The following is a 109,845-nucleotide window of genomic DNA, read 5'->3' on the forward strand; positions in this document are numbered from 1 at the left end:
CAGGTGGTGCGGCATCACTTCCGCCGTCACCTTCACGTCGCCACGCGATTTCCACCAACGGATGGTTTCCATGCCAAGCTTGCTGGACACGTGTTGGATGTGCACGTGCGCGCCCGCCGCGTGGGCCAGGCGGATGTCGCGGTCGATAATGATTTCTTCCGCGCACGCCGGCGAACCCTTGATGCCGAGCCGGTAGCTCATCACCCCTTCGTTGAGGGCGCGCGGCCCGGCCAACTCCGACACCTCGCAATGGCTGGCGAAAAACATCCCAAACTCGGTGGCGTACTGCATCGCCCGCAGCAGCACCGCCGGGTCGGCCGTGGTGTCCCCGTCGTCGGTCAGCATCTTCACCCCAAGGCCGCGCATGCCCTCGATTTCGGCCAGTTCCTTGCCCTCGCGGTTCTTGGTGACGCAGCCGGAAGTGTACACCGGAATGCGCGACCGGTGCTTGGCATTTTCCAGCACGGTGGCAATGGCGGTGGCCGAGTCGAGGGCCGGGCGGGTATTGGGCATCATTACCACGCCGGTAATACCGCCATTAATGGCCGCTTCGCTACCCGTGGTGATGGTTTCCTTGTTCTCAAAGCCGGGGGCGCGGAAATGGACGTGGGCATCAAACATACCGGGCATCAGAACGCGACCATGCGCGTCGATGACGCGGGCACCTTCGGGAATGGCCAGGCTTTCACCAATTGCCTGAATTCTTCCTTCGACAATCAGGACATCGCTCTCAACAAGCACGGATGAATTTTCGGAGGCGATGCGGGCGTTTTGAAGGAGAAGCATGGATGGAGGAGTACTGTAAACCGGCAAGGGATTGTGGGTGTTCTGGCTATTGAAAAAGAAAATAAACGGGCTGAACTAGCCGTCGCGTCCGGTATTTAGGGTATAATTACCGTTGAGCTGGCTCGCTGCGGTGCGGCATACGCTTCTTGCCGCGGAAATTCCCCGCCCGGGGTGAGCCAGTCGAGTACGGCCATGCGAACGGAAATGCCGTTTTCAACTTGGTTGGTGATGAGGCTGCGCTCGTAGTCCATCACGGCGTCGCACAGCTCCACCCCCCGGTTCACGGGGCCGGGGTGCATGATGTAAAGTCCCTTGTCGCTGATTTCGGCCAGCCGGTCGTTAGTGATGCCATAAACCCGGTGGTACTCGCGCACGCTGGGGAAAAACTGCACGTCCTGGCGTTCCATCTGCACGCGGAGCAGGTACACCACATCGGGCGCCCAGGCCATGGCCGCCTCGTAATCGGTGAAGCGACGGATGCTTTCCGGGACGTACTTGGGCACCAGTGAGCCCGGCCCGAGATACGCCACCTCAATGCCCAGCTTTTGCAGCAGCGTGCTGGTGGAGCGTGCGACGCGCGAGTGGAGAATGTCGCCGATGATGAGGACTTTTTTGCCCCGGGGGTCGGGAAACTTTTCCTTGATGGTGAAGGCATCCAGCAGGGCTTGGGTGGGGTGCTCGTGCGCCCCGTCGCCGGCATTGATAACCGATGCCGTGGTTTGGCGGGCAATCATGCCGGGCAGGCCGGGATGACTATGGCGGACGACGATGTAGTCGGTCCGCATGGCCTGGAGTGTCTCAATTGTCTCGCGTACCGACTCGCCCTTGGTGATAGAGGAGTGGGCGACGTCGAAATTCGTGACTTCCGCCGAGAGGCGTTTGGCCGCGACCTCGAAGGAGGAGTGCGTTCGGGTGCTGGCCTCGTAGAACAGCATGAGCACGGACTTGCCCTCTAGGGCAGGAATTTTTTTCACCGAGCGGGTGAACAGTTTTTTAAAGGACGTGGATTGGTCGAGCAGGAACTCGATTTCCTCACGGTGCAGGGATGCGATGTCGAGCAGGTCTTTACGTGCCATACCGGAGTTGGGAAAAAGAAGTACGTGGTCAGTACTTGTGAGTCGGAGGTTTTACCCTATTTGTTTAACAACGCCCAACTCATTGGACATAAAAAAACCGTTTCGGAATCCGAAACGGTGGCGGGGCAACACCCAGAAATAACAACGGAAATACCAAAGGCAAAATCGGAATAACCGATAGCAGAGAAGACCTCTCGGTCTACTCGCGGTTCCCGGCCGAGCAGGGTCCCGCGCTTCATCAACAGGTTTTTGGGTTGAAGCATGATGCAAAAATACGGCATTGTTACGCCCGGCCATTCATCGGTAAGGTTAACTTTATTTCGCACCGCTTTTCTCAAATTTTATTTTTGGCATAACAGGCTAAACGACGCGCTTCTGGTCATTCTTTTCGCCATTAAAAAAAAGATGGCTCGCGTAGTCAATTGCTTGGCAAGCACCATCTATCTTAACTTTAGCTCTTTATTCCGCTGCATCAGCTGGCGGGCCAATTAGTATCGAGGTGGTCTGGTTTGGTCGAACCCGGGTTGCTTACCCGCTATTGGCACCAGCGCGGGCGGGCACAGCGCATTAGCCCTGCACCAGGCTCCGATTTATCCGGCTCACCAGCGCCGGCCATTCATAGATAAAGCCGGTATAAAGCTGAATGAGCGAAGCGCCCGCCGCCAGCTTCTCCTACGCATCGGCCGCCGAATGAATGCCGCCCGCGCCAATAATCGGCAGCCCGCCGTCGGATTTCCGGTGCAGGTAGCGGATGACTTCGGTAGCCCGCGACCGCAGTGGTTTGCCGCTCAGGCAGCCCGCGCCTAGCGAGGCCACGTAGCCCGGCTCGGTGCTGAGTTTATCGCGGCTGATGGTGGTATTTGTAGCCACCAGCCCGCTCAGCTTGGTTTTGCGGGCAATTTCCAGAATGTCATCGAGCTGCGAATCCGTCAGGTCGGGCGCAATTTTGAGCAGCAGCGGGCGAGGTATGGCGCGGGCCTGGTTGCGGGCCTGCACCTGTTGGAGTAACTCAATCAGCGGCTTTTTCTCCTGAAGCTGGCGCAGGTTGGGCGTGTTGGGCGAACTCACGTTCACCACGAAGTAGTCGACCTCCTCGACCAGGGCCTCGAAACCGGCCACGTAGTCCTCGGCAGCGCGCTCGTTGGGGGTGTCCTTGTTTTTCCCAATGTTGCCACCAATGATGAGCCGGCGGTTGCGCCGCCGGGCCAGCCGCGCCGCCACCACGGCCGCCCCGTCGTTGTTGAAGCCCATGCGGTTCACCAGTGCCTCGTCCTGCGGCAGCCGAAACAGGCGCGGCGTGGGATTGCCGGGCTGCGGCCGGGGTGTCACCGTCCCGATTTCCACGAAGCCGAAGCCCAGCGTGGCCAGTTCATCCGTCAGTGCCGCGTTCTTGTCAAACCCCGCCGCCAGTCCTACCGGGTTCGGAAATTTCAACCCGAAAACCTCGCGCGCCAGACTGGGGTACTGGAAATCATACAGCGCCCGTAGCAGCGCTGGCGTGCCCGGCACCCGCGCCGCCCGGCGCAGATTATCGAAAACGAGGTGGTGGGCACGCTCGGCATCTAGGTTGAAGAGGAAGGGTTTGACGAGGGACTTATACACGGGCAGCGGGGCCAAATTGGCGGTTACGGTCGGTGAATAAGTCCTCCAAAACCAGTTGCAGGCCCGGAATAATGTCTTGTGGAATTTGCCACCGCCTTGCTAAGTCAACCCGGAAATATTCGTGTGCGATAAAGTTGCAAAAAACCCTCCCGCCGGGATTCCTCCCACGCCACGCTCTGCTGTTCCCGGGCGGCACTCATGGCTGCGGGAAAGGTGCCGGCACAGTTTGCACATACAAGGACGCGAGGCGGGGGGCCAGGGATACGGCCTGGCTCTCCAGCGCCATCGAGGCATGCACCGAGCGGATAACCATGGCTTTGACCACGTCCGGTTCCTGCAACAGGGGGTAGCGGTCGCGGATGAGTTCGCGCTCGCACTCGGCCAATGAGGCAAACAGGTTGAGCACGAGCCACCCTTGGGCGGAGGCCGTGTTGATGGCATCGGTCAGCGAAATCAAGCCAATGTCCCGGCGCTGCAGGTCAGCCACTAGGTCGAGCAGATGCTTGAGCGAACGGCCCAGCCGGGCGAGCTTGTAGATGTAGACCGTTTCGCCCGGGCACACCTGCAGCAAGAGCTTGTCAAGTTCGACCTGGGCGGCCAGCGCGCCGGAGGCTTTTTCCTAGTAGATGAGCTCGCACCAAGCCTGGGTCAGGGAGTCGAGCTGCAATGCTAAGTTCTGGTTACGGGTGGAAACGCGGGCGTAGCCAATCTTCATGAAGTCGAGTTTAAGAAACTCATCTCCTAACGCAGTTTCGTAAACTTTGAATGATAGACGAGTTTCTTAAACTCGGCACACGCAGCAGACCCCTATTCGGGCCACCTGTAGAATCAGCAATGCGACTAGATTAGCAGTTCACGGAGAGGAGCGTTTGAAGCAAAACAGCCACCTAGCAACGAAGCTAAATGGCTGTTCTGTAATGAGCGAGAAACGAGGTTCGAACTCGCGACCCTCAGCTTGGGAAGCTGATGCTCTACCAACTGAGCTACTCTCGCGGAGATGTTTGGTGGCCCGAAATTACGCTAAAGAACCGAAACGACAACGAACGAAAAGCAAACGGCCAACCTCACCTTTGCGAGCATCGTATGCACGACTGATATGGCAACTCCTCCCCTCCCTCCTGCTACCCAACGCCTCGTTGGCCTGCTGCTGATATTTAGCGGCGCGCTTTTGGGCATTGGTTTGTTGCTAAAAGTAGCTGTGGGGGCCTATTCCTGGAATGCGGGCAGCCCGGACAGCCCCTCGGCATTGATGCTATCAGTGAACCTAGTGGGCCTGCTGGCCAGCGGCTTGCTGATGCGTTGGGGCCTGCGGATGCGGCGCGGCACCAGCACCTATCGGAACCCCAACGCCGACGAAATCCTTTAAATCTGCGGCGGCAACGCGACCTTTGCGCCATGTCATCTCCTCTGCGCATCTCGCTGGCCAAGGCCAATACCGCCACCGCCGCCCAACTGGCCAATTTGGGCCGTCAAACTTTTCAGGAAACCTTCGCCGCCACCAATACACCGGCGGATATGGCCGCGTATCTGGCCGAAAATTTCGGACCGGATATTCAAATGGCCGAATTGCAGGACCGCGAAAACACGTTTTTGCTGGCGCATATGCAGAACGAGCTGGTGGGTTATGCCAAGCTGCGCGATAATTCGGCCTTGGGCCTGCCCGAAGGCCAGGACGAGGCCGGCCGCCTTGAAATTGAGCGCCTGTATGTGCGCGATGACTGGCAGGGCACCGGCTTGGGCGCGGCCCTGATGCGTGGCATCCTGGCCCTGGCCGAGCAGCTGCACTGCACGGCTGTGGTGCTGGGCGTGTGGGAGAAAAACGACAAGGCCCGGGCCTTCTACCAGCGATTTGGCTTTCGCGAAGTGGGCCAGCACGAGTTCCGGCTGGGGCAGGACGTGCAGACGGACCTGATTTTGCGCAAGGGCATGGCCGGCCGCTAAAGCGCCTACTTTTACCGAATGCCTATGTCAGTCCCGACGCGTCCGATGAGCAGCCATTTCCTTCGCAAAAGTGGCGCTTTGCTGGGCGTGTGCCTGGGCATTCTATTGACGGCCTGTCAGACCAAGCACGAGCAAACTGCCGAAGCCGCCACGCCACCAGTCGGCCATTACGAAGGCAGCCTCAGCGCCGCCGGACAGCCCGAAGCCCGGGCCACGCTCGACATTCGCCACCCCAGCCCCGGCCACTACGAAGCCGAATTCACGGCCCCCGGCACGCTCAGCTTCGTGGCCGACACCATCGTTTTCAGCAACAATCAGCTGCGCCTGACGCGGCCCGCCCGCCCCGGCCAAACCCTGGCCCTGACGCTGGACGGAGACTTTTGGCGCGGTACCCTCACCTTGGATTCCACCAAAGCCACCACCATTCTGGTGAAGCGGGGCGCGCCCACGCCCAGTACCTACCGCACCGAGGAAGTGCCGCAGACCACGGGCTCGGCCTGGCTGTTTGCGCCGGCTGATACGGGCACGCCCGGCGCGGCGCTAGCCCTGCTGCCCGATGCCGAAACGGCCCCCACCGCCGCTATCTGGGCCGATGCGCTGGCCCGCGAAGGCCTGATTGTGCTGCTACTCCCGCCCGCCGATTCGGCCACGGCTGCGGATGAAACGCCGCGCCTACAAGCCGCCCTGCGCCTGCTGCGCGGCACCGCCGGGGCCGACACGGCCAATATCGGGGCGTGGGCGGCGGGAGGCCGGGCGACGGCCCTGGCTTCGTTGCTGACCGGCCCGGGCGCACCCCGAGCGGCCTTTTTCATCGCCCAAAACCCGGCGGTGGATGCCAACGCCCGCGCCGCGTTTCGGGAGCTGCGCAACCGCAAAATGCCCTTGCTGGGCCTGTACGGCGGCGCGGGGGCCACTACCCGCGCCGTCGCTTTGCGCAACGCGCTAGGCGGGCGGCGCGGCGCGGCCGTGCGCGTGTACCGCACCACCGGCCCCGATTTGCTGCTGCCGGGCAGCGCTGCCTTTGGGCCGGGGCTGCCCGCCGACGTGGTGGAGTGGCTACAAGGGAAGTAGCAGGACGTCGTTGGTAGTTGAACGATACCCCAGACGTCATACTGAGCTTGTCGAAGCATGACGGGCTGTTCCGTTTCTTTACAGCAGCAGCAGGCTCTTCTCGCGCAGCAAGGTCCAGGACGGGCTTTGCAGGAACGCCTCGAATGAGCCTTCCGATTTCGGAAAGCTGGCGGCGGCGTCTTTCAGTAGCACTTTGGTGTCGAAATCCTGGCTGAGCTGGGTGAGGAGTTGGTGCAGCCAGCGGCCGGCGGCTTCGGTGGTTTTCACCTCGAAATCCTCGGCCTGCTCGTAGCAGGTGAGCACGGCGCGTGGGGCCTTTTTACCCGATTCAATACGGATTTCAGGGGCGTTGCCGAGCCAGAACAGGCGTTGGTTCTGGCGGGCGAAGTCGGGCTTATCGGGGGCTTGCAGGGCTTGCTGGATGAGGTGGCGCGGGGTGGTCGATTTCGGGGTTTTGAAATCGAACCAACGGGCCAGGGGCTCATCGAGGGCCACGCCGTGCAGGTAGTTGTAGAGCGACTTGGCCAGGCCGGGGCCGAAGGCTTCGTGGTCGGTGCCCAGCGGGTCGTCGTGCCAGAGGTCGTTCCAGGCAAAGCCGGCGGGCTCCGGGCCGATGGCCGCCACCTGATACTTCGCCGGATTCTTGCCCACGGGCGAGTGCGCGGTCATCGAAAAGCGGTGCCAATAGCCGCTCTGCACCACGCCGGCCGCGAAAAGCTGGCGCACCACTTCGAGGCTGTCCACCGTTTCCTGGGCGGTTTGGGTGGGGAAGCCGTACATCAGATAAGCATGCACCATGATGCCGGCTTGGGTAAAACCGTCCGTGACGCGCGCTACTTGGGCGATGGTCACGCCCTTTTCCATCAACGCCAACAGCCTATCCGAAGCCACTTCCAGCCCGCCCGAAATAGCGATGCAGCCCGAGGCGGCCAGCAGCCGGCAGAGGTCGGGCGAGAAGGTTTTTTCGAACCGGATATTGCCCCACCAGGTGATGGCCACGCGGCGCTTCAGCAGCTCGATGGCAAGGTCGCGCAGGGCCAGCGGCGGGGCGGCCTCGTCCACGAAATGGAAGCCGGTCTGGCCGGTTTGGTTGATGATTTGCTCGATTCTATCCACCAGGAGCGTGCTGGGGGCCGTTTCGTACCGGCTGATATAGTCCAGCGTCACGTCGCAGAACGAGCAGCGCTTCCAGTAGCAGCCGTGGGCCACGGTGAGCTTGTTCCAGCGGCCATCGCTCCAGAGGCGGTGCATGGGGTTCAGCACTTCCAGCACCGAGAGGTAATCGGTGAGGGGGAGGTCGGAGTAGTCGGGCGTGCCCACTTCGGCGTGCGGCACATCGGGGAAGGGCTGGTTGAGGTAGTGAATCCGGCCCGCCTCGTCGCGCAGGAAGGTGCGTTGTAGAGGCAGTTCGGTCACATCAGCCCCCAAGTAAGGCCGCAATCGCGCTAAGGAAGGCAACAATATGGCTGGGGGAGGCATTACTTGCCCTAACGCGGGCTGCAATACCACTAGGGAAGGCATTACTTGCTCTAAGACGGGCTGCGATAGTGCCGGGGGAGGCACTACTTGCCCTAATGCGGGCTGCATTAGCATCGGGGGAGGCATTACCTGTCCTGATGCGGGCTGCAATAGTGTCGGGGGAGGCTGCAATTTCTCCATCGAAGGCAGCGATTGCGCGGCGAACAAGTCCAGCAGGCGCAACCACGGCCCCTCGCCATCATCCAGCGTCAGGAAGTCGATGTAATCAAAAAAGCGGGGCTCTTTGATGTCGCGCAGTTCGGTATTGGGGTAGCCGCCGCCCATGATGGTCACGGTTTCGGGGCTGATTTGCTTGATGTGTTTGGCCAGCCGCAACGCGCCGTAGAGGTTGCCGGGGAAGGGCACGGTGAAGCCCACCACATCCGGCTGCACCCGCGCCAAAAGGGGCTCCAGCTCCTCCAGCAGCATTCTATCCAGCAAATTCGGCGCGGCTTCCAGTTCCTGGTGCAGGGGCTCGAAGCTGGTGGCGGAGAGGGCCAGCTTTTCGGCGTAGCGCGAGAAGCCGAAGTGCGGCCCCACGGTTTCCTTGATGAGGTCGGCGAGGTCTTCGAGGTAGAGCGTGGCCAGGTGGCGGGCCTGGTCGGTGAGGCCCATGGTGCCGAAGGCCGTTTCGAGGTCGGCCACGTTGTCGAAGCGGCTGGCTTCGGGTAGGAAACGGCCGTGGCAGATGCGCGGGGCCAGCGTTAAATCTTTGTTTTGGAGGAAGCGGATGACCGGGGTGATGGTGGCCAGGTAGCGGTTTTGGAGGCGCAGCATCCGCTTGGCGTTGTCGCTCAGCTCAAAATTTCCGGCTTCAACTTCCTGAAAAACCCGCCGCAAACCCGCTTCCGAAAACAGCCGCAGCACCAGCTGCAAGCCCATATCGGCCTGGGTCACGTCATACCCGCGCCCGCCCAGAAAGCCCTTAATGTAGGCCGTGGCCGGGTACGGGGTGTTGAGCTGCGTGAGCGGCGGCGTCAGGAGCAAGATGCGGGGAGAGTGGTTCGGCACAGTGGAGACTAACCCGGCGCGGCCGGCCGGGGTTCATTTCCGGCAAAGGTCGGGGCTGGCGGCCGGAGGGCCGAGTGGCGTAAGACTTTCGGCCAAAATCCTTATTTTACTGCATGGAAACCTCTCCCTCCCCCATCGCCGCCGAGCGCCCCGCCGGCTGGCTCCGCGCGGCCCTCGTTACCGGGTTGCTGGCGGGCACGCTCGACATCATCGCCGCCTGCACCCAATACGTGCTGACGACGCACAAGTCCCCGGTCAATGTGCTGCATTTTGTGGCCAGCGGGCTGGTGGGGCAGGCGGCGTTTGCGGGCGGCGCGGGCACGGCCGTGCTGGGTTTGGTGGCCCACTACGGCATTGCGGTGGCGTTTGCCGTGTTTTTGTATTGGCTGAGCCCGCGGCTGCCGGTGCTGCTGCGGTATCCGGTGCTGGCCGGCCTGGGCTATGGGCTGGTGGTTTGGCTGATAATGAACCTGGTGGTGCTGCCCAGCTCGCGGGTGGCGGCCCCGCCCCTCAAGCCGGAGCCGGCTGCCATCGGACTGGTGATTCTCATGCTGTGCATCGGGCTGCCCATTGCCCTGCGCGCCGCCCGCTTCTACGCCGGCCAGCGGCCCGGGGCAGTGCCCCGCTAGCGGCGGGCGCGCAGCACTTCCAGGGTTTCGCGGTGGCGCTTTTCGGCCAAATCCTGGCTACGCGACGCCACGCCCCAGATAGCCGCCGGAATCCAGCCAATCAGCGTTATCTGAAGCACGAAACAGAGAATCCCCTTCAGCAAATGGCCGTTGACCATCATGGAAAAGCCGGGCAGCAGAATAGCGAGCAACATCGAAAAAGCAGGAAATAATTGACCTGGCAAACCTAATTAAAAAAGGCGGCTCCCGAGTGGGAAGCCGCCTTTTTTGGTATTGAAAGATGGTGCCTTACGCCAGCGCGTCGAGCGACATGCGTTCGGGCAGCATCAGGCGGCGGAACTCGCTCACGGAGTAGCCCGTCACCTGGCGGAACTGGTTGCTCAGGTGCTGGCCCGAGCTGTAGCGCATCTGGTCGGCAATCTGGTTCAGGGTCAGCTCGCCGTAGCTGAGCATTTCCTTCACGCGCTCAATTTTGAGGCGGATGAGGTATTTCTCGATGGTGAGGTGGGCGGTGCGCGAAAACACCTTGCTCAGGTGCGAGTAGGTGGCCGCAAACCGGTCCGTGAGGAAAGCCGAGGTGGTGAGCGGCGAGCGCGCCGTGCGCAGGTGCTCCAGGTATTCGGCCAGGGTGCCTTTGATTTGTTCGGTGAGCTGCTCGGCGCGGCCGCGCAGCAGCTCGAAGCCGGCGGCGTGCAGCAGCGGGGCCAGTTCTTCGGGGTCGGCGGGGGTATTCTCGTCGAGCTCGGCCACGCCCAGCGTTACGGCTTTGGGGCTGTAACCAGCGCGCTCCAACAGGTTGTGCACGGCTTCTACGCACCGGGGGCACACCATATTTTTGATGTGCAGTAGGTTAGTTTTCAATGGCTTTAACGTGTTTGGGGCCGCCGCGAGGCAGCCGGTGGAGAAATAGAACGCGCTGCTGACGCGCCGGGGGCCGCCCGGCGGGGCCGTGGGGCCGGCGTCGAGACTTCGGCCCATCCGCGCCCGAACCAATGCGCGGTGGCCCAGGTCACGAAGGGCACCACGGCGAGGAACGTAACGGCCAGCAGCCAGACCAATACGAGAAACGCAAAAAAAAGTCGACCAAAGAAATGGTCACTTACGCCAAACAAATAACCCACCAGCATTAGTGCCAGCAACAGGCTGACGCCGGCCAGCACGCCCACCCGCCGCCAGGGCCAGGCAGCAACGTGTTTTTGAAGGCGAAGGCGCAGCGGCAAGGGCATATAATTCGGAATTGGGAAGGTGAAAATAGGGGAAAATTTGATTCAACCCCAATCTTAGCCCAACAGCGCCAGCAGCTCGTGCTGCACCGACTGGCCATTATCGGCCTCGTACCACATATTCATGCCCTTTACTACCTGGTTGGTATGCAAAGTTTTATCGGCGTGCAGCTGGTGGCTCAGCAGCTGGGCCTCGGCCGGGCGCGGGCCCCAGGTGCCCAGTTCGGCACCGGTAGCCGCATCGTAGCGAATGAGCTTGGGGATGCTGTTTTTGCCGTCGGTCTGGTGGGTGGCCATCAGCTCGGGATGCTCGGAGCGCAGCGCGACGTGCAGCGTGACATGGTCGTGGCTTTCATCGGCCAGGTGGGCCAGAATGGGCAAGGTGTGCGCGGTATCGCCGCACCAGGTTTCGCCCAGCACCAGCCAGCGCTCGGGGCGGGGCAGCTGCCGGAGCTTTTCGACCAGCGCGGCCAGCAAGGGCCGGGCATAGGCGGTATCTAGGTGCGCCTGGTTCTGGGCGGTGTAGCGGATGAGGCCCGGCAGCTGCTCGGGACCGGTGGTGCGGTTTTCGGCGGCCAGCGTAGTCATCAGCTCCCGGAACTCGGGGTAAGTGTAGGTCGGCACGAGCGCAGTAGCCGCCGAGGAAACGGAAAGCGGGTTAAACATCAGGCAAATAAGAAAAATGAAGTGGGAACGCGCAGCTTTGGGCAACCTTCGGCCGGTCCTCGTCGGTACAACCGTACCCGCGCCCGGTGGTTCGGGTTGCGTGCGGGCGGGTTATTTTTCTACCTTGCGGCATCGCTTATTATTTACCCCCTCACCTTCGCTCTTTCATGTCTCTGAAAAACTTCCTCCGCCCGCTTGCCGTGGCCTGCGCCCTCACCGCCACGTTTAGCGCCTGCAGCTCGGGCACCAAAGACGGCGACACCAACGTGGAGCGCGGCTACACCAAAAAAGGCCCCGCCGCCGGCACCGACGGCACCGCCAACGGCGACTCGGCCACCGCCGGCCTCACCCGCGACACCACGCGCCGCGTGACGGGCAAAGACCTTTACAAAGCCGCCGGCGACGCCAAAGACCGCAACCACGACGGCATCGCCGACTAGCTTTTAGCCATTCAGCGTCAAATCAAGGCCCACAAAAAAGGCCCGCTCCTTCCGGGGCGGGCCTTTTCCTTGTTTTGCAGAAAGAGGAGGTGGAAAATCTAGTTGAACACGAAGCCGTTGGGGTATTTCCCGACCTGGAAAGAGTCGATTTTGGTGCCGGTGCTGGTGTAGCGCGATGCGTAGCCGTTGGAAGCCCCACGGGAGGCACCACCGTAAATAACATTGTCTTTATCGATGCCCAGGCCGTAGAAATTACGGCGAATGAGCGGCGTGGCGGGCAACGTGGTTGCCGTCAGGGGCAGCTCGTAGATGCCGGCGGCCACCTTGCTGTCACCGCCCAACGACACGAATACTTTGTCGCCGGCGGGGTTCAGGCGCAGGTTGCCGTTGGAGTAGTTGCTGGGCACGGCAATGTTCACCTGGGTGGCTGGGGTGGCCGGATTGAAGCGGATGATGTGGTCGTTGGGGTCGACGTACTGGCCGCAAAGCACCCATATGTTGCCGGCATTGTCCTGCACAATGCCTTTCGGGCCGTCGGGCGTGGCGATGGGCGCCTGCACCGCATCAGTGGCCGGGTTGATGACGGTGAGGAAGTTACTGCTGCTGTTAGCCACGTACACCAGGCCGTTTTTGCCCAGCAGAATTTCCTCAGGCTGTACCCCCAGCCCCGTGCTGATGGTGCCCGTGATGCGATTGGTGGCCAGGTCCACAATGCTCACGGTGCCATTGGCTACATAGCCGTTCCACTGCGTCACGTAGGCTTTAGTAGCTGATACCGCCACCGCATAGCGCGGCTGCTTCAGGTGAATGCCCGCCGTGTGCCGGAAATCGGTGAGGTTGACGATGTTCAGCGAGTCGCTGGCCGTCACGGCCAGGTATGCCTTCGTACCGATAATGGTCATCGACTGCGGGTTGGAGCCTAAATCGCCTTGGTTGACGCTTTTATAGAGGCCGGTGCTGGTTACCGTCTTGGTAGTGGTGTTGAACAGACTGATATCGCCGTCGGGACTGGGGAAGTTGCCTTCGTTCACCACGTACACCCGCTCGCTGGGGCTGGGCAACTCGACCTTGGGGTCATCCTTTTTGGGGTCGCAGGCGGTGAGGAGCAGGCTGCCGGACAAAGCCAGCAGGGATAGTTTTTTGAGGGAAAACATGAAGCGTATAAAAGGTGGTTTAATTGAAAATGACACGTTGAGTTGCCCGCCGGGCCTGGCCGCTTACCGCCAGGCTACGCGCAGGCTGAGTTGCCCGGCGCGGGGCGGCATGAGGCGGTAAGCATAGCTTTGGTAGGCCTGGTTGGTGAGGTTGGTCCCTTGCAGCAGCAGCGTGAAGGCCCACGCCGAAACGGGCCGAAACGTATAGCCCAGGTTGGCATTGAGCAGCAGGTAAGACGGCAGAAACTCCTGGGCATCGGCGGTAGTGTAGCGGTAGCCGGTGAGCTGCAACGCGGCCCCGGCCTGCCAGCCCCGCCAGGTATGGTCGGTGCTGAGGGTGGCGGCGTGCAGGGGCACGTAGGGCAGCTGCACGCCCACGGGGTCGGGGTCCTGCGCGTAGCCTTCCAGCTTGCGGGCCTGGGTGAAGGTGTAGGCCGCCCGCACCCGCATGCCGTGGATGGGCCGCCGCCAGCGGATTTCGGCGCTGGTTTCGAGACCCTGGGTGCGTACCTGGCGCAGGTTCTGGGGCGAGTAGCTGCCGGCGTATTCGGCGGCGGGCAGCCACTGTATCCAGTTTTTCACCGTTTGGCGGTAGGCGGTGACTTCGGCCTCCCACTGCACTGGCGAGGGCTGGGCGGGCTGCCCTTTGTAGGCCAGGCCGGCTTCGTAGCCTTCGCCGCTTTCGGGCAGCAGGTTGGGGTTGCCGCCGGGGCTCCAGTAGCGCTCGTTGAGGGTGGGGGCGCGGTAGCTGCGGGCCGCGCTGGCCTTGGCAGTGAGGTGATGGGCCGGGCGCTCCAGCAGGGCCCACTCGGCCCCCAGGGCGGGCAGCAAGGGCGGGCGCTGCCCCGGCAGCAGGGCCTGACGCAGCTGGGCGCTGAGGTGCAGGCGGGCAAAAGGGTCGTAGCGGGCCAGCAGGAAACCGGCGCTACGGTACTCGCTCAGGTTGCGGCCGTAGTCGGAAATGCGGGCGTCGAAACGCTGGGTTTCCAGCCCGGCGTGCAGGCCGAGCTGGCTGGTTAGCTGGGCGGTGTATTCGGCCTGCGCCTGGGTGGTGTACACCCGCGACGGGCTGCTAAGGTCATCGTCCCAATAATCAAGGCCGTCGTCGAACCAAACCCCGCGCACGGCCCAGCTCTGGCGGGCCGAGATGGTGTGGCGGTAGCCCAGCAGCACGCGGCGGTTGCGGTCGCGCTGCATGGCGTGGCGGTTGGCCGTGCCCAGGCTGGGCTGAATTTCCCGCTCCGTATCGGTCAGCCAGACGGAGGCCAGCACTTCGCCGGATGTGCCCACCCGCCAGCCCAGGTCTTCGGCCACGCTCCACTGGTGGCGCAGGGCGGCATTTACCAGCCGCCGGGTGCGACCGGTGCCGAGCTCCGCGTAGGCAAAATCGTTTTGCGCGGTGCGGGCCGAAGCCGTTACCTGCGCGGCCACCCGCCCGTTGCTGAAACCGGCTTCCACACTGCCGCCCCACAGGCCAAAGCTACCCGCATCGGCCTGGGCACTGGCCCAGCCCTTACGGCCCCAGCGCAGGGGCGACGACAGCAGCACCGCCCCGCCCACCGCGCCGCTGCCAAAGGCCGCGCCGCCCGGCCCCAACTGCACTTCTACCCGGCTGCTGGCGCTGGCGGGCAGGGTGGCAAAATCGGATTCACCCAAAGAGGGCACGCTGATGTTGAACCCGTTCCAGAGGACGGCCGTGTGGCGCGATGCCGTGCCCCGGATGGTGATGGTGGTGAGCTGGCCCGGCCCGTAGGTCTTGAAATAGATGGAGTTGCGGGCGGCCAGCACGTCGGCCAGCGTGCCGCCGCGCTGCTGGCTGAGCGTGGTGGAATCAACCAAAAGCCGGCGGCTGCCGACGGCAAACCGGGCGGGTCGGCTGGCACGCACCTGCACATCGGACAGCGGATGCACTACGTCCGTCAGGCTGGTCCCGGCTGGGGCAGGCGCTATCTGCGCTGCCGCCAAATGGCTCAGCAGCAGCAAGCCCGGCAACGGGAAAACACGCCTGAACGATAAAAAAAGCTGCATCCGAATCAAATTTTCCAAAAGAAAATTCGATTCAAAATCTACCGTCAGTCGCCTTCAAATTAAAGAAAACCAGCGCCAGACCGAGGCCGAAAAACAGTTGTAAAGTGGGCCTGCCGAAACCGGCCCCTGTTCTCTTTCTCCATTCGTCCTCCGCGAATGCTGAACCTGTGAATGTCCGGGCAGGTCTCCTGGCTTGCTTCGCCGAGCGGGCCGCCTTCCCATTTAGTCGATTGAAAATCAATCAGCAAACAGTGGCATTCGTGGCCCGCCCCGATGTGAAGCGTACAGTTGCGGGGACAGCTCCGGCATTGAACCGGATTCCCTTTTCAGCCGCGCCCCGCGATTGGGGTCTGGCACCTTGACGGGGCAAAGGTACGGGAAGGACGGTTAGCAGGGCGCGCGCCTTAGCGCCGGAAGCTCATGCCGATGAAATATTCGCGGTCCACGGAATTGGTGATGGGCAGGTGGGTGCCAAAATCGAGCTGCACGTTGTCGCTCACGTCGAGCTGCGCCCCGGTGTTGATGGAGCTCAGCCATGAGGACTGGCGCACGTCGCGGTAGCCCACCAACTCCGCAAATACCTGAATGAGCTTGGTGAACTGATAATCAGTGGTGAACGTGGGCGTGAGCTGCAGGTAATGCGAGTGGGTTTCGCGGTCCCAGTACACCTGCGTGGCCACCTGCCCGCCAATGCTCCAGGGCTTGTTGAGTTGGTACACCACGGGCAGCACGGCTCCGTATTCCACGGCTCCATCGCCGCGCGGGCCGCCGGTGGGCAGGGTCACGTAGCCAATCAGACCCAGGGCCCAACGGCTATTGTCGTCGCCCACCAGCGTGTGCTTCAGGCGCAGATTCAGGTCGCCGAGGCCGCGAAAAACGGCCGTCTGGCCGGGGTCGGCATCATCGTAGTTGCGGGTATCGGTGTAGGAATCGAGGCCTACTTGTAAATCCGTCCGGTCGGTGAGGCCGATTTTGGCTAGGGCGTGGTTGATGTACCAGTCGTGCCCGTAGGCCGTGCCCTCGCGGCGCGTGAGCAGGCGCAGGGCATCAGTTTCGTACTGAAAATGGCCCGCATCGACCGAATACGGGCTTTCGGTGATGCCGGGGCGGTCGGGCACCATGGGGCGCATGTATTTGCGCGGCGTAGGATTGAACAGGTTAAATTGATGTTTATCAACTTTAATCGTGTCATTTTTAACGCCCTGCTGTGCGACGGCCGGGTGCATCAACACCGTTAAAAACAAGCAAAGCGTACCGAAACGAAGCATAGCGCGAAGAGAAAGAGAGCCCCGCATACGCAGTTTCCAGCTGAACAGTCGACTTCCGGCAGGTTAGTTTAGAACGGCACCACCACTTTCACCGCCACATTCCGGCCGGGGTTGTAGATACCCAAGCGGCCATTGGGCGCGGCGGCGTAGTATTCGAAGTATTTCAAACGGTTGAGGTGGGCTTGGTAAGCGGTGTCGAACACGTTATCAACCTGCACGATGAGCTGCACCACCGGCCGGCCGCCCGGGCTCGCCAAAGTAGTGCCCGCCCCCAGGCCCAGCAGGGCATAGCCGGCGGTGGCGGTTTCGGTGTTGTCGAGGGCGTAGAAGTGATTTTGGCTGGCGCTGCCCTCCACCGTGGCCCGGAAATAGGTGCCCGTGAGGCGGCCTTTGCCAGTGGGCAGCGTGGCGCGCACCTCGGAGCGGGCCCGCAGTGGCGGGATGAGCGGCAGGTAGCGGGCGGCTTCGCCTTGGCGTTCGAGCAGGTTGGCGTCGGCGTTCTGGCCGTTCACGAAGGCTACGCTGTTGTTGAGCGCCAGCCACGGCAGGGCGGCGGGCCGCCAGTTCAGGCTGGCTTCCAGGCCGTAGAGACGGGCGGCGGATTGCTGGAACTGGTAGGTGGTGTTGCCGGGCACGATGACGACCGGCTGCCCGGCCTCGTTCAGCAAGCGGCCCTGGTAAATGAAGTTCTGCACGTAGTTGTGGAACACCTCCACTGAGGCATCGAGCGTGGCTTGGTGCCAGAGCACGCCCACGTCCTGCTGCCAGCTGAACTCGGGCCGGAAGCTGCGGTTGCCAAGATACACGATGTGCGCGCCGGGGTCGAGGCCGTTGGAGCCAATTTCGGGGATGTTGGGGGCGCGGTAGCCGCGGGCCAGGTTGGCGCGTAGCGTGAGCTGCTCCGTGGCCACACAGCTCGCCCCCGCACTGGCCGACACGCCCTGATAGCGCTGCCGAAACGCCGGAAACGGCAGTTCCGCTCCCACCGCGCCGGGGCCGGCCGCGCCCGCAAACCCAGTGGCCGGGTTGGGGGCCAGGTAGAAATCATTCCAAGTCACGAGGCGGGTATCGTAGCGCAGGCCGCCGCTCAGCTCCAGCTTGCCCAGGGGCTTTTTTAGAAGCAGAAAGCCGCCCGCGTCCAGCAGGTTGTAGTCGGGAATGGGGAAATCGGTGGCGTTCTGGTGGCGGTTGAGCTGGCCCATGCCGTTGCTGCCGAGGCTGATTTGCAGGCCCTGCCAGTCGGGCAGGTGGTAGCGCACATCGTAGGTGTAGGTGGTGAGGCGCAGGGCCAGGCCGGGCTGGCCGGGCGCGGTGGGGTGGTTGAATTCCTCCCGCGTGTTCTGCTGCGCGCCCAGCAGCAGGTGCAGCTCGCCGCCCCCCAGGTGCAGCTGCGTTTTGGTGAATACCCGGTAGTGCTGAATGCGCTGATGCAGCGGGCTGATGGCATAGGAGCTCAGCTCATCATCACTCACCAGCGGCCGTTTTTTGATGTCATCCAGCCCGCTCTCGGCCACCTGACGGGTGAAACGGCGGCTTAGCGAGTCGCGGCTGCCATCCGGGATTTCCTGTTGATTGTCGTACAGCGTGAGGTACCAGTGCGAGCTGCCCCAGTGCTTGCTCACGCCGGCCATCCCCGTCAGGGTCAGCTCTCGAAAACCGGTGTTGTACACGCGACCATCCACACTGTTCCGGTAGTCGCGCGCCAAGCGGTGGCTGGCCCGGAAGCTGGTCTGGAACCCATTTTTCTGGTAATTCAGCCCCAGCGAATTTCCCACTAAGCCGTTGGCCGACTGGTACTCATTGAGGACTTCGCCACGCAGCCGGCCTTCGGGGCCGCTGGGCAAGGCGGGCAGTAGATTCACCACGCCGGCCACGGCATCGGAGCCATAGAGCAGGCTGGCGGGGCCTTTCACCACTTCCACGCGCTCGATGTCGTAGCCATCCACCTCCACGCCGTGCTCATCGCCCCACTGCTGGCCTTCCTGCCGCAGGCCGTTGTAGAGGGTCAGCACGCGGTTGTAGCCCAGCCCCCGAATGAAGGGTTTCGACACGTTGGGGCCGGTGGTAACGGCGCTCAGGCCCGGAATGCCCCGCACGGCCGCGTCGATGACGTTGGTGTTGGCATTGAGGTTGATTTCGCGGCGGCTGAGGGTGGCAATGGGTACGGGGCTGCGCCGGATTTCGGTGGCCCGGCTCACGCCCGTCACCACCACTTCGCCTAGGTCAGCGGCGGTGGCTTGCAGCAGGAAATCAACCGTTTGGGATTGGCCGGCGGTTACCTCGGCGCGCTGCTCTATGGGCGCGAAGCCCACGGCGCTGGCCCGCAGGCGCACTGCCCCGGCCGGCACGCCGGCTAGCTCGTAGTGGCCCGCCGCGTCGGCCACGGCCCCCAGCGTGGTGCCCAACACCGCCACGCTGGCAAACGGCACCGGCTGGCGGGCGGCACCGCGCACTACCCCGCCAATAGTAGGCAACTGAGCGAAAGCCAGTTGCGGCACCAAAATAAATAGTATCAACAGTATTTTCACAGCTATTTTATTGGATATAAAAGGACATGGGGATTCTGCGCCGCAAAATGTGCGGGTGCTAACCTTGAAACCCAGAGTTGATTGGGAAATGGAAAAAAGTCCAGAGCGGCGAGTTACAATCTCGCCTCACCCGTTGGCTCGCAGCTCACGCCTTCACGCGCAAACTGCGGCCAGCGGGACCAGAAGAAATTATTAGCCGAAGAAGGTTTGCCAGAGCAAAAACACGTTGAGGCTGATGATGATACCCGACACTACCCAAGCCACGATTTTTACCCACGGCCGATTCACAAACACGCCCATTTTGGCCTTGCTGCTAGTGAAAAGCACCAGCGGCACCACCGCGAAACTGAGCTGCAATGAGAGAATTACCTGGCTGAGCACCAGCAGCTGCCCTGTCCCCTTCTCGCCGTAGAGGATGGCCACTATCAAGGCCGGTATCACGGCAATGAGGCGCGTAATGAGTCGGCGCACCCAGGGCTTCAGCTTCAAATCGAGGAAGCCTTCCATCACAATCTGGCCGGCCAGCGTGCCGGTCAGCGTCGAATTCTGGCCCGAGGCGAGCAGGGCAATTGCAAACAGCGCACTGGCCGCACCCGCACCCAGCACCGGCGTGAGCAATTTGTGGGCATCGGCAATATCGGCCACGTCCTCATGACCCTTGCCGTGGAAGGCCGCCGCCGCCGTCACCAGAATGGCCGCATTCACAAAAAACGCCAGAAACAGCGCCAGCGTCGAGTCGATGGTGGCGAACTTGATGGCCGAGCGTTTGCCCGGCTCGTCCTGCGGAAAGGCCCGCGTTTGCACGATGCTGGAGTGCAGGTAGAGGTTGTGCGGCATCACCGTAGCCCCCAGAATGCCGATGGCCACGTACAGCATTTGCGGGTTAGTCACCACTTCGAGGCGTGGGACCAACCCCTTGCTCAGCGCCAGCCAGTCGGGGTGCGAGGCGATGATTTCATAGAGAAAACAGCCGAAAATCAGCACGATAAGGCCGGCCACGATGTTTTCGATGATGCGAAAGCCCTTGTTCTGAAAGTATAGCACCACCAGCACATCCAGCGTGGTGAAGACCACGCCCCAGGCCAGCGGCAGGCCAAACAGCAGCTTGAGCGCAATGGCCGAGCCGATGACTTCGGCCAAGTCGCAGGCCGCGATGGCAATTTCGCACAGCACCCACAGCATCAGGCTGATGGGGCGCGAGTAGTGGTCGCGGCAGGCCTGGGCCAGGTCGCGCCCGGTCACGATGCCCAGCTTAGCCGCCAGGTGCTGGAGCAGCATGGCGAACAGGTTGGAAATCAGCACCACCGACAGCAGCGTATAGCCGTAGCGGGCCCCGCCAGCCAGGTCGGTGGCCCAGTTGCCGGGGTCCATGTATCCCACGGCCACCAGCAGGCCCGGCCCCCAGAAGGCCATCAGCTTGCGCCAGAATGGGGCATCAGCCGGTGGCACCTTGATGGTGGCGAAAACCTCGCTCAGCGAGTTGCCCCGCCGGGCGTGGCGCCAGCCGGTTTCGACGGCCGGTTGCTTGGGTTCAGTAATAATGGATGGAGGCACGTTGGAGGACTGATTCACTTCAAATTTACACATTTTTAGGTTAACCTAAAAATTATTTTCGACCGACTTAAATACATGATTGCGCGAAAAAAGTTGTGTCCGCCAGGCAATTATTCGCCGCGCCAGAAAAGCCCGGCACTGGCGCAGGTATCGGCGGCCGAACCATTTAGGTATAATCAGGCATTAGCAGCGATGCCAGCCGGCAAAGCCCCGCTCGTAATACGCCGCCCTGCTTGCGGCCGGTGCCCGACCTTTGCACCGAAAAATCCCGCCGCATGACGCCCTCCCAAACCAAGTACCGCCTCGGCCTGCTGTCCCTCGTGGTCAGCATCGGGCTCGTGGCCATCAAGTTCTACGCCTACCACCTCACCCGCTCCCAGGCAGTGCTCACCGATGCCCTGGAAAGCATCATCAACGTGGCTACCAGCGGCTTTGCGCTCTACAGCCTCTACCTGTCCAGCCTGCCCAAGGACGAAAACCACCCCTACGGCCACGGCAAAATCGAGAACCTGTCGCTCGGGTTTGAAGGGGGGCTGATTTTCATGGCCGGCGCATTCATTCTCTACAGCGCCAGCGGGCACTTCTGGCACCCCCACCCCGTGGCCCGGCCCGACTGGGGCGTGCTGCTTCTGGCCAGCACTGCCGTGGTGAACCTAGGTGTGGGCCTGCTGCTGGTGCGCAACGGCAAGCGCCTGAAATCGGTGGCGCTGGTGGGCGACGGGCAACACCTTTACATTGATGCACTCACGTCCATCGTGTCGTCGGGGGCGCTGGTGCTGGTGGCGGCCACCGGCATCGTGCGGTTCGACTCGGGCGCGGCACTGCTGCTAGGCGGCTTCATACTGGTGAATGGCGGGCGGATGCTGCGCCGGGCCGTATCGGGCCTGATGGACGAAACCGATACCGCCGTGGTGGCCGAGGTCATTGCCGAGCTTCAGGCCCAGCGCCGCGCGCCCTGGATTGACGTGCACAACCTGCGCGTACAGCGCTACGGGTCCAACCTCCACATCGACTGCCACATGCAGATGCCCTACTACTTCACCCTCGACCAGGTACACACCGAGCTGCACGATATTGAGGAGCTCATCCGGGCGCGCTTTGCCGTGGAAGTCGAAATGTTCGTACACGCCGACCCCTGCACCTTTGCCGCCTGCTCGCTGTGCCTGATGCCGGAGTGCCCGGTGCGCCAGTTTGCCCTGCGCCACGAGGTAACCTGGACCGTGCAGAACGCCGTGAAGAACGAGCGGCACCACCTCGGGCAGCCCGCTTAATTAACCCAAGTTGCGGAGCAGCCGCACAGCGGTGAAAGGCTTGTAGCACTGAGCCACCCTGAACGATAAAGCCGCCTAGCGGTGATAGAAAGGGCCAAAGAAAGAACTGAATACTTCCTGAACACGGCACCTTAATAACACCTTCACACTTCGGCCTATCCCTGGGGTTCGGGCACAAAAAAAGGGCCGGCAAATTGCCGGCCCTTTTCGTTGCGGTTAGTGCGGAGGGTTATTCCAGCACCACTTTGCGGGTCAGTACCTGGCCGCCTACCATCACGCGGAGCGTGTAGAGGCCCGTGGCCAGACCGCGGGTGCTCATGGTTTGCTCGGCGGTGCCGCTCAGGGCTTTGGTAGCCACTACCTGGCCCAGGGCGTTCAGCAGCGTAGCCTGGCCGGCTGCGCTCAGGCCACTCAGGCGCAGCGTGAGCTGGCCGGTGTTGCTCGGGTTGGGGTACACCTGCAGCGCGTCGGTGTTGGACTGAGCGCTGGTGGCAGTAACGGTACCCAGCGTGCTCACCGACATCGTGAACGAACCCGTGGCGTTGCCGGTAGCATAGTTGGAAACGGCCATGTAGTACGTGGTACCAGCGGTGAGGCCCGTTACCGAGACAGGTCCCGAAAAGCCGGTAGAACCACCCGCGCTCCGGCAGAACACCTGCGTGAAGGGGCCGGTTGCACAGTTTGGCGACGTAAACACGCGTACCGCGCCAGCGGCTGCACCTTGCAGGGTAACCGAAACCGAGGTGCTACCTGCGGCCGGGGTGAATTTGTACCATACATCGTTGGGCTGCTGGGTAGGTGCGCACGAGGGCACACTGTTCAGGCCAGTCTGGGTGCTGGTGGTGGCACCCACCGTAGTACCCGTCACCGAAGGCGTACCGGCCGTCAGCGTTACGCTACCGCAGGGGTTGTCGTTGGCCGGCGGAGTCAGAGCCGTGGTGAAGCAGAAGGGGCCGGACTGGATGCTGGTGCCGTTGAAGCTGTTGCAGACCCGCGTCACATAGAAGCAGTAGTTCGTGTTCGGTGCCAGGCCCGTGGGCTTGTAGCTCTGCGTAGTCAGGTTGGCAACCACCGTGCCGCCGGTGGGCGACAAGTTGGGACCGAGGCCGAAGCGCACCGTGTAAGTGTTGCCGGGCGTGTTGCCACCAGCCCACGTGAGGCGGGCCGTCGTGCTGGCGATGCTGTCTGCACCCAGCGCCACGGGCTCGTTGCAGTTGGGCACTGCCGACGCGCAAATGGTAAAGCTGCCCAGCGCAACGGTTGAGCTGTAGCCGAATACCCGTGCGTAGTAAGTAGTGCTGGGGGTCAGGCCCGCCAAATCAAGGTCAGGAGCCGATGCCGTTGCCGACGTGCCCGAGCAGCCCAGGGATGCAAACGTACCCGTGCAGCTTGTAGCCGAAAACACCTGTACCTGGCTGGCGGCCACGCCCGTTACCGAGAGGCGTACTGCCGTGCTGGTCGGGCCGACGGCGGCAGTGGTGAACGAGTACCACACATCGCGCGGAGCGGTGTTGGAGCCGGCGCAAGCGCTGGTGGTGATACCGGTACCCGTGGTGGCAGTAGCGCCAACAGTGGTAGTCGAGAGCGGGGAGCAGGAAGACGTCACCGGCAGCACCGTGGCGCCGCAAGGGTTGTCGTTGGTGATGGCCGTTGCGAAAGTGCCCGGACCACCTGGGGTGGAATTGGTACCACCGCCGCAGTTCAGCGTCACATAAAAATCGTAGGACGTGCCCGAGTTCAGGCCTGTAGCCGTGTACGGCGGAGCCGTCAGGTTCGGAACAACGGTGCCCGTGCCACGCACGAAGCCGGCGGGGCCGTACTCCAACGTGTAGGTGCCCGTGCCGCCGGTCAGCCACGTGAGGGTGGCAGTGGTGGTCGTGCTGGCAGTGGCGGCGAGGCCGGTCGGCCGGATACAGCCGGTAGCCGATTCCAGGACGATGTTGTCTAGGCCAATGTCCGTGCTACCGTAGTCACTCTTGCCCAGGAAACGGACGACCGACGTAGCAGACGTGCTGTTGATGGTGAACACCTGATTGGTAAAAGCAGTCGTGCTGCTGAGCTTGACCCCGCCTACGCGGCTGAAAGAGAGGCCGCCATTGGTGGAAAGCTGCACCACCAGCGAGTCGGAACCGCTGGTATTGATGAAATCAAAGGTCAGGCGTTTGGCTCCGGCCTGGCTTAGGTTCGCATACAGGTCTAAAGAGCCAAGCGTTCCGCTAGTAGCATAAGAGCTGTGGAAGCGGGCTGAATGCGCCCCCAGGCTGCCGGCCGGCGTGTAGGCTCCGTAAGTGGGGCTGGTCCAGGCAGCGATGGCCCCGTCGTCTTCGCGGCGCCAGGAGCCGTTGCCCGTGAGCGGAGTATTGCTCCAGTTGTTGTTGGGCACGTCGCGGGTATCGCAACGGCTAATCCAGGTGTTCTCAAAGCTTTCCACAATGGGCAGGGCCGCGTAGAGCGGGGCGCTGCAGCTTGTGGTGAAAGAGCCGGGGGCCGAGATTGGGCTGTTGCCCAGCGTGCCGCCGCAGTTTTGCACCACGTAGAAATCGTAAGCAGTGCTGGGAGTCAGGCCGGTGATGGTAGCCGGTGAGGTGGTAGCAGTGACGCTCTGGCCTCCGGTAGCCGGGTTGAAGCCCGTGGGGCCGTAGATGATGGTGTAGGGGCTCGTGCCGCTGGTCAGCCACGTAATAGTGGCGGCGGTAGCGGTAACGGCGGTAGCGGCGAGGCTAGCAGGCCGGAGGCAACCGGTAGCCGATTCCAGCACGATGTTGTCGAGGCCAATGTCCGTGGTGCCGTAGTCGCTCTTGCCCAAGAAACGGATTACCGACGTAGCCGAAGTGCTGTTAATATTCAGCGCCTGACCGGAGAAACCGGTTGCACTGCTGAGCTTGAATCCCCCTACACGGGTGAAAGAGGTGCCGCCATTGGTGGAAAGCTGCACCACCAGCGAGTCGGCACCGCTGGTATTAATAAAATCAAAGCTCAGACGCTTGGCTCCGGTCTGGCTTAGGTTAACATACAGGTCGAAAGCACCAGTCGAGCCGCTGGTAGCAGAATAGCTATGGAAACGGGCAGAGTGCGTGCCCAGGCTGCCGGTCGGGGTGTAAGCGCCCGAGGTGATGCTGGTCCAGGCGGCGGCAGCACCGTCGTCGTCGCGGCGCCAGGAGTTATTGCCCGTAAGTGGGTCATTGCTCCAGTTATTGCTGGGCACATCGCGGGTGTCGCAACGGTTAATCCAAGTATTCTCAAAGTTTTCCGTAACGGGGAGGGACGCGTAGAGCGGGGCGCTGCAGTTCGTGGTGAAAGAGCCGGGGGCCGAGTTTCCGCTGTTGCCGAGCGTGCCGCCGCAGTTTTGCACCACGTAAAACTGGTAAGCAGTGCTGGGGGTCAGGCCGGTGATGTTAGTCAGGGCAGTGGTGGCAGTGATGCGCTGGCCGCCGGTAGCCGGGTTGAAGCCCGTGGGGCCATAGATGATGGTGTACGGACCCGTGCCGCTGGGCACACTCCACGTAACTGTGGCGCTAGTGGACGACTGTGCCAGTACCGCCAGGTTGCGCGGGGTGGGGCAGGCGGTTACTACGGGCGGCGTGAAAGTGTATACTTGGCCGCTGGCCGGGAAAGTGGCGATGTTCTTGTTCTCCGTAGTAGTGCTGGTAGCGGGAGTAGCCGATGCATCCTGCAGCGACAGGAACGAAGAAGCTGGGCCAGTGCCCGTCGAAAGAGCACCACCCAGGCCGATGGATGCCGTGACCGCGCCCAGAGCCGCCGCTTCCGGCCGGTAAACGAGCTGCACCACGTTGGTGGTTTCATACAGCTTCACTTGCATCGACAGGCTGGCACCGGTGCCGTTGTAGCGCTTCCAGTTCAGCCACTCAAACGTAAACACCCGGTTCGGAGCCGTGCCCGTAACCAGATAGCTTGCGCGCGCGGTAGTCTCGCGCCCGTCCAGGTCATCCCAATACACCCCAATTACCGGGTGGTTGGTGGCGTTGGCAGTTGACGTGTGGGCCAGGTCATTAGAATCTGAACCCGTAGCGCCCGTGTTGAACGACAAAAAGCCGTTTGAAGAGGCGACTACACTTTGGTAGGATGTGCCATCAAAAACAAACGTAAAAGGCAGGGCAATGCTGCCCGATACAGCCACATCTGCCTGCACTGCCGCCACGTTGGTGGAAGTGGAGGCCAGTGGCGTGAAAGTGCCGGAGGAGGGCACCATGGTGTAGGTGTCTACTTGGGCCCAGGCTGGCAGGTGGAAAAGGAGCAGCAGGCTCGCTAGACGGAACCAACTGTTACGTATTGGTAACTTCATAGGGGGTGGTTAAAAAAGTGAAAGAAAAAGAGGGGGTATTGAAAAAGTGGGTGACTAAGCAGCATAGAAGAGGCTCTAAATCTACAACGCAGAGATGAATTATATTGCATCTTTCTTTTGAAAGCCTGTTTATCAGTGGTTTTACGGCAGTATAGGTATTAGCACTAAGGCGCTAAAAAGCCCGCAAGAGGCCGTGTTCCCGTCGGGGTCGGGCAGTTGCCGCCCGGGTTTGGGCTGTTGCCAGCCTGCAAAGTCCTGCTCTTCCTCCGGATTGCAATATCAGGGAGAGGGGTGAAATTTTGATGCAAGAAGAGTCAAAAAAGTTCCTGTTTTGCTCTGAAAAACATTGGCTTGGCATCTTTTTTGCTGTGCATTATTACACTTGGGCTTGTGGATAAAGGCAGTAGCTAACGCACCTGCTTCTATATATGGCCTTCGCTAACTAACCCGGGCTTCTACCAAAAAAACAGTTGGCAATAGGCATTGTAGCGCTTATTGCGTTTCTTAGCATTTCATTTTCCCTCACCCCCCTCTTAATTTTTTCACCTTAGTTCATTCATTTAAATATGAAACAAACACTACATTCACTGCCAATCCGGTGGTTAGCGATTGTTTTGCTCCTGCTGGGCGGCTTCGTGCCAGCCTTTGCCTCCCACATTCAGGGGGGCCAGATAAGCTACCGGTACCTCGGGCCGGGTGCTGGCGGAAATACCGACCGCTACGAAGTAACCGTTAGCTTTTACCGGGACTGTACCGGCATCGACCTGCCGACGACTGCCATTACCCTCGAAGCCCGTCGGGGTGGTTGCAACACGGTTGCTCAAACGGCCTCCCTGGCTCCGGTAGGGGTTGCGCAGGTGGGCCAGCCCTACTGCCCCCGCGTACAGGCTGGGGTGACGTGCTCGTCGACCTCTACTCGCCCCCTCTACGAGTTTCGCAACTACGTGGGGACCATTGACCTGCTGCCCGCAGCTGAGTGGGTGCTGAGCTACGATGACTCGGCCCGCCCCAATACCGCCAACCTCACCGGCCAGGGCTCGTTCCGCTTCGAGGCCCGCCTGAACTCGCTGGTGACGCCTGCTGGCAGCACCACGCCAATGTTCCTGCACAACACGTCGGCCCAGTTCTCTGACCAGGACAAGCCGGTACCGTACGTATCCGTGAACCAGCCCGCCTCGATACTGTTTGCCGGTTCCGAGCCCGACGGTGACTCCGTTGTTTATACCCTCGATTCGCCGCTGGCAAGCTGCGGCACGCCCAACGCTTACAAAACCCGCCCCGGAACTTGCGTACCGCCCACGCCGGTGCCCGGCTGTACGTTCACCTGCCCCACCAGCAACGGCCCTGGCCAGATATACACGCCTCAGGTTCCGATTGATGTGGTTTATGACGTAACCGGCCCTTGCCCCGGTGCCCGTACCCTCACACCACGCCTCACATTCAATGCGCAAACCGGCCTGATGCAGTTCACGCCCCGCATCTTGTATAGCACGGCTCCTGTTCAGGGCGACAACAAGTACGTGGTGGTATGTAAGATTTCGGAATACCGCCTGATACCGGGCACGCGCCAGCGGGTGCTGGTGGGCTCGGTTCGCCGCGACTTCCTGGTAACGGTAGTAGATGGCCTGGGCAACTCGTCGCCCGCTACGCCTACGGCTTCGCTCGACCCCACCCAAATCGGTGGTGCCGTAGTAAACACGCCGCAGGTGACCCGGATTTCGGTGGCTTCGTGCAACTACTCTACTGCCCGGGTAGTATTTACCGACCCCGACAACGCGGCTACCCCCGGTTCGCCCAACGGTGCCGGCCAGTTCCTCACCGTGAGCTATACCGGCGCGGGCGGCATCACGGCCCTCAACAACCTGCTGCAAAACGGCGAGATTGGCACTGCTACCCTCACGCAGAACGGCAGCTTCAGCCCGGTTATCGTGTTCAACTTCCAGCCGAACCCCGCCTTTATTGGCACGACGCTGCGCTTGCCCTTCCGGGTAGAAGATGATGCCTGCCCCATCAAAGGCGTGCAGGAGCGCATCGTTGAAATCACAGTAACCGACGGCCGCCGCGTGCGGGTGCAGTCGCAGATTACAAGCCAGGGCCTGGGCAACGTGACGCCGGTTTCCATCTGCCCCGGTGGTTCGGTGAACCTGAGCGGCCTGGTTACGCGCGTTGACTCGGTGCGCCAGCTGGTGAGCGGCGTGGTAAGAACGGTAGCTCAGAGCTACGAGCTGCGCTGGACGGCCCCCAACAACAACGGCCTGCCCGCCGTGAACAGCACCCGCCTGACGGGTCCGTTCAACATCACGGTTAACCCCACGGTGACTACGCGCTACACCCTGCAAGCCAACCCGCTGGGCAGCTCGGCCTTCCCCAACACCTTCCCCATTGACAACAACGGCCAGAGCGTTTGCGGCGATACCATGTCGGTACTCGTGCGCGTTGTGCCCGAGCCTACGGTCGCCATCACCGCATCGGCCACGCAGATATGCGCCAATTCCAACACGGTTGTGACCTTGCAGGCTTTGGCCACCCGCCCCTCGGGCGTGGGTAGCACCTTGCCCGATACCTATACCTACCGCTGGTCGGGTCCGGGCGTTGCGGCCAACACTACCGGGGCTACGCTCACGGTACAGCCCACGACTCTGGGATTTAATACGTACACGGTGGTTGCCACGGGAGCTACTGCTTTTGGCTGCGATGGAACGCAGACCGTTCGAATTGAAGTAGTGCCCTTGCCAACGGCCCGCTTGGTGGCTACGCCCGCGCTGATATGCCCCGGCAGCACGGCCAGCTTGCTGGCTTCGGCTGTCAACAACGGTGGTACCAGCACTTTTACCTACCGCTTCGCTCCGGCCAACGGCTTGGCCACTGCCGACGAAACCAAAGCCAACCCCACCGTGAACCCCACCGTAACCACCCGGTACCGGGTAACGATTACGGGCGACCCCCGCAGCGGCTGCTCCGATACCACTTCGGTGCTGGTGCGCGTGCTGCCGAGTGTTGTTGCCAACTTCACGGCTTCGGCACCGCAAGACCAAGCTGGTAATTCCGTCAGCCGCCCGCCCGTATACTTCAAGCTGACCAACCAGACGGTGACCACGGGTAACACCACGGGCGCTGCCATCGCCTACGTTTGGACCTACCAGCGCACGAGCGACCCCACCGGCCTCGCTATCAACGATGCTCCGGTTACGTTCGCCAACACCGCTGCTCCGGGCCCTTTGAAACTCGAAATCGCGGGTACCTACACCATCAAACTGGCGGTTACCGTTTCTTCCGGCAACACCAACTGTACGACTTCGACTAAACTGCAAACCGTGGTAGTGCCCGACTACCAGATACCCAACGTGATTACGCCAAATGGTGACAACCAGAACGACGTGTTCAAGGTATCGACGGCTGGTACGGCCAGCAAAATGGAGATTTACAACCGCTGGGGCCGCAAGGTGTATGAGCAGGCCAACTACCAGAACAACTGGGGCGGCGACAACCAGCCCGCTGGTGTGTACTACTACCTGCTCACCGACCGCAACGGGGTGCAGACCAAAGGCTGGGTTGAAGTAGTGCGCTAGGCATTCACTTCTCACCAGATGCATCGAAAAAGGGTGCCGCGATAATCGCGGCACCCTTTTTTATTGTGGTTGACTGCAGGCCAAACCTGTTGAATAGCTGATGGGTTACTTATTCCACCACCAGCTTGCGGGTGCTGCGGCCGGCCGCGCCATCGGCCTGCACCAAGTAGGTGCCGGGGCGCAGAGCAGCAAGGTCCAGCATGGCCGTGGTGCCCGTGGGCTGCACCGAATACACGGGGCGGCCCAACAAGTCGCTCACCGTGAGCCGGCCGCCTGGCGTGGGCAACTGCACAGTAGCCTGCCGATGGGCGGGGTTGGGAAAGATATCAAAGGATAAGCCAGTGGCCGGGCGCGTGGCCGTGGGCACGTAGGCCCGGTTTTCGAGGGTCAGAATCCGGTCGTCGGTGGCGGCAGGGTTGCCCCGGCCGTCGCGGTTGCTGGTGCCGATGTACACCTTGCCAGCCGGCGACACGCAGATGGCCCGCAGCCGACCAAAGCCAGTGAAGAAATCGGTGCGGGTAGGGATGGTGAGGCCGGCGGCATCCAGGGTGAGCTGGGTGAGCTTGTGGTCTTTGAGCACGGCCAGCAGCAGGCTGCCCCGCCAGCCGGGAATGGCCGGGTGGTCGTAGTACGTGAGGCCGGCCGGGGCAATGGTGGGCGTCCAGACGGTGAGGGGCTCGCGAACGTTGTTGGCGGTGCAGAAGTTGGCTTCGCCGAGCTGGTCGCAGAGGCCCTCCACGTTGGGCCAGCCGTAGTTACGGCCCGCTTCTATCTTGTTTATTTCGTCGTCGTTATTCGGGCCATGCTCCGAACTGTAGATGCGGCCATTGGGCAGCTGCACCAAGCCCTGCGGGTTGCGGTGGCCGAAGGTGTAGAGGCGGCTGCCGGCAATGGGATTATTGGCCGGCGTAGTACCGTCCAAGTTCAGGCGCAGGATTTTACCATTAAGCGAAGCCGTGCTTTGGGCCTGCGACTGTTGCTGAGCATCGCCGGTGCTCATCAGGAGCGTGCCGTCGGCGAGGATAAGCAGGCGGGAGCCGCTGTGCGTGGTGGCGGCGTCGATGCTGCCCAGCAGCACCAGCGGGGCCGTGAGCGTGCCCGCCGTAGCCGAATACGTGTAGCGCACCAGCTTTTCTTTGAGCCCGCCCGCGTCGGTGTAGTTATACACCACGAATACATAGGGCGAGGTGGCAAATTGCGGATGCAGCACCATGCCCAGCAGGCCGCTCTCGCCGGTTTCGGTCACGTCGGCGATGGTGAGCAGCGGCAGCACCTGCCCGGTGGACGGGTTCACACGGCTGATGCGGCCGCCGCGCTCGGTCATCCAGATAAAATTATCGGGGCCCCACACCAGCTCCCAGATGGTGTTCAGGTTGGAGGCCAGGGCCGAGACCGTGACTGTGGTGGTGCCCACCGAAAACGTGGTGAGGGCCGGTGCCTGGGCACAGGCGACGAGCGGCAGCCCCGTGGCGCACACGGCCAGCAACGCATTACGTAGAGATTTCATGGCAATAGGCAGTAGGTGATGGAATGAAAAACCGCTGTTTATCAAAAGATAACGAAACTCTGCCGCTGCCGGATGAGGCTTGCGCTCTCAAAAGCCATTTTTGTAGCTTGCAGCAACCTTACGCTATTTCCGACATGGCTGACTTTTTCACCGCCGCCCACCCCGCTGGCTACACCCTCAGCACCGACCCGGCCCGGCTCGACCTCACCGCCATTCACCGCTGGCTGAGCGAAGAATCGTACTGGGCGAAGCACATTCCGCGCGCCACCGTGGAGCGCGCCGTGGCCAACTCCCTCAATTTCGGCCTCTATGCGCCCGATGGCCGCCAGGCCGGCTTCGCCCGCGTGGTGACGGACCGGGCCACGTTTGCTTGGCTCTGCGACGTGTTTGTGCTGCCCGAATTCCGGGGCCACGGCCTCTCCAAGTGGCTGGTGAAGCAGATGCTGGCCCACCCCGACCTGCAAAACCTGCGCCGCCACCTGCTCGCCACCTTCGATGCCCATACCCTCTACCAGCGCTTCGGCTACGAGCCGCTGGACCGACCCGAGCGCTGGCTCGAAATCAAAAAGGCTAATCCGTACCCGGCACCGTAGCCCGTTACTTCGCCGGACTGGTCCACTTGCTGTCTTTCAGCCGAAACCGCCACGGCAACCCGGAGGCCTCTTCGCCGGCGTACGCCAAACCCACCCGCGCACTGGCCATTACGTCGGCATCGGCCACCCTTTCGCCGTGGTCTTCAATCCAGATGATGTCACCGGTAACCGGCTGGCCGGTGAGGGCGGGCGTGATGCCCAGCGCCTGACTCAGCACGCCCGGGCCGGCGGTGAGGGCGCGCACGGGCCGGGCCAGCCCGCGCCGGCGCAGCATCTCTTCCACGCCAATGGTTGGTTCGATGGCCCGAATGAGCACTGCATCGGGGTGCTGCGCATCGTGCGTGGCAATGTTGAATAGAGCGTGGCGGTTGTACACGGTATAGATGTAGGCGTGGCCGCCGGGCACGTGCAGGCCCTGGGCCTGGTGCCGCTTGCGCTGCAGGTGCATCGTGAGCGAGTTGTCGCCCTCATGTCGGTAGGCCTCGGTTTCGACGATACGGCCGGCAGTTATCACGCCATCGATGTGGGTGTAGAGGTGCTTGCCCAGCAGGTCGCAGGCAATGGCCAGCACATTGGGGCGCTGGAAGAAAGCGGCGGGGAGTTTGGGTTGCGGCATAAGTCTCAGCGGACGCGGTAGCGCAGCCCGATGCTCAGCAACCAGTACTGCTGCTGCCACGGCAGGCGCGTGGTGGGCTGGTCGTTCACGCGCAGGTCTACGTCGGCGGCCGGCAAATCGACGGTGGCGGAGCTGCGGAAAAGGAAGAAGCCGCTCTCCTCATCCAGCTGCAGCTGCGTTTTGCTGCGCAATGGCACCAGATAGCTGGCATCGGCCACCAGCTCGAACTTATGGCTCAGTTCCAGCCCCAGGCCCAGGGAAGGGCGCAGAGCGTCGCTCACGGTTTGCACGCGGGCGCTTAGCTCATCGGCCCCCAGGTGGGTACCATTCACGCGCAAACCAGCGTCGGGATTATCGAAAGAGCCCAGAGGGAGGCCCACAGTTTGGCGGATATAGCCCAGGCCGGCGCGGCCGTAGAGCGGCCGGTGGCGCGGGTTGAAGTTGTGCTCGTAACTCAGGCCCGCTTCCCAGCCGTCGCCCTTGAACTGCCGATACAGGCGCTGCGTGCCCAGGCTTAATGCCAACGCCGGCGTCAGGGCATACTGGTACTCAAACTGCGTGATGATGGTCAAATCCTGCGCACTCACCTGCGCCGTGCGCTGCATCTGCAGGCCGTAGCCGGCCGGCGCATACGCCACCATCAGGCCGGCTGCGGGCACGGCCAGCGGCCAGGCCCCGGCGTGCGAGCCGTAGCTAAAGCGTTTCAGAAAGCGGTCGAAGCCACTCAACTGCTTCTGCTGCGGGGCCGTCCCGGCCTCGGCGGGCTTGAACAAGGAATCCGTCTGCTGCTGGCGCTGCTGGTCGAACAGGCTTTTTTGCAGGGCCGTGGGCGGCAGCAGCGTGGTATGGCCCTGCCAGAACGCCGAGTCGTAGGCCACGGCGTTGCGCAGGAACACATCATTGTACTGGGCCCGCTCTATGTAACCGGGCCGGGGCGTTTGAGCGGTGTCGATGGCCGTGGTCAGGAATTCGCCAAAATAGTTGAGTGGCGGGCCGATGGGCAGCTTCAGCTTGGTTTGCCACCACACGGTTTTCAGATGCCAGCGGCCGGCGTAGAATTGATAAGCCACGCGCAGGCTGCGCGAGTCGGCGGCATGCGGCGAGTTGTTGAGGCCGGCGGGCGTGTAGTGCCACTCGGCCCCGAGGAAGGCGTAGCTGTCTTGGTCGATGTACATGCGGCCTTCGAAGTCGGCGCGGCGGTTGCCGGCCTTCGGCGCGAAGGTGATGACGTACACCGGGCGGTCCTGGAAGGTAGTGCCCGGCGCGAGGCGGTAGTCGTAGTCCTTGAAATGAGCGGGGTCGATGAACTGCGAGCGCCGGTGCACAAAATCGCCCATGTGCACGATGAACGGCCCGCCCGCCCAGTCGATGCGAATGGGCTGCCGGTCCGGCCGCAAATCAACCTTGCGCGACTGCTTTATCTGCACCTCCCCCTCCGCCGTGCGCCGCTGATACGGCTCCTTAAACGCCAGCAGCAGCCCCTCGGCCAAATAGCGCGGCTGCCCGGCCAGGTCGTTGTCCGACTCCCGATAGAAGCCCGTGAGCTGGGTGGGCCGCGTGGGGTAGTTGCGCGGAATGCGCGCCACCGCCTCGCGCACAATGCCCAGCACCGAGCCTGTTACCTGCACCTCGCCCAGCGCCGCCGGGCTGATTTTTAGTTCGATAAGCAGCTCCGGCCCCGGCAGCGGCGGCAGCGGCCGGCTGTAGCTGCGGTAACCCAGCAGGGCCACCGTCAGCCGTTCCCGGGCATAGGCCGGCGGGATGCTCAAAGCAAAGCGGCCGTCGTCATTCGTACTGGTGCCAATGCGGTTATCGGCCACGCCCACCTGGGCGTTGGGGATGGGCTGGTGGGTTTCGGCATCCAGCACCCGGCCTCGTAGCACCAATTGCGCCCGGGCCGGGCCGGCCAGCAGCACCAGCCACAGCAATAAAAAACGGCCCTTCAGAGCTGGCATAGGCTGAAAGCTATAGAGGCGCATAGTTGCGTCTCGGCGTTGAACGATTCCGCCCGCGCCTTTAGCGTTGGCCGTTCAATGACGAGACGCAAATATGCGCCTCCACAGCATTTTTTCAGCTATTTCGCTGGCACCTGCTGGCTCAGCAGGTACTCGGCAATCTGCACGGCGTTGGTGGCGGCACCTTTGCGCAGGTTGTCGGCCACCACCCACATATTCAGGGTTTTGGGTTGGGTTTCGTCGCGACGCAGGCGGCCTACCAGCACGGCATCTTTGCCGTGGCTGTCTTTGGGCATGGGGTAGGTGTTGGTTGAGGGGTCATCTACCAGCTCCACGCCGGGCGTGTGGGCGAGGATTTCGCGCACTTCGGCCAGGTCAAATTCCTCGGCAAACTCCACGTTGATGGACTCCGAATGCCCGCCCATCACCGGAATCCGCACGCAGGTGGCCGTCACGCGGATGCTGTCGTCGCCCATGATTTTCTTCGTTTCGTTCACCATTTTCAGCTCCTCCTTGGTGTAGCCGTTGGGCTCGAACACGTCGATGTGGGGCAGCACGTTCAGGTCGATGGGGTGCGGGTAGGCGGGGTTGCTGGCCGTTTGGCCGGCACGCTCTTCGAGGAGCTGGTCCACGGCTTTTTTGCCGGTGCCGGTCACGCTCTGGTAGGTGCTCACCACGATGCGGCGCACGCGGTATTTCTTGTGCAAATCATTCAATGCCACCACCATCTGAATGGTCGAGCAGTTGGGATTGGCAATGATTTTATCTTCCGGCGTGAGGGTGTCGGCGTTCAGCTCGGGCACCACCAGCTTCTTGGTGGGGTCCATGCGCCAGGCCGAGGAGTTGTCGATAACGGTGGTGCCCACGGCGGCGAAGCGCGGCGCGTGCTCCTTGCTCACGGAGCCGCCAGCCGAGAAAATGGCAATGTCGGGCCGGGCCGCGATGGCATCGTCCATGCTCACCACGGGGTACTTTTTGCCTTGGAACTCGATAAACTGGCCCACCGATTTGGCCGAAGCCACGGGCAGCAGCTCGGTGAGGGGAAACTGACGCTCGGCCAATACTTTCAATAGCTCGGTGCCCACCAGGCCGGTGGCACCCACAACAGCAATTTTCATGGAAAAAGCAGAAAAATAAACAGGCGCACTAACGGGCACGCGCCCGCAAATGTCGCCAGAAATGGATTACTTTAGACGCCGCGTCCGCATTTTGCCGGCTTCACCTTCTTCTGCGTCCCTTGCTGAAACACCTTTACTTCCTGCTTCTGTTCCTGCCTGGCTTCGCGCACGCCCAGCTGGCCGATAATTTCACCGACGGCAACTTCACCGCCAACCCCGCCTGGACCGGCGACGCGGCCAGCTTCCAGGTGAATACCCAGGTGCTGCAAAGTAACGGCCCGGCCGTCACCACCACCCAGATTGCCCTCAGCACGCCCTGCCAGGCTAACATCGGCACGGTCTGGGAATTCTGGGCCAACCTGAAGGTGGTTACCACTTCGGGCAACTACGCCGACGTGTGGCTCATCGCCTCGCAGACCGACCTGAAGCTCACCAGCAACTCCGGCTACTTTGTGCGCCTAGGCGGCACCGGCGGCAAAGTCAGCCTTTTTCGCAAAGACTCCACCCGCACCGCCGTCCCGCTCATCGACGGCGCGACTGGTAGCCTGTCTACCACCAACAATCTGGTGCGCGTGCGCGTGACCCGCACTACGGCCAACCAATGGACCCTAGAGCGCGACCTTACCGGCGGGCGCACCTTCGTGCCTGAGGCCGCCCAGCCCTTCGATGCCACCTACCAGCGCAGCGTGGCCATGGGCGTGTTCCTGAATTATTCGTCCACCAACAACCGCAATTTCTACTTCGACGACTTTGTGGTGACCGATGCCACGGCCCCGCTCCTGACCCGCGCCGTGCCCGCCGATGCCCGGCAGGTCGACGTGGTTTTCAACGAAGCCGTGGCCGCCGCCAGCGCCGGCCTGCCCGCCAACTACCGCCTGCAAAGCGGCGCGGGGCCGGTTTCGGCACAGCCCTCGGCCACCAACCCGGCCCTGGTGCGCCTGACTTTTGCCGCCGATTTTCCGGCCCAGAGCGTGCTGGAAGTTCGCAACGTGGCCGACATTTACGGCAACGTGGCCGCCGGACCGCTCACGGCCACCTTCACGGCCCTGCCCGCTACACCGGCTTTTGGCGAGCTTATTATCAGCGAGATTTTTGCCGATGAAACCCCACAAGTGGGCCTGCCGCTCTCCGAATACGTGGAGATTTACAACCGCAGCCTCACCAAAACCCTGAGCCTCCGCGGCGTGCGCCTGGGCAAAACCGGCAGCACCACCTTCGCCGCCTTTGCCGATACAGCCAAGCTGCTGCCCGGCCAGTATGCCATCGTCTGCGGCAGCACGCGCATCAGCCAGTTTGCCACGCCCGGCGTGAAGGTGTACGGCCCAACCAACTTCCCCTCGCTCACCAATGCCGGCGACCAACTCATTCTGCGCGGGCGCGACGGCCGCACGCTGTTTGAGGTGAGCTACTCCGACACCTGGTACCGCGACCCGCTAAAAAAGGACGGCGGCTGGAGCCTGGAAATGATTGATACCAACAACTTTTGCGCCGGGGCCGGCAACTGGATTGCCAGCACCGACCCCATTGGCGGCACGCCCGGCCGCACCAACTCGGTACGCGCCACCAATGCCGACGCCCTGGCCCCCGCCCTGCTCCGCGCCGAGCTGCCCGCGACCACCACGCTGCGCCTCACCTTCTCCGAAAAGCTGGACAGCGCCTCGGTGAGCAACGTGGCCCGCTACACCCTCGCCCCGGCCAATACCATCACCCGCGTCACGCCCATCGGGCCCGATTTCCGACAGGTCGACCTCACACTGGGCACGGCGGTTTCGACCTCGGCCATCATTAATGTCACCGTGCAAACGGCTTCCGACTGCGTGGGCAACGTGAGCGGCAGCCTGCAAACGGCCACCGTGGCTCCTCCCTCCACGCCCGTGGTAGGCGACTTGATTATCAGCGAAATATTTGCCGATGAAACCCCGCAGGTGGGCCTGCCAATGTTTGAGTATCTGGAGATTTACAATCGCAACGCTACCAAAACCATCAGTTTGCGCGGCGTGCGTTTGGGCAAGGGCGGTACTGCCACGGTAGCCGTTTTTGCTGATACTGCCCGCCTGGCCCCCGGCCAGTACGCCATTGTGTGCGGCAGCACCCACACCACCGATTTTGCAACCTACGGCAAGGTGTACGGCCCCACCAATTTCCCCTCTCTCAGCAACGGCGGCGACCAGCTCATTTTGCGCGGCGCGGACGGCCGCACGCTGTTTGAAGTGACGTATTCCGATGCCTGGTACCGCGATGCCACGAAGAAGGACGGCGGCTGGAGCCTGGAAATGATTGACGCGAATAACTACTGCGGCGGGGCCGGAAACTGGACCGCCAGCACCAACCCCAGCGGCGGCACGCCCGGCCGCGCCAACTCGGTGCGCGCCAATAATGCCGATGCCTTGGCCCCCGCCCTGCTCCGCGCCATAGCCCTGAACGCCACCACCGTCCGCGCCTATTTCTCCGAAAAGCTGGACAGCACCACGGCCGCCACCGTGGGCCGCTACGCGCTGGCCGCGCCTGGCCCGGCCATCACGCGGGCCGCGCCCGTGGGGCCCGATTTCCGGCAGGTCGACCTCACATTGGCCGCCGCCTTGAGCCCCAGCCGCCCCACCACCCTCACCGTGCAAACGGCCACCGATTGCGCCGGCAACGCCAGCGGCGTGCTGCAGCCAGCCACCTTCGCCCTGCCCGAAACGGCCGCGAGCGGCGACGTGGTGATAAACGAGTTGCTGTTTAATCCCCGCGTGAGCGCCGTGCGGTTCGTGGAAATCATCAACCGCAGCAACAAATTCATCGATTTGCAGGGCTGGCAATTTTCGCGCGGCCGCATAAATGGCCGCGCCACGCCTACCCAGATAACATCTTCGCCGTTGGTAATTGCGCCGGGGCAGCTGTTGGCTTTCACCACGGATGTGGCCAACATTCAGACCCAATACCCCACCAGCAGCGACCCCGCCAACCTGATTCAGGTAGCCAGCCTGCCTTCGTTTACCGACGTGGATACGGTGGTGCTGCTCAATGCCGGCAATGTGACGCTGGACCGGCTGGCGTACTCCAAAGCCCTGCACTTGAGCCTACTAGCCACCCAGGAAGGCGTGTCACTGGAGCGCATTCGGACCAACGGACCTACGCTGGGCAGCAACTTCCACTCGGCGGCCAGCGCCGTGGGCTACGCCACCCCCGGCCGGCCCAACTCGCAGGCCCAGGACGAAGCCGGCGGCGACCAGGAGTTGACCGTGACGCCCGAAGTCTTCACCCCCGACGACGACGGCCAGCAGGATTTCGCCACCCTCAACTACCACCTCGACGCGCCCGGCTACGCCGCCAGCGTGACGGTGTACGACGCCCTGGGCCGCCTTACCCGCCGCCTCACCCGCAACGAAACCCTGCCCACCAACGGCTTCATCCAGTGGGACGGCATCGATGATAAAGGCCACAAGGCGGCCGTGGGCTACTACATTTTGCTAGTTGAGTTATTCCGCCCCAGCAGCGGTGAGAAGCGCGAATTCAAGAAGACAGTGGTGCTGGGGGCGCGGTTTTAACTGACCGAAGCCATCTGTCATTGCGAGCGCAGCGCGGCAACCGAAGGTCAGCGTAGCTAATCCTTCCTCCCAACGCGACCAACCTTGAGATGTGATAAATGCCCTTGCTACCAATGGGAAGCCCCGATTCTGCACAGAGTCGGGGCTTTTCACATCTCAGGGTTTCTGGAAAGGAAAGGATGGATTAGCTACGCAGACCTTCGGTTGCCACGCTGCGCTCGCAATGACAGATTAAACCCCTTCCCCTTAACCACGTCTTAAAGGCATGAACAGCACCCAGCAACTGCAGCATCTCTACTGGCGTGCCGGCTTTGGGCCACGCCCGCAGGACGTGGCCGCCGGCCTCAGCCCCCGCAAAGCCCTGCGCCAGCTGCTACACGATTCGGCGCAATACGTGCCCCTGGCCGGCTCCAGCCTCAACTACGCCGACCCGCAGGGCATGGTGATGACCGACCCGGCCTCGACCAAAAACAACCCCGTGCCCAACGGCATGGTGACTACGCCCGACCAGCCTGCGCCGCCCGGCACACCAGTAGCGCCCGTGGCCGCGATGCGGCCGCGCGCCGCGTTCAAAGGCGGCACCATTGCGGCCGGCGTGCCCCGCCTGCGCCGCGCCGACCTCACGCCCGCCCAGCGCAAGATGCAGAACGAGGGCATCCGCGATGCCTTCAACAACATGAGCACGGCCTGGATGGAGCGCATGGCTACCTCGCCGGCGCAGCTGCGCGAGAAGATGACGCTGTTCTGGCACGGGCACTTTGCCTGCCGCGTGCGCCAGCCCGATGCCGCCCTTAGCCTGCACAACACCACCCGGCAGTACGCCCTGGGCAAATTCCCGGACTTGCTCCTGGCCGTAAGCAAGGAGCCAGCCATGCTCCAGTTCCTCAACAACCAGCAGAACCGCAAGGAGCACCCCAACGAAAACTTCGCCCGCGAGGTGATGGAGCTGTTCACGCTGGGCCGGGGCAACTACACCGAAACCGACGTAAAAGAAGCCGCCCGCGCCTTCACCGGCTGGGGCTACGACTACCAGAGCAACTTCAAGTTCCGGGAGCGCGAGCACGACGCGGGCACTAAAACCTTCCTGGGCAAAACCGGCAACCTGACCGGCGAGGACGTGCTGATGCACATTCTGGCCCAGCCCGCCGCCGCCACGTTCCTGACCACCAAAATCTACCGCTTCTTCGTGAACGATGTGCCCAACCCGGTACACATCGAGCCGCTGGCGGTGGCCTTCCGCAAAAGCGGCTACGACATTGCCGACCTGATGGAGCGCCTCTTTTCGGCCGATTGGTTCTACGAGCCCGCTAACATGGGCACCCACATCAAGAGCCCCGTGGAGCTGCTGGCCGGCATCCGACGCACGCTCAATGTGAAGGTCGACAACGCGCAGCCGCTGCTGGGCTACCAGCGCGCCTTGGGTCAGAACCTGTTCCAGCCGCCCAACGTGGCCGGCTGGCCCGGTGGCCGCAACTGGATTGATTCGTCGTCGCTGCTACTGCGCTTGCAGCTCCCTGCCATCCTGTTCAAAAACGCCGAATTTGCCGTGGCCCTGAAGCAGGACGAAAACGACATTGCTCCCAACCAGACCAAGGCCGAGCGCACCGTGCGGCCCGGCGCGGGCGCCCACCTGCCGCTGGCCCCGCTCCAACAGCTGCTTGGGGCCACACCCGCCGCCCAGCAGCCTGAGAAGCTCAGCGGCTTCCTGCTTCAGGCCAACATTCGGCCCGAAAACCTGCAGCTGGTGCAACAGGCCGCCCAGCAAAAAGAGCCGGCGGAGGCACTGCGGGCCACGTTAGTAAGCCTGTTGAGTTTGCCGGAATACCAACTGGCGTAACACCAACTCCCCTCCTTACCAAGGAGGGGATGTTCGAGCCAAAGGCTCTGACGGGGGTGGTTGTGGCATTGAAGAATGGCTGAACAACTCATTGATAATTGCTCAAGCAGCTTTCAACGCCACAACCACCCCAGCTGACGCTTCGCGTCAGCGTCCCCTCCTTGGTAAGGAGGGGAGTTTGATGTTCTCTCAACCCTTCCCAATAGAGCTATGGCTTCCACCCGCCGCGAATTCCTTCGCACCTCCGCTTTGGCCAGCACTTTGCTGCTGGTGCCCAAGTTTCTGCACGCCCTGGACCGGGGACCGGGCCTCGCCGGCCTGCGCGATGCCACCGGGGCACGCCGCCTCATTGTGGTGCAGCTGGGCGGGGGAAATGATGGCCTGAACACAGTCATCCCCTACCGCAACGACTTGTATTACAAGGCCCGGCCCACGCTCGGCATCAAGGAAAGCGAGGGAATTCTGGCGCTGGATAAGGATTTGGGCCTGCATCCGGCTTTAAAAGGCCTAAAAGGGTTGTACGACCAGGGCCAGCTGGCCGTGCTGAACTCGGTGGGCTACCCCAACCCCGACCGCTCGCACTTCCGCTCGATGGACATCTGGCAGTCCGGCTCGGGCTCCGACCAGGTGGTGAGCACCGGCTGGCTGGGCCGCTACCTCGATTCGAGTTGCGCCGACTGTCAGCGGCCCTACAATGCCCTCGAAATCGACGACACGCTGAGCCTGGCCCTGAAAGGCCGCCAGCGCAAAGGCCTGGCCCTAAAAAACCCGGATAAATTCCACCAAATCAACCAGAACCGTTTGCTGGCCAAGGTGAGCAAGGAAACCGCGCCCGCCCATCAGGAACAGGTCGATTACCTCTACAAGACACTGGCTGAAACCGCGTCTTCGGCCGATTACCTGTACGACAAATCGAAAATCTACAAGTCGGCCGTGACGTATCCGAACTCCGATTTCGGCAAAAACCTGAAAACCACCGCCGAACTGATTAATTCCGGCGTGGAATCCCGCGTGTACTACCTGGCCCTGAGCGGTTTCGACACCCACGTACGCCAGCACGAGCAGCAGCAGCGCCTCTTCACCGACCTGGGCGACGGCCTGGCCGCCCTGGCCGACGACCTGCGCCAGCACGACCAGTGGAACAACACGCTGGTGCTGGTATTCAGCGAGTTTGGCCGGCGCGTGGGCCAGAACGCCAGCAACGGCACCGACCACGGCACGGCCAACAACGTGTTTCTGGCCGGCGGCGCGCTTCAGAAGAAAGGTGTAATCAACGACGCCCCCGACCTCGTGAACCTCGACCAGGGCGACCTGCGCCACCAGGTCGATTTCCGCAGCATCTACGCCAACATCCTCAAAGACTGGCTCGGAGCCAATGACACCGCCATTCTGGGAACGGGCTTTGAACGGATGAGCGGCCTGGTGTAATCGCCTGTCATTGCGAGGAGGCACGACGAAGCAATCCGTCCTGTCAAACCCAGACGCTCTCTTTTACCAGAAAGCCCCGATACTGCACAGTATCGGGGCTTTCTATTGTTGAAAAAGGCTTCATCACATCTCAAAGCTAGTCGCACCGAGAGTACGGATTGCCGCGTTGCGCTCCGCTCCACTCGCAATGACAAACGATTAGAGCGGCACGTTGAACCCAAACGCCCAAATAGCTTGCAACGACCCGAAAACGTGGGTGGCACGGCCCTGCCGGTCATCGCCGAGGTAGGTATTGGTATAGTCGGCGAAGGCACCCTGAATATCGGTTTGCAGGAAGAAATAGCGGAAAATATCCGCTTTCAGGCCCAGGCTGCTGCCCACCACCAGCCCGTGGTAGTGGAACGGCCCCTCCTGATGGTTGCCCAGCACGGTGGAGATGGTGTAGGAAATCATGGGGCCGGCCCCCACCTTGCCCACGGCGCTCACCTTGAAGTGGCGGCGGTCCCAGAGCGTCTTGTGTTTCACCAGGTTCACCATGAGGTAGTTGTTGCCATTGGTGTGCTGGAGGTGCACAAAATCGGGCGTTACCAGCGTGTCCTTGTCGATGTAGTGGCCCCGGATGTTGCCGCGCACGTGAATTACCTGGTTGTCGTCGACCACGTATTTGAGATGGTTCCAGCTTACTTCGATGCCCAGGTCGTGCTTGTCGTGAAACAGGTAGCCCAGCGTCATGTCATACTGCGGGATGGTCCAGGAATTGAACCGCCAGAAGTCCTTGAAATCGGGCTTGTCGCTGGCGTGCGCGTTCAAAAACGTGAAATCGTAGTTGTCCGTTTTGGTGTTTTTGAAGCGGATATCGCTGCGCGTGTACCAGTCGCGGTTGTATCCCCAGCTGAAATACACGCTGCCATGAGGCTTGAGTTCGGGCGGAATGGGCGCGGCCGTGGGCGTTGAGGACGCAGTAATGGGGTCAGTAGCCGGAGCCAGGGGTTGGGCAATAAGTGGCCCGGCCAGGCCCATCAATAGGCCCGACAATAAGAAGAAGAATCTCATTGAAAATGAATAAATAAATTCCGCAATAAAGCTCAACAGTAAAAGCGCGCGAAGGTAAGCAGCAAGGCCGCCAATTGTTTAGCTTAATCGACCAATTTGGTGTGGCAACCCAGGCAAGGCACAGAAAAGCAGAAATTAATATTGGGCCGTGCGGCAGCTCAGCAGCAAATTTTACACCCCGCTATAGAGCCAAAGTGTAGCGATGCTTGCCGGAAGCCATGTAGCTTGCGCACCGATTTCCTTTCCATTTCTCCAAATGCACCAATCACTTTTCGGCGGCGCAATGGCGCTGCTATTGGCAATTGCGCCAGCGGCCCACGCTCAAACTCTGGCACCAACCCTGTATGATGGCCCGCGCTACCCCGGCGGCCCCGATTCGTTGCGCGCCCTCGTGCACCGCAGCACCCGGCTGCTGGCGCCCAACCAAGCCGGGCGGGTGGTGTTGCAGTTTGAGCTCAAGGATGGGCAACAGCCTGGCAATTTCAAACTTGTTGGCCCGGATAGGCGGGCAAAGTCGGACCTCGGCAAAGCGGCTCAGGCAGCTCAGCAATACCTTCAGGCCCAGATGCCGGCCTGGCAGCCCGGGCCTCCCAAGGCTACTGACAAGCCCGGTCGCAACCCGCGCATCATGCTGGCCCTCAATTTTGCTGCAGATGCCAGCGCCCAGCCCTATCCTTACGCCGACCAGGAACCCACCTTTGCCTACTTGCCAAGCGGCGCGCGCAACTCGAACGGCCCCGAAGCCGCCGCGATTCCGGCTCAAATGGCCGCCTCCTACAGCGGCTTAGCCGAATATGTGCAACGCCAGGTCAGGTACCCGGCCGATGCGCTCCGCAACCGCGAACAGGGTCGGGTAAACGTTTATTTTGAAATAGCTGAAAACGGCACGGTGGAGAATCCGGAGATAATTGGTTCGGCGGGCAGCAACCTCGATGATGAGGTGCTGCGCACCGTGCGCGGCCTACGGCCCGCTGCTACTCCGGGCCTGCTCAATGGCCGGCCCGTACGCGTGTTTTACGTGCTGCCCATCACGTTCAAAATGATTTAACGGCTCAACAACTGGCCGGGGTTACCTACCGCCCAAACACCGCCGCCGCCAGCGCCAGCACGGCCCGGCGGGTGGCCTCGGGCTGCTCCAGGTACGAGAGGTGCCCGCTGCCCTCCAGAAACAGCGCCGCGCCCACCGGCGGCAGGGCCGCCTGTCGCACGGCATCGTCGAAATGCACGGCCACGTCGTGCTTGCCGGCCACCATCAGCACCGGGAAGGGGGCTTTGGCCAGCACCTGAGTGCGCTCGGGGCGGGCGGCCATGCCGCGCAGCGCCCCGGTAATGGTAGTGGCCGGCGTGGCCTTGCCGATTTCCTCCAGCAGGCCGCGGGCGTCGGTCAGCTTGTCGCGGTTGGTGGGCGCGAAAAGCGGGCGCACGAATGATTCCATGAACTTGCCCACCCCGTGGCGCTCCACGAAGCTGATATTTTTCTCGCGGTTCTGGCGCTTCTCATCGGTATCGGGCAGGGCCGTGGAGTTGATGAGCGCCAGGCCGGCTACGCGCTGGGGCCAGCGCTCAGCCAGGGCCAGGGCCACGTAGCCGCCCATGCTGTGGCACACCAGCAGCACCGGGTCGGGGCAGCCTTTCTGGTTGAGGTAGTCGATGATGTGACGCGCCTGGGCCTCCATCGAGAAGTCGGGCACGGGGGCCAGGTTGGTGCCGTGGCCGGGCAGGTTGGGGGCCAGCAGCCGGTAGCCGTCCGGAAAGGCGCGGGTGAAATCGGTCCACACCTCGCGGCTTTCGGCAAATCCGTGGAGAAAAACGATGGTGGGCGGGTTGGAGGCGGGCGTCATATGGGCAAAAGTAACGTTCCCTGCTTTCCGCCTCCTTATTTATTTCACCGCTTCCTCCACCCGCCGCAGCGACGACTCCCGCACAAACAGCTGCGGCTGCAACACCACCTGCCGCTGCGAAAACGCCGTGCCATCGGCGGCCGCCAAATCGGTGAAGAGGCGGAAGGCGGCCTGGCCCATTTCCTCGCAGCGCTGGTCCACCGAGGTGAGGTGAGGCTCGGCCACCATCGTCAGGGCCTCGTTGCTGAAGCCGGCCAGGGCCACGTCCTGCGGCACGCGCAGGCCCCGGCTTTTCAGCACTTGTAATGCGCCGAGGATGGCGGAGTCGCCGGCCGCGAACACGGCATCGGGCGGGTTGGGCAGGGTCAATAGCTGCTTCATGCACTCCTGGCCGCCCTCTAGGGTCATGTCGCAGTCGATAATCAGGCTTTCGTCCGGGGCGATGCCGTGGCTTTGCAGGGCATCGAGGTAGCCTTGGCGGCGGTTGCGGTAGATGTTGAGGTGCTGCGGGCCGGCCAGGTGGGCCACGCGGCGGCAGCCCTGCTCCAGCAGGTGGCTAGTGGCCTGGAAAGCTCCGCCTTGGTCGTTCAGCACCACGGCATTCACGCTGTCGCCTTCCAGAATGCGGTCGAAAAACACCAGCGGTACCCCGCGCTTGCGTACTTTATCAAAGTGCTTAAAATCGAGTGTGGTGCGCGAAACCGACACCAGAATGCCCGCCACCTGCGCGCTGAGCAGGGTTTCGAGGTTCTTGCGCTCCTGCGCCACATCCTCATTCGACTGGCAGATGATGACGCTGTAGCCGGCCTTGCTGGCCGCCGTTTCGATGCCGTGCACCACCGAGGCAAAAAAGCGGCCTTCGATGTAGGGCACAATTACGCCCAGCAGCGTGCTGGTGCCCTTTCGCAAGGACGAGGCCATGCGGTTGGGCTGGTAGTTCAGCTTTTTGGCCAGCTTGAGCACCGCCTGCTTGGTGGCCGGCCCGATGCTGTGGTGGTCGCTCAGGGCCCGCGAAATCGTGGTCATCGACACGCCCAGCTCCCGGGCCAAATCGGCCATGGAAACGGGGCTGTGGGCCGAGTCGGAGGGTTTTGCAGAAGGGCGGCGTCCGGCCATTTTAATAATGCGATAGATAGAACTACAATGCGTAAAGCTAGTAGAAGTGCCGCAACGATTACCCGGCGGCGCTGTTCTAACCCGGCAGTTCGCCGTAGAAGAGCATAATTTTTTACGCTGAACCGCACAATTCCCCTGTCTGGAACGCCGCAACAACGGCCATCATTCCTGACCTTTGAACCCTCTGAACTAATTGCACATTCATGAACCCTCTCGTTGACATCCGCCAGTTCGACCAAAGCCTGTGGCTGGACTTTATCAGCCGCCCCATCATCATCGACGGCAAGCTCCAGCGCCGCATTCAGGACGAAGCCCTGCGCGGCGTAACCTCGAACCCGGCCATCTTCGCCAAGTCCATCGGCGACACGGCCGACTATGATTCGGCCATCAAAGCCCTGGCCCTGCAAGGCAAAACCACTGACGAAATCTACACCAATCTGGCCGTGTCCGACGTGCAGGCCGCGACCGACCTTTTCCGGCCCCTCTACGACGGCCCCGACCACGGCTCCGACGGCTACGTGAGCCTCGAAGTATCGCCCGAGCTGGTGAACGACACCGAAGGCACCATCGCCGAGGCCTTGGCCCTCTGGAAAGCCGTGGACCGCCCCAACGTGATGATTAAAGTGCCGGCCACCCTCGAAGGCCTGCCCGCCATTCGCCGTCTCATCTCGGAGGGCGTGAACGTAAACGTGACCCTGATTTTCGGTCTGGAGCGCTACCGCCTGGTGGCCGAAGCCTTCATCGCTGGTCTCGAAGACCGCGCCGCCAAGGGCGAGCCGCTGGCCCGCATCGACTCGGTGGCCAGCTTCTTCCTCAGCCGCATCGACGTGCTGATTGACCCCATGCTGGAGAAAATCGCGGCCGAAGGCGGCGAAAAAGGCAAGCTGGCCGAAAGCCTCGTGGGCGAAGTGGCCATTGCCAGCGCCAAGCAGGCCTACCAGATGTACAAGGAGATTTTCTCGGGTCCGCGCTGGGAAGCTCTCGCTGCCAAAGGGGCCGAAACCCAGCGCCTGCTGTGGGCCAGCACCGGCAACAAAAACCCCAAATACGACAACCTGCGTTACGTCGACGGCCTCATCGGCCCGCACACGGTGAACACCGTGCCGGTGGAAACGCTGGACCTGTTCGGCAAAAGCGGCAAGGTGGCCGCCACCATTGAAACCAACCTGGAGCACTCGAAAGAGGTACTGGCTCGCCTGCCCGAGCTCGGCATCAACCTCGATGAGCTGACCCAGCACCTCGAAGAAGACGGCGCGACCAAGTTCAAGGAGCCCTTCGCCAAGCTGATGCAGTCCATCGAAAAGAAGCGCGCCCTGGCCGTGGAAGCCCAGGTAGACGACTCCAAAATGGAGCTGGGCCAGTACCAGGCCGCCGTGGATGCGCAAATTGCCAAGTTCAAAGCCGATAATTTCGTGCACGGCTTCTGGGATAAGAAGGCGGATTTGTGGACCAGCGACGAGGCCGGGCAGCACAGCATCCGCAGCTACATGGGCTGGCTGCGCGTGGCGGAGACGATGGTATCTGCGGTGCCCGAAATCGAGCAGTTCGTGCACGAGGTGCAGGCCGCTGGCTTCAAGCACGTGGTGGTGATGGGCATGGGCGGCAGCACGATGGCCCCCATCGTGTTCAAATCCTCCTTCCCGAAAGGCGAAAACGGCCTGCCGATGTCGGTGCTCGACACCACCGACCCCGGTGCGGTGCGGGCCATTGAGGCCGAGTTGCCGCTGGCTGAGACGCTGTTTATCGTGGCCAGCAAATCCGGCACCACGGCCGAGCCGCTGGCGTTCGGCGATTATTTCTACGCCAAAGTCAAAGAAATCAAGGGCGACAAGGCCGGCGAAAACTTCGTGGCCATCACCGACCCGGGCTCCAAGTTCGTGACCGATGCCACGGCCGCCAAGTACCGCCGCATCTTCCTCAACTTCCCCGAGGTGGGCGGCCGGTTCTCGGCCCTCACCTACTTCGGCTTGGTGCCGGCGGCTCTCTACGGCCTGCCCATCGGCGAGATTCTGGAGCGCGCCATCCTGATGATGCGCGCCTGCGGTGCCTACGGCCCGACCGATAAAAACCCCGGCCTCGAATTCGGCACCGCCCTGGGCGTGCTGGCCGAGCAGGGCCGCGACAAGCTCACCATCGTGGTGCCCGATGCCCTGCACGACCTCGGCCTGTGGCTGGAGCAGCTCATCGCCGAAAGCACCGGCAAGGAAGGCAAGGGCATTCTGCCCGTGGCCGGCGAGCCGCTGGGCGACCCCGGCATCTACGGCACCGACCGCGTGTTTGTGTACGTGGGCTACAAGGACCAGGCCGACGAGGCCAACGCCAGCAAGCTCGAAGCCCTCAAGCAGGCCGGCCACCCCGTCATCACCCTGTTGATGAAGGACGCCTTCGACCTCGGCCAGGAGTTCTACCGCTGGGAAGTGGCCACGGCCGTGGCCAGCGCCGTGTTCCGCATCAACCCCTTCGACCAGCCCAACGTGCAGGCCGCCAAAACGGCCACCGACAAGCTGATGAAGGCCGTGGAAACCGAAGGCAAGCTGCCCGAGACCGAAGCCCCCGCCGCCAGCGAAAACGGCGTGGACTACTACACCACCGCCCACGGCGAGGGCGCGGCCGGCGTGCTCAAAGCCTTCTTCGCGCAAGCGAAGCCCGGTGATTTCGTGTGCCTGCAAGCCTACCTCACCGAAACGCCTGCCGTGAGCGCCAGCCTGCTGGCCCTGCGCCAGCGCGTGCAGCAGGAGCTGCACCTGGCCACCACCTCGGGCTATGGCCCGCGCTTCCTGCACAGCACCGGCCAGTACCACAAGGGCGGCCCCAACACGGGCCTGTTCATCCAGTTCACCGACGACAACCCGCAGGACCTGGCCCTGCCCGGCCGCTCCTACACCTTCGGCACTTTCAAGAATGCCCAGGCCCTCGGTGACCTGCAAGCCCTGCTCGACAACGGCCGCCGCACCCTGCGCGTGAACCTCGGCAACAACGCCGAGGCCGGCCTGAAAACGATGCTCGCCGCCCTGCCGCCGCTGAAGTAGCGGTTAGAAGCTTCAGTTGCGACGCAACGGCCCCGGCTCTGTGAAGAGCCGGGGCCGTTTGCGTAGGGTGCGGGGCTTGCCCCCGCCCGTCGTTGAACGAAATCTTTGCAACGACGGGCGGGGGCAAGCCCCGCACCCTACTTGTACTTCGCAAATGCCTTTTGTACACGCAAAACTGCCTTGCGAAGCTTCGCAAACCTGTTTTGCAGCCTCGGAATGCCTTGCGAAGCTTCGCAAGCCTGTTTTGTGCGCGCAAAAGGCATTTGCGAAGCTTTGCAAACCTGTTTTTGCAGCGCAAAAGGCATTTGCGAAGTGCTACGGGCCGGCTGGACCATGCCGGTTTGGATTTGCGCGGGCTTTCAGTACTTTAGCCGCTCAACCATTCCCATCCCCAACCACATTATGGAACCCAAAGCTACCCCCAAACCCCGCAAAGCCCCTTTACTAGCCGCCAACGACCTGCTGCTGGCCGACCAGGCCACCTCCGCCGTCAAGTACTGGGACGGTCAGCCTTGGCTCACGCTGCGCTATACCAACGCCGCCGCGTTCAAAAAAATGACCGGCGACTACGTGGCCGCCGTCGATTCGCGCCAGCAGGCCGGCACAGCACGGCCCATCGATGCCGACGAACTGCTCGAGCTCGACGCTAAAATTGAGGCCAACCTTTACCGCGTGAAAGCCCGCCTGGTGGACAAGTACGACAAGAAAAAAGCCCTCGCCTACTACCCCACGCTGGGCATCATCAAAGACGGCGCGGCCTACCTCATCGACCGCGACCGCACCCGCCGGGCAGCAGCCCTCAACACCCTGCTGGCCGGCCTCACGTCGGAGAAAATCGACGACGGCGACCACGGCACCGCCTTCTGGAAGCCCATTGCCAAGCGCTACAACGAGCTGGTGGGCCACCTCACCGACACCAACGGCGAAATCTCCAAAGCCGTGGCCACCAAGGACACCCTACGCGCCCAAATCGAGCAGGTGCTCTCCTCCCTGGCCAAAGTCCTCGACGCCAACTATCCCGACGACAAGGAGTACAAGGCCGAGCTGCGCGCCGCCGGCTTCCAGCGCGAGAAGTACCGCTAGGCGCTGGCCGTAGCCCATGCCCACGCGGCGGTTCCCGGCAACGGGGGCCGCCGCATGTTACTTTTGGGCCAGTCCCTTTGTTGAGATTGCGACATTCGTTTCGCAACATTCATTTATCGGTTCCTAAATAACTGCGGAGGCCAAAAGAGCAGTTGATTTCCAGCTCTCCAAAAATTCATGTTTAAGGCAAAAAAGCCCCCGCAGCAACTGCTACGGGGGCTTTTATTTGCGAATCAATTCAGTACCAACAGCGTCAGAAAGGGGGCGCTACTGCACTGCAATACCGGAGAAAGAGCCCGATACCTCCCCCGGACCCACGAAGGTGGCTTTGAAGCTACCGCTGACGGTGCGCGTCTGCGCGTTGTAGGTGGTGGTGCCGCTGGAGGCAGTGCCCGTCGTACCGTCCAACGAAGCGGTGAGTACGTTGGTGGTGTTGGCGGGTGGGCTGCCAGCTCCGCGCGAAAACTCCAGGTTCAATACTTTGCCGCTACTGAGCTTGCCCGTGATAGTGAGGCTGGAGGCGGCAGTTTGGTAGTTGGAGTTTACGACACGCGCCTCGGCAAGGTCGTAGGGAGGGGCACCGGCTTCGGCAACCGCCACCTTGATGGTAGAAGCGGTGGAGGCTGTAACTGGCGTCGGCTCGTCTTTCGAACAACCTGCCAGCATCGTGGCAGCCAACAATGCCGGGGCCAGAAAAACAGTGACTTTCATAAGCAAATTGGTTTGGTAGAAACATTGCTGCGCACTCCGCGCAACCCGGCAAATGTACCGGCGTAGCAATTGTTAAACCAACGACTGGAGCACTTGATTCCCGACCTTGGTGCCCAGCTCGCGCACGGCCTGGGCAATGCCGGCCGCATCAAAGCCGCACTCTTTGTAGAGCTCATCCTGGGTGCCGTGCTCCACCACGCGGTCGGGGATGCCGAGGCGCACGACGGGCATATGGAAACCGTGGTCAGTGAGGAATTCGAGCACGGCCGAGCCGAAGCCGCCGGGCAGGCAGCCATCTTCCACCGTCACGATGGCGCGGTAGCGGCGGGCCACGTCGCGCAGCATCTCCTCATCCAGCGGCTTGCAGAAGCGCATGTCGTAGTGGCCGGCATCAATGCCTTCGGCGGCCAGGGTTTCGGTGGCTTTCACGGCGTAGTTACCGATGTGACCGATGCTGAGGATGGCCACGCCGCCCTCTTCGCCCTCACGCACTACGCGGCCCGTGCCAATGGCCACGCGCTGCAGCGGCGTGCGCCACTCGGGCATCACGCCCTCGCCGCGCGGGTAGCGGATGCTGAACGGGCCGGCGTTTTCGGGCAGGGTGGCGGTGTACATCAGGTTGCGCAGTTCCTGCTCGTTCATCGGGGCCGATACCACGATGTTGGGGATGCAGCGCATGAAAGCCAGGTCGTAGCAGCCGTGGTGGGTAGGGCCGTCGGCCCCGGCAAAGCCGGCGCGGTCGAGGCAGAACACCACGTGCAGGTTTTGCAGGGCCACGTCGTGCACCACCTGGTCGTAGCCCCGCTGCATGAACGAGGAGTAGATGTTGCAGAACGGAATCAGCCCCTGCGTGGCCAGGCCCGCCGAGAACGTGACGGCGTGCTGCTCGGCAATGCCCACGTCGAAGGCGCGGGTAGGCATGGCGGCCATCATAATGTTCAGCGACGAGCCCGAGGGCATGGCCGGCGTCACGCCCATGATTTTGTCGTTGGCCTCGGCCAACTCCACCAGCGTGTGGCCGAACACGTCCTGGTACTTGGGCGGCTGGGGCTTGTCGGGCGTCTTCTTGTAAATCTCGCCCGTGATTTTGTCGAACAAACCCGGCGCGTGCCACAGCGTTTGGTCTTTCTCGGCCAGCGCGTAGCCCTTGCCCTTCACCGTCACGCAATGCAGCAGCTTGGGGCCGGGAATGGATTTCAGGTCGTTGAGGATGGTGACGAGGTGCTGCACGTCGTGGCCATCCACGGGGCCGAAATAGCGGAATTTCAGGGCCTCGAACAGGTTGCTCTGCTTCATGAGAGTCGCCTTCATGGCGGCCTCTACTTTGCGGGCAATCTGCTGGGGGTTAGGGCCGAACTTGCTCAGCTTGCCGAGCACGTTCCAGAGCTCGTCGCGCACCTTGTTGTAGGTGCGCGAGGTGGTGATGTCGGTGAGGTATTCTTTGAGCGCGCCCACGTTGGGGTCGATGCTCATGCAGTTGTCGTTCAGCACGACAATCATGTTGTTATTGAGCACGCCGGCCTGGTTCATGGCCTCGAAGCTCATGCCGGCCGTCATAGCGCCATCACCAATCACGGCAATGTGCTGGCGGTCGAATTCACCCTTGTAATCCGAAGCCACCGCCATGCCCAGCGCCGCCCCGATGCTGGTGCTGCTGTGACCCACGCCGAAAGCATCATATTCACTCTCGCTGCGCTTCGGAAAGCCCGACATGCCTTTATAGCGGCGGTTGGTCGGGAATTTTTCGCGGCGGCCGGTGAGAATTTTGTGGCCGTAGGCCTGGTGGCCCACGTCCCAGATAAGCTGGTCGTGGGGCGTGTTGAAGACGTAGTGCAGCGCCACCGTCAGCTCGACCACGCCCAGCGAGGCACCGAAGTGCCCGCCGTAGATGCTCACGGAGTCGATGATAAAGTCGCGCAGCTCGGTGCTGAGCTGGACTAACTGCTCGGGGGCGAGCTTTTTGAGGTCGTCGGGCGAGTCAATTGCCGCGAGCAGCGGGCCGGGTTCAACTATCATCAGGGCAGGCGTGGTGGGATGGGTGACGGGGAGTTAACCGCCTGACCCGCTAAAAGATTATCGGGCTGGCACAAAGGTACGACGGCGGGCGAAGTGCGGTTGTACGCCCGAAGGAATTCGGGGCTTGGTCGGGGTTCGGCGTTGGATAATCTAGTTTTCCGCCGGAAAGGTGTTTGTAACGAGGACCTTTGCGTAATGCGCAGGCGCCAGATAGCGATATAGCCCGCAACCGGCTTGCCCCACAAACAACAAAAGTACCGGGAGGATGCAACCCTCGGCCCCGATTACGGCACTTTGGCCGTTATGAATTGTATGAAACGAACCTTACCGGCTTCGGCCGTAGTGATTACCGCCCTTCTGGGCATCAACCATTTAGCCGTTGCGCAGCAGGGCCCGCCCACGGGTGCCCGCCCGGCCACGGCAACTCCGGCCACGCCCCGCGCGGCAGCCGGCCGCGTGAGCGGCACCGTAACCGATGCCACGACCGGCAAGCCGGTATCCTACGCCACGGTGGCCGTGCTGGATGCGGCGGGCTCGCCCGTGAACGGCGGCGTGGCCGGCGACGATGGCAAATTCGTGCTGGCCGGCATTCCGGCCGGGACTTACACCGTCCAAATCAGCTTCCTGGGCTATAAAAACGAGGACCGTCCCGGCGTGGTAGTGCCCGCCGGCGGCGTCGTGAACCTGGGCGCGGTGGCGCTGACGGCCACGGCCCAGAAGCTGGGCGAAGTGGTAGTAGTGGCCCAAAAGCCGCTGATTGAGGAGCGGGTGGACCGCACCATATACAACGCCGAAAACGACCAGACGGCGCGCGGCGGCGATGCCACCGACGTGCTCAAGCGCGTGCCGCTGCTGAGCGTGGACCTCGATGGCAACGTGAGCCTGCGCGGCAGCTCTAACATTCGGGTTCTTATCAATAACAAACCCTCGGCCATTGCGGCCAACAGCATTGCGGATGCCCTGCGCCAGATTCCGGCCGAGCAGATTAAGTCGGTGGAAGTCATCACGTCGCCCTCGGCCAAGTACGATGCCGAAGGGTCGGGTGGCATCATCAACATCATCACCAAAACCAACAACCTGAGCGGCGGCACCCTGGGCATCGATGCCAGCGTGGGCACGCGCAGCAGCAACCTCAACCTGAACGGCAGCTACCGCACCGGCAAGATGGGCTTCTCGCTGAACGCCGGCGGCCGGGCGGGGTACAACATTCCGGGCAGCTTCAGCAACCAGCAGACGCTGAAGGACGGGCTGGGCAACGTGCTCTCGACCACCTCGCAGTCGGCTGATACCAAGCAGAACCAGGGCTTCGGGCGCTCGGTGCTGGGCTGGGACTACGACATCAACGAGCACAACTCGCTGCAGGCCTCGCTCTCGTACGGCGCGCGGCGCTCCAACAGCGACCAGAGCCGCCTGACGACGCTGTCGACGTCGCCGCAAGGGAATTCGGTGCGCGACGTGAGCGTGGTGGACAACTCGGGCACCGTGGATGCCAGCCTCAACTACACCCACACCTTCGCAAAGCCACAGCAGGAATTCAGCATTCTGACCCTGTACAGCCGCAACGACCGCACGAACGATTTCACGAACACCATCCTGAATTCGGACTTCAGCACGGCCAGCCGCCTGCGCAACGACAACCCCAGCGCCAACGAGGAATTTACGGTGCAGGCGGACTATCAGTCACCCATCGGCAAAACCCAGGTACTGGAATTTGGGGCAAAGGACATTTTGCGGCGCGTGAGCAGCGACTACTCCTACCTCACCGCGCAGGGCGAGAACGGAGATTTCGTGCCCCGGGGCGGGGTGGGCCTGAATAACGGCTTCAACTACCGCCAGAACGTGGCCGCCGGCTACGTGGCGTACACCGTGAGCCTGCCCAAAGGCTTTACCCTGAAGCCGGGTGTACGCTACGAATACACTACTATCAACGCCGATTTCAAGAGCAGCACCACGCCCGTTGACGTCCCCGACTACGGAGTGCTGGTGCCCAGCGTGAACTTCTCGCGCAAGCTCGCCAACGGCAACGTGGTGAAGCTGGCTTATAACCGCCGCATCCAACGCCCGTCGCTGCAGTTCCTGAATCCCAACCCGCAGCAGTCCAACCTGCTCATCAAGACGGAAGGCAACCCCAAGCTCGACCCCGAATACACGAACAACTACGAGCTGGGCTACAGCACGCTGGTGAAGAAGGTAAACCTGAACTTTTCGGTATTCGCCCGCAACACCACGGGCTCGATTCAGACGGTGCGCCAGCCAGAGCTTGACATCAACAATGTTCCTACTGGGGTACAGCTGGTTACGTATAAAAATATTGGGCAGGAAGATGCCTATGGTGGCAGCGTGTTTGCCAGCTTCAACAGCGGCAAGTTCAACCTGAACACCGGCGTCGATACATACTACGCGGTGCTGAATAATAACGTGTCCGACCCGCTCTATAACGCCAGCAACAAAGGCCTGGTGGCCAGCGGCCGGTTGTTCGGCAGCTACAAGTTCACCGATGTGTGGGCCTTGCAAGGCTTCGGGTTCTACCGCGGGCGGCAGGTGCAGCTGCAAGGGGAGCAAAGCGGCTTCGGCTTCTACGGTATGAGCGTGCGGCGCGACTTCGCCGATAAAAAGGGCAGCTTTGGCCTCGGCGCGCAAAACTTCTTCACCAACTCCATCAACATCCGCAACACGGTAAGCAGCCCGCTGCTGGACCAAACCAGCACCAACGTGCTGCACAACCTGAGCTTCCAGGTGAACTTCAGCTACCGCATCGGCAAGCTCACGGCCGGCCCCACGCGCCGCGGCAAAAGCATCAATAACGATGACCTGAAAGGCGATGGCGGTGGCGGTGGTGGCGGTGCCGACCTGAGCGGTGGCCAGGGAGGTGGTGGAGGCGGTGCGCCTGCTGGCGGCGGCGGCGCCCCGGCGGGTGGGGCCCGCCCCGGCGGCTATCCGGCCGGCAGCCGGCCAGCCGGTGCCCCCGGTGCCCCAGGTGCACCAGCCAATGGCCAACGCCCCGCTGGCTACCCCGGCGGCCAGCAACGCGGCACGGCTCCCGACAGTACCTCAGGCAAAACGCCAGCCGACAGCACCGGCCGGCCCGCCAACGGCCAACGTCCCGGCGGATACCCCGGCCTGCGCCCCGCCACGGCCCAGCCCGCCGACACCACCCGCCGCCAGCCGGTAGCGCCGGCCGGCAACCCCATCAATACGCCGGCCAACGCGCCTTCGCCCGGCACCAGCACGCCCAACGGCACCGTGCCGGCCGGCAGCCCCGGCGGCCGGCCCTAGCCTAACGGTTCGGATTATCACTGAAAAACGTCATGCTGAGCTTGTCCCGGCATGACGTTTTTCATATCACCTTAATCCATTTTTAATCAGTCGCCGGCCCGCTACCGCCTACTTTTGCCGGGCTGCTTTATTTTCTTCGATGACCGACAAAACCCTCGCTCCCCTGCCCGAAGACGACGCGCATTTTTTGCAGCGCTTGCAGCCCTCGCGGCTCATTCTGCCCGTCGTGATTGGCCTGAGCGTGGTGGGGTTTATGTTCTGGCGCAGCTACAAGCCCGGCGATTTGGCCCCCCTAGCCCATGCCCGCTGGGAGTGGCTGCTGATAACATTGCTGGTGCTGCTGGCCCGCGATTTGGGCTATATCTACCGCATCCGGCACATTGCCGAGCGCGAGTTGAGCTACCGTCAGAGCCTCGACGTGATTATGATTTGGGAGTTTGCGTCGTGCGTGCTGCCCTCGGCGGTGGGCGGCACGGCAGTGGCTTCGTTTATTCTGAATAAGGAAGGCATTCCACTAGGCAAGTCCCTGGCATACATCATGGTTACGGCCCTGATGGACAACCTGTATTACGTCATCATGGTGCCGCTGGTCGTCCTCATCGCCGGGGCCGGGCTCTACCCGCACGAGGCCATGCAGGGCGCTTTCATCGCCACGCTGCGGGTGGCGTTTGTGGTCAGCTACGTGGCCGTTACGGCCTACGCGGGGCTGATGCTCTACGCCATTTTCATCAACCCGAAATCGGTGCGGCGGCTGCTGGTGCGGCTGTTCTCGTTTCGGCTGCTGCGGCGCTGGCAGCGCTCTGCCTACAAGCACGGCCAGGGCATGATGGATGCCTCCATTCAGCTGCGCGGCAATCCGGCTATCTACTGGGTACGGGCGGCGGCCAGCACGTTCTTCGTCTGGACGGCCCGTTACCTGGTTATCGGCTGCCTCATCGCCGCCTTCGTGCCGATGGATGCCGACACCTTCCTCTTCATTTTTGCCCGCAACCTCACCTACAAAGTGCTGCTGCTGCTGGCCATCACGCCCGGCGGCGCGGGCATTGTGGAGGGCGCGTTTCCCACGTTTTTCGGCAAGTTTATTGGCACGGCCACGCTCACCAGCTTCATGGTTTTGCTGTATCGAGTGGTCACGTATTACCTGTATCTGGTGCTGGGCACCATCTTTCTGCCACGCTGGGTAGCGCGGGTGTTTGCGAAGCGGCCAACCACCACAGCCCATCCTATCACAAAATAATCAGCACAAAAAAAGCCCCGAACCAGACTGGTTCGGGGCTTTTCGATTACTTGAATCCGGAGTGATTTACTCGGCTTCGAGCATCAGTGCGGCGCCGTCGGCCGACTTCAGTGTGAGCTTCTTGTCGGTGAGGGTTTCCACGGCGAAGGTGTTGCTGGTGGTGGCACCGTCGGGGGTCATGGTGATGGTTTTGCCGGCTTGGTCAAACGTGTATTTGCCCGAAACTGCGCCGCTCGCGCCGGTCATGTTGTATGTGCCGTTGGCAAAAATGCGCAGCTCCTCTTGCTTCTGAGCGTCGGTTTGCTTCACTTTGTCGCCGGCGGTGTCGGTTTCCTTGGCGGTTTTCCACACCTTGCTATCGGTGCCGTACAGCATGTTCACGCCTTCTACTTTGCCTTTATCGTTGCTGCACGAAGCGGCAAACAGCGACACAAGCAGCAGCAGGCTGGCGAAGTAACGGAGCGAAAAAAGGGACTGGAGTTTCATGTGCACTAAGGGTAATGGTGAAAGAATGAAAACATGACGCACGGGGTGCGGCCTCGTCGGCTTACGATGCAGACGCAAAAGAGTTTAGAACGAAACCCCGCCTACACTTGTCCGTATAGCAACCCGGTCGGCCCGCCCGCAAGGGTTTCCGGCAGAATTTATCTCTTCATTTAACTTCACCGAAAACCATGGGACTCTTCGATTTCATCAGCGACAAAGGCGAACAAAAGCCCGTAGAGCCCGCGGCTAAGCCAGCGGCTGGCGGCACCGATTTTTTTGGCAACGCCAAACCAGAAGCTGCCGGCAACACGTATACCGTTGTCAGCGGCGATTCCCTCTCCAAAATAGCCAAGCACCACTACGGCGACGCCGCCAAGTGGCACCAGATATACGACGCCAACAAGGCGCTCATCGGCGACAACCCTGACCACATCGAAGTGGGGCAGGTGTTGACCATACCTAGTCTCTAGGTACTTTTTTGCAGAAAAAAGGTGAGAAAAGCCACTCTGTTTCAGGGTGGCTTTTTTGCGTTTTATGGGGTCAAAAGAACAACTAAAAAGCACGTCATGCTGGAAGGGGCCACGCCAGACCGTCGAAAAAATATTTTCGCCCATCCGCTTGCCCATCCCAAAAATTCTCCCGTACATTTGCCGATACCAAACAGGTACTCCCCGCTAACGGTGGGCAGTTTTCAAGTTTTATACAGAAGTGGCGAGAGACTAGGCTCCGTGACCCACTGGCAACCTTCGCAAAACGAAAGGTGCCAATTCCTACCCACCCGCAGCTCCGGCCGCGCTGGGACAGATGATTCGAGTGCCATGGAAAATTCTTCATACCCCAGTTTTTTGCCCCCGAATGCTTCGGCTGCTTTGTGCGCCGCAGGTTCGGGTTTCTTCGTTTCGGCCGCTGACGGCCGTAATGTGGCATCGCCTTCGTTGCAGCGAATGCGAATGTGCTGTTGCCGCCCGTGTTGTTGCTAAGCTAATTCCGGCTTAGAACCCCTCCCCCCCTCTTCTGGATTTTTTTGGTGGCCCCGTGGGTCCGCCGCGTGCGCTTTCGGGCCTTCGCGGTGGGTTTGGGCCACGCCGGCAGCACGGGCTATTTCGGGGAGTTTCGGCGCTAAAAAAGGCTTTTTCAGAGCCGCATCGCACTTTTTCCAATTGTCATTTCGGTTTTTCAAAACTTCAAAACCTCCCCCATCATGTCTGTTCAGCCCCAACACTTCGAAACCCTCCAACTCCACGCCGGCCAGCAGCCCGACCCCACCACCGGGGCCCGCGCCGTGCCGTTGTTCCAGACCACCAGCTACGTGTTCAAGAGCGCCGAGCACGGTGCCAACCTGTTTGCCCTGAAGGAGTTTGGCAACATTTACACCCGCCTGATGAACCCCACCACCGACGTGTTCGAGCAGCGCGTGGCGGCGCTGGAAGGCGGCGTGGCCGCCTTGGCCACTGGCTCGGGCCAGGCGGCCCAGTTCATTGCCCTTAACAACATCCTGCAGGCCGGCGACAACTTCGTGAGCACGGCCTACCTGTATGGCGGCACTTACAACCAGTTCAAGGTGGCGTTCAAGCGTTTGGGCATTGAGGCGCGCTTTGCGGATGGCGACAATCCGGCTTCGTTCGAGGAGCACATTGACGAGAAGACCAAGGCCATTTACCTGGAAACGATTGGCAATCCCAGCTTCAGCATTCCGGATTTTGAGGCCATTGCGGCCATTGCGAAGAAGCACGACTTACCGCTGATTGTGGACAACACGTTTGGCGCGGGCGGCTACCTGTTTCGGCCTTTGGAGCACGGCGCACACATTGTGGTGGAGTCGGCTACGAAGTGGATTGGCGGGCACGGCACCAGCGTGGGCGGCGTGATTGTCGACGGCGGCACCTACGACTTCGGCAATGGCAAATTCCCGCAGTTTACCGAGCCGAGCGAGGGCTACCACGGCTTGATTTTCAACGACGTGTTTGGCAAGGGCGGGCCGTTTGGCAACATTGCCTTCATCATCCGGGCGCGGGTGGAAGGGCTGCGCGACTTCGGGCCGGCCATCAGCCCGTTCAACTCCTGGCAGTTGCTTATCGGCCTTGAAACCCTGAGCCTGCGCGTGGACCGCACCGTGGAAAACGCCCTTAAAGTGGCCACCTGGCTGGAGCAGCATCCGCAGGTGGAAAGCGTGAACTACCCCGGCCTGCCCAGCAGCCCCTATCACGCCATTGCCAACAAATACCTGAAGCGCGGCTTCGGCGGCGTACTCTCGTTCCGCGTGAAGGGCACGAAGGAGACGGCTACACAATTCATTGATAACCTGAAGCTCATCAGCCACTTGGCCAACGTGGGCGATGCCAAGACGCTCATCATCCAGCCCTCGGCTACCACGCACCAGCAGCTGAGCGAAGAGGAGCAACTGGCCTCGGGCGTGACGCCGACTTCGCTGCGTCTGTCGGTGGGGATTGAGCATTTCGACGACATCAAGGCGGATTTGCAGGCGGCGTTTGATGCCATCGGCAACACGGCCAGCCTGCCGACTGAGGGCGACGAAGTGGGCGAGCCCGAGCTGGAGCACGCCCAGCCGCTGGAAGTTTAAACCAGAATTGCCGCCAGCGGGCCACCCCTGGCGGGTCGGTGCCAGTCTCGCTGGCGGCCGAGTTTTATCGCAGCTTTAGAATCAGTGCATCGGCCCGGGCCTCTTCCGTGATGGGAGGAGATATGGGAGTGAGAAACTATTGCGCCGGGCCGGTTCGCTGGTTCTGAAGCTGTGCTATTTAATTGAATTATGCCAACCCTAGTATTTGACCTGCCTGACCTTACCCTGGAAAGCGGCGAAACCCTGACCGGGGCGCACGTGGCCTACCAAACCTGGGGCCAGCTCAACGAAGACCGCGACAACGTGGTCTGGGTGTGCCATGCCCTCACGGCCAACGCCGACGTGCTGGCCTGGTGGCCGGGCCTGGTAGGCCCAGGCTGCTACTACGACCCGTCGGAATGGTTTATCGTGTGTGCCAACGTGCTGGGCTCGTGCTACGGTACTACCGGCCCGCTGGATGCCGACCCGGCTACCGGGGAGGCCCGCTTCCAGCACTTCCCGCTGCTGACCATTCGGGATTTGGTGAAGGCGCACGAGGCCCTGCGCGAGGAATTGGAACTGACGGATATCAATACGCTGATTGGCGGCTCTTTGGGCGGGCAGCAGGCGCTGGAGTGGGCCGTGCAGCGGCCTGATTTGTTCGACCATCTGGTGGTCATTGCCACCAATGCGCGGCATTCGGCCTGGGGCATTGCCTTTAATGAGGCGCAGCGGCTGGCCATTGAGGCCGACCCGACTTATGCCGCCGGCCAGCCCGGCGGGGGCGATGAGGGCCTGCGCGCCGCCCGCGCCATTGCGCTGCTCAGCTACCGCAGCTACTCGGCCTACGCCGAAACCCAGACCGACCCGAGCGACGACGAACTGCTGCGCGAGCACCGCGCCAGCACCTACCAGCGCTACCAGGGCGACAAGCTGGTGTCGCGCTTCGATGCCTACAGCTACGTTTCTTTGAGCCGGAGCATGGATACGCACCACCTGGGCCGCAACCGGGGCGGGGTGCCGGCGGCGCTGGCCCGCATCGGGGCGCGCACGCTGGTGCTGGGCATTACCTCCGACGTGCTGTTTCCGCTGACGGAGCAGCGGGAGCTGGCGGCGCATATTCCGGGGGCCATGTATGGCGAGCTGGACTCGCGCTACGGGCACGATGGGTTCCTGCTGGAAACGGCGGCCATCACGCACTTTCTGGAGCTATTCTACGCGCCCACATTCGTGCATTAGGCCGGCGGGCCTGTCATCCTGAGCGCAGCGAAGGACCTTACCACGGCTGCGCTATTTGAGATTACTGCGCACCGTTCGGCCGTAAGAAGGTCCTTCGCTGCGCTCAGGATGACAGAATCGGGCCAAACAATACTGACTACCTTCTCTTTTATGGACAACCAACCACAACCCCTGCGGCTGGGCCTTATCGGCTTTGGCTGCGTGGGGCAGGGCTTCTATGACATCCTGCAACAGCAGCCCGGCCTGGGGTTGGCCGTGACGCGCATTGCCGTCAAGAGCCCCGACAAGCCGCGCACGCTGCCGGCCGACCACTTCACTTACCACGCCGATGAGCTGCTGAACGACCCCACGCTGGACGTGCTGGTGGAAGTAATTGACGATGCGGCGGAGGCCTTCCGGCTGGTGAGTGCGGCCCTGCGCCAGGGCCGGCGCGTGGTGACGGCCAATAAGGCCATGCTGGCCCGCCACCTGCCGGAGCTGGTGCAGCTGGAGCAGAACTTTGGCGGGGCGCTGCTGTACGAGGCGGCGGTGTGCGGCAGCATTCCCGTTATCCGGACGCTGGATGGCTACTTCAGCCACGAGCCGCTGCGGGCGGTGCAGGGCATCCTCAACGGCTCGTCGAACTACGTGCTGACGCGCATGAGCGAGGAAGGTTCCGACTACGCGGCGGCGCTGGCCGAGGCGCAGGCGCTGGGCTTTGCCGAAACCGACCCAGCGCTGGACATGGGCGCGTTTGACCCGCGCTCGAAGGCGGTGATTCTGGCGGCCCACGCTTACGGGGTTTTTCTGGAAGCTGATGAGGTGCTGAACCTGGGCATCGAGGCCGTGGGCGCGGCGGATGTGGCCTATGCGGCGGCGCGGGGCCAGAAGGTGAAGGTGGTGGCCAGCGTGCAGCGCCTGCCCAACGGCCGCGTGGCCGCCCTGGTCACGCCGCAGATGCTGGGGCCGGAGTCGCCGCTGTTCATCGTGGAGCACGAGTTCAACGGGGTGGTGGTGGAGGGCGAGTATGCGGGGCCACAGTTTCTGGGCGGGCGCGGGGCGGGCGGGCACCCCACCGGCTCGGCGGTGCTGGCCGATGTGCTGGCGCTACGGCGCGGCTTGCGCTACGGTTATGCCAAGCAGGCCACGGCCCCGGCCCTGCAAGCGGCCGAGGAGCTGGAGCTGGACGTGTACCTGCGCCACCCCGACGTGGGCGTGCTGCGCGAGGTGCTGACCTGGCTGGAGCTGCCCGCCACCGCCCTGCGCACCGACGTGCACGGCGTGTACGCCACCGGGCCGGTGCCGCTGCTGCGCCTGCGCCAATGGCGCGACGAGCTGCGGACGGCCGGCGTATTCGTGGCCCGGCGGGGCGAGGTGCAGGCCGTGGAAGCAGTGGCAGAAGGCCAGCTGGCCGCCTCGACGCTGGCCTGAAAGGCCTCATCCAATAACTTCTGGCTGGATAAAAAGAAGGGAGAGACTGGCGCGCCGGACCGGGCCGGCATCGCATCAACATGCGATACCGCCGCTTTGAAGTAAGCCCGACATTTGCGGCAAACTTCACACTCTCTCTCTTTTATGATTGGAAACTTTACCTCCGGCTGCGCGCGGCTGGCCCTGATGTGGCTGTGGCTGGTACTGCTGGGCACTTTCCCGGCGCTGGCCCAGGTGCCGCCCGGCAATGCGCTGAGCTTCAGCGGCACTTTCTGCTATGTGAATACCGGCACCGAGCTGCCGGACTACAGCAACACCTACACGGTGGAGGCCTGGGTACGAACCAGCAGCGCGCCGCGCTACACCGCGCAGTTCGTGAATACCAGCAGCAACTTCTGGCTGGGCATCTACGGGTTTTCCTCGGCCGATGCCGGCAAGGCGGTATTCAACGTGGGCGGGCAGTACCTGTTCAGCAACACCTTCATCAACGACGGCAAGTGGCACCACCTGGCCGGGGTAGTGGGTAGCAACACGACGACGATTTACGTGGACGGCGTGGCCGAAAACTCGCGCGGCGGCGGCGGCACTCACTACACCAACGACCCCTCCCTGCAACTCCGGCTGGGCAACCAGAGCCCCGATGCCTATGACTTCAGCCTTGATGAAGTGCGCATCTGGAGCGTGGCCCGCTCGGCCGCCCAGGTGAAGGCCGCGTTCAATAACGTGCTGACGCTGCCCCAGCCCGGACTGGAGGTGTACTATACCTGTGAGCGGGGCACGGCCGGCGGCAACAACGCCGGCGTGAATACCCTGCCCAACATAGGCAGCGCGGCCGGCTATACCGGTACGCTCACTGGCTTTGCCCTCACCGGCGCGACCTCGAACTGGATTGAAAGCTACGCCCTGGTGCAGCCCACCAACCTGGCCGCCACCAGCAATGCCAGCGGTGCCAGCCTGAGCGTGACCTGGACGGCCCCGCCCGTGGGCACCATCACCAACTACGTGCTCGACTGCTCGACCACGGCCGACTACAGCGCGGGCGTGACCACGCTCACGCCCGCCAGCGGCGCTACCAGCGCCACCATCAACGGGCGCACCGTGAACACCCGCTACTACCTGCGCCTGCGGGCCGACAAAACCAGCGTGACCGGCCAGGGAGCCTACTCGCGCGACGGGTTCAGTCTGCGCACGCCCGGCGGCCTGACCGCGCCCGGCAACGCCCTGGCCTTCGATGGCACCGACGACTATGTGGCCCTGCCCAACACCACGCCCGTGCCCACGGGCAACGGCACCTACACCCTGGAGGCCTGGATTAAGCCCAATGCCATGGGCGTGATGGGCATCATCGGCTGGGGAAACTGGGGCACCACCAACCAGGTGAATGCGCTGCGGCTGTCGCCGACGGGCATCATCAACTACTGGTGGGGGCCCGACCTCATCGTGACCACGCCCGACCTGAGCGGTCACTGGCACCACGTGGCGGCCACGTTTGATGGCACGACCCGCACCATTTACCTCGACGGGGTGGCCGTGGGCAGCGATACGCCGGGCGGCCACACAGTGCCCAGCCCCAGCAACCTGCGCATCGGCTGCACCAACGACCCGAGCTCGGGGGCCAATTATGAATACTTCAACGGCAGCATCGACGAGGTGCGCATCTGGAGCGTGGCCCGCTCGGCGGCCGAAATCAAAGCGGCTTATACCAACCAGCCGGCGGTGCCGCAGGCCGGGCTGGTGGCAGCCTACGACTTCGATGCCGGCACGGCCAGCGGGGCCAACACCACCCAGACCACGCTCTTCGACCGCACCACGAACTTTCAGGATGGTACGCTGACCAACTTCGCCCTGACCAGTGGCAACACCACCAGCAACTACGTGGAAAGCTACGCCCGCGTGGTGCCCCTAGCCACCGTGAGCGGCGTGACGACGACCAGCTTCACCGCCAACTGGGCGGCCCCGCTGGTGGGCATCGTGAACGGCTACGCGCTGGAAGTGGCACCGACGAGCACGTTCTCCTCCGGTGCCACCTCGTTCGGCGTAACGGCCGGCACCACCAGCCAGGCCGTGAGCGGCCTGCTGCCCAACCGCAACTACTACTATCGCCTGCGGGCCGACAAAACCAGCGTAACCGGCACGGGCGCTTATGCCAGCGGCACGGTACGCACACTGAGCGGCCTGACCCCGCCCGGCAACGCCCTGGCCTTCAACGGCACCAACAACTACGTGACCGTGGCGCACAACGCGGCGTTCAACCTCACGACCACCATTACGCTGGAAGGCTGGGTGAATACCAACAGCACCGCCGAGCAGTACATCACGACCAAGGCCGAAGACTCGTGGTACCTGGCCCTGAATGGTAACAACGCGGCGGCCGGCCGGGCCTCCTTCTTACTCAACGGGCCGTCGGCGGCCGGGGGCTGGCTGTATGGCCGCACCAACTTGGCCGACGGCCGCTGGCACTACGTGGTGGGCACCTACGACGGCAGCACGCTGCGCCTGTACGTCGACGGCGTGCTCGACAACAGCCGGGCCGCCACCGGGGCCGTGCTCACGGGCACCAGCGCCGTTGCCATCGGCATGCGCAACGGCCAGGCCTACTGGAACGGCCTGCTCGACGAAGTCCGCATCTGGAGCGTGGCCCGCACGGCGGCGCAGGTGCAGGCGGCCTACCTCAACCAACCCGCCGCGCCCCAGGCCGGCCTGGTGGCCGCCTACAACTTCGACCACGGCACCAACGCTGGCAGCAACGCCACCTTCACCACCCTCACCGACCAGAGCGGCAACGGCAACGACGGCACCCTCACCTACTTCAACCTGACCAACGGCAACACCACCAGCAACTGGGTGGAAAGCTACGCCGGGGTGGTGCCCGCGCTGGCCGCCGCCACCGGCAGCACGGCCACCGGCTTCACCGCCAACTGGACGGCCCCGGCCATTGGCACCGTCGACAACGGCTACCGGCTGGACGTGGCCACCAACAACACCTTTACCGCGCCCGTGGCCGGCTCGCCCTTCACGGTGGCCGGCACCAGCCAGGCCATCACCGGCCTCGACCCGGCCCAGACCTACTACTACCGCGTGCGGGCCGACAAAACCAGCCTGACCGGCACGGCGGCCAACGGCCTGACCAGCATTCGCCGGCCCTTCGCGCCCCTGACCCCGCCCGGCAACGCGCTGGCCTTCGACGGCAGCAGCAGCAACTACGTGGCGGTGGCCCCCACCCCGGCCCTCGACAACTTGGGCCTGGGCAGCCTCACGATGGAAGCCTGGGTGTACGGCACCAACCTGCCGGCGGTGAACTCCATCATCCGCAAGAGCGGCGACTACAACCTGGTGCTGCTGGCCAACGGCCTTCTGTACGCCGAAGTGTGGCCCGGCGGCATGGGTACCTCGGCCCGGCCGTATGCCACGGCCACCACGGCCATTCCGGCCAGCCGCTGGACGCACGTAGCCGCCACCTGGGACGGCACTGCCCTGCAACTGTACGTGAACGGGGTGGCCGTGGCCGCCACGTCGGGGACCTCGCCCATTGCCACGGCTGAGCCCCTGTGGCTGGGCCGCTCGGCCGCGTACAGCCAGCCCTTCTACGGCCGCCTCGATGAAGTGCGCCTCTACAACGCCGCCCTCACCCCGGCCCAGGTGCTGGCCGACATGACCAGCACCAGCGCGGCCGTGCCCGCCAGCCTGCTGGCGTACTACAACTTCGACCACGGCACGGCCGGCGGGGCCAACACCGCCTACCCCACGGTGGCCAACCAGGCCGCCGACGCGGCCCACGGCACCCTCACCAACTTCAACCTGACCAGCGGCAACACCACCAGCAACTGGGTGGAAAGCTACGCCCTGCTGCAGCCCACCGGTCTGGCCGTGTCGGGCCGCAGCGGCACCGGCTTCACGGCCAGCTTCACGGGCCCCACCATCAACGGGGCGGCCCCGGCCGCCGGCATCGTGGAGGGCTATGTGCTCGATGTGGCGACCAATAACACCTTCGCCGCGCCCGTAGCCGGCTCGCCCTTCGCCCTGAGCGGCTACAATACCACCAGCCAGGCCCTGACCGGCCTGGCCAACGGCACCGACTACTACCTGCGCGTGCGGGCCGAAAAGGCCACCGTGACCGGCCAGGGCCTGTACACGCCCACCATCACCACCCACATCGTGGGCACCGATGCCAAGCTGGCCAACCTGGTGCCCTCGGTGGGCGCGCTCAGCCCCGTCTTCGCTGCCGCCACGCTGGCCTACACGCTGTATGTGCCGGCCGGCACCACCACCTACACCCTCACGCCCACGGCCAGCAACGGGTACACCAGCATCACCGTCAACGGCGCGGCCGTGGCCAGCGGCAGCGCCTCGGCAACCCTGAATACGGGCAGCACGGCCACCGTTGTGCTGACTTCGGAAGACCTGCAAACCACCACCACCTACACCGTGCAGACCGCCGTAGCCCCCGGCTACTTCCGCAGCGTGGCCACCGGCAACTGGGGCACCCCTGCCACCTGGGAGGCCTCGTATGACGGCAGCACGGGCTGGTTTGCCGCGCCCGTAGCGCCCACCGGCAGCTTCGTGGGCACCGTGAACGTGCGCAGCGGCCACGTGGTCACAGTAGCCGCCTCGACCTTTACCAAGACCACCACCATAGAAAACGGCGGCATCGTGAACACGGCGGCCGGCGCTATGCTCTCCATCATCGGCGGGGCGACCATGACCGTGAACGCGGGCGGCGTGCTGTCTATCGGCAAGCTGAGCGGGGCCGACGGCGTGACGGGCACCAGCCTCAACTCGGGCACGCTGAGCGTGGCCGGCACCAATGCCCTGGTCGTGAATGGCACGCTGGTGCTGAGCACCGGCACCGTCACGCCGGCCAGCCAGGGCCTCAGTACCACCACCACCACCGTGGCAAGCGGCGGCCGGGTGGTGCACTACGCCACAGCCATCAACGTCGCCATGCCGCTCCTGACCTGGAGCTCCGGCTCGACGCTGGAGCTGGCCGGCGGCATCCTCAACCAGACCTACGCCGTCGTGAACCAGACCCTGCAAAACCTGGACGTGAACCTGACGGGCCTGCCCGCCGGCACGGCCACGGCGGTGCAGCCGTACCTGTTCATGTCCACGGCCAACATGACCGTGGCCGGCACCCTCACCGTGCGCAGCACCGGCGCGGGTACGCTGCGCCTGTTTAATACCCCCACCGGCAGCCTCACGCTGGGCACCGTGGACGGCAGCGGCAACCGCACCGGCGGCTACGTGCAGCAGGCCGGCACCAGTGTGATTGGCAGCTACGGCGGCAGCACCGGCACCGGGGGCACGCCGATTACGGTGCAGGGCCGCTTTCTGCTGAACGGCGGCACGTTTGCGGCGGCCCAGCCCAACAACGGCCTCCCCAATACACTGCGCACCACGCCGCTCACGGTGAACGGCGACTTTGCGGTGGCCAGCGGCGCGACCTTCAACCTGCTGACGGGCACCAACGGACCGGTCGTTAATTACACTGGCGGCACCGTAGCCATCAACGGCAGCTTCAGCAATGCCGGCACCGTGAGCACCGGCAACATGGCCAGCACCACCCAGAAGCTGCTCTTCAGCAAGCCCGGCACCGCCGGCACCCAAACCTTCGACAACTCCGGCACCATCACGGGCCTGGTGAATGCCCAGGTGGCCAGCGGCACCACCCTCGACCTGGGCACCCAGGCCTTCACCGGCGCGGGCACCTTCACCATCGTGGCCGGGGGCACCGTGCGCCTGGGCAGCCCCGACGGCATCAGCGCCGGCGGCACGGCCACCGGCAACGTGCAGAGCCTCGGCTCCCGCACCTTAAACGGCACCCTGGAGTATAATGGGCCGGCGGCGCAGGTGACGGGTACGGGCCTCGCGGCCATGACAACCAGCACCAGCTCGCTCACCATCAACAACGCGGCCGGCGTCACGCTCTCGGAGGCCACCGCCATCGGCGGCACGCTCCGCCTGCAACAAGGCGTGGTGACGACGACCGCCACCAACCTGCTCACCCTGGGCACCAGCGCCACGGTGACGGGCACCCTCGATGCCACCGCCACCAACACCGGCCGCGTGGCCGGCCCCTTCCAGCGCTGGATAGGCACCAGCACGGGCAGCCGCGACTTCCCGGTGGGCCTGGCCACGGTGGGCCGCCCGGCCACCATCACTTACACCACCGCGCCCACGGCGGGCGGCACGCTCATGGCCGAGTTCATTGCCAGCCCGGCCGGCAGCCAGGGCCTTCCCCTCACCGAAGGCAGCATTACCGTCAACAAAACCTCGGGCGATGGCTACTGGCGTTTCACCGCCGCCGCCGGCCTCGTTGATGGCACCTACACGCCCACGTTCACCTTCACCGGCATCCGGGGCGCGGCCGACTACACCCAGCTCGTGCTGCTGAAGCGGGCCAACGCCGCCGCCGACTGGGCGCTGGTGGGCGCCCACGTCGCCACCACTGGCTCCGGCACGGCCCCCGTGCTCAGCCGCACCGGCGTGTCGGGCTTCTCCGACTTCACCGCCGGCGGCGACTTCAACGTGAACCCGCTGCCCGTGGAGCTGGTCGCCTTCACGGCCCGGGCCCAGGGCACCGCCGTGGCCCTGAGCTGGCGCACGGCCACCGAGAAGAACAGCAAGGCCTTCGAGGTGGAGCGTAGCGCCGACGGCACAACCTTCGAGCGCATCGCCACGGTGGCCGCTGCCGGCAGCAGCAGCGCCCGCAGCTACGAGCTGCTCGACAACAACCTGCCAACCCACCAATCCACTATCTACTACCGCCTCAAGCAGGTGGACCAGGACGGCACCTTCAACTATTCGCCCGTGCGCACCGTGGCCCTAACGGGGGCCGCCGCTGGCTTGTCCCTGTATCCGAACCCCGCCCACGGCGGCGCGGCCACCCTCATCGGCGCGCGGCCCGGCACGACGGTGACGGTGGTTGACGCGCTGGGCCGCCCGGTACTTTCGACCCCGGCCGATGCCACTGGCACCGCTGCCCTGGCCCTGCCGGCCGGGCTGCCCACCGGCGTGTACGTGGTGCGGGCTGGCAACAAAGCCCTGCGCCTCACGGTGGAGTAAGCCCCCACGGGCGGCAATGCAAAAGGGCAGGCCATTGGCCTGCCCTTTTGCGTGAATATGGAGTTGGTAGCGCCGCCCGCCGGCCCCTAGCGGAACTCGATGCGGACCGCCGGCTGGCCGGGGAACTTCAGCGAATAGACGCCCCCTTTGAGGGTGCCGCGCGGCACGCTTAGGGTGCGGGTGGTGGGCTGGATGAGGCGCACGACGCGGCCGGCCGCGTCCAGCAGCTGGGCCTCGGCGGCGGTGGACCAGGCGGCGGGCAGCTCGATGCGGATGGCGTCGTCGGCGGGGTTGGGGTAGGCCTGGGCGGCGGGCTGGGCAGTGGCGGGAGCTACCGCCGCCGTGACTACCAGGCCGGGCAGGGCCAGCACGGGCCGCAGGAAGTCGCGGATGGTGCGGAAGGTGGTGTCGGCGTATAAGGCGTTGCTCTCGAAGGGAATGTGGCCCGCGCCGCGCAACGGGCGCAGGGTGTTGCGGATGCCCAACGCGGTGGCGCGGGGGTGCAGCCGGCCGCTGCCGTACACGTACTTGGGCGGCAGCAGCGAGCCCACCCGGCCTTGCAGGTAAGGCACGGTGCCATCGGCGGTGCCGTGCACGCTGCACAGGGGCGCGTTGCCGGCTTCGATGTAGTTGGGGGTTTCGGTGGCGCCGCTCAGGTTGAGCACGGCCTGAGGCAGGCTGCTGTAGCCGGGATTGCCGCTCACGCCTTCCACGCCGCCCAGGGCGGCAATGCCCACGTAGGCGGGCACTTCGGCGGCTTTGTCGAGGTAGCCGACTTCGAGCGCGGCGAAGGCCCCGGCCGAGGAGCCGCCCACGATGACGTAGCTGGGATTGACCCGGTAGGTATTCGTAGTAGCCGCGTCTTTGCGGAAGAAGCGCACGGCGGCCCGCAAATCCTGCATGCCCCGGATGGCCGACTTGGCGACGTTCACGGTGTCGAAGCCGCCGGCGAAGACGATGCTGAGGTCCAGCAGGCGGTAGTCGATGCTGGCCGTGACGTAACCTAGCTTGGCAAACTTCGTGCACACGTCCACCATATAGGCATCGGTTTTGGTGCCCGACACGAAGCCGCCCTGATGGGCGAAGATGATGACCGGCCGCCGGGCCAGCGCATCGCCGGTGGGCTGGTAGATGTCCATGGTCAGCGTCTGATTGGTGCCCACGGAGTTCACGGCCGCGCCGTAGGTCACGCCCGAAGTCACGGTCACATTGGCGAAGATGGGGCGGTAGTAGCGCCCGCCGGTGGTGTCGATAACGGTCTGGGCGCTGGCCCCGTGGGCGGCCGTGAGCAGCAGGGCCGTGAGGAAGAGGAGAAGTGCTTTCATCAGGTAAAGAGGAAAAGGTGAGCCGGGTACTTAAGCGGACCCCGGTCCGGATACCAACGCCGGAACCGGGGCCGGGGTTGGGGCGTCCGAACGGGCCGCGCTGGTTCCGAAGATACGGCCTGCGTTATTTGCAGCCGCTTAACCCTGCTCTTTTATGTCGATTTCCTTCCCCCCTGCCCTGCACGCTGGCCAGCGCGTCGCCATCGTGAGCCCCGCCCGCAAAATATCGGCCGCCGAACTGGCTCCCGCCATCGCCACCCTCGAAAGCTGGGGGCTGGAAGTAGTGCTGGGCGAAAGCATTGCCGGCGACCACCACCAGTTTGCCGGCGACGACGACCTGCGCCGCCGCGACTTCCAGCAGCAACTCGACGACCCGGCCATCCGGGCCATCCTCTGCGCCCGGGGCGGCTACGGCACGGCCCGCATCGTGGACGGGCTCGATTTCACGGCCTTCGCGGCCCGGCCCAAGTGGGTGGCCGGCTTCTCCGACATCACGGTGCTCAATAGCCACCTGCTGGCCCTGGGCCACGGCAGCATCCACGGCGTGATGCCGGTGCTGTTTCATCAGGCCGGCGGCGAGCTGGCCCTCGAAACCCTGCGGCGAGCCTTGTTCGGCGAAGCCTTCCAGCCCATCGAAGCCGCGCCCCACGCCCTCAACCGGCCCGGCACGGCCACCGGCGCGCTGGTGGGCGGCAACCTGAGCCTCCTGCAGACCATCACCGGCACGGCCTCGCAGGCGAGCTTCGCGGGCCGCATCCTGTTTCTGGAAGACCTCGACGAGTACCTCTACCACATCGACCGCATGATGCTGCACCTGCACCGCTCCGGGCAGTTGGCGGGCCTGGCCGGGCTGGTGGTGGGCCACTTCTCCGACATGCGCGACAATACCATCCCCTTTGGCAGCACCGCCTGGGAAATCATCGACCGCTACGCGCGGATGTATGACTTCCCCGTCGGCTACGGCTTCCCGGTGGGGCACGAGGCCGACAACCTGGCCCTGACCGTGGGCCAGCCCGTGACGCTGACGGTGAGCGAGGCGGGGGGCCGCCTGACGGCTTAGCCGGGCAACCAGATGCCCTGCTCCCGACCGGATGTGGCCCCTGGCCGGGGCTGGCCTCTGGTGGCCGGATGGGAGCCTTACCTTTGGCGGGCCTTGGCGGCGCGGCGGCCAGCATCCCTCCTTTCCTTGCGTAGCTACATGATGCCTTACTACCCTTTTGCCCGCCGGGCTTTCGGCCTTGGGGCCTTGTTGCTGATGGCCGGTACGGCCGGGGCTCAGGCCCTCGTTTTCACGGGCATCAGCCCGGCGGCTAATGCCGTAGCGGCCCCGCGCTCGGGGCCCCTCACCGTTTCGTTCAACCAGCCGCTCAGCCCGGGCTCGGCGGCGGCGCTCCAGGTGTTCAGCAGCCAGCGGGGCGGGCGGCGCACGGGCGCAACGCCCGCTACGGTGAGCAGCAACATGCTGCTGTTCAGCCCCCGGCCCTATGATTTCCGGCCCGGCGAGACGGTGCAGTACACCGTGACCACGGCCGCCACGGCGGGCACGGCCCTGGCCCGGGCCCGGGTGGCGCAACTCACCACGGCGGTGGGCGGCACGGGCCGGGGCAGCTTTGGCGTGAGCAACAGCGTGGGCGTGGGCCCCAACCCGCAGGGGGTGGCCGTGGGCGACCTGGACGGCGACGGCGACCTGGACCTGGTCACGGCCAATGCCGACTACTTCACCGTTGGCCCCAGCACCGTGAGCGTGCGCCTGAACAACGGCGCGGGCAGCTTTAGCGGCACCCAGAACCTACCCGTGGGCCGGGGCGTGAACAACGTGGTGCTGGGTGACGTGGACGGCGACGGCGACCTCGATTTCGTTACGGCCAACTTTTACGGGGCCACCGCCAGCGTGCGGCTGAACGACGGCCTCGGCCAGTTTAGCGGCACGCAGGAGGTACCGGTGGGCGTGAGCTACAACAACTTTCCCGGCGCGGCGGCCCTGGGCGACGTGGACGGCGACGGCGACCTGGACCTGCTGGTGGTGTGCGGCGGCAACAACGGCGTGGTGAGCATTCGCCTGAACGATGGCACCGGCGTATTTGCCGGCGGCACCAACGTGTTTGTGGACCTGGGCAGCCAGGGCCTGGCGCTGGGCGACCTCGACAACGACGGCGACCTCGACCTGGTTACCGCCAACAACAGCGCGGCCGGCAGCGTGGAGGTGCGCCTCAACGCGGGCAACGGCCTCTTTGCCGGCACTGGCCGCGTGGCCGTGGGCACCCGCCCCTACGCCGTGGCCCTGGCCGACATCGACGGCGACGGCGACCTCGACCTGGCCGCCGCCAACTCCGAAAGCCCGACCGCCAGCGTGCGCGTAAACGACGGCACCGGCGCGTTCTCGGGCACCCAGGAGGTAACCGTCAGCCCCACCTCGACCAATCCCGGCTCCTACTCCCTGGCCTTTGGCGATGTCGATGCCGACGGCGACGCCGACCTGCTGGTAGCCGATGCCCAGAACGCCAGCGTGAGCGTGCGGGCCAACAACGGCACGGGCACCTTCACGGGCACGCTGCGGGTGGCCGTGGGCACTTCGCCCGCCAGCCTGGCGCTGGGCGACATGGATGCCGACGGCGACTTGGACCTAGTGGTGGCCCGCTACAACAACACGGCCGGGGTGTGCCTCAACGGCGGCACCGGCCCGTTGGCGGCGGGGGCCGGCAGCCCCTCGCCCGCCCTGGGCTTCTTCCCCAACCCTGCCCACGGCACGGCCATCCTCACGGGCACCGCGCCCGGCACGCGGGTCACGGTGCTCGATGCGCTGGGCCGCCCGGTGCTCACGGCCACCGCCGATGCCACCGGCACGGCCGCCCTGGTGCTGCCCGCCAGCCTGGCCAGTGGCGTGTACGTGGTGCGCGCCGGCACGGCATCGGGCCGCCTGCTGGTAGAGTAGGCCGCCGCCGCCAGCCACTACCCCGCCGAAGCCGTCGGGGCCGCCCTGTATGGAGTGGCGCTGCGGGGGCCGGCGGATGCCGCGCTGCTGGCCGTGGCGGCCCCGGCCGGCGCATAACTTTGTCAATTAGCGGCCCGTTTCCGCCGCGGCCGTATGGGCCTTTCCTTTTTCATTTTCATTACCGCTATGTCGAACCGGCACTTTTTGCTTTTGGGTGCTGCCGGTGGGCTGCTGCTGCTGGCCCCCCTGCGGCCGGCCCAGGCCCAGGTGCCCACCCTCACCACCATCAGCCCGGCGGCCAACGCCCGCAGCGTGCCGCGCAACGGTGCCGTGGTGGCCACCTTCAGCCAGCCGCTCACTGCTGGCTCGGCGGCGGGGCTCAAGGTGTTTAGCAGCCAGCGCGGGGGCTTGCGCGGCGGGGGCACGGCCACGGTGGCCGGCAACACCCTCACGCTGGCCCCCTCGGCCTACGACTACCGGCCCGGCGAAACCGTGCAGTACTCCCTCACCACGGCCGTCGCCGCGGGGGGCGGGCCGCTGGCCGCCCCCCGCGTGGGGCAGTTTGTGGCGGCTACCGGGGGCACCGGCACGGGCGTATTCGGCAGCTCGGTGGTGGTGCCGCAACCGACCCCGGTGGTAGCGCTGGCCGTGGGCGATGTGAACGGGGATGGCAACCTCGACCTGCTGGCGGCTCCCACCTTTGGCAACACCGTGGCCCTGCAGCTCGGCCAGGGGGCGGGCAGCTACGCCCCCCCGGTCAGCATCGCCGTCGACCAGGAACCCCGGGCCCTGGCCCTGGCCGACCTCGACGGCGATGGCGACCTCGACCTGCTGGTGGCCAACCGGCTGGCCGGCACGGTGAGCGTGCGCCTGAACAACGGGGCCGGCACGTTTAGCGGGACCCAGGAGGTGCCCACCGCCAGCGGCCCCAGTGCCCTGGCCGTGGGCGACCTCGACGGCGACGGCGACCTGGACCTGGTGGTGGCGGCCAGCAGCGCCAACCTTATCCAGTGCCTGCTGAACAACGGGGCCGGCAGCTTCAGCCCCGGCACCACGCTGCCCTGCGCCAGCCAACCCACCGGGGTGGCCCTCGGCGACATGGACAACGACGGCGACCTGGACCTGGCGGCGCTGCTGCCCAGCGGCAACGCCTTTTTCGTCAGCTTCAATGATGGCCCGGCGAGCTTTAGCCGCACCACGGGCGGGTCGGCCGGCCTGACGCCCACCGACCTGACGCTGGGCGACCTCGACGGCAATGGCTACCTCGACGTGGCCACGGCGGGCGGGAGCAGCAACCTGGTGGTCATCAGCCTGAATGACCGGACCGGGAGCTTCAACACCCCGCGCACCGTCGTCCCCCCCGCCCGCCCACTTAGCCTGGCCCTGGGCGACCTCGACCACGACGGCGACCTCGACCTGGCCGTGACCGTGGCCGGCAGCGTGGGCCTGTATGCCTGGGCCAACGATGGAGGCGGCAGCTTTACCAGCATCGGCGGCAGTGGCCCCGGTGTGACTTCGGCGAATATCCTGCTGGCCGACCTGGACCGCGACGGCGACCTCGACGCGCTGACGAGTGCCAGTGGCACGCCGGAGCTCACCGTGCGCCTCAACGGCGGCACCGGCCCGCTGGCCACCGCGCCGGCCACGGCCCCCGCCGCCCTCACGGCCGCCCCCAACCCCGCCACCGGCCGCGTGGCCCTGGCCCTGCCCCCCGCCGCCACCTCGGCCGAGCTGCTGGACCCACTGGGCCGCGTGGTGCGCGTGGTGCCCGCCCGCGCCGGCACGGCCACGCTGGATGCAACGGGCCTGCCCCCCGGGCTGTACGTGGTGCGGGCCGGGGAGCAGGCGCTGCGCCTCGTGGTAGAGTAGGGGCGGGGCTTGCCCCCGCCCGCCGGGCACGCAGTTTGGCTTGCTGGGAGGTCGTTCAACGGCGGGCGGGGGCAAGCCCCGCCCCTACGGTGGGCTTGCAAGCGGCCCGCGCCTACATTTGCTCCCATGCTTCTACCCAGTCTTCTTTCCCCCGACGCGGCCACGGCCGCCCTGCGCCGCCTGCGCCCTTCCGCCGAGCAGCTGGGCGAATTCCGGGCCCACCTGGCCGAGATGCTCCGGCACCTCGACCCGACCAAGATTGAGCGCCACGGGGAAACCCACATTCTCGACTTCCTGCGCCTCGTGACCCGGCCGGAGGACGGCGGCTCCCGCTACGGCAACGTGCACAACAAGCGCGACCTCGTGCTGCACCTCGGCGACACGGCCGACTCGCCGGTGGCGGTGGTGCTGGAAGTGAAGGGGCCCAAGAACCCCGGCGAGATGCTGGCCCCCGACGACCTCAACCGCAAGGCCTTCCAGCAATTGCTGCTCTACTACCTGGAGGACCGCACCGACGAGCAGGCCGACGACTTCCGCCGCCTCATCGTCACCACGGGCTACGAGTGGTACGTGTTCGATGCCGTCGACTTCAACCGCTTGTTCTGGAAAGACAAGGGCTTTGTGAAGGCCTTCCGCGACTGGAAGGCGGGGGCCAAGGCCGATACCGACACCAGCTTCTTCTACAAGAGCATTGCCGGCAAGAAGCTGGCCGCGCTGGAGGGCGAGCTGCGCGTGGCCTACGTGGACCTGCGCCCCGGCCTGCCCACCAAGGCCGCCGACCTGCTGGCTCTCTACCGCCTCTTCCACCCCGCCTACCTGCTCAAGGAGCCCCTCACCGGGCGGCGCGACCCCAACACCCTCAACCAGGAGTTCTACAACGAATTGCTGTACTTGATGGGGCTGAAAGAGGACAAGCAGGGCGGCCTGCGCCGCATTGGCCGCTGCCCCGAGGCCGAGCGCCAGCCCGGCTCCCTGCTCGAAAACACGCTGCGCAAGCTGCACACCGGCCACGGCCTCAACAACATGCCGCTGGCCGAGCGCGCCCCCTACGGCGACACCCTGGAAGCCCAGTTGGAGGAAGTGGCCCTGGCCCTGTGCCTCATGTGGGTCAACCGCCTGCTGTTCCTCAAGCTGCTGGAGGGGCAGCTGGTGCGCTACCACGCCCCCGCCGATGCCGCCCACTTTCGCTTCCTGCACCCGGCCAAGCTCACCGACTACGACGAGGTGCTTACCCTGTTCTTCGAGGTGCTGAACCGCGCCCCCGCCGACCGCAGCCCCGACGTGCGCGCCGCCTTCCCCGAGGTGCCCTACCTCAACTCTTCCCTCTTCGAGCCCAGCCAGCTGGAAGGCTACACTTTCGACATCAGCGGCCTGCGCGATGGGCTGGGGCTGGCCCCCTACCCCGGCTCGGTGCTGCGCAAGGCCGGTGCCCCGGCCGTGCCCCCCGCCAAGGCCCACACCAGCGCCGCCCCCCAGTGGGCCGCGCTGCCCTACCTGCTGCACTTCCTCGACGCCTACGACTTCGCCACCGACCCCACCACCAGCCACGCACCCGCCGCCGCCGCGCCCGATGCCCCCGCCGCACCGGCCGCCCCCGCGCCCCGGCCGCTACTCTCGGCCGCCGTGCTGGGGCTGGTGTTCGAGAAGATAAACGGCTACCGCGACGGCTCGTTCTACACCCCCGGCTTCGTGACCATGTACATGGCCCGCCAGACCCTGGGCCGCGCCGTGCTGCGCCACTTCGCCCAGGCCCCCGCCTGGCCCGAGCTGGCCGCCTGCGAAACCCTGGACGACTTGCAGGATGCCCTGGTGCCCGCCAACCGCGCCCGCCGCGCCGCCTACGCCGCCCACTTCAACACCCTCACCGTGCTGGACCCGGCCGTGGGCTCGGGCCACTTCCTGGTGAGTGCCCTCAACGAGCTGCTGGCCCTGAAATCGCGCCTCGGCCTGCTGCTGGATGAGGAGGGCGCGCGCCTGCCCTACCGCCTGGAGGTGGAGCACGACGAGCTGCTGGTGACCGATGCCGACGGCCTGCCCGCCCCCTACCGGGTGGCGGCCTTCGACGCGGCCACGGGGCTGCGCACCGTGGGCCCCGAGCGCACCCGCCTGCAAAAAGCCCTGTTCCGCGAGAAGCGCGCCCTGATGGAGCACGCCCTGTTCGGGGTCGACCTTAACCCCAACTCCGTCCGCATCTGCCGGCTGCGCCTGTGGATTGAGCTGCTGAAACACGCCTACTACAAGCCCGAAACCGACTTCCGGGAGCTGGAAACCCTGCCCAACCTCGACCTGAACGTGAAGCCCGGCAACTCGCTGCTGGCCCGCTTTGCGCTCGACGTGGACCTGTCCGAAGTGTTTAAAAAGGGCGGCTTCACGCTGAAGAAGTACAAGGAGGCCGCCCACGAATACTTCGGCAGCCGGGGGCGCGACGACAAGAACAAGCTGCTGGGGTTCTTTCAGCAAATCAAGGAGCAGTTCACGGCCGTGCTGCACCTCAAGGACAAGAAGCGGGTGGACCTGCGCAAGTACCGCAACCAGCGGCTGGTCCTCGAAACCCAGGGCACGCTCTTCGCCGGCAGCCCGAAGGAGCAGGAGGCCCGCACCTTCGAAATGCGCCGCCTGGAGCTGCTGGCCGACAAGCTCGACGCCGAAATCCAGGCCCACGAGCAGGGCGCCCTCTTTCGGGAGGCCTTCGAGTGGCGCTTCGAGTTTCCGGAGGTGCTCGACGACGCGGGGGCCTTTCGCGGCTTCGATGTGGTGATGGGCAACCCGCCCTACATCCGGCAGGAAGCCTTCACCGCCCTCAAGCCCCACCTCAAGCAGCGCTTCGGCCACGTCTTTGCCGGCACGGCCGACCTCTACGTGTACTTCCTGCAACTCGGGGCCGAGCTGCTGGCCCCCGGCGGCGAGCTGTCCTACATCGTGCCCAACAAGTGGCTGCGGGCCGGCTACGGGGCCGCGCTACGCGGCTGGCTGGCCAGTACCCAAACCCTGTTGGAGTTCGTGGACTTCGGCGACTTGCCCGTGTTCCCCGAAGCCACCACCTACCCCGCCATCGTGGCCCTGCGCCAGGGCGCGCCCGCTGCGGAAAGCACCTTCCGCGCTGCTGCGTTGCCGAAGCTGCTGCCTGACTTTGCCGCCTCTGTTATAAGTGTAGCCCGCGCCGTTCCGCAATCCTCTTTGAGGGCTGATGGATGGAACTTAGCCGATGCTGAAGCACAGGAAGAGTTAGACAAACTTAGTGCAGCAGGTATGCCGCTTGGGCAATACATAGACGTGAAAATGTATCGTGGCATACTGACTGGCTACAATGAAGCCTTTGTTATCGATGCCAATACTCGGAAGGCTTTGATTGATACAGACCCCAATTCTGAGGAAGTTATAAAGCCGTTTTTAGGTGGACGCGACGTAAAGCGGTATCAACAACCCAAGGCTTCTAAATATCTGTTGTTCATGCGCCGGGGCATCGACCCTGAGAAGTACCCGGCAGTAATGGCCCATCTTGAGCAATTTCGGAAGCAGCTTGAGCCGCGTCCGAAGCATCTCAGTGACAAAGCCGCTGCCGAATGGCCGGGGCGAAAACCCGGTACTTACAAATGGTACGAGGTGCAAGACAGCATCGAGTATTGGCAGGAATTTGAGAAGCCCAAGATTTGCTTCCCTGACATTGCGCCCATCCTGTCTTTCACGCTTGATGTAAGCGGTGCCTGTTTAGCTAATACCGGCTACTTCCTGCCCATAGATGACTTGTTTCTATTGGGTGTCCTCAACTCTAGCTTGATAGACGTGTACTTCCGTAGCCTATCGGCTTCGATTCGCGGCGGGTACTTGCGCTTTTTCAAGCAATACGTCGAGCAGCTTCCCATCCCCGCCGCCACGCCCGCCGAGCAAGCGGCCATTGCCGCGCTGGTGCAGCAGATTCTGGACGCCAAAGCCTCCGACCCCGCCGCCGACACCACCACGTCCGAAGCGGCCGTCGATGCCGCCGTGGCCGCCCTCTACGGCGTGGCCCTGCCGACGGCGGTGGGGTAGCCGGGCCCCTGCGGGCCGGGGCCAGCCGCTGGCCCGCTGCCGGCCTTCCCCGGCCCTCCCCGGGCCGGAGCCGGCCCGGGGTCGCAAACCTAGCCGTTGGCGCTATGGTGCTGCCAGTCAGCCGCCCCGGCCAATTTATTTTTCCCAAACGTTTGCGGGGGCAATGGCGGCACTTATATTTGGTGCGTTGTCCTGGCGTGCCGGGCCTCGGCGCTGGCCGGGGCGGTGGTGCTCAGGGCCTTGTCCTGGTCTGCTCTACCCGCGCCATGTTGCCTTTGCCCCGCCGTATTCGTTGCGTGCGCGCCCTGTTGGGCGCTGGGCTGGGCGGCGGCTCCGGCGCGGGAAACCGCCTCCCGGCCGGGCAGGCGGGCCGCCGGCCTTTTCCACGCATCCACTGGGGTTTTCCACGCATTGAACGGCGTAACCGACGTTTAGGACGCGCCGTCCGATGCGTCAGTTACGCCGTCGGACGTTTAGGACGGCCCGTCCGATTCGTCCAACGCGCCGTCCTAAACGTCCGACGCGCCGTTGGACGTTTAGGACGGCCCATCCGATACGTCCGACCCGCCGTCCTAAACGTCCAACGCGCCGTCGGACGTTTAGGACGGCGCGTCCGATGCGTCTGGCATGGCGTGGACCGCCGGGCGCGGGCCGGGGCCGGCCGGCGGGGGGCCGTGTGGCGACGAAGAACCCGGGTGCGTCGGGGCCTGCGGGCCAGCTGTTTCCAGGTTTTTTGTCTACAATCCTTTTCCCATGAATTCCCGAAAGCTGATTACCAATTTCGATAACGTTGCCAAGATGGAGATTGGGCCGCTGGCCCAGAACTGCCTCACCAACACGGTGGGCAACGCCCGCTACCCCAAGGCCAAGACCCAGACCGATGCCCTGCTGGCGGCCCTCACGCCCTACTCGGCGGCGGCCAGCATCCTGCACCCCACCCCCACCCAAACGGCCGAGCTGGCCCAGCTCCGCGTCACCCTCAACGCCGCCCTCGGCGCCGTGGCCCAGATGGCCAACGCCCTGTACGCCGACGACGAGGCCGCCCTGCTCTCCACCGGCCTCATGCTCACCAAGGAGCGCGAGCGCCACACCACCCTGGAGGTGCCGCTCAAGTTCCAGCTCGTGGATGGCCCCCAGCCCGGCACGCTCTGCGCCAAGGCCAAGCGACCGCCCCACGCCGTAGCCCTCAAGTACCTCTACACCCTCGACCCCACCGAGCCCGACATTGAGTGGTACGTGGTGGTGGTGCGCGAGGGCGACGCTTTGCTTACGGCCTGCAAATCGGGCGACCGCGTGTACTGCAAGGTGGCCGCCGTGGGCGGCGACACCGACCAGCAACCGTTTACGGATGTGCTGAGCCGCATCGTGCAATAAGGTTAAGGCAGAGTAGCGCCGCTGCCGCCTGTTTCAGCCGCCGCTGTCCCACTGGGGGCGGCGGCGGTTTTGGCGTTCGGCCCGGGCATCAATATCGCATGTTCATGCGATACCGCCGTGTTGGTATAGACCGGACCTTTGTGGGATTATTGGTTCTCAACGAATTTATTGGCCGTCGTTCCGAAGGGGATGGGGGCGGTTTTTTTCATTTCTCCTGCGTAGCGTATGCGTTTCTTTATTCCGATTGACTCCCCGGCGGCCCGTGCGGCCCACGCCCTGCGCCGCGCCCTGACGGGCTCCGGCCTGCTCCTGCTGCTGGCCTTGCTGGCGCTGCTGCTGGCCGGCCGCGCCGCCCGCGCCCAAGCCCCGGCGGCCGGCGCGGGCCCCTCGGTGGGCACCGCCCTCAACCCCGACGGCACGGTGCGGCCCGGCACGCAGGGCGCGTTCAATGCTGCGGGCTACCAGCTCAGCTACGGCAAGGGCGGCCAGCCCGTGCTACAGCGCACGACTGCCGGCGATGCCTGGAATGTGGTGGGCGGCAGCCCGGCCGGCACGCAGAACGGCGTGGGCGGCGACATCTATACGGTGGCCATCAGCGGACCCAACGTGTACGTGGGCGGTAGCTTCACCGCGGCCGGCGGCGTGGCCGCCAACAACATTGCCCAGTGGAATGGCACCACCTGGAGCAGCGTGGGCACGGGCGCGGCCAACGGCACCAGTGGCAGCGTCAACGCCCTTGCCGTGAGCGGGACGACCGTGTACGCGGCCGGCAGCTTCAGCACGGCCGGCGGCATCACCGCCAATTCTGTGGCCCGGTGGGATGGCACCGCCTGGAGTGCCCTGGGCACGGGCGCGCTCACCCAGTACGGCACGCCCGGCAGTGTGCTGGCCCTGGCCCTGAGCGCCAATGGCACCGACGTCTACATCGGCGGCAGCTTTGATAAGGCTGGTGGCATGGCCGCTACCAACGTGGCCCACTGGGATGGCAGCACCTGGAGCCCCATGGGCACGGGCATGAATAGTAACATCTACTCCCTGGCCGTGAGCGGCTCGACGGTGTACGCGGGCGGCTACTTCACCACCGCCGGCGGCGTTGCCGCCAACCGCATTGCCAAGTGGGACGGCACCGACTGGAGTGCCTTGGGCAGCGGCCTGGGTGACTACGTAAAGTCGGTGGCCGTGAGCGGCTCGACGGTGTATGCGGCCGGTGCGTTCACCACGGCCGGCGGCGTCTCCGCCAGATACGTCGCGCAGTGGGACGGCTCCGCCTGGAGCGCGCTGGGCGGCGGCATGGACAACCTGGTCGAGGCCATTGCCGTGAGCGGCTCGACGGTGTACGCCGCCGGCCAGTTCACCAACGCCGACGGCGCCCCCGCCAACCGCATCGCGCAGTGGAACGGCTCCGCCTGGAGCCCCCTGGGCACCGGCGCGGCCAATGGCACTGACAGCGGCATCTCGGGCTTGGCCGTAAGCGGCACCACCGTCTACGCGGGCGGCCGGTTCGCCGCGGCGGGCGGCAACACCGCCACCCACGTGGCCCAATGGAGCGGCAGCACCTGGAGCCCCCTGGGCACCGGCACGGCGCCCGGGGTCACCGGTCCGCAGTACTCGAGTGTTTCGGTCAACAGCATCTTGGTGAACGGGACCAGCATGTACATCGCGGGCTCCTTTACCAGCGTGGCCGGCGTGGCGGCCAACGGCATAGCCAAGTGGAACGGCAGCACCTGGAGCGCGCTGGGCGCGGGCGTGAGCAGCGTGAGTGCCCTGGCCCTCGCCCCAAACGGGACGGACCTGTACGTGGGCGGCTATTTTTACATGGCCGGCAGCATCTCCGCCAACCGCATTGCCAAGTGGGACGGCACGGCCTGGAGCGCCCTGGGCAGCGGCCTCAGCGGCTCCGGGTACAGCATCGGGGCCAGGGCCATGACCATAAGCAACGGCCTACTCTATGTGGCCGGCAAATTCAACAACGTAAGTGGCACACCGGCCAACAACATTGCCGTGTGGAACGGGAGCACCTGGAGTGCGCTGGGCACCGGCCTCAGTGTGGGCATGTACGACTCCGGCGTGTCGTCCATGGTCGTGAGCGGCACCGACGTATACGTGGCGGGCGACTTTACCTCGGCCGGCGGCAACAGTTCCATTGCGAAGCTGGCCAAATGGGACGGCGCCACCTGGAGCGCACTCGGCAGCGGCATCAGCGGCAGCGTCTCGGCGCTGGCCCTGAGCGGCAGCACCCTGTATGCGGCCGGCTACTTCACCACCGCCGGCGGCACGCCGGCCAACAACGTGGCCAAGTGGGATGGCTCCGCCTGGAGTGCCTTGGGCAGCGGCCTGGGCAATGGCGCATCGGCCCTCCTGCTCGATGGCACCGACCTGTACGTGGGCGGGCAGTTTACCACGGCCGGCGGCAACCCCGCCAACCACGTAGCCAAGTGGGATGGCACGGCCTGGACCAGCCTGGGCACGGGCGCGGCCAATGGCATCGATAGTAATGGCAGCGTCTACGCCTTTGCCATCAATGGCAGGAACTTGTACGTGGGAGGTTCCTTCGCCACGGCGGGCGGCCTGGCCGCCAACAACATCGCCTACTACGGGGCCGCCCTCGCAGCACCCCTGCCGGTCGAGCTCACCGCCTTCACGGCCGCGCCTGCTGGCCCGGCTGCCGTGCGCCTGGCCTGGGCCACGGCCTCGGAGAAGAACAGCGCCCGCTTCGAGGTGGAGCGCAGCCTCGATGACCACACGTTTGCCCGCATTGGTACAGTGGCGGCGGCCGGTAGCAGCAACACCCCACAGGCTTACGAATTGCTGGACACTCAGCCACTCAGCCGCTCAGTCACTCTTTACTACCGCTTGAAGCAGGTGGACCTGGACGGCACCTTCAGCTACTCGCCCGTGCGCACGGTGGCCCTACCGAGCACTACCCTAACCGGCGCCAAGGCCATCCTGGCCCTGTTCCCCAACCCCGCCAAGACAGGAGCCACGCTCACGGGCGCGGTGCCTGGCACGGTGGCCACGGTGTTCGACGCGCTAGGCCGCCAGATGACTTCGGCCAAGGCCGATGCCGCCGGAATGGCCACGCTGGCGTTGCCGGCCGGGCTGCCTGCGGGCGTGTACGTAGTGCGCGCTGGTAACACGGCCCTGCGCCTGACGGTGGAGTAGACTTCCCCAAGGTTAAAACGAAGAAGGGCGAGCCACATGGCTTGCCCTTCTTCGTTGCCGGTAGCCCGCCCCTACGGCCGCCCCAGAAACGCCAGCACCGCCGCGTTGAACATGGCGGGGTCTTCGCGCGGGGCGTAGTGCGTCAGCCCGGGGAAGATGTGCACCTGCCCGTGCGGCAGGCTGCTGGCAATAAGCCGGGTGTGGGCATCCTGAATCAGGTCGTGCTCGCCGGCCAGCACCAGCGTGGGCGCCGTGATGCCGGCCAGGTCCGTGGCCTTCATGCGGGGGTAGTCGAGGAGCAGCACCATGAGCGGGCGCATCTGGCGCATACGCGGGCTGAGGGGGTAGAGCCAGGTGGTCAGGGTCTTGCCCTTGTGCACTTCCTTGAGGGTGGCGGCGGTCACGGCCAGGGTGTCGGCCCAGAGGTTGGCTCCCATCGTCACCAGCTTCTTCACCTGCTGCGGGTGGTGCAGGGCCAGGCTGAGGCCGGTGTTGCCGCCGTCGCTCCAGCCCACGACGTGGGCGGCGGGGATGTTGAGGGCCGTGAGCAGGGCACTCATGTCCTCGGCAAAGAGGTCGTAGGTGAGCGTCTGCTTGCCGTTGGTTGATTGGCCCTGGGCGCGGGTGTCCACGGCGATGACTTGGTAATGCTTAGCCAGCTCGGGAATCTGCCCATTGAAGGCCGAGATGGACTGGCCGTTGCCGTGCAGCAGCAAAAGCGGCTCGCCCTGCCCGTAAGTCTCGTAGTAGAGCTTGATGCCGTTGAGGGCCACCGTGTGGCCGGCGGCGGGATTGTGGCCGTAGGCAATAGCGCCCTGGCCGATGATTTCGAGGTAGTGGTTGCCGCCCGCCTCAGCCGCCGTGCGGTAGCGGAAGGCCGTGTTGAGGTACAAGGGCCGCCAGCCGTTGGGGAAGCCGCTGGCGCTGTCGGCGCGGGCGGCTTCGAAGTCGCCGTTGGCCAATGGTACGGCCTGCCACTGGCCTTTGGCGGTGGCGATTTCCAGCTTGAAGTCGTCGTAGCCGAAGGTGCCGTTGAGGTACACATTCGCGTTGACGACCAGCTGGGCGGCCGTTTTGGGCAGCGTGCCGGCCAGGGCAAAGGTGCGCCACTGGCCGTCGCGGCGCTTGGCGCGCATCTGGCCGGGCTTGCTCATGCTCAGAAACTTCTTGTTCTTGTCGAACACCACCACGAAGACGTTGGCATCGGCGCTGTCGCCGGCCGGGGCCTCCACTTTCATGCGGGCCGAGAGGCGGTAGGGCTTCCCGGCGAAGGGCTGCACATCCACCCGCTGGCGGAAGTAGAACAAGGCACTGACTTCGGTTTTTAACTTACTCTGGGCCAGGGCAGGCAGGCTGAGCAACAGCAGCAACAGGAGAGAGGAAAGACGCATCAAGAGCCGGAAAGGAAGGTTGGGGTGAGCCCCATTGATACAAAAAACGGCCGGCGGGTTGCCCCGCCGGCCGTTTTTTGTGACTGCCTTTCCCAGGCTGTCCTTCCGACGCAGGAGGAATCTGGGGAACCCGTCCAACGGCTTTACTCAGATTCCTCCTGCGTCGGAAGGACAGCTCTTTGCCTAGTCCACGTACAGCGTCTGCAGCATGGTCTGGCCCACCGCCTTCATCGTGTTGCGGTCGATGATGGCCATGTTGTCGGTGGTGGCGTGGTGGTAGGCGGGGAAGTAGTCGGTGGGCGAGTTGTAGTGGTAGATGTCGATGGTGGGGATGCCGGCCCGGTTGGTGTACACGTGGTCGTCGGTGATGCCGCCGGTGTCCTCGTAGCGGAAGTAGTCGGAGTAGCCCAACTGCGAGGCCACGCCCCAGATTTTATCGAGGGCGGTGCGGGCGTTGGTGCGCGAGGTTTCCTCGCGGGTAAACTTGCCGTTCTTCGCTCCTACCATGTCCAGCAGCACGCCGTATTCGGCCTTGTAGTTGGCGGGCAGCATATGCGCCGCCCAATACTGCGAGCCCAGGCACCAGGAATCAGTACCGCTGCCGTCGAGCTGGTTCTTGAGGTCCTGCTGGGTGGTGTCGTCGTGGCCCCAGTCCTCAGCATCGAAGAAGATGAAGTCCACGCCCACGTTGGGGGCCAGCGAGTCGGGTTGCAGGCTGAGCTGGCGAGCCATTTCCAGGGCCACAGCTACGGCGCTGGCACCATCGGAAGCGCCGTCCATCGGCGCATTCTTTTTCACCTTGTCGTTGTCGGCAAAGGGGCGGGTGTCCCAGTGGCCGAAGATGGCCACGCGCCGCGCCGCCTGCGGCTGGTACTGCGCAATGATGTTGCGGGCGTGGATGTTGGTGCCATCAAAGGTCATCGCCTCAAAGGGCTGCTCCATCACCTTCAGGCCGTAGCTTTTGAGCTTAGCCACCAGCCAGTCGCCGGTGGCGCGGTGCGCCTTGGAGTTGGGCACGCGCGGCCCGAACGCCACCTGCTTCGCCGTGAAGGCATAGGCCGAATCGGCATTGAAGACCGGGGCTTTGGGCAGCTTGGCTTCGGCCGGGGCGCTGGTGTCAGCGGTTTCGGAGGGCTTCTTTTCGGGGCAGCCGGTGAGGAACAGGAGGCCGGCGAGCGCGGCGAGGGGAAGGCGGAGGGTGCGGAAGTTCATGTTCTTTACGGTCATCCTGAGCGCAGCGAAGGACCTTATCCCCGCTGCGCCGTTCTTAATTACTGCAAGTTGTTCATCGGTGAGAAGGTCCTTCGCTGTGCTCAGGATGACAGACGATTTTGGCCGTCTCTACTCCTCGCTATACGCCCACTCCACGCCGGCCTTGGTGTCTTTTATCACGATGCCCTGGCTTTTGAGGGCGGCCCGGATAACGTCGACTTTATCATAAGCCTTTTCGGCTTTGGCTTCGGTATAGAATTCCAGGGTGAGCTTGAGGAGCTCCTCGGCGTTGGCGCGGGGCTCATCCTGCAGGCCCAGGATATCCGACACCACGGCGCGGTAGGCTTCCACGGCTTCGGTGAGGGAGGCGGAGGAAACGGTGGCCATCGCGGCCGTGGTCGCGGCCAGGGTATTGAACTTGCGCAACAGGTTGAACAGGCTGGCAATGGCGCGGGCAGTGTTCAGGTCATCGTTCAGGCCCACGAATACGTCGGCCACCAGCTTGCGCAGCTCCGTGTCGCCGGCGGCGGTGTCGGGCTGGCGGCCTTCGGCCAGCGGGGCCACCGTGCGGTCGCGGATTACCTCGCCGGAGAGGCTATCGGCCGAGAGGCGGTCGAGCAGGCGCAGGCCGTTCATCAGCTTGCGGTAGCCTTTGCGGGCGGCTTGCAGGGCGTCATCGCTCACGTCGACCGGGCTGCGGTAGTGGGCTTGCAGCAGGAAGAAGCGCACCACCATCGGCGAGTAGCCGAAGGCCAGCGGCCCGGTGGGGCCCTTGAACATATCGCCCAGCAACACGAAGTTGCCCAGGCTCTTGCTCATCTTGGTGCCGTTCACGGTTATCATGTTGTTGTGCACCCAGAAGCGGGCCTCGTCGGTGTGCGAGTGGCTGCCCTGGCTCTGCGCAATCTCGCATTCGTGGTGCGGGAACATGAGGTCGAGGCCGCCGCCGTGGATGTCGCTCAGCTCGCCGAGGTACTTGCGGCTCATGGCCGAGCACTCCAGGTGCCAGCCGGGGAAGCCTTCCCCCCAGGGCGAGGGCCAACGCATGATGTGCTCGGGCGAAGCCTTCTTCCAGAGGGCAAAGTCCAGCGGGCTGCGCTTCTCGCTCTGGCCTTCGAGGCCGGCGCGGGTGTTAGCCATCTGGTCTTCGATGCTGCGGTTCGAGAGCTTGCCGTAGCGCTTGCCTTCCTCGTCGTACCTGGGCACGTCGAAATACACCGAGCCGTTGACTTCATAAGCCAAACCGTTGGCCATGATTTCTTCAATCACCTGAATCTGCTCGATGATGTGGCCGCTGGCCTGGGGCTCAATGTCGGGCGGCAGGCAGCCGAGGCCCAGCATATGCTGGCGGTAGCGGTTGGTGAAGTGCTGGGCCACCTGCATGGGCTCGATGCGGGCGGCACGGGCGGCCTTCTCCATCTTGTCCTCGCCGGTGTCGGCGTCGCTTTCGAGGTGGCCCACGTCGGTGATGTTGCGCACGTAGCGCACCTGGTAGCCCAGATGGCGCAGGTAGCGCGTGAGCACATCAAACACCACGGGGCCGCGGGCGTTGCCGAGGTGGGCTTCGCTATACACGGTGGGGCCGCACAGGTACACGCCCACCTGGGGCGGGTGCACGGGCTGGAATTCTTCTTTCTTGCGGGTAAGCGTGTTGTAGAGCGTGAGCGACATGGTACAAAGGTAGCGGGCCGGGCGACGTGCGCCGGCTGGCAGGCCACAACAAAACATTAGGGCCTTTTGCTCAACCCGCCGGGATGTTTTGTGCAAAAAATGCAACTGCAGTAGGGGCGGGGCTGGCCCCCGCCCGGTCGTTGAGCGGAGTCTTCGTGTAGGAACGACGGGCGGGGACCAGCCCCGCCCCTACTGCAATCGGTACAACGCTTCCACGGGGAAATGGTCGCTCCACTTAATTTCGCGGTGCACCTTACAGGCCAGCACCTGCCACTGCTTGCTGGCAAACTGCTGGTCGATGCGCAGGCCGGGCAGCTTGCCATTATACGTGGCCCCGAGGCCGAGACCGGCGGTGGCCCAGGCGTTCTGAAGGTGGTCGGCGAGCTGGTCGTAGGTATAGGAATAGGGCAGGTCGTTGGTATCGCCGGCCAGCAGCACGGGGTAGGGCGAGCGGGCCACGCGGGCCACCAGGGTATCGACCTGCACGCCCCGGGCCACGGCCCCGTTGCGGAAGCGGCGCAGCAGGTTGGGGGCCTTCTGGCGGAGGCCGGCGCGGCTTTCGGTTGCGGTGGCGATGTCGCTTTCGGCCATGGCCATGCTTTGCAGGTGCAGGTTGAAGACGCGAATGGTGTCGGGGCGGGCGCGGCCGGGGGCGGCGGGGCGGGCCAAATCGGCCCACATGGCGTGGTTTTGCGAGAGCTTGCCGAACGGAATGACGCCCTGCCGCACGATGCGGAAGCGCGAAAAAATAGCCAACCCGAACTCGGCCCCCGCGCTGTTGGTGAGGCTGGTGGATACGAAAGCGTGCCGCCCGCTGCCCTTGCCCAGCTGGTCTTCCGACTGGAAAATGCCGCCGCTTTCGCGGGAACGGCGCGGCTCGTTGTAGAACTCTTGGAGGCAGAGCACGTCGGCCGGGCTGGTGGCCAGCCAGTGGATGAAGCCCCTGGAGGAGGCGTAGTCCGGGTCGCGCAGCTGGGCATACACGTTGAAGATGCGGACGTTGGCCGAGAGCAGGCTCACTTCGTTGGCCCGGGGCAGGAAGAAAGCGGAATGCAGCGTTTCCTTCCCGCTCTTGAATTCCTCATTCTTCGTCCTCGCTTCCGCATTAAGCGGAACGTGCAGGGCCAGCCCGCGCTGCACGTGCGGCCACGTGAGGCCCAGCGCCACGATGGGCAGCACCGCCACGCGCCAGTTGCGCCGCAGCCAGTACAGGGCCAGCAGGGCCGTGAGCAGCAGCGCGCCCGGCGTGGTGAGCGCCCCAAACACCACCGGCCAGAACGCGCCGGCCGGCACCTGCTCGCAGGCAATGGCCAGCAGCAGCCAGGCCAGGGTCAGCAACGTAAATTTGAAAGCGAAAGAGCGGCGCACAGCAGAGGCAACAGAGCCGGCAAAGGTAACGGCTGGCCCGCGCAGCGGCTGGCCGGGCTTTTAATCGGCCGGCGGGGCGGGCATTGGCCGGCCGGTTCGTTCGGCCTCGCCCGTTTCACGGATGAAGCCGGCCTTGAGGTGCTCATAGAGCGAGTGCGGGTCGATGAGCGAAGCCACGCCCTGGGCCAGCAGGCCACTAATGAGCAGCTGGAAGATGGCCGAGTGCCGGTCCGTCATCTCCAGCACCAGAATGGCGGCCGTGAAGGGCGAGCGCACCACCCCGGTCAGAAAGCTGACCATGCTCACCAGAATCAGCAGGTTGCGGTCGGGCACGGCCACATCGAACACCTGGCAGATGCCATCGCCCAGAATGGCCCCGGCGCTGAGCGAGGTGGCAAACACGCCGCCCGCCCCGCCGCTGCTGTAGCTGAGCGCCATGCCCGCGAAGCGCACCGGAAACAGGTACCACGGTGTCACGCCATTGTTTTGGAACAGCAGGCGGTTGATAATGGGCTTGCCCGTGCCCACGCCCTCAATGCCCACCCAGTAGGCCAGCCCGCCCAGCAGCAGGCCGCAGCCCAGCACCCAGCCCGCCTGCGCGGCCAGCGTGGTGAAGCGCTGCCGATAGCGCCCCAGCCACAGCAGCGTTTTGGCAAATACCGCCCCGGCCAGCCCGCACACCAGCGCCACTATCACCACCAGCAATTGCCCCCACCCTGCCACCGGAATGATTTTCGGAAAGCCCAGGTACAGATAAGGCCCCAGAAACGTCTGGGCGGTGAGGCCCGCGATGATAACGGCCGTGAACACGGCCATGCGAAACCGCGCCATGTGCATCTGGGTCAACTCCTCCACCACAAACACAATGCCGCCCAGCGGCGTGTTGAAGGCCGCCGCCAGGCCCGCTGCGCCGCCCGTAACCAGGGCAATCTGGCGCGAGAGCTGGGGCCAGCCCGCCGGTTGCAGCTTGTTGATAGCCCGGAAAATGGCCGCCGAAATCTGGATGGTGGGGCCTTCGCGGCCAATGACGCCGCCGCCCAGCAGCAGCACCACGCTGCTCAGCACCTTGACAATGGCCACGCGCAGGCTCAGCAAATAGGCCGTGCGGCGGTGCTGGCTGGGATTCGATAGCTCGATGCCCGCCATGACCTGCGGAATGCCACTGCCCCGCGCCGCCGGGGCCCACTGCCGCACCAGCAGCCACGATGCCCCGAAGGCCAGCGGCGTGAGTACAAACGCCAGCCAGGGTGTGCGCGTCAGCCAGGCAAAGCTCATCTGCTCGGCCCAGCCAAACACTTTCTCGTAGCCCACGGCCACCATGCCCGTCAGAATGGAGGCAATCCAGAACGGAAAGCTCTGGAGAATCAGCCGCCGCACCCGGTCGGTATAGAAGGGCCGGATGATGCGCTGGTCGAGCCAGGCCAGCACACGGGCGTAGCGGGAGGGAAATTCAGGCATTGGGGGGGGAGGCGGATGAACTACAAAGGTCGGGCGGCGGCCGCCAGCCGCGTCCGTTCGGCGGAAATCAAGCTGCTCGAACCCGCTATTTCGGGCCTTCCAGCAGCAGGCGCACGGGCTGGCGCGTACCGGCGCGCACAGTCAGCCATTGGGTGAGGCGCTGCGCTTCGGCGGCGGGCAGCGGCTGGGTGGTGCGCAGCGAAACAACGACGGCAGTATCGGCCCGGAGCGAGTCGGCGGCGGGCTGCACGAGGCGGCTCAGGCCGAGCTGGCGCACGGTGGGGTGCTCCGCCTGCACTTCGCGTAGCAGCGTTGCGGGTGCGGGCAGGCCGGTTTGGTCCGCTTGCTGCGTCAACAGTTGTTGCAGCTGCGCTAGGCGGGCGTCGTAGCTGGCCAGGGTTTGCTCGTTGCGGCTGCGCACGTCCTCCAGCAGGCTGCTGCGCAGGGCGCGGGCATCGGCCGAATCGAGCTGGGCCAGGCCCTGGCGCACCGTCAGTTGGGCGCGGCGCAGGTGGTACGCATCCAACCGGGCGCGCACGGCGCGGAGCTGCGCGGGCGTGAGGATGCGGCCCGTCAAGAGCACGTTGATGGCACGCTTGTCGTATTCGATGCGGCGCGTGACCACGTAGGCACCCGGCAGGTTCAACTCCTCGTCCACGAACTGCTGGGCATTGTGCTCGAAGGTGGTGCGCCGCACGATGCCGGCCGCCAGCCACACGCTGGGCACGGCCGTGAGCACGGCCACCGACCAGAACAACACTTTAGCCCGCCGGGCCTGCCGGGGGTTTTCAAACTCGAAGTGCGGCAACGGTAGGATGCGCGCCACCAGGAACATGGCCAGGCTGATGAAGGCCGCATTGATGCAAAACAGGTAAAATGCGCCGGCCATGAAGGCCCAGTGGGCCGTGGCCAGTCCGTAGCCCACAGTGCACAGCGGCGGCATCAGGGCCGTGGCGATGGACACGCCCGGCACCACGTTGCTCACCTCGCGCCGGGTGAAGCCGATGGCCCCGGCCGCTCCGCCAAACAGGGCAATGGCCACGTCCCAGGTAGTAGGCGTGGTGCGGGCCAGCAGCTCCGAACCAGCATCGGTGAGCGGTGTGAGGCGGAAATATAGTGCCGACACCAGCACGCTGAGCCCAGCCGCAATGCCCAGGTTCTTTAGCCCCCGGCGCACCAAATCCACATTAGAAGTAGCCGCCCCAAAGCCCACACCCACAATTGGCCCCATGAGCGGTGAAATGAGCATGGCCCCGATGATAACCGCTGTGGAGTTCACGTTCAGCCCCACCGAAGCCACCAGAATGGCAAAGAATAACACCCACAGATTCGTGCCTTTAAAAGCAATGCCGGCCTCCACGTCGGCCACAATTTCGGCCGGCTCGGCCATGTCGTGGGCGAGGTCAAAACGGGTGCGGAACCAGCGAAAAAAGGGCAACTCCATACGAAACCTGGTGGGTGGAAACAAAAGAAGCGGGATTGGGGAATGGCCGTGGCCTACCCCGCTTCCAGCCATGACGTAGCCGACGCAATATCATTAAAGAGTGCTACCTCGGCGTAGTGGCGCAGGGCCTGCACCACGTCGTCGGTGTGCAGGCGGCGCTGCGGGTTGGGGCTGGGCAGGGCGGCGTAGCGCACGCGCGGTATCTCCTCGGTGGTGTGCGGAAACCAGTCGGTGAGCAGCCAGTCACGGTCAACCTCGTCAAAGGCGGCCGGCATGGCGCGGTGGTCGGCCAGAATGCGGCGCAGGTCGTAGCGCAGCAGCAGGTTGCGGGCGTGCACATACAGGGCGCGCAGCTCGGCGCTGTGCAAGGGCTCGCCCGTCCAGTGCAGGTACACGAAGGAGCCGGGAACGTACAGGACCGACCCGACAGCGTTGGAAAAGTAATGTTTCGTTTCTTCTAGCATTAAAATGGATATCCTTGGTAACCCTGAGGATAAGCAGGCATTCAGCGCAGCTTGGCAACGCCGCTTGAGAGGAGCTTTAACGGAAGCCCCGGCGCAAAGGACGGAATTCACCGGCACAGGTCCTGGCCGCAGCCTCACCAACCCGCGCAAATGGAGCGTGGGCAGTGCTGCCATCCGCGCCTGAGCGGCGGAGCAGATGGCCGGGTGCTCTCGCTGTTACATCCCGTACATTGTGCTGCATAACGCAAGGATACCGGTGGCCGCCAATGCTGACGGCCGTGCTGTTCATCATGGCATCACCCGCGCACGAATTTTGCACGATTGCCGTTCCGGCCAAAGCCCCCTCCTTCCCTTGGGCGGGCTCCGCTTTTTCCCCAATCTTTGCCTTTCCACCCCTTTCTGCCTCTGGCGTTTCTATGCCCATACCTTTTCGCTCGTTGAGCCGCTTTGTGCTGGCTCTGATATGTTGTTCGGCCTCCTTCTCTCGCCCCGCCCAGGCGGCGCGAGGCGCGGCCGTAGCACCTTCTAGTCCCAGCCTCGAATTCGTGCAGAACAAAGGCCAGTGGGATGGCCGCGTGCGCTACGAGGCCAACCTGCCAGCCGGCACCCTCTTCGTGCTGCCCGATGCCCTGACCTACGCTTTCCTGGACCCCGCCGCCCTGCACCACCACGACGGCACCACCCGCCCTGCCGGCACTGCCAAAGCCTCCGACATCGCGGCCCACGCCTACACCGTGCATTTTGAGAAAGCCAGCGCCCGCGCCCGCCTCACGGCCGAAACGCCCACGGCGGGCGAGCGCAACTACTTCATCGGCACCGACCAACGGCGCTGGGCCAGCCACGTGGGCGCGTTCCGGCAGCTGCGCTACACCAGCCTGTGGCCCGGCATCGACCTGACCTTGTACGAAAACGCCGGCCAGCACCTGGAATACGACGTGCTGCTGGCCCCCCGCGCCAACCCCGCCCGCGTGGCCCTGCGCTACGACGGTGCCAGCGCCCTGACCCTGGATGCGGCCGGCAACTTCGTCATCAAAACCACGGTGGGCACCACTACCGAGCTGGCCCCACGGGCCTGGCAACTCGATGCCGCCGGGCAGCGCCAGCCGGTGGCCTGCCGCTACGTGCTCACGGGCAGCACCCTCACCTTCGCTCTCGGCAGCTACGACCACGCCCGCGCCCTGACCATCGACCCCACGGTGCAGTTCTCCACCCTCACGGGCTCAACGGCTGATAACTGGGGTTTCACCGCGACTTATGACAACGCGGGCAATATGTACTCGGGCGGCATCGTGGCCAGCAATTTGGGCGGAACCTACCCGGCCACGCCGGGCGCGTTTCACACCACCTTCAGCAGCATCGAGGACATTGGCATCATCAAGTACAACACCAGCGTGAGCGGCGCAGCGGCGCGGGTGTGGGCCACCTACCTGGGCGGCGGCAGCAGCGAGTTTCCGCACAGCCTAGTGGTGAATGCGCAGAACGAGCTGGTGGTGCTGGGCAGCACGTCCTCCACCAACTACCCTACTACGACCGGCGTGGTGCAGCGCAACTTTGGAGGCGGCTCTTACCTCGACCCTTTCGGCGACGGCGACCCCTACAACATGCCCAACGGCTCCGACCTGTTCGTGACGCGCTTCAGCGCCGATGGCAGCCGGCTGCTGGCCAGCACGTACCTGGGCGGCTCGGGCAACGACGGCGTGACCCAGTCCGCGCTGGCGGCCAACTACGGCGACACCTTCCGGGGCGATGTGCTGCTCGACGGGGCCGGCAACGTGTACATCGCCAGCAATACCTTTTCGCGCAACTTCCCGCTGATGAACAACGGGTTTAACAACGTGCTGGCGGCCGGTGGGCAGTCCGATGCGCTCGTCTGCAAACTCACGCCGGGCCTGAACGTGATGCTCTGGGCCGGCTACCTGGGCGGCCTCGGGGCCGATGCCGCCTACTCCATCCAGCTCGACGCGCAGGGCCGCACCTACGTATGCGGTGGCACGGTCTCGACCGATTTTCCGACCACCGCCGGAGCATACCGCCGCACCGCGCCCGGCTTCATCGATGGCTTCGTGGCCCGCATCAGCGCCGATGGCCGCACCCTGGAGCGCAGCAGCTACGTGGGCACCAGTGCCTATGACCAGGCCTACCTGCTGCAACTCGATGCGGCGGGCAATGCCTACTTATTGGGCCAGACGCTGGGCCAGTACCCCGCCACGCTGGGCCTCTACGCCACGCCCAATGGCACGCAATTCATTCAGAAACTGAATCCTGACCTCACCGCCAGCCTCTACAGCACGGCGTTTGGCAGCGGCAGCAATGCCAACGGCCCCAACCTGGTGCCCACGGCTTTCCTGGTCGATGACTGTGAGCGGGTGTACGTGTGCGGCTGGGGCGGGCAAGTGAACAGCCCCAGCCGAACCGGCATCAGCTACCTAGGCGGCAGCACCACCGGCCTGCCCACCACCAGCGGGGCGGTCCAGACCACTACCGACGGCTCCGATTTCTACCTGGCCGAGTTCTCGGCCGGCATGACCCGGCTGGAGTACGCCACCTTTTATGGCCAGAATGGGACCCGGGAGCACGTCGACGGCGGCACGTCGCGCTTCGACAAGCGCGGCGTGGTGTACCAAGCGGTGTGCGCCAGCTGTAGCAGTAACCAGGGCTTCCCGCTACCGCCGGGCGCGGGCACCTACACCGTGCGCAACGGCAGCTCGAACTGCAACAACGGGGCCTTCAAAATGAACTTTGAAGTGCTGCAGGCCGACCCCGGCCCGCGCCGCTATGTGTGCCTCGACAACGGCCCCGTGGCGCTGGCCGGCAGTCCGGCGGGCGGTGTGTGGGCCGGGCCGGGCGTGCAGGCAAACGCGGGCGGCGGCTACCGCTTCGTGCCCACGGCCGTGGGGCCGGGGCAATACGTCATCAGCTACACGGTGGCTACCACCGGCATTTGCCTGAGCACCCGCAGCGTGCGCTATCTGGTGGCCCCGCCGGTGGTGCCCACGTTTGCGCCGGTGCCTCCGCAGTGCGTGGCCGGGGCGGCGGTGGCGCTGGCGGCCACGCCGGTCGGCGGCACCTTCAGCGGGCCGGGCGTGGGCAATGGTCGCTTCGACCCGGCGGCGGCCGGCGTGGGCACCCACACGCTCACCTACAGCGTTGCCGACTCAATGGGCTGCGGCACACTCAGCCAGCAGGTGGTAGTGGCCCGCCTGCCGGCCATCACGCCCGGCCGTGATACCACCCTGTGCGCCGACCTGCGCCAGCCCTTCCAGCTACTGGGCTACGCACCGGCCGGGGGCGTGTGGAGCGGCACCGGCGTCACGGCCGGCGGCTTCTTCACCCCGCCGAATACCGGCAACCGGGGCGGTGTTTTCCCGCTCACCTACACCGTGACGCAGGGGCCCTGCCAGGCCACGGCCACCCGCACGGTGGTGCTGGCGCCCGTGTCGGCGCAGGATGTGGGGCTTAACCTGCCGGTGTGCGCCGCCGCGCCGCGCTACACCGGCCTCGCGCCGTTCGACTGCCCGTTCTCGCCGGTGCTGCTGGCCCCGCACGCCACGTATAGCTGGGATTTTGGCGATGGCAGCGAACCCAGCATCTTGGCTGAGCCGAAGCACCGCTACGCCCAGCCGGGCACCTATCACGTCACGCTCACGGCGCGCTACGGCAACTGCGAGGTGCTCACCGGCTTCTCGCCCGTGGAGGTGGGCGAGGTGTTCATGCCCAACATCATCACCCCCAACGGCGACGCCGCCAACCAGACCTTTCAGCCCCGCTTCAGCTGTCGGCCGGCTTCGCTGGAAGTATACACCCGCTGGGGCCAGCGCGTGTATCAAACCGACGACTACCACAACAACTGGGACGCCACCGGCCTGCCCGACGGCATCTACTATTACCAGCTGCGCGACGCCGACAACCGCCGCGCCAAAGGCTGGGTAGAAGTACGCCGGTAGAATGCTGTCATTCCGAGCGGAGCGAGGAATCTGGGTAAAGCCGTCCAAACAGCTTATCTCAGATTCCTCGCTCCGCTCGGAATGACCAATTATTCCCCGGCGTGCCGGGCGGCCCGGCCCGGAATATCCACCACCTGCCCCGCCACCAGCACGTGCAGCTGCAAGCCGTGCCCGCTGATAACCGCACCCTCGGCCAGGCCGGGGAGGTTGTTGTGGGTAACCTGGGCCGCGTCGATAACCACCACGGCTTCTTCGCCAAACACCTGCGCGGGCTGACCGGGGCGGATAATCAACCCCGTTTCCTCGCTCAAACCTATGCCTAATAATTCAGGCTGGGCCAGCACGGCGTGCATGAGGCGCGGGTAGCGCCCGCGTTCGGCAAAGTGCTGGTCGAGGAGCACGCCGGGTAGCAGGTTCAGGCCGGGCTGCACTTCGATGCGGCCGCCCAGCAGGCTGCGCCAGCCGTGGCCGTCCACCAACATAAACTCGGCCACGGCGGAGGCCCCGGCGCTGGTGCCGGCGATGATGAAGCCGGCTTCGGTCTGGTATTTCTGCTTGAGAATGGCCAGGAATTCGGTGCCGAGCAGGAAATCAGTGAGGCGCTCCTGGTCGCCGCCGCTCATGAAAACGAGCGCGGCCCGGCGCAGGCGCGTGAGCGTGGCGGGGTCGTCGGCGGGGTGGTCCTCGTTCACTTGCAGGTGCCGCACGTGGGGGCATCCCAGCTGGTGCCAGGCGTGGGCGTAGGCGGCGGCAGTGCGAGCGGGCTGGCGGCGGGTGGCCGTGGTCAGCACTTCGATGGGCAGGTTGCGGTCGGGCAGCAGGCCGGCTAGTAGGGTGAGCAGGGGGTCGTCGTCACCCCCGCCGAGCACCACGAGGGTGCCCAGCGGCGCGGCAATGGGAGAGTCATCTTCAGGCATGAGCACGGGGATTGGGCGGCAAGATGGGGCGGCGGCGGGGATTTGGGGGCGGGAGGGGGAAATTGGTCTGTCATCCTGAGCGCAGCGAAGGACCTTACCACGCCAGCGCCGTATGAGGCCACTGCAAACGGTAGCAGACATGGTAAGGTCCTTCGCTGCGCTCAGGATGACAGACGTTGCTCAAACAACAAACCGCCCCGCCCTACCCATTTACCGCCCGCTTCGCCCTACTTTTGTGGCGCTTATTCCCTTCATCAACCCCGCTTGCCTAGCGAAGCACCTCCCCCTCCTTCTTTTTCATGCAGCCGCAGACCGTGGAAACCATCACGTCCCTGATTCAGGAGGGCGAATTTTTTAAGCTCAAGCAGCTGCTCCGCGATTTTCAACCCTCGGAGCTGGTATCGCTCATTGAGGCCGAAGAGGACCGGGAACAGCTCATCATTTTCCGACTGCTGCCGCTGAAGCTGGCCACCGAGGTGTTCGAATACCTCGATTTGGAGGAGCAGCGGCACTTTCTCGACAACCTGGCCCAGGACAAGATGGCCGACATCCTCAACGAGATGTCGCCGGATGACCGCACGGCCCTGCTGGAATTTCTGCCCGCCAACTTCGTGGCCGAGCTCGTGCAAAGCCTCTCCGAGGAAGAGCGCAAGGTGACCCTGCAACTCCTGGGCTACCCCGAATACTCGGTGGGCCGCCTGATGACGCCCGACTACATCGCCATCCGCGAGAACTGGACGGTGCAGCAGGTGCTCGACTACATCCGCCAGCACGGCGGGCAGTCCGAAACGCTGAGCATGCTCTACGTGACCGACGCGCAGGGCGTGCTGATTGATGACATCCGCATCCGCGAGTTTCTGCTGGCCGCGCCCACGGCTCGGGTGCGCGATTTGATGGACCGCCGCTTCGTGCAACTCACCGTGACGCAGGACCAGGAAGAGGCCATCGATGTGTTCCGGCGCAACGACCGCAACGCCCTGCCCGTGGTTTCGGACCAGGGCATCCTGCTCGGCATCGTGACGATTGATGATATCCTGAGCATCCGCGAGCAGGAAGACACCGAGGACATGCAGAAGCTCGGCGGCTCCGAAGCCCTTGATGAGCCATACCTCACCATGCCGCTCATGAGCCTGGTGCAGAAGCGGGCTGGCTGGCTGGTGGTGCTGTTTCTGGGCGAATTGCTCACGGCCTCGGCCATGCAATTCTTCGAAGGCGAGCTACAGAAAGCCATTGTGCTGGTGCAGTTCGTGCCGCTCATCATCAGCTCGGGCGGCAACTCGGGCTCGCAGGCTACGTCGCTCATCATCCGGGCCATGGCCCTGGGCGAGTTCACGCTGGGCGAGTGGTGGCGGGTGCTGCGCCGCGAGCTTATCACCGGCTCGGCCTTGGGCCTGATTCTGGGTTTGGTGGGCTTCAGCCGCATTGCCATTTGGCAGAGCATCACGCCCATTTATGGCGAGCACTGGCTGCTGGTGGCCGTCACGGTAGGCATTGCGCTGGTGGGCATCGTGCTGTGGGGCTCGCTGGCGGGCTCCATGCTGCCGCTGCTGCTCAAGAAGCTGGGCCTGGACCCGGCCACGTCCTCCGCACCCTTTGTGGCCACGCTAGTCGATGTCACGGGCCTGATTATCTACTTCTCGGTGGCCCTGCTGATACTGCGCGGCACGCTACTATAGGTTCTTCACTTTTAAGTCAGGTCAGAAAGCTACTCCAGCCGCCGCCGGTTAGCCTTCTTCTCGCCCTGAATCTTCTTGCCTTCCAGGCGCTTGCGCACGGCCCCTTTACTGGGCTTGGTGGCCTTGCGGGGCTTTGGGCGGCGCAGGCTTTTGAGGAGTAATTCGTGGAAGCGGGCCAGCACGATTTCCTTGTTGCGGAGTTGGCTGCGGTCGTCCTGCGCGGTGAGGAGCAGCAGGCCGTCGGCGGTGAGCTGGTTCGCCAGCTTCTCCAGTATCAGCTGCTTCTGGCTGTCGGTGAGGATTTCGGAGTTCAGCAGGTGCCAGCGCAGCTCCACGCGCGACTCTACCTTGTTCACATTCTGCCCGCCCGGCCCGCTGGCCCGGCTGGTCTGGAAGGTGATTTCGGGGAGGAAAGCGGCGGCGGGAGGAAGCATTGGGCAAATGTAGGGGCGGGGCTTGCCCCCGCCCGAATCGTAAGGCTCGTCCGCTGAACATCCGGGCGGGGGCAAGCCCCGCCCCTACCTACTTATTAAGCAGCATCGCCCCGTAGGAATACCCGCCGCCAAACACCGTAATAATCACCTTATCGCCGCCCTTCAGCGTGTCCCATACCTCGGCCAGGCCGATGGCAGCACCTGCGCAGCCGGTATTACCGAGGCGCTCGATGTTGTTCACGGTGCGTTCCAGCTCGATACCGAGCTGCTTGGCCACGTTTTTCGAGATGCGCAGATTGGCCTGGTGCGGGATGAGGTAGGTGAGGTCGGGCGTGGCGATGTGGTGCTTGTCGAGCAGCGTTTGGGTCACGCGGGCCATGTAGGTGCACGCCTGCTGAAAGACGTCGCGGCCGAAGGGCATCACGATGCCTTTTTCTACCGGCTTGAGGGTCACGGCCTCATCGGCCTTGCCCACCGGGGCCGCGCCGCCGGTGATGACTTCGGCAATGTGCAAATCCCCGGGGCTGATGCGCTCTTTGCTGATAAGCAGGGCCGCCGCGCCGTCGCCCCAGAGGTGGCCGGCCATGGTATCTTCCTCGTTGTTGTAGGCGGTGTTGTGCTCGGTCACGACCACCACGGCGCGGCTGGCCTTGCCCATGGCGAAGTAGCCCTCCACAATTTCCACGGCGTTCAGCAGCGAGGAGCAGGCCGAAGAAATGCTGACGGTCGGGATTTCGTTGATGTCCAAATCGCGCTGCACGGCGTGCGCGGCGGTGAAAATGGTATCGTGCGGCGTGTAGGTGCCGGCCACGATAAGGTCGACACTAGCCTGGGCAAAAGCGGGGGCAGCGGCCAGCGCAGCGCGGGTAGCGGCAATGGCCATGGTGTTGGCATTCTCGCCGGGGCCCGCTTTGCGGCGCTCCTGAATGCCGGTGCGCTCAATTATCCACTCGCTGGCCAAGCCATTAAGACGAGTGAAATGAGCATTGGTGACGACGGCCTCCGGGAGGTAGGCCGCCACATGATGAAGATACACGGGGTGGTATTGGGTGAAACGCAAAGCCGGCAAGCGGCCCCACAAAGGTACGGCCCGCATTCCCCGGCGGTCGGCCCGCTATGGCCATATGCCCGAATTTTATACCAGCAGGCCACTATCGGCCACCAAAAAGCCCCAGCCGCTGCTTGCGGCCGGGGCTTTTCCACAGTCTTTTAGGCGGTTATTCCTTCGTAATCCGGCCGCTGCCGTGCACGGCGCTGCTAAGCTGCGCGCCGCCGGCCACATACATATTGCCCGAACCCGAAATCGACGCATCGGCCGTGCGGCTGGCGTACACATGCGCGTCACCCGAGCCGCTGATGCGGGCGCGGCTGGTTTCGGTTTTCAGGTCGTGGGCCTTCACTTTTCCCGAGCCGCTGATGCGAATTTCGTTGCTGGGGCAGGTGCCGCCCACCGTCACATCGCCCGAGCCGGATACGGCCGTTTCCAAGTGCCCGGCCTTGAGCTGCGGCACCAGCAAATCGCCGGAGCCGCTCACGGCCAGCGTCATGGCATCAGCTTGCAGCGCGCCGTTCACTTCCATCTTGCCCGAGCCGCCCACGCGCAGCGCCGTCAGGCTGGGCGCGGTCACGTACACCGTCACGGGGCCGTGGCTTTTGTTGCTGAACATTCGGCCCGAGCTCTGGCGGAAGCCCAGACGAAGCTGGCTGCTCTTCACCTCAGTCTCAAAGTCCGCCAGGTCCTCTTTGCTGGCTTCCACCACCACACTTTGGGGGCTGCCCTGCTTCACCACCACGCGGGCCGAGCCGCCAAGGCTGATTTCGGTGAACGAGCCCACCGAGCGGGTTTCGCGGTCACTTAGGGGGCTGCTATTGGTGAAGGACGAGAGCGCGCCCACGGCCAGCACCAGCAGGCTGGCACACATCGAGGTAATCCGAAAATTCTTCATGCGAAAAAAGGGTAAAGGGTGAGTGAGTAAACCCGGTTACCGTCATGATGCCGTCGGCGTTACAGCGGTTGCCCGAAGTTATTTCTTTCTGCCTTTTTTCTACCGCAATTTTCAATATTGACGATGTAGGGGCGGGGCTTGCCCCCGCCCGCCGTTGAACGGAATCGCTGCAACGATGCGAACGGCGGGCGGGGCAGGCCCCGCCCCTACCCTAGACGGACCGCATAGTTAGAACTCCACATGCAGGCGCACGGCCACCACATGCACCGGCCCGCTGCGGTCTTTATTATAAGCCGGGTTGATAACCAACTGATAATCGGGACTGATGGAGGCGTGATAAGCGTGCAGCGCGAAGCTGTAGTACACTTCGCCAATCTGCTCCAGGCCGTAGTTCAGCGCCCCGCTGTTAGCCACGTAGCCCGTGCCGGGGCCGTCGCCCACGATGAAGCCGTAGCCGCCGGCCGCCAGGTAGGCGCGGTGCTCGGGGCTGAGGCCGTTCACCACAATGGCCGCGCCGAGGCGGTCGTCGGGCCGGGCCCAGCGGTCGCCGGTGCTGGCAATGCCGATGCTGGCGCTGTGGTCGATTTCGGTGAAAGCCCAGGTTTCGTTCTTGCCGTCGTTGTAGCTCACGCGGGCAAACAGGCCCACATTTTTGGCGATTTCCTGCTCGGCGTTCAGGCCGAAGCCGAGCTTAGTGTGGCCATCGTGGCGCACCAGCGTCACATCGGGCTGCTCGCCGGTGAGCTGGGCCAGCCGGATGGCCGTGTTATAGGTCGCCATGGCCGCCACGTTGCGGAAGCCCAGCGCCCGAATAGTGCCCTGCCGCCCCTTGAGGTGGTACACTTTGGTCAGCTCCACGGTTTCGGCGTGGGCCGTGCCGTAGTGAAAATCCAGGATGGGGCCGTTGGCCAGCGTGGGCATGAGCGTGGAGGCAAACCGGGCCGTGAAACCGGGCGTGACGTACTCAAAAACCCCACCCACGGTGTAGCCGCGCGTGTTGGCGGCGTAGTCCCAGGCCCCGGCGCTCATCAGGCTCCAGTTCAGAAACTGGGTGCGCGGGTCGTGCGAGTAGCTGTTCTGGTCGAAGAAATCGGCGGTGCTGAACTTGCCCAGGTTGACGGCGAAGTAGCGCTGGGGCGTGGGGCCAGCCACTTGGTTGAGGTCGTCGAGGTCCATATCAGTCGCCGTGCCCAGCGCAAACACCTGCCGCAAATACAGCCGCGCCAGGTACAGGTTAGGCGACGGGTCGCCGATGCGGAACGTCTCGCCGTTGGTGAAGCCGGCCACGCCGCGCGCGCCGCTCAGGCCGCTGCCGCCGGCCACTTCGGGGTTGAAATACACGGCCGCATTCTTCCACAGCCGCCGCCCGATAAACACCGTGCTCGTAAAGGAAAGCTTCGCCGATTCGCGGTCGGCCAGGCTAAAGTCGCCCGAATAGGGCGTGGTCAAATTATTGTGCCACTGGTCGATGAGCGTCTGCTGGAAGTGCAGGCTCCAGTTGCGGGCCTTTTCGATGGGCTGGTGCATGGGCTCCTGGGCCGAAGCGGCTTTGGGAGGCGTGGCAGGCGTGGCAGAGCCGGGCGGCGTGACCTGGGCCAGGGCGGGCAGGGCCAGCAGCAGCGCCCCGGCAAGGAGTAAATATGTGTGTTTCAGAACCAAAAAAATTAAGCAGGTCTAATAAAATGAGGCGAAAGTTCCCGCTCCGCAGATGTTGAACGAGTGAAGTTTACCCAACGCCTACCGTCGTGGTCAGGGCCAACGTTTCGGGTAGCCCGCAGCCGACCGTGCGGCCCAGGTACTGCTTGCCCCAGCCCACCAGCTCGCCAAACAGCGGCTGCACGCGCTGCCCCTGCTCCGTCAGGCTGTAGTCGACGCGCGGTGGCACGGTCTGGTGCACGGTGCGGGCCACGATGCCGTCGGTTTCCAGCTCGCGCAGCTCCTGAATCAGCATCTTCTCCGTGATTTCGGGCATCAGCCGGCGCAGCTCGCCGTAGCGCCGGGGTTCATCCAGCAAGTATGAGAGAATGAGCAGCTTCCACTTGCCGCCCAGCACGTTGAGGGTGGTGCGCACGGGGCACGTCAGGTTACGCTCGGTATCGGCCGCAGACCAGTATGCTTCGGCCGTTTGTTGCTTGGTGAGTTTCGACATAAAATTATTCAGCTGATTAACAGCGATTTTTACCTTTAGGTAAGTACCCTACTTTTTAGTAGGTACTTGCGAAAAGCAAAGGTAAGCCGCCACCTTTGTATCGCCGCCGCGCAACAATGCCCCGGCCCAACCTTTTGCTCTTATGTCCAAGAAAATCACCGTCCTCGGCGCTACCGGCCACATCGGTACCGCCCTCGTGCACAGCCTCCTGAAACAGGGCCACCAGGTTACGGCCGTGGCCCGCCCCAGCGCCCGCCTCGATGCCCTGGCCCAAGCCGGCGCCACCATCAAAGCCGGCGATGCCCACGACGCGCCCTTCCTCACCGAAACCCTGCGCGGAGCCGACGCCGCCTTCCTGATGATTCCGCCCAACGTGACCTCGCCCAACGTGCTGGCCTTCATGGACCAAATCGGCGAAGCCACTGCCCAGGCCGTGCGCGAATCCGGTCTGAAAAACGCCGTGCACCTGAGCAGCATCGGGGCCGATGAGGCCGCCGGCACCGGCCCTGTGGTGGGCCTGCACCGCCAGGAAGCCCGCCTCAACGCCATAGAGGGCCTGAACGTGGTGCACCTGCGCCCGGCTTATTTCATGGAAAACCTGCTGGCCAACGTGGGCATGATTCAGCACATGGGCATCGCCGGCTCGGCCACGAAAGCGGATGTGGCGTTCCCAATGGTGGCGACCAAAGATATCGCCGCCAAAGCCGCTGAGCTGCTGGCCGCCGATAAGCTGGAAAACCATGCCGTGCAGTACATCCTGGGGCCGCGCAACTACACCCTGGCCGAGGCTACGGCCGCTATCGGCCAAGCCATTGGCCGGCCGGAGCTTCCCTACGTGGCCTTCTCCTATGAGGATGCTAAAAAGGGCATGGTTGGCGCGGGTTTGAGCGAAAATCAGGCTGACCTCTACGACGAGATGACGCGCAACATCAACGAAGGCAAGTCGATGGCAGACGGCCCGCGCGATGCGGCCAGCACCACGCCCACCACGGTAGAAGAATTTGCCCAGACGGTGTTTGCGCCGGCTTTCAAGGCGGCCACGACAGGCGCGTAGGCAGAGGGTTGAGTAGATAAAGGCCGTCATGCTGAGCGCAGTCGAAGCATCTCTATCGTGCAAGTAATTATTTGCTCTCGCGGTAGAGATGCTTCGACTGCGCTCAGCATGACGGCTTTTCGTTTGTTCATAACAGGCTTTCGCAGCCCCCGCACCCTACTTTTGCCCCATGCCGCTACTTCATTACCTCGACCAGGGCCAGGGCCGCCCGCTGGTTATCCTCCACGGCCTGTTTGGCACCCTTGATAACTGGCAGAGCTTGGCCCGCCGCTGGGCCACCGAAGCCGGCCTGCGCGTCGTCAGCGTGGATTTGCGTAACCACGGCCGCTCTTTTCACAGCGCGGAGCACACCTACGCCCTCATGGCGCAGGACGTGCTGGAGCTGTTCGACCACCTGCAGCTCGGCCCCGATACCACGCTCATGGGCCACAGCATGGGCGGCAAAGTGGCCATGCGCCTCGCCCTCGACCACCCCGAGCGGCTGGCCCGGCTCATTGTGGTCGACATTGCCCCGCGCTTTTCGGATATGGAGCACCAGGACGATATCCTGGCCGGCCTGCACGCCGTGGACCTCAGCACCATCACCAACCGGCAGGAGGCCGATGCGGCGCTGGCGCAACACGTCGGCAACCTCGGCACCCGGCAGTTTTTGCTAAAAAACCTCTACCGCAAGGAGGACAACTCCTTCGCCTGGCGCATCAACCTCGACGTGCTGGCCGCGCAGCTGCCCGCCGTGGGCGAGGAAACCACCGGCCCAGCGCCGTTTCTGAAACCGACCCTGTTCATTCGCGGCGGCAAGTCAGACTACATCACCGCCGAGGATAAGCTGCACGGTATTCCGGCATTATTCCCGCATTCGCAGGTGGCTACCGTGGTCGATGCAGGCCACTGGGTGCACGCCGAGAAGCCGGAAGAGGTGTTTGGGCTGGTAAAGGCGTTTGTGCAGCAATAGGCATGCCGTAACAAGTGCACTAGCTGCTTGCCGGCGTTAGCTTTCCCGCCTAAGATACCAATATCGCAAATACCTTGTGTACAGGTATTTAACATTTATATTACGTAAGAAGGCATCGTTTTTTTCACTGCTTTGCTTTAAGGGCTGGCGGAAATACCCTTATGCAGACTTGCATGATAATACTGTTTCTTCGATTAAAAAAATATTGCTTTGATTAAAATATTTATTTAAAAAGTTTTAAAATATTTTAATTTCATTATTCACATAATTTGTTTAACTAAAGACTGTGACTATTGCTTTGGTATTGCCTGATTTTCTCCATTGGCATTAGCAATCTGTGCTTCAACACTTGTGATTCTGAAATCGCGAAAAAAATATGATTTAATAAATATATTATAAAATTAATGCTTGTTTAAATAAATACAAAGGTTGGAAAGTGTGAAATGAAAGAAATAATATTGTGCTCTTCCTCTGGCATAATTTATACTTTTTCTTTCTTCAACAAAATTTCCACACCGCATGAAAACTCAATTACCTCTGAGGGTTTTATTGAGCATGACATCAGCTGGGGCCCTTGTGGCCGTACCAATGCTGAGCCATGCGCAAACCGGCATTGGCACGCGCACCCCGGACCCGTCGGCCGCGCTCGATATTTCGAGCAGCAACAAGGGCCTGCTCATCCCGCGAGTGGCACTGCAATCGGCCACGGACAACACAACGGTTGAAAAGCCGGCCACCGGGCTCATGATTTTCAACACCAGCGACGCGCTTCCGGGCGGGCCGGGCCTCTACTACAACGCCGGGGGAAACACCGGCGGCAAGGGTGCCAGCCCCACCAATTGGGTGCGCGTAGCAACCAGCGGTGCGCCCGTAGGCATTGACACCTGGCATTCGGTGGCTAAAGTTGCGCCCATTACAGTGCTGGGCACCGCAAACTCCGGCAATGGTTCGGCGGCGGCCTCTGGGTCTTTCATCAACAACGGCACTGCGGTACAGAACCAAGCCAGCTTTAATATTGACGGCTCTGGTACGCTAGGCGGCAATCTGACGGTGGGGGGCAATGCCACCTTTCCCGCGCTGGCAGGGGCAGTAGGTACCACCCGGCAGGTGACGGTTGATGCGACCGGCAAACTGCTGACGCGCCCGCTCGATGTATTGACCCTGAGTGGCCAGCAGCTCAGCCTGGGTGCGGGAACCACCGCCGTTACGCTGCCGGCCAGCACCGTAACCATTGGGAACACCACAACCGGGGCCGCCGGCACCAATGCCGCAGTCACCAACAGCGGCACCAGCACCGCCGCCGTCCTGAACTTCACTGTGCCCAGAGGTGCCGTTGGCTCGACCGGCCCTCAGGGGGCCACGGGGGCTACCGGGGCCACGGGCGCAACAGGGCCAGCGGGCGCGACGGGCCCAATTGGTGCTACCGGACCCGCTGGTCCTCAAGGCATCACGGGGGCCAAAGGCGACATCGGTGCTACGGGGGCTACCGGCCCGCAAGGTCTTCAGGGACTGACTGGCCCCGCGGGTGCGCAAGGGCCTATTGGCACGACTGGAGCGCAAGGCGCTACTGGCCTCACCGGGCCTCAGGGGGCGCAGGGCCTCACCGGCCTAACCGGGGCGCAAGGGCCGAAAGGCGATATCGGAGCCACCGGAGCTACCGGGGCCACGGGCCTAACCGGTGCCACGGGCGCTACCGGCGCTACCGGGGCCACGGGAACCAAAGGCGATACGGGCGCGACGGGGGCGACGGGCCCGATTGGCTTGACTGGGGCCACCGGTGCGAAAGGTGATACGGGGTCTCAAGGCCCCGCAGGGCCAGCCGGTGCCCAGGGTGCCACCGGCCCCGCCGGGCCACAAGGTGTAGCTGGTAATACTGGCTCACAAGGGCCAACCGGCCTGACGGGTGCTCAGGGTTCGCAGGGCGCAGCAGGGTTGCAAGGGGCCCAAGGCTCAATGGGCTTAACGGGCGCACAAGGGCCAATTGGCTTGACTGGCGCCACGGGCGCAACCGGAGCCACGGGCGCAACCGGCGCAACCGGCCCAATTGGACCTACCGGTGCTACCGGTGTGCAGGGTGATGTTGGCGCTGCTGGTCCGCAAGGCCCCATCGGCCTGACTGGTGCCACCGGCCAAAAAGGAGATACGGGAGCCCAGGGCCCGGCGGGCGCGGCTGGCGCACAAGGAGCCACTGGCCCAGCGGGCCCACAAGGTTTGCAAGGCATAGCCGGTACTACGGGCTCGCAGGGTCCGATTGGCCTGACTGGCTTGCAGGGTGTACAAGGTCCGACAGGCTTAACGGGTGCTCAAGGGCCGAAAGGTGATACGGGCCTGCAAGGGCTTACTGGTCTGACGGGGGCCACGGGGGCTACCGGCGCTACTGGGGCTACCGGCGCAACGGGTGCCAAAGGCGACATTGGTGCTACGGGGGCTACCGGCCCGCAAGGTGCAGATGGCCCGCAAGGTGCTACCGGCCTCAGTGGACCAGCAGGTGTAGCCGCAACAATTGCTGCAGGCAGCGTAACGACTCTTGCACCTGGTTCCTCAGCAAGTGTAACGAATACTGGCACTAACACAAATGCTGTTTTTGCATTTGCTATTCCTGCTGGCCTGAAAGGCGATACCGGCGCAGCTGGCAAAGACGGCACCAACGGCACCAACGGCACCAACGGCGTTGACGGCGCCAAAGGCGATACCGGCGCAGCTGGCAAAGACGGCACCAACGGCACCAACGGC

At 63.9% G+C, this 109,845-nt stretch carries 69 protein-coding genes, 1 tRNA gene, 3 pseudogenes and 2 riboswitches (1 of these 75 running past the window's edge); of the genes and pseudogenes, 32 read left to right on the forward strand and 41 right to left on the reverse strand.

The features are described from left to right. The 6 genes and pseudogenes from ACYU70_RS16660 to ACYU70_RS16685 all read right to left on the reverse strand — a co-directional run. A protein-coding gene (locus tag ACYU70_RS16660; RefSeq protein WP_342298492.1) for a dihydroorotase crosses the window boundary here: on the reverse strand, positions 1 to 786 show its 5' portion. 492 nt of this gene lie to the left of the window's left edge; 786 of the gene's 1,278 nt are visible here — the first part of the coding sequence; it begins with the start codon at positions 784 to 786; the stop codon falls past the left edge of the window. 95 nt (positions 787 to 881) lie between these two features. Continuing rightward, positions 882 to 1,862: an aspartate carbamoyltransferase catalytic subunit gene (locus tag ACYU70_RS16665; protein WP_342298491.1), complete on the reverse strand. Its 981-nt coding sequence runs from the start codon at positions 1,860 to 1,862 to the stop codon at positions 882 to 884. 56 nt (positions 1,863 to 1,918) lie between these two features. Then, the gene (locus ACYU70_RS16670; RefSeq protein WP_342298489.1) at positions 1,919 to 2,125 is read right to left on the reverse strand and encodes a hypothetical protein; all 207 of its coding nucleotides are present in this window, start codon (positions 2,123 to 2,125) and stop codon (positions 1,919 to 1,921) included. 304 nt (positions 2,126 to 2,429) lie between these two features. Next, positions 2,430 to 3,464, reverse strand: a pseudogene (locus ACYU70_RS16675) (quinone-dependent dihydroorotate dehydrogenase). Between the two features lie 196 nt (positions 3,465 to 3,660). Beyond that, positions 3,661 to 4,068, reverse strand: a pseudogene (locus ACYU70_RS16680) (recombinase family protein); the annotation flags it as partial. Positions 4,069 to 4,384: 316 nt separating this feature from the next. Continuing rightward, positions 4,385 to 4,457: transfer RNA gene (locus ACYU70_RS16685), tRNA-Gly, on the reverse strand. 103 nt (positions 4,458 to 4,560) lie between these two features. Here ACYU70_RS16685 and ACYU70_RS16690 point away from each other — a divergent pair. The 3 genes from ACYU70_RS16690 to ACYU70_RS16700 are packed head-to-tail and all read left to right on the forward strand — an operon-like array spanning position 4,561 to position 6,476. Next, the gene (locus ACYU70_RS16690) at positions 4,561 to 4,830 is read left to right on the forward strand and encodes a hypothetical protein (protein WP_342298487.1); all 270 of its coding nucleotides are present in this window, start codon (positions 4,561 to 4,563) and stop codon (positions 4,828 to 4,830) included. Between the two features lie 29 nt (positions 4,831 to 4,859). Next, a complete protein-coding gene (locus ACYU70_RS16695) occupies positions 4,860 to 5,405 on the forward strand; it encodes a GNAT family N-acetyltransferase (RefSeq protein WP_342298485.1) in 546 nt (181 codons plus the stop codon). Between the two features lie 24 nt (positions 5,406 to 5,429). After that, on the forward strand, positions 5,430 to 6,476 hold the full coding sequence (locus ACYU70_RS16700; protein WP_342298484.1) for a dienelactone hydrolase family protein: 1,047 nt from the start codon (positions 5,430 to 5,432) through the stop codon (positions 6,474 to 6,476). 78 nt (positions 6,477 to 6,554) lie between these two features. On the opposite strand, the gene ACYU70_RS16705 is transcribed toward ACYU70_RS16700, so the two are convergent. Next, positions 6,555 to 8,981, reverse strand: coding sequence for a B12-binding domain-containing radical SAM protein (locus ACYU70_RS16705; RefSeq protein WP_425293330.1), 2,427 nt, complete (start codon positions 8,979 to 8,981; stop codon positions 6,555 to 6,557). Between the two features lie 137 nt (positions 8,982 to 9,118). Between ACYU70_RS16705 and ACYU70_RS16710 the strand changes: the two genes are divergently transcribed. After that, on the forward strand, positions 9,119 to 9,634 hold the full coding sequence (locus ACYU70_RS16710) for a DUF1440 domain-containing protein (RefSeq protein WP_342298483.1): 516 nt from the start codon (positions 9,119 to 9,121) through the stop codon (positions 9,632 to 9,634). Here the strand turns inward: ACYU70_RS16710 and ACYU70_RS16715 are convergent. The 4 genes from ACYU70_RS16715 to ACYU70_RS16730 form a co-directional block, all read right to left on the reverse strand. Next, complete coding sequence (locus ACYU70_RS16715; RefSeq protein ID WP_342298481.1) at positions 9,631 to 9,828, reverse strand: hypothetical protein; 198 nt, start codon at positions 9,826 to 9,828, stop codon at positions 9,631 to 9,633. The genes ACYU70_RS16710 and ACYU70_RS16715 overlap by 4 nt on opposite strands. Positions 9,829 to 9,922: 94 nt before the next feature. Continuing rightward, on the reverse strand, positions 9,923 to 10,495 hold the full coding sequence (locus tag ACYU70_RS16720; protein ID WP_342298479.1) for an AraC family transcriptional regulator: 573 nt from the start codon (positions 10,493 to 10,495) through the stop codon (positions 9,923 to 9,925). A gap of 5 nt (positions 10,496 to 10,500) precedes the next feature. Continuing rightward, on the reverse strand, positions 10,501 to 10,860 hold the full coding sequence (locus ACYU70_RS16725; RefSeq protein ID WP_342298477.1) for a hypothetical protein: 360 nt from the start codon (positions 10,858 to 10,860) through the stop codon (positions 10,501 to 10,503). 54 nt (positions 10,861 to 10,914) lie between these two features. Beyond that, positions 10,915 to 11,523 (reverse strand): thioredoxin family protein, encoded by a 609-nt coding sequence (locus ACYU70_RS16730; RefSeq protein WP_342298475.1) that lies wholly within the window; start codon positions 11,521 to 11,523, stop codon positions 10,915 to 10,917. Between the two features lie 167 nt (positions 11,524 to 11,690). On the opposite strand from ACYU70_RS16730, the gene ACYU70_RS16735 reads away from it, so the two are divergent. Next, positions 11,691 to 11,963, forward strand: coding sequence for a hypothetical protein (locus ACYU70_RS16735; RefSeq protein ID WP_342298473.1), 273 nt, complete (start codon positions 11,691 to 11,693; stop codon positions 11,961 to 11,963). Positions 11,964 to 12,061: 98 nt separating this feature from the next. Here ACYU70_RS16735 and ACYU70_RS16740 read toward each other — a convergent pair whose 3' ends face one another. From ACYU70_RS16740 to ACYU70_RS16760, 5 genes are all read right to left on the reverse strand, one after another. Next, positions 12,062 to 13,117 carry a DUF5074 domain-containing protein gene (locus ACYU70_RS16740; protein WP_342298471.1) on the reverse strand — a complete coding sequence of 352 codons (1,056 nt, stop codon included), beginning with the start codon at positions 13,115 to 13,117 and terminating at the stop codon, positions 12,062 to 12,064. A gap of 63 nt (positions 13,118 to 13,180) precedes the next feature. Then, the gene (locus ACYU70_RS16745) at positions 13,181 to 15,145 is read right to left on the reverse strand and encodes a TonB-dependent receptor (RefSeq protein ID WP_342298470.1); all 1,965 of its coding nucleotides are present in this window, start codon (positions 15,143 to 15,145) and stop codon (positions 13,181 to 13,183) included. Positions 15,146 to 15,306: 161 nt separating this feature from the next. Then, a riboswitch (cobalamin riboswitch) is annotated at positions 15,307 to 15,521 on the reverse strand. 28 nt (positions 15,522 to 15,549) lie between these two features. Continuing rightward, positions 15,550 to 16,413, reverse strand: a complete 864-nt coding sequence (locus ACYU70_RS16750) for a transporter (protein WP_342298468.1) — start codon at positions 16,411 to 16,413, stop codon at positions 15,550 to 15,552. Positions 16,414 to 16,481: 68 nt separating this feature from the next. Next, positions 16,482 to 18,929, reverse strand: a complete 2,448-nt coding sequence (locus tag ACYU70_RS16755) for a TonB-dependent receptor (protein WP_460616048.1) — start codon at positions 18,927 to 18,929, stop codon at positions 16,482 to 16,484. Between the two features lie 204 nt (positions 18,930 to 19,133). Beyond that, the gene (locus ACYU70_RS16760) at positions 19,134 to 20,528 is read right to left on the reverse strand and encodes a divalent metal cation transporter (protein ID WP_460616049.1); all 1,395 of its coding nucleotides are present in this window, start codon (positions 20,526 to 20,528) and stop codon (positions 19,134 to 19,136) included. Between the two features lie 242 nt (positions 20,529 to 20,770). On the opposite strand from ACYU70_RS16760, the gene ACYU70_RS16765 reads away from it, so the two are divergent. After that, positions 20,771 to 21,766: a cation diffusion facilitator family transporter gene (locus ACYU70_RS16765; protein WP_342298465.1), complete on the forward strand. Its 996-nt coding sequence runs from the start codon at positions 20,771 to 20,773 to the stop codon at positions 21,764 to 21,766. Positions 21,767 to 21,995: 229 nt separating this feature from the next. Here ACYU70_RS16765 and ACYU70_RS16770 read toward each other — a convergent pair whose 3' ends face one another. Beyond that, positions 21,996 to 26,069 carry a fibronectin type III domain-containing protein gene (locus ACYU70_RS16770; protein WP_342298464.1) on the reverse strand — a complete coding sequence of 1,358 codons (4,074 nt, stop codon included), beginning with the start codon at positions 26,067 to 26,069 and terminating at the stop codon, positions 21,996 to 21,998. Positions 26,070 to 26,635: 566 nt separating this feature from the next. On the opposite strand from ACYU70_RS16770, the gene ACYU70_RS16775 reads away from it, so the two are divergent. Next, entirely contained in the window at positions 26,636 to 29,638 is a 3,003-nt protein-coding gene (locus tag ACYU70_RS16775) for a gliding motility-associated C-terminal domain-containing protein (protein WP_342298463.1), read from the forward strand. A gap of 109 nt (positions 29,639 to 29,747) precedes the next feature. Here the strand turns inward: ACYU70_RS16775 and ACYU70_RS16780 are convergent, their stop codons facing one another. Then, positions 29,748 to 31,145, reverse strand: coding sequence for a PQQ-dependent sugar dehydrogenase (locus ACYU70_RS16780; RefSeq protein ID WP_342298462.1), 1,398 nt, complete (start codon positions 31,143 to 31,145; stop codon positions 29,748 to 29,750). Between the two features lie 134 nt (positions 31,146 to 31,279). On the opposite strand from ACYU70_RS16780, the gene ACYU70_RS16785 reads away from it, so the two are divergent. Further along, positions 31,280 to 31,738 carry a GNAT family N-acetyltransferase gene (locus tag ACYU70_RS16785; protein WP_342298461.1) on the forward strand — a complete coding sequence of 153 codons (459 nt, stop codon included), beginning with the start codon at positions 31,280 to 31,282 and terminating at the stop codon, positions 31,736 to 31,738. A 4-nt stretch (positions 31,739 to 31,742) separates the two neighbouring features. Here the strand turns inward: ACYU70_RS16785 and ACYU70_RS16790 are convergent, their stop codons facing one another. The 3 genes from ACYU70_RS16790 to ACYU70_RS16800 form a co-directional block, all read right to left on the reverse strand. Next, complete coding sequence (locus ACYU70_RS16790) at positions 31,743 to 32,354, reverse strand: DNA-3-methyladenine glycosylase (protein ID WP_342298459.1); 612 nt, start codon at positions 32,352 to 32,354, stop codon at positions 31,743 to 31,745. Between the two features lie 5 nt (positions 32,355 to 32,359). Next, on the reverse strand, positions 32,360 to 34,309 hold the full coding sequence (locus ACYU70_RS16795; RefSeq protein ID WP_342298458.1) for a carboxypeptidase-like regulatory domain-containing protein: 1,950 nt from the start codon (positions 34,307 to 34,309) through the stop codon (positions 32,360 to 32,362). Between the two features lie 119 nt (positions 34,310 to 34,428). Then, positions 34,429 to 35,427 (reverse strand): aspartate-semialdehyde dehydrogenase, encoded by a 999-nt coding sequence (locus ACYU70_RS16800; protein WP_342298455.1) that lies wholly within the window; start codon positions 35,425 to 35,427, stop codon positions 34,429 to 34,431. Between the two features lie 119 nt (positions 35,428 to 35,546). Between ACYU70_RS16800 and ACYU70_RS16805 the strand changes: the two genes are divergently transcribed. The 3 genes from ACYU70_RS16805 to ACYU70_RS16815 all read left to right on the forward strand — a co-directional run bounded on the left by ACYU70_RS16805 (position 35,547) and on the right by ACYU70_RS16815 (position 42,222). After that, complete coding sequence (locus ACYU70_RS16805; protein ID WP_460616050.1) at positions 35,547 to 38,957, forward strand: lamin tail domain-containing protein; 3,411 nt, start codon at positions 35,547 to 35,549, stop codon at positions 38,955 to 38,957. Positions 38,958 to 39,222: 265 nt separating this feature from the next. Next, positions 39,223 to 40,794, forward strand: a complete 1,572-nt coding sequence (locus tag ACYU70_RS16810) for a DUF1800 domain-containing protein (protein ID WP_342301300.1) — start codon at positions 39,223 to 39,225, stop codon at positions 40,792 to 40,794. A gap of 210 nt (positions 40,795 to 41,004) precedes the next feature. Next, positions 41,005 to 42,222 (forward strand): DUF1501 domain-containing protein, encoded by a 1,218-nt coding sequence (locus ACYU70_RS16815; protein WP_342301298.1) that lies wholly within the window; start codon positions 41,005 to 41,007, stop codon positions 42,220 to 42,222. Between the two features lie 198 nt (positions 42,223 to 42,420). Here the strand turns inward: ACYU70_RS16815 and ACYU70_RS16820 are convergent, their stop codons facing one another. Next, complete coding sequence (locus ACYU70_RS16820) at positions 42,421 to 43,275, reverse strand: hypothetical protein (protein ID WP_342301297.1); 855 nt, start codon at positions 43,273 to 43,275, stop codon at positions 42,421 to 42,423. A 256-nt stretch (positions 43,276 to 43,531) separates the two neighbouring features. Between ACYU70_RS16820 and ACYU70_RS16825 the strand changes: the two genes are divergently transcribed. After that, entirely contained in the window at positions 43,532 to 44,323 is a 792-nt protein-coding gene (locus ACYU70_RS16825; protein ID WP_342301296.1) for an energy transducer TonB, read from the forward strand. Positions 44,324 to 44,348: 25 nt separating this feature from the next. On the opposite strand, the gene ACYU70_RS16830 is transcribed toward ACYU70_RS16825, so the two are convergent. Both ACYU70_RS16830 and ACYU70_RS16835 read right to left on the reverse strand, forming a co-directional pair. Then, positions 44,349 to 45,116, reverse strand: coding sequence for an alpha/beta fold hydrolase (locus tag ACYU70_RS16830; RefSeq protein ID WP_342301295.1), 768 nt, complete (start codon positions 45,114 to 45,116; stop codon positions 44,349 to 44,351). A 39-nt stretch (positions 45,117 to 45,155) separates the two neighbouring features. Further along, positions 45,156 to 46,175 (reverse strand): LacI family DNA-binding transcriptional regulator, encoded by a 1,020-nt coding sequence (locus ACYU70_RS16835; RefSeq protein ID WP_342301293.1) that lies wholly within the window; start codon positions 46,173 to 46,175, stop codon positions 45,156 to 45,158. A 260-nt stretch (positions 46,176 to 46,435) separates the two neighbouring features. Between ACYU70_RS16835 and ACYU70_RS16840 the strand changes: the two genes are divergently transcribed. Together ACYU70_RS16840 and ACYU70_RS16845 are read left to right on the forward strand one after the other, a co-directional pair. Next, positions 46,436 to 49,261, forward strand: a complete 2,826-nt coding sequence (locus ACYU70_RS16840; RefSeq protein ID WP_342301292.1) for a bifunctional transaldolase/phosoglucose isomerase — start codon at positions 46,436 to 46,438, stop codon at positions 49,259 to 49,261. 402 nt (positions 49,262 to 49,663) lie between these two features. After that, positions 49,664 to 50,344: a hypothetical protein gene (locus tag ACYU70_RS16845; protein WP_342301291.1), complete on the forward strand. Its 681-nt coding sequence runs from the start codon at positions 49,664 to 49,666 to the stop codon at positions 50,342 to 50,344. A 267-nt stretch (positions 50,345 to 50,611) separates the two neighbouring features. Here the strand turns inward: ACYU70_RS16845 and ACYU70_RS16850 are convergent, their stop codons facing one another. Both ACYU70_RS16850 and dxs read right to left on the reverse strand, forming a co-directional pair. Then, positions 50,612 to 51,055 carry a hypothetical protein gene (locus ACYU70_RS16850; RefSeq protein WP_342301290.1) on the reverse strand — a complete coding sequence of 148 codons (444 nt, stop codon included), beginning with the start codon at positions 51,053 to 51,055 and terminating at the stop codon, positions 50,612 to 50,614. A gap of 72 nt (positions 51,056 to 51,127) precedes the next feature. Beyond that, positions 51,128 to 53,071 (reverse strand): 1-deoxy-D-xylulose-5-phosphate synthase, encoded by a 1,944-nt coding sequence (gene dxs / locus ACYU70_RS16855; protein ID WP_342301288.1) that lies wholly within the window; start codon positions 53,069 to 53,071, stop codon positions 51,128 to 51,130. Between the two features lie 312 nt (positions 53,072 to 53,383). Here dxs and ACYU70_RS16860 point away from each other — a divergent pair, with 312 nt between their 5' ends. After that, positions 53,384 to 56,347: a TonB-dependent receptor gene (locus ACYU70_RS16860; protein ID WP_460616051.1), complete on the forward strand. Its 2,964-nt coding sequence runs from the start codon at positions 53,384 to 53,386 to the stop codon at positions 56,345 to 56,347. 139 nt (positions 56,348 to 56,486) lie between these two features. Beyond that, a complete protein-coding gene (locus ACYU70_RS16865) occupies positions 56,487 to 57,584 on the forward strand; it encodes a lysylphosphatidylglycerol synthase transmembrane domain-containing protein (protein WP_342298862.1) in 1,098 nt (365 codons plus the stop codon). A 66-nt stretch (positions 57,585 to 57,650) separates the two neighbouring features. Here ACYU70_RS16865 and ACYU70_RS16870 read toward each other — a convergent pair whose 3' ends face one another. Then, on the reverse strand, positions 57,651 to 58,070 hold the full coding sequence (locus tag ACYU70_RS16870; protein WP_342298861.1) for a hypothetical protein: 420 nt from the start codon (positions 58,068 to 58,070) through the stop codon (positions 57,651 to 57,653). A 188-nt stretch (positions 58,071 to 58,258) separates the two neighbouring features. Here ACYU70_RS16870 and ACYU70_RS16875 point away from each other — a divergent pair, with 188 nt between their 5' ends. From ACYU70_RS16875 to ACYU70_RS16895, 5 genes are all read left to right on the forward strand, one after another. Then, entirely contained in the window at positions 58,259 to 58,540 is a 282-nt protein-coding gene (locus ACYU70_RS16875; protein WP_342298859.1) for a LysM peptidoglycan-binding domain-containing protein, read from the forward strand. A 225-nt stretch (positions 58,541 to 58,765) separates the two neighbouring features. Next, positions 58,766 to 58,881: riboswitch (SAM riboswitch) on the forward strand. Between the two features lie 390 nt (positions 58,882 to 59,271). Further along, complete coding sequence (locus ACYU70_RS16880) at positions 59,272 to 60,651, forward strand: O-acetylhomoserine aminocarboxypropyltransferase/cysteine synthase family protein (protein ID WP_342298858.1); 1,380 nt, start codon at positions 59,272 to 59,274, stop codon at positions 60,649 to 60,651. Between the two features lie 189 nt (positions 60,652 to 60,840). Next, complete coding sequence (metX, locus tag ACYU70_RS16885; protein WP_342298856.1) at positions 60,841 to 61,869, forward strand: homoserine O-acetyltransferase MetX; 1,029 nt, start codon at positions 60,841 to 60,843, stop codon at positions 61,867 to 61,869. A 150-nt stretch (positions 61,870 to 62,019) separates the two neighbouring features. Then, positions 62,020 to 63,279: a homoserine dehydrogenase gene (locus ACYU70_RS16890; RefSeq protein ID WP_342298855.1), complete on the forward strand. Its 1,260-nt coding sequence runs from the start codon at positions 62,020 to 62,022 to the stop codon at positions 63,277 to 63,279. A gap of 144 nt (positions 63,280 to 63,423) precedes the next feature. Next, a complete protein-coding gene (locus ACYU70_RS16895) occupies positions 63,424 to 70,341 on the forward strand; it encodes a LamG-like jellyroll fold domain-containing protein (protein ID WP_342298854.1) in 6,918 nt (2,305 codons plus the stop codon). Between the two features lie 86 nt (positions 70,342 to 70,427). Here ACYU70_RS16895 and ACYU70_RS16900 read toward each other — a convergent pair whose 3' ends face one another. Next, on the reverse strand, positions 70,428 to 71,666 hold the full coding sequence (locus tag ACYU70_RS16900; RefSeq protein ID WP_342298851.1) for a hypothetical protein: 1,239 nt from the start codon (positions 71,664 to 71,666) through the stop codon (positions 70,428 to 70,430). Positions 71,667 to 71,820: 154 nt separating this feature from the next. Between ACYU70_RS16900 and ACYU70_RS16905 the strand changes: the two genes are divergently transcribed. The 6 genes from ACYU70_RS16905 to ACYU70_RS16930 all read left to right on the forward strand — a co-directional run bounded on the left by ACYU70_RS16905 (position 71,821) and on the right by ACYU70_RS16930 (position 85,032). Beyond that, the gene (locus tag ACYU70_RS16905; RefSeq protein WP_342298849.1) at positions 71,821 to 72,726 is read left to right on the forward strand and encodes a S66 peptidase family protein; all 906 of its coding nucleotides are present in this window, start codon (positions 71,821 to 71,823) and stop codon (positions 72,724 to 72,726) included. Between the two features lie 138 nt (positions 72,727 to 72,864). Further along, entirely contained in the window at positions 72,865 to 74,598 is a 1,734-nt protein-coding gene (locus ACYU70_RS16910; RefSeq protein ID WP_342298847.1) for a T9SS type A sorting domain-containing protein, read from the forward strand. 186 nt (positions 74,599 to 74,784) lie between these two features. Continuing rightward, positions 74,785 to 76,467 (forward strand): FG-GAP-like repeat-containing protein, encoded by a 1,683-nt coding sequence (locus ACYU70_RS16915; RefSeq protein WP_342298846.1) that lies wholly within the window; start codon positions 74,785 to 74,787, stop codon positions 76,465 to 76,467. 126 nt (positions 76,468 to 76,593) lie between these two features. Then, positions 76,594 to 80,496: a type IIG restriction enzyme/methyltransferase gene (locus ACYU70_RS16920; protein WP_342298845.1), complete on the forward strand. Its 3,903-nt coding sequence runs from the start codon at positions 76,594 to 76,596 to the stop codon at positions 80,494 to 80,496. 753 nt (positions 80,497 to 81,249) lie between these two features. Next, the gene (locus ACYU70_RS16925) at positions 81,250 to 81,870 is read left to right on the forward strand and encodes a hypothetical protein (RefSeq protein WP_342298843.1); all 621 of its coding nucleotides are present in this window, start codon (positions 81,250 to 81,252) and stop codon (positions 81,868 to 81,870) included. A gap of 225 nt (positions 81,871 to 82,095) precedes the next feature. Further along, positions 82,096 to 85,032, forward strand: a complete 2,937-nt coding sequence (locus ACYU70_RS16930; RefSeq protein WP_342298841.1) for a hypothetical protein — start codon at positions 82,096 to 82,098, stop codon at positions 85,030 to 85,032. 71 nt (positions 85,033 to 85,103) lie between these two features. Here ACYU70_RS16930 and ACYU70_RS16935 read toward each other — a convergent pair whose 3' ends face one another. The 7 genes from ACYU70_RS16935 to ACYU70_RS16965 all read right to left on the reverse strand — a co-directional run bounded on the left by ACYU70_RS16935 (position 85,104) and on the right by ACYU70_RS16965 (position 94,040). Next, positions 85,104 to 86,423, reverse strand: a complete 1,320-nt coding sequence (locus ACYU70_RS16935; protein ID WP_342298839.1) for an alpha/beta fold hydrolase — start codon at positions 86,421 to 86,423, stop codon at positions 85,104 to 85,106. Positions 86,424 to 86,606: 183 nt separating this feature from the next. Next, on the reverse strand, positions 86,607 to 87,650 hold the full coding sequence (locus ACYU70_RS16940; protein ID WP_342298837.1) for a M28 family peptidase: 1,044 nt from the start codon (positions 87,648 to 87,650) through the stop codon (positions 86,607 to 86,609). 114 nt (positions 87,651 to 87,764) lie between these two features. Then, positions 87,765 to 89,306, reverse strand: a complete 1,542-nt coding sequence (cysS, locus tag ACYU70_RS16945) for a cysteine--tRNA ligase (RefSeq protein WP_342298835.1) — start codon at positions 89,304 to 89,306, stop codon at positions 87,765 to 87,767. 189 nt (positions 89,307 to 89,495) lie between these two features. Next, positions 89,496 to 90,674, reverse strand: a complete 1,179-nt coding sequence (locus tag ACYU70_RS16950) for an endonuclease/exonuclease/phosphatase family protein (RefSeq protein WP_342298833.1) — start codon at positions 90,672 to 90,674, stop codon at positions 89,496 to 89,498. A gap of 60 nt (positions 90,675 to 90,734) precedes the next feature. Next, positions 90,735 to 92,132 (reverse strand): chloride channel protein, encoded by a 1,398-nt coding sequence (locus tag ACYU70_RS16955; RefSeq protein ID WP_342298831.1) that lies wholly within the window; start codon positions 92,130 to 92,132, stop codon positions 90,735 to 90,737. An 85-nt stretch (positions 92,133 to 92,217) separates the two neighbouring features. Then, positions 92,218 to 93,576 (reverse strand): DUF389 domain-containing protein, encoded by a 1,359-nt coding sequence (locus tag ACYU70_RS16960; RefSeq protein WP_342298828.1) that lies wholly within the window; start codon positions 93,574 to 93,576, stop codon positions 92,218 to 92,220. Positions 93,577 to 93,629: 53 nt separating this feature from the next. Further along, complete coding sequence (locus ACYU70_RS16965; protein WP_342298825.1) at positions 93,630 to 94,040, reverse strand: hypothetical protein; 411 nt, start codon at positions 94,038 to 94,040, stop codon at positions 93,630 to 93,632. A 416-nt stretch (positions 94,041 to 94,456) separates the two neighbouring features. Here ACYU70_RS16965 and ACYU70_RS16970 point away from each other — a divergent pair, with 416 nt between their 5' ends. Then, on the forward strand, positions 94,457 to 97,984 hold the full coding sequence (locus tag ACYU70_RS16970; protein ID WP_342298823.1) for a DUF7948 domain-containing protein: 3,528 nt from the start codon (positions 94,457 to 94,459) through the stop codon (positions 97,982 to 97,984). An 89-nt stretch (positions 97,985 to 98,073) separates the two neighbouring features. Here ACYU70_RS16970 and ACYU70_RS16975 read toward each other — a convergent pair whose 3' ends face one another. Then, a complete protein-coding gene (locus ACYU70_RS16975) occupies positions 98,074 to 98,901 on the reverse strand; it encodes a cyanophycinase (RefSeq protein ID WP_342298821.1) in 828 nt (275 codons plus the stop codon). A gap of 299 nt (positions 98,902 to 99,200) precedes the next feature. Between ACYU70_RS16975 and mgtE the strand changes: the two genes are divergently transcribed. Continuing rightward, a complete protein-coding gene (mgtE, locus tag ACYU70_RS16980) occupies positions 99,201 to 100,577 on the forward strand; it encodes a magnesium transporter (RefSeq protein ID WP_342298818.1) in 1,377 nt (458 codons plus the stop codon). A gap of 29 nt (positions 100,578 to 100,606) precedes the next feature. On the opposite strand, the gene arfB is transcribed toward mgtE, so the two are convergent. The 5 genes from arfB to ACYU70_RS17005 form a co-directional block, all read right to left on the reverse strand. Continuing rightward, positions 100,607 to 101,011 (reverse strand): alternative ribosome rescue aminoacyl-tRNA hydrolase ArfB, encoded by a 405-nt coding sequence (gene arfB, locus ACYU70_RS16985; protein WP_342298816.1) that lies wholly within the window; start codon positions 101,009 to 101,011, stop codon positions 100,607 to 100,609. A gap of 88 nt (positions 101,012 to 101,099) precedes the next feature. Next, positions 101,100 to 102,047, reverse strand: coding sequence for a 3-oxoacyl-ACP synthase III family protein (locus ACYU70_RS16990; RefSeq protein ID WP_342298814.1), 948 nt, complete (start codon positions 102,045 to 102,047; stop codon positions 101,100 to 101,102). A 181-nt stretch (positions 102,048 to 102,228) separates the two neighbouring features. Then, entirely contained in the window at positions 102,229 to 102,957 is a 729-nt protein-coding gene (locus tag ACYU70_RS16995) for a head GIN domain-containing protein (RefSeq protein ID WP_342298813.1), read from the reverse strand. Between the two features lie 228 nt (positions 102,958 to 103,185). Further along, the gene (locus ACYU70_RS17000) at positions 103,186 to 104,616 is read right to left on the reverse strand and encodes a carbohydrate porin (RefSeq protein ID WP_342298812.1); all 1,431 of its coding nucleotides are present in this window, start codon (positions 104,614 to 104,616) and stop codon (positions 103,186 to 103,188) included. A gap of 67 nt (positions 104,617 to 104,683) precedes the next feature. Beyond that, positions 104,684 to 105,106 (reverse strand): winged helix-turn-helix transcriptional regulator, encoded by a 423-nt coding sequence (locus ACYU70_RS17005; protein ID WP_342298811.1) that lies wholly within the window; start codon positions 105,104 to 105,106, stop codon positions 104,684 to 104,686. A 142-nt stretch (positions 105,107 to 105,248) separates the two neighbouring features. On the opposite strand from ACYU70_RS17005, the gene ACYU70_RS17010 reads away from it, so the two are divergent. From ACYU70_RS17010 to ACYU70_RS17020, 3 genes and pseudogenes are all read left to right on the forward strand, one after another. Further along, on the forward strand, positions 105,249 to 106,160 hold the full coding sequence (locus ACYU70_RS17010; RefSeq protein ID WP_342298810.1) for an NmrA family NAD(P)-binding protein: 912 nt from the start codon (positions 105,249 to 105,251) through the stop codon (positions 106,158 to 106,160). Between the two features lie 169 nt (positions 106,161 to 106,329). Next, positions 106,330 to 107,112, forward strand: a complete 783-nt coding sequence (locus tag ACYU70_RS17015) for an alpha/beta fold hydrolase (protein WP_342298809.1) — start codon at positions 106,330 to 106,332, stop codon at positions 107,110 to 107,112. 555 nt (positions 107,113 to 107,667) lie between these two features. Next, positions 107,668 to 109,845, forward strand: a pseudogene (locus ACYU70_RS17020) (hypothetical protein); the annotation flags it as partial.

The organism is Hymenobacter segetis, assembly GCF_054776495.1.

Bases quoted from the DNA above. Each gene is read 5' to 3' on its own strand.
- ACYU70_RS16665 (WP_342298491.1), bottom strand. From the start codon at position 1,862: ATGGCACGTAAAGACCTGCTCGACATCGCATCCCTGCACCGTGAGGAA.
- ACYU70_RS16670 (WP_342298489.1), bottom strand. From the start codon at position 2,125: ATGCTTCAACCCAAAAACCTGTTGATGAAGCGCGGGACCCTGCTCGGC.
- ACYU70_RS16690 (WP_342298487.1), top strand. From the start codon at position 4,561: ATGGCAACTCCTCCCCTCCCTCCTGCTACCCAACGCCTCGTTGGCCTG.
- ACYU70_RS16695 (WP_342298485.1), top strand. From the start codon at position 4,860: ATGTCATCTCCTCTGCGCATCTCGCTGGCCAAGGCCAATACCGCCACC.
- ACYU70_RS16700 (WP_342298484.1), top strand. From the start codon at position 5,430: ATGTCAGTCCCGACGCGTCCGATGAGCAGCCATTTCCTTCGCAAAAGT.
- ACYU70_RS16710 (WP_342298483.1), top strand. From the start codon at position 9,119: ATGGAAACCTCTCCCTCCCCCATCGCCGCCGAGCGCCCCGCCGGCTGG.
- ACYU70_RS16715 (WP_342298481.1), bottom strand. From the start codon at position 9,828: ATGTTGCTCGCTATTCTGCTGCCCGGCTTTTCCATGATGGTCAACGGC.
- ACYU70_RS16725 (WP_342298477.1), bottom strand. From the start codon at position 10,860: ATGCCCTTGCCGCTGCGCCTTCGCCTTCAAAAACACGTTGCTGCCTGG.
- ACYU70_RS16730 (WP_342298475.1), bottom strand. From the start codon at position 11,523: ATGTTTAACCCGCTTTCCGTTTCCTCGGCGGCTACTGCGCTCGTGCCG.
- ACYU70_RS16735 (WP_342298473.1), top strand. From the start codon at position 11,691: ATGTCTCTGAAAAACTTCCTCCGCCCGCTTGCCGTGGCCTGCGCCCTC.
- ACYU70_RS16740 (WP_342298471.1), bottom strand. From the start codon at position 13,117: ATGTTTTCCCTCAAAAAACTATCCCTGCTGGCTTTGTCCGGCAGCCTG.
- ACYU70_RS16745 (WP_342298470.1), bottom strand. From the start codon at position 15,145: ATGCAGCTTTTTTTATCGTTCAGGCGTGTTTTCCCGTTGCCGGGCTTG.
- ACYU70_RS16750 (WP_342298468.1), bottom strand. From the start codon at position 16,413: ATGCTTCGTTTCGGTACGCTTTGCTTGTTTTTAACGGTGTTGATGCAC.
- ACYU70_RS16760 (WP_460616049.1), bottom strand. From the start codon at position 20,528: ATGTGTAAATTTGAAGTGAATCAGTCCTCCAACGTGCCTCCATCCATT.
- ACYU70_RS16765 (WP_342298465.1), top strand. From the start codon at position 20,771: ATGACGCCCTCCCAAACCAAGTACCGCCTCGGCCTGCTGTCCCTCGTG.
- ACYU70_RS16770 (WP_342298464.1), bottom strand. From the start codon at position 26,069: ATGAAGTTACCAATACGTAACAGTTGGTTCCGTCTAGCGAGCCTGCTG.
- ACYU70_RS16775 (WP_342298463.1), top strand. From the start codon at position 26,636: ATGAAACAAACACTACATTCACTGCCAATCCGGTGGTTAGCGATTGTT.
- ACYU70_RS16780 (WP_342298462.1), bottom strand. From the start codon at position 31,145: ATGAAATCTCTACGTAATGCGTTGCTGGCCGTGTGCGCCACGGGGCTG.
- ACYU70_RS16785 (WP_342298461.1), top strand. From the start codon at position 31,280: ATGGCTGACTTTTTCACCGCCGCCCACCCCGCTGGCTACACCCTCAGC.
- ACYU70_RS16790 (WP_342298459.1), bottom strand. From the start codon at position 32,354: ATGCCGCAACCCAAACTCCCCGCCGCTTTCTTCCAGCGCCCCAATGTG.
- ACYU70_RS16795 (WP_342298458.1), bottom strand. From the start codon at position 34,309: ATGCCAGCTCTGAAGGGCCGTTTTTTATTGCTGTGGCTGGTGCTGCTG.
- ACYU70_RS16800 (WP_342298455.1), bottom strand. From the start codon at position 35,427: ATGAAAATTGCTGTTGTGGGTGCCACCGGCCTGGTGGGCACCGAGCTA.
- ACYU70_RS16810 (WP_342301300.1), top strand. From the start codon at position 39,223: ATGAACAGCACCCAGCAACTGCAGCATCTCTACTGGCGTGCCGGCTTT.
- ACYU70_RS16815 (WP_342301298.1), top strand. From the start codon at position 41,005: ATGGCTTCCACCCGCCGCGAATTCCTTCGCACCTCCGCTTTGGCCAGC.
- ACYU70_RS16820 (WP_342301297.1), bottom strand. From the start codon at position 43,275: ATGAGATTCTTCTTCTTATTGTCGGGCCTATTGATGGGCCTGGCCGGG.
- ACYU70_RS16825 (WP_342301296.1), top strand. From the start codon at position 43,532: ATGCACCAATCACTTTTCGGCGGCGCAATGGCGCTGCTATTGGCAATT.
- ACYU70_RS16830 (WP_342301295.1), bottom strand. From the start codon at position 45,116: ATGACGCCCGCCTCCAACCCGCCCACCATCGTTTTTCTCCACGGATTT.
- ACYU70_RS16835 (WP_342301293.1), bottom strand. From the start codon at position 46,175: ATGGCCGATTTGGCCCGGGAGCTGGGCGTGTCGATGACCACGATTTCG.
- ACYU70_RS16840 (WP_342301292.1), top strand. From the start codon at position 46,436: ATGAACCCTCTCGTTGACATCCGCCAGTTCGACCAAAGCCTGTGGCTG.
- ACYU70_RS16845 (WP_342301291.1), top strand. From the start codon at position 49,664: ATGGAACCCAAAGCTACCCCCAAACCCCGCAAAGCCCCTTTACTAGCC.
- ACYU70_RS16850 (WP_342301290.1), bottom strand. From the start codon at position 51,055: ATGAAAGTCACTGTTTTTCTGGCCCCGGCATTGTTGGCTGCCACGATG.
- dxs (WP_342301288.1), bottom strand. From the start codon at position 53,071: ATGATAGTTGAACCCGGCCCGCTGCTCGCGGCAATTGACTCGCCCGAC.
- ACYU70_RS16860 (WP_460616051.1), top strand. From the start codon at position 53,384: ATGAAACGAACCTTACCGGCTTCGGCCGTAGTGATTACCGCCCTTCTG.
- ACYU70_RS16865 (WP_342298862.1), top strand. From the start codon at position 56,487: ATGACCGACAAAACCCTCGCTCCCCTGCCCGAAGACGACGCGCATTTT.
- ACYU70_RS16870 (WP_342298861.1), bottom strand. From the start codon at position 58,070: ATGAAACTCCAGTCCCTTTTTTCGCTCCGTTACTTCGCCAGCCTGCTG.
- ACYU70_RS16875 (WP_342298859.1), top strand. From the start codon at position 58,259: ATGGGACTCTTCGATTTCATCAGCGACAAAGGCGAACAAAAGCCCGTA.
- ACYU70_RS16880 (WP_342298858.1), top strand. From the start codon at position 59,272: ATGTCTGTTCAGCCCCAACACTTCGAAACCCTCCAACTCCACGCCGGC.
- metX (WP_342298856.1), top strand. From the start codon at position 60,841: ATGCCAACCCTAGTATTTGACCTGCCTGACCTTACCCTGGAAAGCGGC.
- ACYU70_RS16890 (WP_342298855.1), top strand. From the start codon at position 62,020: ATGGACAACCAACCACAACCCCTGCGGCTGGGCCTTATCGGCTTTGGC.
- ACYU70_RS16895 (WP_342298854.1), top strand. From the start codon at position 63,424: ATGATTGGAAACTTTACCTCCGGCTGCGCGCGGCTGGCCCTGATGTGG.
- ACYU70_RS16900 (WP_342298851.1), bottom strand. From the start codon at position 71,666: ATGAAAGCACTTCTCCTCTTCCTCACGGCCCTGCTGCTCACGGCCGCC.
- ACYU70_RS16905 (WP_342298849.1), top strand. From the start codon at position 71,821: ATGTCGATTTCCTTCCCCCCTGCCCTGCACGCTGGCCAGCGCGTCGCC.
- ACYU70_RS16910 (WP_342298847.1), top strand. From the start codon at position 72,865: ATGATGCCTTACTACCCTTTTGCCCGCCGGGCTTTCGGCCTTGGGGCC.
- ACYU70_RS16915 (WP_342298846.1), top strand. From the start codon at position 74,785: ATGTCGAACCGGCACTTTTTGCTTTTGGGTGCTGCCGGTGGGCTGCTG.
- ACYU70_RS16920 (WP_342298845.1), top strand. From the start codon at position 76,594: ATGCTTCTACCCAGTCTTCTTTCCCCCGACGCGGCCACGGCCGCCCTG.
- ACYU70_RS16925 (WP_342298843.1), top strand. From the start codon at position 81,250: ATGAATTCCCGAAAGCTGATTACCAATTTCGATAACGTTGCCAAGATG.
- ACYU70_RS16930 (WP_342298841.1), top strand. From the start codon at position 82,096: ATGCGTTTCTTTATTCCGATTGACTCCCCGGCGGCCCGTGCGGCCCAC.
- ACYU70_RS16935 (WP_342298839.1), bottom strand. From the start codon at position 86,423: ATGCGTCTTTCCTCTCTCCTGTTGCTGCTGTTGCTCAGCCTGCCTGCC.
- ACYU70_RS16940 (WP_342298837.1), bottom strand. From the start codon at position 87,650: ATGACCGTAAAGAACATGAACTTCCGCACCCTCCGCCTTCCCCTCGCC.
- cysS (WP_342298835.1), bottom strand. From the start codon at position 89,306: ATGTCGCTCACGCTCTACAACACGCTTACCCGCAAGAAAGAAGAATTC.
- ACYU70_RS16955 (WP_342298831.1), bottom strand. From the start codon at position 92,132: ATGCCTGAATTTCCCTCCCGCTACGCCCGTGTGCTGGCCTGGCTCGAC.
- ACYU70_RS16960 (WP_342298828.1), bottom strand. From the start codon at position 93,576: ATGGAGTTGCCCTTTTTTCGCTGGTTCCGCACCCGTTTTGACCTCGCC.
- ACYU70_RS16965 (WP_342298825.1), bottom strand. From the start codon at position 94,040: ATGCTAGAAGAAACGAAACATTACTTTTCCAACGCTGTCGGGTCGGTC.
- ACYU70_RS16970 (WP_342298823.1), top strand. From the start codon at position 94,457: ATGCCCATACCTTTTCGCTCGTTGAGCCGCTTTGTGCTGGCTCTGATA.
- ACYU70_RS16975 (WP_342298821.1), bottom strand. From the start codon at position 98,901: ATGCCTGAAGATGACTCTCCCATTGCCGCGCCGCTGGGCACCCTCGTG.
- mgtE (WP_342298818.1), top strand. From the start codon at position 99,201: ATGCAGCCGCAGACCGTGGAAACCATCACGTCCCTGATTCAGGAGGGC.
- arfB (WP_342298816.1), bottom strand. From the start codon at position 101,011: ATGCTTCCTCCCGCCGCCGCTTTCCTCCCCGAAATCACCTTCCAGACC.
- ACYU70_RS16995 (WP_342298813.1), bottom strand. From the start codon at position 102,957: ATGAAGAATTTTCGGATTACCTCGATGTGTGCCAGCCTGCTGGTGCTG.
- ACYU70_RS17005 (WP_342298811.1), bottom strand. From the start codon at position 105,106: ATGTCGAAACTCACCAAGCAACAAACGGCCGAAGCATACTGGTCTGCG.
- ACYU70_RS17010 (WP_342298810.1), top strand. From the start codon at position 105,249: ATGTCCAAGAAAATCACCGTCCTCGGCGCTACCGGCCACATCGGTACC.
- ACYU70_RS17015 (WP_342298809.1), top strand. From the start codon at position 106,330: ATGCCGCTACTTCATTACCTCGACCAGGGCCAGGGCCGCCCGCTGGTT.